Genomic DNA, 115,343 nt, shown 5'->3' with positions numbered 1-115,343 from the left:
CACGTATTCGACCTACGCGCGCGGCCTCGATGGGCTGTGGGGGATGTACCAGTGGCTCGATCGCGCGCCGCACGGTCGCAACGAGGCCGGGCCGTGGTGGCGTCGTCACGACGAGTACGCGCGCGGCTGAGCGGGCCGGCGACGGGCGAGAGCGCGCGATGGCACGAACGACGAGCGGGCTGGCAACCGGCGAGACGGCCCCCGATCCGCGGGCGTTCGGCGCGGCGGTCGCGGCCGTGTTCGCGGTCGCCGCGATGGCGTTGCTGGCGCAGCACGCGTCGATGGCGGCGATGGGCGGCGAACCGATGCCCGGCGGCTGGATGGCGTCGACCGCCTGGCTGCGGCCGTGCGGGCAGGGCGCCGGCCGCGCGTTCGTGGCGTTCGCCGAAATGTGGGGCGCGATGACGGTGACGATGATGCTGCCCGTGTTCGCGCCGCAGCTCTGGCATTACCGACAGCGCATCGGTGCGCGGACGGCGCGGTCGGCCTGGCTCGTCGTCGTCGCTGGGGTCGCATATTTCTCGGTCTGGATCGCGCTCGGCGCGCTCGTGTTTCCGGCCGGCGTCGCACTGACGACGGCCGCCGCCCGGCTGCCGGCGCTCGCCCGGGGGATCCCGTTCGCGGCCGGCGCCGTCGTGCTGGCCGCGGGCACGCTGCAATTCTCCGGGTGGAAGGCGCGCCGGCTCGCATGCTGCCGGCATGAGGCGGCGCACGGCGGGCACTGGCCGCGAGCGGCGGCCTTCACGGCATGGCGGTACGGCGTGCACGCCGCGATCCGATGCGGCGCGTGTTGCGCCAACCTGATGGTGGTCGCGCTGGCGGCCGGCATGATGGATCTGCGCGTGATGGCCGCGGTCGCGGTGGCAATCGCCGCCGAGCGCATGGCGCCGGCCGGCGGCCGCGTCGCGCGGATCATCGGTTGCGCAGTGGTAGTGGCCGGCATGGCGATGATCGCCGGCGCGGCCGGGCTGGCATGAGGCGGGCAGGCACGCCGCTTCGGCGGTGTGTCGCCGGCCGTGCGCGGCGGCTGTCGTCGCGCACGTGTGGCCTCGCCACGACACGTGCACGCGCCTCCCGGCCGCGGGTTGCGCGAATGGTTCGACGCGGCCGTGAAACGAAAAGCGATCGAAAACGAACCGAACGGCGATCCGAACGATTCGGCCCCCGAACGGCCGAAACCGGCTAAGCCGTTGTTCGTGTTGTGAAAATTCACGGCGCTTCGCGTATAATTCGCTTTTGCGCCCATAGGATTTGCCATGCGTCTGATCCAAAAAGCACTCACTTTCGATGACGTGCTCCTCGTTCCCGCCTTCTCCGACGTTCTCCCGCGCGACACCAGCCTCAAGACCAAGCTGACCCGCAACATCTCCCTGAACATGCCGCTCGTGTCCGCCGCGATGGACACGGTCACCGAAGGTCGCCTCGCGATCGCGATGGCGCAGCAGGGTGGCGTCGGTATCGTCCACAAGAACCTCACGCCGGCCGAACAGGCCCGCGAAGTCGCGAAGGTCAAGCGTTTCGAGTCGGGCGTCGTCCGCGACCCGATCACGGTGCCGCCGCAAATGAAGGTGCGCGACGTGATCGCGCTGTCGCGCCAGCATGGCATCTCGGGCTTTCCGGTCGTCGAAGGCCCGCAGCTCGTCGGCATCGTCACGAACCGCGACCTGCGTTTCGAAACGCGCCTCGACGAGCCGGTCAAGTCGATCATGACGCCGCGCGAGCGCCTCGTCACGGTCAAGGAAGGCACGCCGCTCGCCGAAGCGAAGGCGCTGATGCACAGCCACCGTCTCGAGCGCGTGCTGGTCGTCAACGATGCGTTCGAACTGCGCGGCCTGATGACCGTCAAGGACATCACGAAGCAGACCGAGCACCCGGACGCGTGCAAGGACGAACACGGCAAGCTGCGCGCAGGCGCGGCGGTCGGCGTCGGTCCCGACAACGAGGAACGCGTCGAACTGCTGGTGCAGGCCGGCGTCGACGTGATCGTCGTCGACACCGCGCACGGTCACAGCAAGGGCGTGCTCGAGCGCGTGCGCTGGGTCAAGCAGAACTTCCCGCACGTCGAGGTGATCGGCGGCAACATCGCGACGGCCGCCGCCGCGAAGGCGCTCGTCGAATACGGCGCGGACGCGGTCAAGGTCGGTATCGGCCCGGGCTCGATCTGCACGACGCGGATCGTCGCGGGTGTCGGCGTGCCGCAGATCAGCGCGATCGCGAACGTCGCGGAAGCGTTGAAGGGCACCGGCGTGCCGTGCATCGCCGACGGCGGCGTGCGCTTCTCGGGCGACGTGTCCAAGGCCCTCGCGGCCGGCGCGAATGCCGTGATGATGGGCAGCATGTTGGCGGGCACCGAAGAGGCGCCGGGCGACGTGTTCCTGTACCAGGGCCGCCAGTACAAGTCGTATCGCGGCATGGGTTCGGTCGGTGCGATGAAGGACGGCGCGGCAGACCGCTACTTCCAGGACAACTCGGCGAACATCGACAAGCTCGTGCCGGAAGGCATCGAAGGCCGCGTCGCGTACAAGGGTTCGGTCAACGCGATCCTGTTCCAGCTGGTCGGCGGCGTGCGCGCGAGCATGGGCTACTGCGGCTGCAAGACGATCGACGAGCTGCACGAGAAGGCCGAATTCGTCCAGATCACCGCGGCGGGCATGCGCGAGTCGCACGTGCACGACGTGCAGATCACGAAGGAAGCGCCGAACTACCACGTGGACTGATCGCCGATGAAACCGCTGCTGCGAGCCGTGCTGATCGTCGATGCCGTGCTGTTGCTGGCGTTCGGCGTGCTATTCGTGCTGACGCCCTGGCAGGCGCTGTTCAACGCGCTGCAACTGGCGAACATTCAGCCGGCGATGCTCGGTCAGGCGTTCGGTATCGCGCTGCTCGGGCTCGCGTGGCTCGCGTTTCATGCGGCGTTCAACGGCGACCTCACGGCGCCCGTCGCACGGGCCGTCGGCCATGTGAACTGGCTGACCGGCGTGCTGACGATCGTGTGGTCTCTCGGCACCGGCAGCGGGCCCGCGCTCGCGGCCGCGGGCCGGGTGTTGTCGGCGGTGGCCGGGGTCGCGTTGATCCTGCTCGGCCTCGGCGGCGTGCGGCTCGCATCGGCCGTACGGCGGCGCGAAAGGGCCGACAGGGCGCAGGCGCTCGAAAGCCGGGGCGCGCAGCGTCCGGTCGAACCGGCGCCGGCCTCCGCCGTGCAGCCGCGGGTCGAGCCGGTCGCCGGCCGTCCGGTGGCGCCTTCGGCGCCGGCCACGGCAGCCCCGTCGGCCGCTTCCGAGCGCGCGTCAGGCAGCGTCGCATTCGACGCGCGTCCGCCGTCGCAGAATTGACCGGCGATGCGTCGCGCGAGCCGCCTGCCGCCCGACGCCGCTGCCCATGCTTTTGACGCAGCGCCTCGTGCGCTGCTTTTCTTATTCTCTTCATCCCGTCCGCAGCCATGCACGACAAAATCCTGATTCTCGACTTCGGTTCGCAAGTCACCCAACTGATCGCGCGCCGCGTGCGTGAAGCGCACGTCTATTGCGAAATCCATCCGAACGATGTGTCCGACGACTTCGTCCGCGAGTTCGCGCCGAAGGCGGTGATCCTGTCGGGCAGCCACGCGAGCACGTACGAAGACCACCAGCTGCGCGCGCCGCAGGCCGTGTGGGATCTCGGCGTGCCGGTGCTCGGCATCTGCTACGGCATGCAGACGATGGCCGTGCAGCTTGGCGGCAAGGTCGAGTGGAGCGACCATCGCGAATTCGGCTACGCGGAAATGCGTGCGCACGGCCATACGCGCCTGCTCGACGGCATCGAGGATTTCACGACGGCCGAAGGCCACGGGATGCTGAAGGTCTGGATGAGCCACGGCGACAAGGTAGCCGAGCTGCCGCCGGGCTTCGCACTGATGGCGTCGACGCCGAGCTGCCCGATCGCCGGCATGGCCGACGAGGTGCGCGGCTACTACGCGGTGCAGTTCCATCCGGAAGTCACGCACACGGTGAAGGGCCGCCAGATCATCGAGCGCTTCGTGCTGCAGATCGCCGGCGCGAAGCCCGACTGGATCATGAAGAACCACATCGAGGAAGCCGTCGCGAAGATCCGCGAGCAGGTCGGTGACGAGGAAGTGATTCTCGGCCTGTCGGGCGGCGTCGATTCGAGCGTCGCCGCGGCGCTGATCCATCGCGCGATCGGTGATCAGCTGACGTGCGTGTTCGTCGATCACGGCCTGCTGCGCCTGAACGAAGGCAAGATGGTGCTCGACATGTTCGAGGGCCGCCTGCATGCGAAGGTCGTGCACGTCGACGCGTCCGACCAGTTCCTTGGCCATCTGGCCGGCGTGACCGATCCGGAAGCGAAGCGCAAGATCATCGGCCGCGAGTTCGTCGAGGTGTTCCAGGCCGAGGCGAAGAAGCTGTCGAAGGCGAAGTGGCTCGCGCAGGGCACGATCTACCCGGACGTGGTCGAATCGGGCGGCACGAAGACGAAGAAGGCGACGACGATCAAGAGCCACCACAACGTCGGTGGCTTGCCGGAAACGCTCGGCCTGAAGCTGCTCGAGCCGCTGCGCGACCTGTTCAAGGACGAAGTGCGCGAGCTGGGCGTCGCGCTCGGCCTGCCGCCGGAGATGGTTTACCGCCATCCGTTCCCGGGTCCGGGCCTCGGCGTGCGGATCCTCGGCGAAGTGAAGCGCGAGTACGCGGACCTGCTGCGTCGCGCGGACGCGATCTTCATCGAGGAACTGCGCAACACGACCGCGACCGCGCAGGATGCGGCTGCCGGCCTGTGCGGCGAGGCCGATGTCGGCAAGAGCTGGTACGACCTCACGAGCCAGGCGTTCGCGGTGTTCCTGCCCGTCAAGTCGGTCGGCGTGATGGGCGATGGGCGGACGTACGACTACGTGACGTCGCTGCGCGCGGTGCAGACGACCGACTTCATGACTGCGCATTGGGCGCATCTTCCGTATGCGCTGCTCGGCCGTGCGTCGAATCGGATCATCAACGAGGTGCGCGGGATCAATCGCGTGGTGTACGACATCTCGGGGAAGCCGCCGGCGACGATTGAGTGGGAGTGAAATCGGGTCCTGCGGGGACTATCGTCAGCTATCGAAAAAATGCAGTAACGTGTTGATTTTCAAAAAAATACGTCGCGGCATCTATCGGTGGCTATCGGCGGCCAGCAAAACAAGTTGGCGGTAGAGTTGACGGTAAAAATCGAGGCCGGATTAAGACATTCTCGTTCACTATTCAGACTTTTACCGTCTTTGACGGTAAAAGTCTTCTCAGGAAAGCTTGTTTTACGCGGCTTTCCGGGCATCAACAGGTCTCCTGATCCCTGACGGTAAAACCTGACGGTAAAGCCGTCAAAATACCGGAGGAAACCTCGGTGGCGTCCAGGTCAGCCACGGAGGCCAATCCCAAACCCTGGCGTGCGAACGACAACAGCGTCGCCAATCAGGCGCAGATTGCGCAACGCTGTAAGGGTATTCCCATTCCTTGCTGATTTGCCGCAGCGATCAGGCACGTTGGAAGCGCTCCAGCAGCCACCTACCTGCCGGGCCTGGCAATCGATCAGCTAGATAGGCGGTCTGGAGCTTCTTCATGTCCGTCTTCTGCTCCGAAAACGAACGTTACCCGACTCCGGCCAGCCCTGTTTGCGGAGGCAGATCAATCTCATCTGCACCCGATCGCGCAACGGCACGACGAGATCGCGTCGGGCGGTATTCTGGAAGTCGCGGTGTTCCATTCAGGCGCGGATGAATGGCGGCCTTTCGTTGCCGAGTTGCCGTTTGTTGTTGTCGCCGATCCGGGCAAAGCGCTACGCAGAATTCAGTGTGGAAGCCTCGCCACGCGCATTGCTGAACTGTGCGCCCGGCTTTCCCTTGTGCGGGGTGTGCAATTGCCTACCTGAAAGCACTCATCTTGCATGGCGCTTCAGTTCCGCCCGTCCTCGGGCGGCACAAGCTGGGCGAGCGCTGGCGCAATCACCCCTTCCAGCAGCGCTTTTTCCGGACGAACGCGCGCCAGGACGCGAACGCCCATCAGAACGCCGAGCAGATGCCGGGCGAGGACTGCGGCCGGCTGCGATGGCGTAATGGTCCCGTCGAGCTGACCTGTCCTGATGCACCCGAGAAAAAAGCCTTCGATACGGGTAAGAACGCCCGCGATGATCTTCTGGAACTGAGCATCGTGCGGTGCCATCTCCAGGGCCGAATTCACGAGCATGCAACCCTTATGCTGGCGATCGTTCAACGAGCGGCGCAGGATCTCGTCGAAGAACGCGTGGATCGCTTCAAGGGGAGGGAGCACTTCGCACCGTCGTATGCGGTTGCCTATGCTTTCGCTTACGTAGCGATCGAGCGCTGCCTGGAACAGGCCGCGCTTGTCTCCATACGCATTGTAAAGGCTTGCGGCGGTGAGACCTGTTTCGCCGGTGAGATCTTTCACCGACGTCGCCTCGTAGCCGAACCTCCAGAAGCACTGGACCGTTGCGTCCAGCACTGCTTCTTCGTCAAATTCCCTTGGTCTCGCCATTTCTGTCACCTGAATCCATCATGGCGCAGCGAGCTTGCCAACTTCGCCGCGATGAGCGATTATAGAATGTACGTTCTAAAACGAAAAGGGCGGACCTGAATATAGCCGTGGGCGCGTCGTGCCCCGTGGAAGCCTCGCGTGGAGGAGCAGAGTCATGGGACTGCAGGAGCAACTGGACAGCTTCAGGGCGGAGTTTGCGCGCACTGCGCCATCCGGGCGCGTCGCGCTCTACGAGGCCAGGATCGACGAGCTGCGTGCCAGGTTCGCGCTGGACAAGGCAATCGGAACGGGCGATGAAGCGCCGGACTTTTCGCTACCGGACGTACATGGCAATCGGATCTCGCTTTCCGGTCTGTTGCAGCACGGACCCGTCGTGGTTACGTTTTACCGCGGCGGATGGTGCCCCTACTGCAATATCCAGTTGCGGGCGTATCAGGCGATCCTTCCCGAGATGGCCGCGCTGGGCGCCCGGCTGGTCGCGATCTCGCCGCAACTGCCCGACGGTTCGCTGACCACTGCGCAAACAAACACGCTAACCTTCGATGTCCTGAGCGATGCAGGTAATTCCGTCGCGCGCCGCTTCGGGCTCGTTTATGCGCTGCCGGAGGACCTGCGTGAGGCACTGCGCTCGAACAACAAGGCATTGCCTGCGATCAATGGCGACGGGAGCTGGGAGTTGCCCGTTCCCGCCACCTATGTGATTGCCCCGGGTCGGCGCGTTGTGCTCGCCGGTATCGACGTCGATTACCGCAGCCGTCTCGAACCGGATGCGATTCTCGCTGCCCTCAAAGCGCTTCTACCGGCCTGATCGATGACAAGCGGCAAGGTATCGGTCGCGGCGGCCGTCGACCCTGAGCAGGCGCAGCGAAAAGCCTCACGCATACGACTGTCGGGGTTCGCCTGGGCAGCGCTCACGGTCATGATTTTCTCGGGCTGGTTTGTCGTGACACGGCTCGGTGTCACCCGCGAGCTTCGCATCTGGGACATTGCCGCGCTCAGGTTCGGCATTGGCGCCATCCTTCTCGCGCCAACTGTCGTGCGCCGGGGCTCCCGGCTGTCTGCCGCCGCCTGGGGCGAGGGGCTGATATTTGCGGTGTTGTGGGGCGTGCCTTTCGTACTGCTCGTCGCGCTCGGGTTGAAATTGACTTCTGCGGCTCAGGCCGCGTCTGTCGCGCCGACGTTGATGCCGGTCTTCGCCGGCGTGTTCGGCTGGGGTTTCCTGCGTGAGCAGCAGGGAAGGTCGCGCTGGATCGGCTATGCGGCGATCATTGCCGGGCTCGTTTGCCTGGTGGGTGCCGGTGTAGCAGTCCATGGCAAACCCAATCCTTTTGGCATCTTTGCACTGACGGCCGCTGCCGCGATGTGGGCCATCTATACGCTGCTGTTCCGACGCAGCGGCCTGACACCGATCCAGTCCGCCGCTCTGATCTGCCTCTGGTCGATGGCGCTTTATCTTCCAGTCTATCTGTTCCTCGGCCTCAGCCGGTTCAGCCTTGCCTCCCGGGGCGAGATCGCCACGCAGGCGCTTTATCAAGGCGTGCTGATGAGTGGCGTCGCGCTCATCACCTATAACCGCGCCGTTTCCCTGCTCGGCTCTTCGGCTGCCACCGCTGTCATCGCGCTGCTTCCTGCTGTCGCCTCGGTTCTCGCCATACCCGTTCTCGGCGAAACGCCGTCGCCGGCTGAAGGGGTGTCGATCGTCGTCATCGTTTTCGGTGTGCTGCTCGCTTCCAGGCCCGCGCCCGCGCGCATTGCAGCAGTCCGGCGTGCATCAACCCATTCGCAAACCTGAAGGTACCGCCATGATCCGCTTTTACTTCCACCCCACGCCAAATCCGGCCAAGATTGCCCTGTTTCTCGAGGAGACGGGTCTTTCCTACGAGATGGTCCCCATCGATACGAGCAAGGGAGAACAGCACACGCCGCCATTCCGCGCGATCAACCCCAACGGCAAGGTGCCCGCCATCGTCGATACAGACGGGCCGGGCGGCAAGGAAGCGCGCGTGTTCGACTCCACGGCGATCCTGCTCTATCTGGCGGAGAAGACCGGCAAATTGCAGGGCGTACGGGAGGACAGGCCCGAGCTGCTTTCGTGGCTCCTGTTCCTGGCTTCCGGTCTAGGACCATTTTCGGGCCAGGCGGTGCACTTCCAGTTCGCCGCGCCCGAGGGACTCGATTATGCGGTGAACCGCTATCGACGTGAGGTAGAGCGCCACTACCAGGTTCTGAACGACCATCTGGAAGGGCGGACGTACATCGTCGGCGAGACATATACGATCGCGGACATCTCGGCCTGGGGATGGCTCGATCGCGCGTCGCGCGTGCTCAAGGGGGCCGACGATCCGCTGGGGGCGTTTCCTAACCTCAAGCGGTTGTTCGAAACAGTCGATGCACGTCCGGCAGCGGCCCGCGCCAGAGCAGTCGGCAAGGACCACGAGTTCAAAAAGGTCAACGACGAAGAGACTCGTCGCGCGCTTTTCCCGTCCAATTATCCGCTGGTTGCCTGAGCCTGCACTGAGCCGTTACGGAGAACTGCATGGCTGATTCATTCGACTATATTCCCCCGAAGGTCTGGACCTGGAACAAACCCAGCGGCGGCACCTTCGCGAACATCAACCGACCGGTCGCCGGGCCGACGCATGAAAAGGTGCTGCCTGTCGGGCGTCATCCGCTTCAGCTTTATTCGCTGGGCACGCCCAATGGCGTAAAGGTCACGATCCTGTTGGAGGAACTGCTCGCAGCCGGCTTTTCCGGGGCCGAGTATGACGCCTGGTTGATCAGGATCGGCGAGGGTGAGCAGTTCGGCAGCGGCTTCGTGGACATCAATCCGAACTCGAAGATCCCCGCGCTGCTGGATCGCAGTGGGCCGAAGCCTGTCCGCGTGTTCGAGTCGGGCTCGATCCTGCTGTATCTGGCCGAGAAGTTCGGGGCGTTCCTTCCGAAAGACGTGGCGGCACGCACCGAGACGCTCAACTGGCTGTTCTGGCAGATGGGCAGCGCGCCATACCTGGGTGGCGGCTTCGGCCACTTCTACGCCTATGCGCCAACGAAGATCGAGTATGCGATCGACCGTTTCGCAATGGAGGTGAAGCGCCAGCTCGATGTGCTCGACCGGCAGCTTGCCGGCAATGAATATCTCGCCGGTGACGATTACACCATCGCCGATATCGCGGTGTTCCCGTGGTACGGCGGCCTTGTCAAAGGCTGGCAATACGGTGCGGCGGAATTCCTGTCCGTGCAGGACTACACGAACATTCGACGCTGGGCCGACATGCTTCTCGCGCGGCCGGCAGTAAGACGTGGCCGCATGGTGAACCGGACGAGCGGTGACCCTGCCGGGCAGCTTCGGGAGCGTCACGCTGCAAGCGATTTTGATACGGCGACGCAGGACAAGGTGGGAGGGGCGCAATCATGAAGATCGAAGGCTAATCGTCGTCACCGGCCGACGACCCGACAGGCGACGCGCAGCAGGCCGGTCGGCTCGGCCTCTTCGCGCAGGGCGGTCGACTACGGCGCTTGTGTCGTCGTGGATCGGTCGATGTCACGATAGTTCGCAAGCGGATTGCCGGTTCGGTTGGCTTGCTGCCCGGCTCACGCGGAGGCAAGAAGCGGCCTGGCAATTCATTGCCGGGCCGTTTTGCGTTAATGCGTCAAGTCAGTCGGTGCGCCCTCGTGTTTTCCGTTCCGGGGGCCGGATGCGTCACGCATGCGCACGCCCCAGCGACCGCAAATACATCGGCACTTTCGCCTTGGTCGTCGCCTGCACCCGCGACATCAGCGCGTGATCGATTCGATCCAGCCCATAAGTCCGCGAAATATCCTGCTGCAACCGGCACCACAGATGCCCAGCCATCTCGGCATCGACCATCGCGCGGTGCGCACGGCCCGTTTGCGGCAGCCGCAGCATCTCGGCGAGGCTTGACAGACGGTGACTCCGCGCGTCTGGGTAGATCCGTCTCGCCACCAGCATCGTGCACGCAAACGCATGGTCGGCCGACATGCCGAGCATCCCCAGTTCCGACTGCCAGAAGCGCTTGTCGAAACCGGCGTTGTGGGCCACGACCGCATGCTTGCCGACGAACGCCGCCGCCTCCTTCATGACTTCGGACGCCGGCGGCGCCGTCGCAATCATGTCGTTCGTGATGCCGGTGAGCGCGACCACATCGGACGGGATACGTCTGCCGGCATTCATCAAGCTCTGGAAACGGTCGACGACTTGCCCGTCGCGCAGCAGGATGACGGCAATTTCGGTGGCGCGGTCGCCGAGATTCGGCGACAGCCCGGTTGTTTCGAAGTCCAGTACCGCGACGGTTTGCATGGTTGAATTCGGGAGCGTCATCAGAGGGTGTCGAGTGTGGCCGAGAGGGTAGCATCTTCGGGCGCGCGAACGGCGGATTCGTCGAGCGGCAAGCGAGCAGGCTTCCGATTGACGATAATGAAAATCTCGCTCCAGGCCTGTCGGACATGCCGCCGTGACTCAACTGATGCTCCCCGGATTCGAGGCGCCGCCGCCGGTTCCCGTGCACCGCTTCTTTTTCGCCGTGATGCCGGACCCGGCCACGGCGGCGCGCATTGCCGGCCTGGCCGAAAGCATGCGGCTGGAGAAGGACAGGCCGGTGGGCACCGAGCGTCTGCACATCACGCTGGGTTCGCTAGGCGACTTCGCTTATGTGCCGGGCGCTACGCTTGCGCGGGCCCGCGCGGTCGCGGACCGCATGGATGTGCCGTCTTTCTCCGTGAGGTTCGACAAGATCATCAGCTTCAACGGGCGGGCCGGTCATCAGCCGCTGGTGCTGGTGGGGCGGGCCGGTCTGGAAAACTTGATCGACTTTCGACGGCAGTTGCGACGTGCGCTGAAACAGGAGGCGGGGTTGAGCATGCTTCCCACGGGTTTCACTCCGCACGTGACGCTGCTGTATGGCGCACAGAGGCCCGACGAGTATCGGATCGAGCCGATTACTTGGACTGTGTTCGACTTCGTCCTGATCGATAGCTGGCTCGGCAAGTCGTACTACGACGTGTTGGAACGCTGGCCGCTGACGACCGGCAACGCGTCGGGATAATCGCGATACCGCAAGGGCGGTGTCGTTTCAGCGCATGCGGCCGCCCGCTGCCGTGCCCGTTCCTGCCCGGATTCCGGCTCAGTCCCGACCACCTCCGCGATAACGAAGGTGAATCAGCGGATACGGTCGTCCTTGTCCATCCAGATCCGATCGCCCGCAGCGCTCGAATCCGAGCCGTTCATAGAATCCCGCCGCCGCTTCGTTCTGTTCGTTGACGTCGGTGGACAGGTGGGGATGGCGCTTGAGCGCTTCTTCGACGAGCAACCGCCCGACTCCCGCGCGATGGTGCGCGGGATCGACGAACAGCGCTTCCATGTGGTTGCCGTCGAGCAGCATGAAGCCGATCGCGCGATCGCGCTCGTCGACGGCCAGATCGAGCGGTGCGCCCGGCAAAAACGCGACGACTTCGGATTCGATCGCGCGACGGTCGTCGTCGCTCAGGAAGTGGTGCGTGGCGTCGACGGCGGTGCGCCAGATATCCAGCACGCGTGTGCCGTCGGCCTTGGTGGATTGTCGAATTCTGATCATGGTTTGATGTGTGGTGATCCGGCGCTCGGCGGGGGGGCGGCTCCATGACGGAGCGAACGCGTCGCGGGGATGCGCAAGCGACGGCGATGTATCAGTCGGATGGCCGCCGCGCGTGCTCCAGCGCTGCAGCCCGCTCCATCGCCCGCCGAGCGACATCGCGCACGCCCGCGCTCATCGGCAAATCGTCGCGGTCGAGTTCGTCGATCCCGAACCAGTGCGCGTCGAGCGCATCGTCGCCGGCGGCCGGCGTGCCGTGCAGCCATCGGCACAGCACCGCGACCATGATGAAATGCTGGCGCACGGCGCCGTGCGCATCGTAATCGAACGCATCCAGCGCGGTAAAGGCGTCCAGCGCCTCCACGTCGATCGTCGTTTCTTCCGCGACCTCGCGCACGACCGCATCCGCGAGCGGCTCGCCCGGCTCGATCTTGCCGCCGGGAAAGCCCCAGCAGCCAGCATCGGGCGGATTCGCGCGGCGCACGAGCAGCACGTCGCGTTCGCGCAGCACGACGCCGATCACGGCGGGAACGGGGTGCAAGGGCACGGCGTTGCCAGTCGCGGACATGGTTCGCCTACCCATCGGTGCTAACGAATGCGTGAGCGTGCATGCCGCTCATCGCGCGTCCCCGGTACGCCGTTCGAGCGCACGAATCACCGCGACCATGTCGGCCGCGCCATGTCCGGCCTGCTCGGTCTCGCCGTAAAGCGCATGGCAGATGTCGAGCAGCGGCGACGCGATGCCGATGCCGCGCGCGGATTCGGCGACGAGGCGCGCATTCTTCAGCACGTCGGTGATCGCGGCCTGCACCGAGAAATCTTCCGAGACGAGCTTGCCGAGCTTCACGCGCGACACGTCGCTGGCCATCGGCCCGGCATTCAGCACGTCGGCGAAGCGCGCGAGGTCGATACCGTGGCGTTGCGCGAAATGCGTGGCTTCGGCGAGACCGGTGACCATCGTGATCAGGAACAGGTTGACGGCGAGCTTCATCGTCAGCGCCGACGGCACGTCGCCGCACAGAAAGCTGTCGCGGCACAGCGGCTTCACGAGCGCACGGACGGCATCGACGTCGTCCGATGCGCCCGCCAGCATCACGACGAGCTGCCCGGCTTCGGCCGGCTTGCGCGAGCCCGACACCGGCGCCTCGACGTAACGGCCCGACGCGGCGGCGATGTCATCGGCGAGCGCGTGCGAGTATTCGGGCGCATTCGTGCCCATGTTGACGATCGTGTGCCTGCCGACCCGGGCGGCAAAACCAGGTGTGCCGCGCGCGAGGGCGGCATCGATCGCCGCGTCGTTCGCGAGCATCAGGATCACGGTGCGACAGGACACGAACACGTCGTCGATGTCCTCGGCCACGCGTGCGCCGGCGTCGCGCAGCGCGTCGTCGTTGCCGTGCGAACGGCTCCACACGACGAGCGGCGTGCCGGCTCGTGCGAGATTGAGCGCCATCGGCGTGCCCATCACGCCAAGGCCGATGAATCCGACTGCGGTTTGCATGGTGCGGCTCCCACGGTAGGTGGCGACGATTTTGGGCGTCAGTATCGCAGCGTTTTCGCATGCTTGCCATGTGGCCCGCGCGAGCGTGGAAGCCGCGTCGTCGCCGCTACGCGAGATCCCCCAGCTGCGGCCACGGATAAATGCCGCGTGCATGGCCGCCGCCGAACAGGAAGCGCACGCCGTAGCCGAGCGCTTCCACGCCGTCCAGTGTCAGATCCGGCCGCGCGTCGATATGGCCGCCGTCGAGCCAGATCTTTCGGCATTCCGCATACGGGCAATCGCTGCGCAACCGCGCATAGACGGCTCGGGCCGGTCGGCCCACCGGCACAGCACGGCGGCCGATGCCGCGTCCTTCAGTTCGGACAGGCTTTGCGCGCGCCCCAACCAACGATTTCTGATTTCGAATTTCCCGTTGCCGAAAAGCGGGGCAGCGGGGCCTCAGGGGAGTGCATGATTCGACCCTTGCGAGCCGCGCGGAATCGCCGACAATAAAAAACGGGGTCCCCTGGGCCGCGCATGTCGATTCCCTGCCGTGTCGCCCGTCGTATCGATATCGACCGGGCCGTGCGCCGCGCCATGCGGCCGGCACCCGGTTTCCGCGGACGGAGCAACGAACCAGGAGAGGCTACATGACACGCCACATGTCGGATTCCCGATACCGCTGGGTGATCGTCGCCGCGGGCGGCCTGATGGGCTGCGTCGCGATCGGCGCGATGTTTTCATTGCCGGTGTTCCTGCGGTCGATCGCGCGCGATACGGGCTGGTCGATGACCGGCATTTCCGGCGCGATGACGCTCGGTTTCATCGCGATGGCCGTCGCGAGCATGGCGTGGGGCAACCTGTCGGACCGCATCGGCACGCGGCCGGTCGTCGTCGCGGGCGCCGTGCTGCTGTCGGCGAGCCTGGCGCTGGCAAGCCGCGCGCCGTCGCTGCTGGTGTTTCAGTTGACCTTCGGCCTGGCAGTCGGCAGTGCGACGGCCGCGATATTCGCACCGATGATGGCGTGCGTGACCGGCTGGTTCGACACGCACCGCAGCCTCGCGGTCTCGCTCGTGTCGGCCGGCATGGGGATGGCGCCGATGACGATGGCGCCGCTGGCCGCATGGCTCGTGTCGGTGCGCGACTGGCGCACGGCGATGCTGCTGATCGCCGTACTGGCGGCCGTCGTGATGATCCCGGTGTCGCTGCTGGTGCGCCGGGCGCCCGCGCTCGATCCGGACTCCGCGCACACGGCGCCTGCGCCTGCGTCCGCCGGCGCGCCCGTCGCGATGTCGGTCGCGGATGCGCTGCGCTCGCCGCAGTTCAGGGTGCTCGTGCTGACCAACTTCTTCTGCTGCGCGACGCATTCGGGCCCGATCTTCCATACGGTCAGCTACGCGGTCACGTGCGGGATTCCGCTGATCGTCGCCGTGTCGATCTACAGCGTCGAAGGGCTCGCGGGCATGGGCGGCCGGATCGCGTTCGGGATCCTCGGCGATCGGCTCGGCGCGAAGCGCATGCTGGTGGCCGGGCTGCTCGCGCAGGCGCTGGGCGCGCTCGGCTACTACTTCGTGCGCACGCTCGACGGCTTCTACGCGGTCGCGACGCTGTTCGGTTTCATCTATGCGGGCGTGATGCCGCTGTATTCGGTGCTCGCGCGCGAGAATTTCCCGCTGCGGATGATGGGGACCGTGATCGGCGGCTGCGCGATGGCCGGCAGCCTCGGGATGGCCGCGGGCCCGGTCGCCGGCGGGCTGATCGTCGATGCGTTCGGCAGCTATGGCTGGCTGTACCTCGGCTCGTTCGCGATCGGGATCGGCGCGTTCCTGATCGCGACGATGTTCCGTCCGTTTGCGAAGGCGCGGCCGGATACGGTGGCCGCGTAATGGACGGCGGAGGCGGTGCGGCTAGCGTTTTTGCCGGACAGATGGGGTGGTCGCCACGTCGTCGTGGATAAAAACGGGTCCGGATACGGCATACATTTGAAGGTGTCCAAACGGCGCTCAGCCTCCTGCGGCGCAGCAGCGCGGCAACTGACGGCGATCGGCGCGCATGCGCTGCGATTCGGTCCCTAAAAACACAATATCGAGCATGTATTCGAACGGCCTGTCATACCGGCGTCACCCTGCTAGAATTCGGCCTGCCGCATTGTTCCGATTGACTGATGAGATTGCTTGACGCCCTGGTCGAACAACGTATTGCCGCCGCCGCCGCGCGGGGCGAGTTCGACGATTTGCCGGGTACCGGCGCGCCGCAGGCGCTGGATGACGACCTGCTCGTGCCCGAGGAGGTGCGGGTGGCCAACCGTATCCTGAAGAACGCGGGCTTCGTGCCGCCGGCCGTCGAGCAACTGCGCGCGCTGCGCAACCTGCACGACGAAGTGCAGGCGGTCAGCGACCGCGCCGCGCGCTGCCGGCTGCAGGCGAAGATCCTCGCGCTCGACATGGCGCTCGAATCGCTGCGCGGCGGCCCGATGGTGATGCCGCGCGACTACTGCCGGCGCATCGCGGAACGCCTGTGCGAGCGCGGGCTCGACGACGCGCCCGCCGAAGCGGGGACGATGTGACGTCCGACGCGCTGCACGACGCAGCACGCTCGGCCGCCGCCGTGGCCGCCGACCCCGCCGCCGATTCTCCCGTTCACGACAGCGCGCCCGTATCGGCGCGCGACTTGCATTTCATGCGTCTTGCGCAGGCCGCCGCCGAAGAGGCGCGCGCGGCCGGCGAAGTGCCGGTCGGCGCGGTGCTCGTGCGCGGCGACGAAGTGATCGCCCGCGGCTTCAACCATCCGATCGGCGGGCACGACCCGTCCGCGCATGCCGAAATGGCCGCGCTGCGCATGGCCGCGCAGCATCTGCGGAATTACCGGATGCCCGGCTGCGAGCTTTACGTGACGCTCGAGCCGTGCCTCATGTGCGCAGGCGCGATCATGCATGCCCGCATCGCGCGGGTCGTCTATGGCGCGGCCGACCCCAAGACGGGCGCGTGCGGCAGCGTGATCGACGCCTTCGCGAATCCTCAGCTGAATCACCACACCGAAGTGACCGGCGGCGTGCTCGCCGACGAGTGCGGCGCCGCGTTGAAGTCGTTCTTCGCCGAGCGCCGTCGCGCGCTGCGCGACGCGCGGCTCGCCCGCGACGCCGAATCCGGCGCGTCCTAGGCTGCCTCCCGCCGCGCCCGGCGTGCACGGTTTTCGTGAACCGGGCACGGTTCGGGCCCTCTAAGCAGGTTTGACGACCCCGACACCTTTCGCCATGTCCTTCCAGCCCGCCGCGTCCTACACCATCCGCCTGCTGGCGCCGTCCGGCTATCCGCACGACCCCGACGCGATCAACCGCGCGCTCGAGCGCCTCAGCACCGCGCAGCAGCGCATCGAGAACCTCGAGGCGACGCAGCGGCGCTTCCAGCGTTTCGGCGGCACCGACGGCGAGCGGGCAGGCGACCTGAACCGCCTCGCCGATCCGGAGCGGCCGCTGCCGGACATCGCGCTCGCGGTGCGCGGCGGCTACGGCGCCGCGCGCATCCTGCACGGGCTCGACTATCGCGGCCTCGAACGCCGGCTGCGCGACCAGCCGGTCGCGCTCGTCGGCCACAGCGACTTCACGGCGATCCAGCTCGCGCTGTATGCGAAGGCGCGCATCAAGACGTTCGGCGGCCCGATGCTGTCGGCCGACTTCGGCGCGGAAACGCCGAGCGACTTCACGATGCAGCATTTCTGGCAGACGCTGACGCAGCCGAGCACGACGATCGTCGCCGACGCACCGCAGGTGCAGGCGGTGAACGTGACCGGCATGCTGTGGGGCGGCAATCTGGCGATCCTCGCGTCGCTGGTGGGCACGCCGTACATGCCCGACATCGAAGGCGGGATCCTGTTCATCGAAGACGTCAACGAGCAGCCGTTCCGGATCGAGCGGATGATCTATCAACTGCACCTGTCGGGGCTGCTCGCGCGCCAGCAGGCGCTCGTGCTCGGCCAGTTCACCGGCGCGCGGCCGTTCGAATACGACAACGGCTACGACATGCAGGCGATGATCGACCAGGTGCGCGCGGTGGTCGGCATCCCGGTCGTCACCGGGCTCCAGTTCGGCCATGTGCCCGACCTGTTGACGCTGCCGTTCGGTGCACAGGCGCAGCTGGTCGCGAATGCGCACGGGTTCCGGCTCACGCTGTCCGACTATCCGCATCTCGGCTGATGCCGGCGCGACTGATCGAAAGGCGGGTTTCCCGCCTTTTTCTTTAGGCAAATACGCAACTAACGGTCAGATTTTTTTCGTCGACGCCGATACGATCGCCACCTGGTTTTGCACCATTTTTGTCAACAAAATGGCCGGGGAGGTAGACGACGAGAAGGGCCTCCGTCTTGCCTGTATGGCTTGTCGTGCATGGATTTCGTGCGAATTGCACCGAATGGGAACACGCCGGCGCACGCAGATTGTGCGAAATCCTGCAAAAGAATTGTTGACAATCTTTATGTCCACCCTAGGATAAGGACCATCACACGATGCAGATCATGAACGAGCCCGATTCCTCTCCGTCCGGTGCGGCCAGCCCCGAAGCGATCGCCGAGCGGATCCGCACGGCGATCCTCGAGCATCGGCTCGCGCCCGGCGCGAAGCTGACGGAGGCGCAGCTCTGCGACGTGTTCGGCGTGAAGCGCGGGACGATCCGCCAGGCGCTCGCACAGCTCGCGACCGACAAGCTGGTCGACCTGGAGCCGAACCGCGGCGCCTTCGTCGCGAGCCCGACGCTGCAGGACGTGCACGAAGTGTTCGAGATGCGCCGGATCATCGAGCTGGCCGTGGTCGAGCGGCTCGCGACCGGCCCCGGCGCCCGGCGGCTGAAGGGCGTCGCGGCGCTGATCGACAAGGAACGCAAGGCGTTCGAGCGGCACGACTTCGCGGCGTGGATCCGGCTGTCGGGCGAATTCCATACGGCGCTCGCGACGCTGATGGGCAATGCGACGCTCAGCGAGTGCCTCGAAGGGCTCGTCGCACGCTCGACGCTGATGTCGGCGCTGTACGAATCGCACGGGCGCAGCCCGTGCTCGTGCGACGACCACGACGAGATCCTCGCCGCGCTGGAGGCGGGCGATCCGAAGCAGGCGGTGACGCTGATGGCGCGCCACCTGCAGCATGTCGAACTGAAGATGCTGGACCGGCCCGCGCAAGGGCAGGTCGATTTGCGCGAAGTGTTCGGCGGCGCCTGAGCGGCGACGCGAACCCGGCCGCGCGCCACACGACGAGAGCAATGCAGGCCTGCGGCGTTTGCCGCGGGCCGCGGGTCCGACTCCGGGCGATGATCCGGAGCGATATCGATGACGGTGGAGCGGCCTTGCGGCCGCGTCAAGGAGAAGTCATGGCTCAGTTCAGTGTGGCGCACGACAGCGCCTATCCGGCGGAAGAAGGCGGCGAGGGCGGCGGTCCGGCATTGCCGGATGGTTACAGTGAACGTCTGTACAACGAAGATTTGGCACCCCTTAAAAAACAGACGTGGGGTGCGTACAACATCTTCGCGTTCTGGATGTCGGACGTGCACAGCGTCGGCGGCTACGTGTTCGCGGGCAGCCTGTTCGCGCTCGGGCTGACGAGCTGGCAGGTGCTGATCGCGCTGATCGTCGGCATCGGCCTCGTGAACGCGCTGTGCAACCTGATCGCGCGGCCGAGCCAGCAGATCGGCGTGCCGTATCCGGTCGCGTGCCGCGCGACGTTCGGCGTGCTCGGCGCGAACGTGCCGGCCGTGATCCGCGGGCTGATCGCGATCGCGTGGTACGGCATCCAGACCTATCTGGCATCGAGCGCGCTCGTGATCGTCGTGCTGAAATTCTTCCCGCAATGGCTGCCGTACGCGGACGTCCATCGCTACGGCTTCCTCGGGCTGTCGGCGGTCGGCTGGGCCGGCTTCATGCTGCTGTGGGTGCTCCAGGCGTTCGTGTTCTGGAACGGGATGGAGACGATCAAGAAGTTCATCGACTTCGCGGGCCCGGCCGTCTATGTCGTGATGTTCATCCTCGCCGGCTACATGGTGTGGCGCGCGGGCTGGCGCAACATCGGCATCAACCTCGGCGGCGTCAAGTATCACGGCGCGGAAGTGATTCCGGTGATGATCACCGCCGTGTCGCTCGTCGTGTCGTACTTCTCCGGGCCGATGCTGAACTTCGGCGATTTCTCGCGCTACTGCCGCTCGTTCGGCGACGTGAAGCGCGGCAATTTCTGGGGGCTGCCGGTCAACTTCCTCGCGTTCTCGCTCGTCACGGTGATCACCACCGCCGCGACGCTGCCGGTGTTCGGCGAACTGATCACCGACCCGGTCGCGACGGTCGGCCGCATCGACCATCCGACCGCGGTGATTCTCGGCGCGCTGACGTTCACGATCGCGACGATCGGCATCAACATCGTCGCGAACTTCGTGTCGCCCGCGTTCGACTTCTCGAATGTCGCGCCGCGCCTGATCAGCTGGCGGGCGGGCGGGATGCTCGCGGCCGTCGCGTCGATCTTCATCACGCCGTGGAACCTGTTCAACAACCCGGCCGTGATCCACTACACGCTCGACGTGCTCGGCGCGTTCATCGGCCCGCTGTACGGCGTGCTGATCGCCGACTTCTACCTCGTCAAGCGCGGCCGCCTCGTGCGCGACGACCTGTACACGATGTCGGAAAGCGGCGCCTACTGGTACACGGGCGGCGTGAACCGCCGCGCGCTCGCCGCGCTGCTGCCGGCCGCGGTGATCGCGGTCGTCTGCGTGATGGTGCCGGGCTGGCAGGCGCTCGCGAATTTCTCGTGGTTCATCGGCGCGGGGCTCGGCTTCGTGTTCTATCGGCTCCTCGCGAACGCGAAGGCGTAAGGAGCGGGCGATGAAGATCCGACTGATCAATCCGAATACGACGCAGCGGATGACCGATGCGATGGGCCGCTGCGCGCGCGAGGTCGCGGCCGCCGGCACGGAGATCGTGGCCGTGAGCCCGCCGATGGGGCCGCCGTCGATCGAAGGCTATTACGACGAGGCGCTCGCGACGCCGGGGCTGCTCGCCGAGGTCGCGCGGGGCGAGCGCGACGGCTGCGACGCGTACGTGATCGCATGTTTCGGCGATCCCGGCCTGTACGCGGCGCGCGAGCTCGCGCGCGGGCCGGTGATCGGCATCGCCGAGGCCGCGATGCATGCGGCGAGCGTGCTAGCGCCGGGCTTCTCGGTCGTCACGACGCTCGCGCGCACTTGCGGGATGGCATGGCACCTCGCGGAGCGCTACGGGATGAAGCGGTTCTGCCGCAACGTGCGCGCGACCGACGTCGCGGTGCTCGAACTCGACCGGCCCGGCTCGGCCGCGCGCCGGATCATCGTCGACGAATGCCGGCGCGCGCTCGACGAGGACGGCGCCGACGCGATCGTGCTCGGCTGCGCGGGGATGGCCGAATTCGCGCACGAGATCGAGCAGCAGATCGGCGCGCCGGTGGTCGAGGGCGTCACGGCGGCGGTGAAGTGGGCCGAGGCGCTCGTCGCGCTGCGCCTCGCGACCGCGAAGCGCGGCGACTACGCGCGGCCGCTGGCGAAGCGCTACGACGGCGCGTTCGCCCGCTTCAGCCCGCCGGACGGCGACGCGGCGGAACCTCCGCCGAATTTGCCGCAACCGCACATACACACCGTCTGACATGCACTATCTGCGCCGCTGTATGGGCGCGTAGGAACGTTTTCGCTACACTGGGCCGTCATCGCATCGGCTCGCGCGGCCGGCCGCCGGCGCCGCGCAGTCGATGCGAACCCATTATTCCAGCCCGCTCATTCAGCCCGCTCTCGTTGCACTTCGAACCATGTCACTCGATCCCAACTATCCTCGCGACCTGATCGGCTACGGCCGCCATCCCGTTCAGGCGAACTGGCCGGGGCGCGCCCGCGTCGCCGTGCAATTCGTGCTGAACTACGAGGAGGGCGGCGAGAACTGCGTGCTGCACGGCGACCCGGGATCCGAGCAGTTCCTGTCCGAAATCGTCGGCGCGGCCGCGTATCCGGACCGCCACATGAGCATGGAGTCGATCTACGAATACGGGTCGCGGGCCGGCGTGTGGCGCATCCTGCGCGAATTCGAGAAGCGCGGGCTGCCGCTGACGGTATTCGGCGTGGGCATGGCGATCGAACGTCATCCGGAGCTCGCGCGGGCATTCGTCGAGCTCGGCCATGAAATCGCGTGCCACGGCTGGCGCTGGATCCACTACCAGAGCATGACGCCGGAACTCGAAGCCGAGCACATGCGCCTTGGAATGGAAGCGATCGAGCGCGTGACGGGCGAGCGTCCGCTCGGCTGGTATACCGGCCGCGACAGTCCCAACACGCACCGCCTGGTCGCCGAATACGGCGGCTTCCTGTACGACGCCGACAACTACGGCGACGACCTGCCGTTCTGGATGGACGTCGAGGTGTCGGGCGGCCGCACGTCGCCGCAACTGATCGTGCCGTACACGCTCGACACGAACGACATGCGCTTCGCGACGCCGCAGGGCTTCAATACCGGCGACCACTTCTTCCAGTACCTGCGCGACGCGTTCGACGTACTGTACGCGGAGGGCGACGAGGCGCCGAAGATGCTGTCGATCGGCATGCATTGCCGGCTGCTCGGCCGGCCGGGCCGGTTCCGCGGGCTGCAGCGGTTCCTCGATCACATCGAGAAGCACGATCGCGTATGGGTGACGCGCCGTGTCGATATCGCGCGTCACTGGCGTGAACATCATCCGTATCAGCCCAACAATCGAAACGAAGGGAAAGCATGAAGGCGATGCGCTATACGTTGGAACAACTGAACACGATGGCGCCGAGCGCATTCGTCGCGGCGCTGTCGGGGATCTTCGAACATTCGCCGTGGGTGGCCGAGGTCGCCGCGGGCAAGCGTCCGTTCGCGAGCATCGACGCGCTGCACGAGACGATGTCGGACGCGGTGGAAACCGGCGGCGAAGCGCGCCAGCTCGCGCTGATCAACGCCCACCCGGAGCTGGCCGGCAAGGCCGCGGTGCGCGGCGAGCTGACGGCCGAATCGACCCGCGAGCAGAGCGGCGCCGGCCTCGACCAGTGCACGCAGGAAGAATTCGACAAGCTGCTCACGCTGAACCGCACCTATCGCGAGAAATTCGGCTTCCCGTTCATCCTCGCGGTGCGCGGCTATGACCGCCACGGCATCATCGCGAACTTCGAGTCGCGCGTGAATCATTCGCGCGACGAGGAACTGCGCGCAAGCCTCGACCAGATCTACCGGATCGCGCGCTTTCGCCTCGACGACCTGATCGACGCCTGACACCGCCGCTGGGCACCACAATACGGCCCGCTGCGCCGCGGCGGCCCGAACGTCTGACTGAAACAAGGAAACATCATGGCTGTTCCGCTTCTCGATCCGAACGCACCCGATTTCACGCGGCGCTACGTGAATCTTGCCGACCCGCGTCTTGGTGCGCAGGCGCTCGAGGCCAGCGACGATTTCTTCGCGCCGAAGGACCGGATGCTAAACCCCGAGCCGGCCGTGTTCATCCCCGGCAAGTACGACGACCACGGCAAGTGGATGGACGGCTGGGAAACGCGCCGCAAGCGCACGACGGGCTACGACTGGTGCATCGTCAAGCTCGCGCGCCCGGGCGTGATCAAGGGCTTCGACATCGACACCAGCCACTTCACCGGCAACTTCCCGCCGGCCGCATCGATCGAGGCCGCGTTCGTGGCCGACGGCGCGCCGACGCATGCGACCGAGTGGGTCGAGATCGTCCCGTCGACGACGCTGCAAGGCAATAGCCATCACTACGTCGAAGCGAGCGACGCGCGCGCGTTCACGCATCTGCGCGTGAATATCTACCCGGACGGCGGCATCGCGCGCCTGCGCGTGTACGGCCAGCCGCAGCTCGACTGGGCCGGCGCGAGCGCGACCGAGCAGTTCGACCTCGCGGCGATGGAAAACGGCGGTTACGTGGTGGCGGCGAACAACCAGCACTTCGGCGTCGCGTCGAACCTGCTGCTGCCGGGCCGCGGCGTGAACATGGGCGACGGCTGGGAAACCCGCCGCCGCCGCGAGCCGGGCAACGACTGGGCGATCATCGCGCTCGCGCAGCCGGGCGTGATCCGCAAGATCGAAGTCGATACCGCGTTCTTCAAGGGCAACTACCCGGATCGCTGCTCGATCCAGGCCGCGTATGTATCGGGCGGCACGGACAGCTCGCTGATCACGCAATCGATGTTCTGGCCGGTGCTGCTCGGCGAACAGAAGCTGCAGATGGACAAGCAGCACTATTTCGAACAGGAGATCGCGTCGCTCGGCCCGGTCACCCACGTGCGCCTGAACATCATTCCGGACGGCGGCGTGTCGCGCCTGCGTCTGTGGGGGACGCTCGACAAATGAAGACGCTCGCCATCGAACCGCTGACCAGGGAAGCGTTTGCACCGTTCGGCGACGTGATCGAAACGGAAGGGGCGAAGCAGATCCCGATCAACCTCGGCACGACGATCCGCTTTCACGATCTCGCGAAAATCGACGTGACCGATGAAGGCGGCCGCCCGCTCGTCAACCTGTTCCGCGGCCAGCCGCGCACGCTGCCGTTCGAAGTGAAGATGCTGGAGCGGCATCCGCTCGGCAGCCAGGCGTTCGTGCCGCTGAACGACCAACCGTATCTCGTGGTCGTCGCGCCTGCGGGCGATCTCGATCCGGCGAAGATCCGCGCGTTCGTGACGAGCGGCTGGCAGGGCGTGAACTACGCGAAGGGCGTGTGGCATCACCCGCTGATCGCGTTGGGCGGCGTGAGCGACTTCATCGTCGTCGATCGCGGCGGCGACGGGCTGAACCTGAACGAACAGGATCTGCAGGAGTCGCTGTGGCTCACCGAGGATGCACGGGATGCGGTGACGGCCTGAGTCGGGTCGATTGTCCGTCCGTCGAAACCCGCGCAACCTGCGCGGGTTTTTTTACGCGCGCGCGCTGGCACGCCAATCAGGTTGACGCGGCCTTGCGGGTATCGCGCATGCGTGTCTTTGAGTTCACCTGCGGGACGATCCGCGCACCGTCGCGTTGCGCGCCCGGCTCGCGGACGAAGTCGCGATGGTGCGCGTGCCGCGTGCTATCGTGCCCGCATCGCTCCCACACGACGTCCGGTTCCGGGCGCGATCCTCCGATGAGCCAGCCTGAAAACGACCTCGCGGTCCTGCTGCGCACGATGCAGCCCGAACTGCATCCGGGCGTGTTCGCGTTCATCGCGCTGCCGCCCGACGCGGACGTATCGTTATCCGAAGTGATCGCGACGTTCCGCGAGGCGGAAGGGCTGACGGTCGTGGTCGACGAGGCAACGGCCGCGCGCCGCGGCTGGCCGGTGCTGTTCCGCGCCGCATGGATCACGCTGACCGTGCATTCCGATCTCGCGGCCGTCGGCCTCACGGCCGCATTCGCGCGGGCGCTCGGCGCGGCCGGCATCAGCTGCAACGTGATGGCCGCCGCGTACCACGATCACATCTTCGTGCCGGTCGCCGATGGCCCGCGCGCACGCGACGTACTCGTCGCACTGCAGCGCGACGCGATGCGCGGGTAGCGCGCGAAGGGCATTCCGCGCAGGCAAAAAAACGGGCCCGTGTGACCGGGCCCGCGAACGGAGAGCATGGCGCCGGCGAATGGCTCCCGGCACCGGGCGGGCCGCTTACTTGACCGCGCCGCCCTCGAACCAGGCGGCGAGCTTCGTGCGCTCGTCGTCGGTCATGTGCGTGACGTTGCCGATCGGCATCGCCTTCAGGCGCACGGCCTGGTCGTAGATCCGCTGCGCGTTCTTCGACACTTCGTCCGGCGTATCGAACATCACGCCCGCGGGCGCGCTGCCCATCAGCGTCGGCTTCGCCGAGTGGCACTCGACGCAGCGCTGCTGCAAGATCGGCATGATGTCGTGAATCGCGATCTTCGGTGCGTTGGCCGCTTGCGCTTCCGGCGCGACCGGCTTCGGCATCGTCCACACCAGCGCGCCCGACAGCAGCGCGACGCCGCCGATCGGCAGGTACCACAGCTGCTTGCCGCGGTGACGCATCACGAAGAACTGGCGGATCAGCGCGCCGGCCAGCATGATCAGCACGAGCACGACCCAGTTGAACTTGTTCGTGTACGTCATCGCATAGTGGTTCGACAGCATCGCGAACACGACCGGCAGCGTGAAGTACGTGTTGTGCACCGAACGCTGCTTGCCGCGCTTGCCGTAGATCGGGTTCGGTTCCTCGCCCTTGAGCATCTTGTCGACCATCTTGCGCTGGCCCGGGATGATCACGAAGAACACGTTCGCCGACATGATCGTCGCGAGCATCGCGCCGACGATCAGGTAGGCGGCCCGGCCCGAGAAGATGTGGCACGCGAGGTACGCGGCGGCGACGACGTACAGGCCGACGCAGATGCCGAGCACGCGGTCGTTGGTGCCGAGGATGCGGCACAGCGAGTCGTAGACGATCCAGCCGGCCGCGAGGAAGCCGAGTGCGGAGGCGACGGCGACCACCGGGCCCATGTCGAGCACGTTCTTGTCGATCAGGTACGTGTTCGGTGCGAGCAGGTACAGCACGAAGAACAGCGAGAAGCCCGACAGCCAGGTCGTGTACGACGGCCACTTCGACCAGTGCAGGTCATCGGGCATTTCCGGCGGCGCGACCGTGTACTTCTGCATGTTGTAGAAACCGCCGCCGTGGACGTGCCACAGCTCGCCGAACACGCCGCGCTTGCGCTGGTTCGGGTCGGTCGGCGGTTTCAGGCTGTTGTCGAGCGCGACGAAATAGAACGACTCGCCGATCCACGCAATGGCGACGATGACGTGCAGCCATCGCAGCGCGAGGTTCAGCCAGTCGGTGATGAAGCCTTCCATGAAACTCCTCCAGACTCAGATCGTTTGTCTTGATGCAGGCGCTGATTCGAATGTCAGCTGCCGCGATAGGTGCTGTACGACCACGGCGACACGAGCAGCGGCACGTGGTAGTGCGAGCCGGTGTCGGCGATGCCGAAGCGCAGCACGACGCGGTCGACGAAGCGCGGTTCGGGCACCTTCACGCCGAGCGCCGCGAAGTAGTCGCCGGCATGGAACACGAGTTCGTATTCGCCGGCGGCGAGCGCCGCGCCTTCGAGCAGCGGTTCGTCGCAGCGGCCGTCGCTATTGGTCAGCACGGTCTTGATCGCGCGGCGCGATTCGCCGTCCAGCGCGTAGAGGTCCACCTTGATGGCGGCGCCGGGGCGGCCGTGTGCCGTATCGAGTACGTGGGTAGTGAGCTTTCCCATTCGTTGTTCCTTGTGTGAATGCGAGGTTCGGCGGCGACTCGATCCATTGACGATGCGGCGGATCGAGGCTCCACGTCACGTGGCTACATACCCGTCGGCGAAAGTGAAGCGAGCGCCGTGCAGGCATTGTAAAAAGGTTCCCCGTGCAAATACGTGCGCGATATCGAAGATAATGCGCCGCGCATGAGCGGCTGTCGACGGGCCGCCGGATAAGGCTGACAGCGCCGGTGTCGGGCGCGCGTCGGGGCCTCGGGCGGCGTACCATACCGGATTCCTGAAGCACGGTATTCGGGATCGCGTATTGTGCGCGGCGCCCGCTTGGGCGATCCTCCCGCCGTGCGCGTCGGCCGGTGGCCCGCGCGTACCCCGAAGACGGCGAGCACGCCGGGTAACCGGGCCAGGGCGTTCGAACGGACGCAGGCACCGGGGCGTGCCGCGATTCAGCGTTCGAACGGCTGTGTGACCGCTTCCAGGACAGCCCCTGGAGGCAGACCGACGCGGAGAACGCATGAATCTCGAGCAGCACGCTGGCGCACGCGCGCCGAACCCCTCCTCATCCTGCCCGAAAACCCTGCTGGTCAAGCATGCCGACGTGCTCGTGACCATGGACGATACGCGCCGCGAACTGCGCGACGCGGGGCTCTACATCGAAGACAACCGGATCGTCGCGGTCGGCCCGAGCGCCGAGCTGCCCGACACGGCCGACGAAGTGCTCGACCTGCGCGGCCACCTCGTGATCCCGGGGCTCGTGAACACGCACCACCACATGTACCAGAGCCTCACGCGCGCGGTGCCGGCCGCGCAGAACGCCGAACTGTTCGGCTGGCTCACGAACCTGTACCGGATCTGGGCGCATTTGACGCCCGAGATGATCGAGGTGTCGACGCTCACCGCGATGGCCGAACTGCTGCAGTCGGGCTGCACCACGTCGAGCGACCATCTGTACATCTACCCGAACGGCAGCCGGCTCGACGACAGCATCGGCGCCGCGCAGCGGATCGGCATGCGTTTTCATGCGAGCCGCGGCGCGATGAGCGTCGGCCAGCGCGACGGCGGCTTGCCGCCCGATTCGGTCGTCGAGCGCGAACCCGACATCCTGCGCGACACGCAGCGCCTGATCGAGACCTATCACGACGAAGGCCGCCACGCGATGCTGCGCGTGGTGGTCGCGCCGTGCTCGCCGTTCTCGGTGAGCCGCGAGCTGATGCGCGACGCTGCCGTGCTCGCGCGCGAATACGGCGTGTCGTTGCACACGCACCTTGCAGAAAACGTCAACGACATCGCATACAGCCGCGAGAAGTTCGGGATGACGCCTGCCGAATATGCGGAAGATCTCGGCTGGGTCGGCCACGACGTGTGGCATGCGCACTGCGTGCAGCTCGACGATGCGGGCATCGGCCTGTTCGCGCGCACCGGCACGGGCGTCGCGCATTGCCCGTGCTCGAACATGCGGTTGGCTTCCGGCATCGCGCCGGTGAAGAAGATGCGGCTCGCGGGCGTGCCGGTCGGCCTTGGCGTCGACGGTTCCGCGTCGAACGACGGCGCGCAGATGGTGGCCGAGGTACGCCAGGCGCTGCTGCTGCAGCGGGTGGGCTTCGGGCCCGACGCGATGACGGCGCGCGAAGCGCTCGAGATCGCGACGCTCGGCGGCGCGAAGGTGCTGAACCGCGACGACATCGGTGCGCTGAAGCCCGGCATGGCCGCGGACTTCGCCGCGTTCGACCTGCGCCAGCCGCTGTTCGCGGGCGCGCTGCACGACCCGGTCGCGGCGCTCGTGTTCTGCGCGCCGTCGCAGACGGCGTACACGGTGGTGAACGGGAAGGTGGTGGTGCGGGAAGGGCGGCTCGCGACGCTCGATCTGCCGTCGGTGATCGAGCGTCACAACGCGCTGGCGCACGCGCTCGTGGAAGCGTCGCGCTGACGCGTCGGCGGGGCGGTCGCGCCGCACGTTGCGGCCTCCGCCCGCCGCGCAACCCGCCGCGGCGACGCGCAACGGTCTGACCGGCGCGCGTGGCGCGCGCCGTATGCGATTACGCCTCGATCAGCGTGCGGGTGGCCTCGGCGACGAGGCTGCGCAGCCAGCGCACTTCGTCGGAGTAATGGCAGCGCTCGTGCCACAGCTGGTAGTACTGCATCGGCGGGAAGTCGAGCGGCGCCGGCACGACGGACAGCGGCAGGAATTTCGCGTAGTGGTCGGCGAACAGCCGCGTGGTCGTGAAGATCAGGTCCGACTTCACGAGCACGTAAGGCGCGAGGTTGAAGTACGGCAGCGTGACGACCACGTGGCGCTTGAGCCGCTCGCGCGCGAGATGCACGTCGATCGCGCCGCGCTGGCCGACCGAGTACGGCGTCGGCGCGAGATGCGGCGCGTTCAGGTACTGGTCGAGCGTGAGCCCGCCGCGCTTCGCGAACGGATGCGTGTTGCTCATCAGGCAGACGATTTCGTCGACGAACAGGTTCGACAGGTGCAATTGCTCCGGCGGTTCGGGCCAGTTGCCGACGACGATGTCGAGCTTGCCGTCTTCCAGCGCGAGCTCGTAGTCGAACGCGGGGCCGAGCGAGTGGAACTCGAGCGTCGCGTTCGGCGCGGCCAGGCGGAAGCGTTCGACGACGGTCGGCACGAACAGCACGTTCAGGTAGTCGGGGCAGCCGATCCGGTAGCAGCGGATCGACGTGGCCGGGTCGAAGTTGTGCTGCTGGAACTTGATGCGCTCGATTTCACGCAGCGCGTTCTGCACGGGCTCGAGCAGGCGCAGCCCGTATTCGGTCGGCACCATGCCGGACTTGCCGCGCACCAGCAGCGGATCGCCGGTGATGTCGCGCAGGCGGCGCAGCGCGGCGCTGATCGCCGGTTGCGACTGATTCAGTTTGACGGCCGCGCGCGTAACGCTGCGCTCCATCAACAAGGTGTGCAAGACGCGCAAGAGGTACGTGTCGATCGCCTCGCGTTGCTGACTCATGTTATCTCCGGTTTATATGGCTGGGCTGATCGAGGGATGGGGTGGGTATATCGTTTTTAATATGAACGAAAATCAGCGTCAAGAGATGGATACCCGCGGCTACCCGCTGGCCGGGCCGCGACAAGGGGCCTGAACGGGGCGAAATACAGGCGGGTGCGGCGCCGTGCGGATGCGCATTGCACGCATCCGGTGGTGGGGCGCCGCGCGGTGCGTCAGTCGTCGATACGCATGCCGACCTTCAGCGTGACCTGCCAGTGCACGACCTGGTCGCCTTCGATGTGGCCGCGCGTTTCGGTCACCTGGAACCAGTGCAGGTTGTGCAGCGTCTTGCCGGCTTTCGAGATCGCGTTGCGGATCGCGTCGTCGCTCGATTGCTGCGACGAACCGGTCAGTTCGATCAGCTTGTACACGTGGTCGCTCATGATGCGCTCCCTGAGGTATCGGTCTGTATTGCCGGTGCAAGGTGCGGTCCCGCTACGGTCCCGTGCGTGCCCGGCTTCTTGAGTGATAGGTATGATGGGCGGCAAGTGCAACCCATATCGGAGACGAGGCGCATCGTGGAAGTCGGATTTTGCGGACCGGGATTGATGGGCGCGCCGATGATTCGGCATTTGTTGACGGCCGGGCATCGCGTGAGCGTATGGAATCGCTCGCGCGACAAGGCCGACGCGCTGGTGAAGGACGGCGCGCAGGTGGTCGGCACGCCGCGCGAGCTGGCCGGGCGCGTCGAGACGGTATTCGTGTGCGTGCTCGACGGTCGTGCGGTCGGCGACGTCGTGTTCGGCGAACACGGGCTGCTTTCCGGTGACGCGAGCACGCGCCGCCTGCAGCGCATCATCGATCATTCGAGCATTCCGCCCGCCGCCACGCGCGACTACGCGGCGCGCGCCGCCGCGCTCGGGGTCGGCTGGGTCGATGCGCCGGTGTCGGGCGGCGTGCCGGGCGCGCAGGCCGGCACGCTCGCGGTGATGGCCGGCGGCCGCGCGGCCGATCTCGACGCGGTGCGGGCGCTGATCGATACGTACGCGTCGCGCATCACGCACATGGGCGATGCCGGCGCGGGCCAGACGGCGAAGCTGTGCAACCAGGCGATCGTCACCGCGACGGTCACCGCGATCGCCGAGGCGGTGGGCCTCGCGCAGGCGAGCGGTATCGACGCCGCGCGTCTGGCCGAGGCGCTGGCCGGCGGCTGGGCCGATTCGGTGCTGCTGCAGACGTTCGTGCCGCGCATGACGTCGGGCGGTCATCCGCCGATCGGTGCGCTCGGTACGTTCCAGAAGGATGTCGATGCAATCGCCGACGCCGCGCGCGACACGGGCGCGGTGATGCCCGTGTCGGCCACCGTGCAGCAGGTGCTGAGGCTCGGCGCCGCGCAAGGGCTCGCCGGCGCCGATTTCGCCGCGTTCATCGACATCGTGCGGCCGGGCAACGGCCGCCAGCAGGCGTCGTGACGGATAAGCGGGGCGTGTGAATGGCGGATGGGCCGCCCGGAGGCGGCCCATCGAATGACTGGCGGATCAGCCGAGCGAGCGGGGTGTCGTGTCGCCGGCGTTCTGGCGGCCGAGGCCGCCGCGCAGGCTCGCCTTCGTACCTGCACCAAACTCGGGCAGGATGCGCGCACGCGCCCGGCTGGCGAACACGAGGAAGCCGAAGCCGTTCGCTTCGTACCAGTATCCGCCGTTCTCGAGGCCGTCGAGCGGTTGCTCGAGCGCGTTGGCGATCGATTCGATGCAGCGCTTGCGCAGTTCGGCAATGGCCGGATAGGGCGGCTGCGCGCCGCGCACGCTGCACAGAAGCACGTCGAGGCCCGGCAGTACGTGCGCATAAAGGACGGGTTCGTCCTGCGCGCGGGCGCGGGCAATCTTGGTGTCGAGCTGGGCAAACGGTTTCGAGTGGCGCAAGACCGCGAGGAACGACTCCTGGCCATCCTGCGGCGCACGCCGACGTTTTTTCGGGAAGGACATAAACACTCGCCTCAAAAACAATTGCAAGAAATGCGGCACTTTCATGCGACCCACTCCCGGCTATGTACGCCGCATGTCGATCCTTTATAGCACACGAAAATGCTGCATTCGTGCAGTACGACGATCAATGTCTCCCGTCGACCTGCTCGCCATGATCGACACAGCCAGCGTCTTGGCGCCCGTACTGTCGTTTAGTCTCCATCATAGACCTGCTTTTCCCGCGCGTGCATTCGCTCGTCACAAAAAAGTGAGATACGCCGCATGCGGCGGTGCATCGCCTGCGCAATAAAAAGGCCCGCGCGGGGCGGGCCTGGCGGGCGGAGCGTGTCGCGATCAGCGCTGCTTGAGCGAATCGCGGATCTCGCGCAGCAGCACGATGTCTTCCGGCGTCGCGGCCGGCGCGGCTTCTTCCGGCTTGCGCAGCTTGTTGATGAATTTCACCATCAGGAAAATGATGAACGCAAGGATCACGAAATTGATCGCCACGGTGATGAACGAGCCGTAGCCGAATGCGGCGACGCCCGCGGCCTGCAGGTCCTTGAACGAATCGGGATTACCCTTGAACGACGGCGGGATGGTGCCGAGCAGAACGAACTTGTTCGAGAAATCCAGGCCGCCGGTCAGCACGCCGATGACCGGCATGATGAGGTCCTTCACGACCGAGTCGACGATCTTCGAGAACGCGCCGCCGATGATCACGCCGACGGCGAGATCCATCACGTTGCCCTTGACGGCGAACTCCTTGAATTCCTTGATGATGCTCATGAGCGGCTTTCTCCTGGTTGGGGCGAGAGGAGGCGTGCCGCGACGCGCAGGATTGCTTTGCGTCGAATAAGGGTCGGTGGCACGCCGATGGCCGCATGATAGCGAACGCCTCTCCTTGCCGGTAGCCCATCTTGAAATGATTGACAAATCCGCGCGTGGGCGCGGCGGGGCCTGGCGTGCGTGGCCGGGCGTCGACGTGCAGGTCGACACCCGGTGCGCGGGTACTCAGGTGTTGTCGTCGGTCCAGCCGTCGTCGTTGCTGCCGAGATCCATCCCGCCGCCGCCGCCGCTGTTGCCGTCGCTCCAGCTCGAATCGTCGCCGCGGCCGAGGTCGAAGCCCGGGTCGGCTTCCTGCCGGCGGTGCTCGCCGTCGACGATCACGTCGCGTTCGACCACGCGCTCGCGGCCGCCGGACATCGCCTCGCCGAGCAGCACGCCGGTCAGGAGCCCGCCCATGCCGCCGCCGAAACCGCCGCCTTGCTGGATCACGACGGGCGGCTGCTGTTGCGGATAGGGTTGTTGCGGCGGGTAGGGCTGCTGCTGATACGGCTGACCCTGCGCGCCCGTCATGCGGTCGGCTTCCTGCGCGTAGACGGAGCCGCTGCCGTTCGCCGGCGCCGTGGGCTGCGCGGCCGGGTCGGGGCGGCCTTCGACGCGCGCCTTCACGCTCGCGTGGCGCTGTTCGAGTTCATCGACGCGATACGGCGGCACCGGATTCTTGCCGTTCGACAGCGCTTCGACGAGCGTGCGCGCGTCGTTCTCGATCGCTTCCAGTTCGCCGGTCAGCGCCGCGGCGCCGGGCGCCGTCGACAGTTTCGCATCGAGCTTCAGCGGCCGGATGTCGTTCAGCACGTCGGTCGCGCGCTTGAGCTGCGTGCGGCGTTCGTCGTCGGCGCGGCCGTCGTCGGCCGTGCGCGCGCGCCGCAGCGTCCAGCGCAGCACCAGCGCGATCACGGCGACGATCAGCCCGAGGCCGATCCACATGCCGGTGGACGGGCCGTGTTTTTCGGCCGGCGCGACGGCGGGGGCGAGCCCCGGCTGCAGCGTGCCGGCCTGCGTGGCCGCCGGCGTGTTGCCGCTCGCGCGCGCGGCGTCGGCGCGAATGCGCGACTCCGTTTGCGCGAAGCGCGACGCGTCGGTGAACTTCAGTTGCGGATCGAGCGATTTCGCGCGCTGCAGTTGCGCGAGCGCGTCGGACGCGCGGCCTTCGCGGTCCAGCACCTGCGCATAGAGGTAGCGCGCGTGCGCATTGTTCGGATGGGCATCGATGACTTGCGACAACTGCGTGTCGGCTTGCTGCCAGTTGCGCTGCGCGATCGACTGCTCGACCTGCTGCAGCGACGGGACCGCAAACGCGGCGGACGACAGCAACATCAGCGAGAGGCCGAGTGCGGCGAGAGATTTCTTCATGGTCGAACCGGGCGCATGCGCCCGTCTCCTGACGATCGGTTCGCGCCGCGGGCCCGGGCCGGAGCCGGGGCGCGGCGCGGTGGCCCGCGGCGGCGGTTACTGCGCGGGCGTATCGAGCTGCTTCTTCAGCGCGGCGAGGCGATCTTCCACCGACGGGCCCTTGTTCAGCGCGGCGAGCTTGTCGTCGAGCGCCTTGCCGCTCGACGTGTCGGCCGAATTGAGGCGCGCGTCCGAGCGGGCGTTCTGCAGCGCGACCTTGTCCTCGAGCTTCTGGAAATCCTCGGACAGGTTCTTGCCGCCGATGCCGCCCAGCGCGCTGGCGGCCACGTCCTTCGCCTGCGCGATTTCCTGCTTGGCCTGCAGGATGTTCGAGCGCGCATTCAGGTCGTTGCGGCGCTGACGCATGTCGGCGATCTGCCCCTTCAGCTTGTCGACCGACGGCTCGAGCGTCGTCAGTTCGGCCGCGAGCGCATCGCGCTCGGCTTCCGCGTTCGACTGGGCCGCGAGCGCCTCGCGGGCGAGCGCTTCGTCGCCGCCCTGCAGCGCGCGCTTCGCGCCGTCTTCGTACTTCTTCACCTTGTCGTCGGCCGCATCGCGCTTGCTGCGCTGGGTCGCGACCTGTGCTTCGATCTCGATCAGCGAATTCTCGGCACGGCCGATGCTGTCGTCGAGCTCCCGCACGATCTGCCGTGCGTCGCGCGACGGATCCTGTACCGAATCGGCCGCATCGTTCAGCAGGCCTTTGATCGTGCGCGAAATAGAGTCGAAAAGCGACATGAAATCCTCCGTGGTTGAAAGGCGCCGCGTGACCGCGGCAATGCCCGTCGCGAGCCGGTTCCGGCCCGCGTGAGCCGGCGGATATTACACCACCGGTTCACTTAAATACGGCTTAAACGCGCGAGTTCAAGCGGCTCGCGCATCGGGACGCCCAACCTTTCGCGACTGAAAGAAAATCGCGTGCGTGCGCCGTGTTGCGTGTCCATCATAGGCCGAGGATGCCGACAATACGTGCCGCAAATCACGGCATTGCGCGAATTTTTACAAAAAATCGCGAAGGCACCCGGTCGATTTCATTAAAATGCGCTGTCACGTCGCGGGAACGGATCGCCGCGCGGCGGGGTCTGTCGACGTGACAGCCGCATCTCGATGCACTCACTCTGATTCATCCGCTTGCATTTCCGCATGCGTCCGAGGGCGCCACGTACGCCCGCCATTCCGACATGCCAATTATCAAACGACCGCCTTCTTCTTCCGACAGGAACGAACCCCACTACACGCTGCGCCGTTCGCCGTCCGGAGCCTATTACCCCGATGACGACGATCGCGATGACGACGACCGCCGCGCGCAGCCGCGCAGTGGCGGTGGCGGCGGGCGCCGCCGCACGTTCGGCTCGCGCGTCGCGCTATGGTTCGTCGGCCTGTTCGCGACACTGGCGGTCGTCGGCGCGCTGATCGTCGGCTACGCGCTGGTCGTGATGGCGCCGCAACTGCCGTCGCTCGACGCGCTGACGAATTACCAGCCGAAGGTGCCGCTACGCGTGTTTACCGCCGATCACGTGCTGATCGGCGAGTTCGGCGAGGAGCGCCGCAGCCTCGTGCGCTTCCAGGACATTCCCGACGTGATGAAGAAGGCCGTGCTCGCGATCGAGGACTACCGCTTCTACGAGCACGGCGGCGTCGATTTCGTCGGCATCCTGCGCGCGGGCGTGGCCGACCTGATGCACGGCGGCGCGCGCCAGGGCGCGAGCACGATCACGATGCAGGTCGCGCGCAACTTCTTCCTGTCGAGCGAGAAGACCTACACGCGCAAGATCTACGAGATGCTGCTCGCGTACAAGATCGAGAAGGCCCTGACGAAGGACCAGATCCTCGAGCTGTACATGAACCAGATCTATCTCGGCCAGCGTTCGTATGGCTTCGCGGCCGCGGCGCGCGTGTACTTCGGCAAGGACCTGAAGGACATCACGCTCGCCGAAGCGGCGATGCTCGCGGGGCTGCCGAAGGCGCCGTCGGCGTACAACCCGGTCGTCAATCCGAAGCGCGCGAAGGTACGTCAGGAGTACATCCTGAAGCGCATGCTCGACATCGGCTACATCACGCAGCCGCAGTACGACCAGGCGATCAAGGAAGAGATTCACGTGCGCACGCCTGGCAACCAGTACGCGGTGCACGGCGAGTACGTCGCCGAGATGGTGCGGCAGATGATGTACGAGCAGTACAAGGACGAAACCTATACGCGCGGGCTGACCGTCACGACGACGATCAACTCGGCCGATCAGGAAGCCGCTTACCAGGCCGTGCGTCGCGGCATTCTCGACTACGAGCGCCGCCACGGCTATCGCGGCCCCGAAGCATCGATCAACCTGCCCGCGGCCGGCGACGAGCGCGACGAGGCGATCGACGATGCGCTCGCCGATCACCCGGACAACGGCGACCTCCAATCGGCGGTCGTGCTGTCGGCGTCGCCGAACGCGGTCGAGGTGCAGTTCGTCGGCGGGGCGACCACGACGATCGGCCCGGCCGGGCTGCGCTTCGTGTCGGCCGCGCTCGGGGCCCGCGCGAACAACGCGCTGCGCATCAAGCCGGGCTCGGTCGTGCGCGTGCTGAAGGACGGCAAGACGGGCTGGCAGGTCGTGCAGTTGCCGCAAGTCGAAGGCGCGCTCGTCGCGATCGCGCCGCAGGACGGTGCGATCCGCTCGCTCGTCGGCGGCTTCGACTTCAACAAGAGCAAGTTCAACCACGTGACGCAGGCATGGCGGCAGCCAGGCTCGTCGTTCAAGCCGTTCATCTACTCGGCGTCGCTCGACAAGGGGCTCGGGCCGGCGACGATGATCAACGACGCGCCGCTGTACTTCCCGCCGAGCGTGCCGGGCGGCACGGCATGGGAGCCGAAGGACGACGACCAGCCGGACGGCCCGATGACGATGCGTACCGGCCTGCAGCGTTCGAAGAACCTGGTGTCGATCCGGATCCTCGCGATGATCGGCACGCAGTATGCGCAGCAGTACGTGACGCAGCGCTTCGGCTTCGATCCGGCGAAGACGCCGCCTTACCTGCCGATGGCGCTCGGCGCGGGCCTCGTGACGCCGCTGCAGCTCGCGACCGGCTACGCGGTGTTCGCGAACGGCGGCTACAAGGTCGATCCGTACCTGATCGCCGAAGTCGACGACGCACGCGGCCAGCCGCTGCAGAAGTCGCAGCCGGTGGTCGCGGGCGGCACGGCGCCGCGCACGATCGAAGGCCGCAACGCGTACGTGATGAACAGCCTGCTGCATTCGGTCGCGACGGCCGGCACGGGCGCGGGCACCAACGTGCTGGGCCGCAACGACCTGCAGGGCAAGACGGGTACGACTAACGACGCGAAGGACGGCTGGTTCGCCGGCTATCAGCAATCGCTCGTCGCGGTCGCGTGGATGGGCTTCGACCAGCCGAAGAGCCTCGGCAGCCGCGAATTCGGCGCGCAGCTCGCGTTGCCGATCTGGGTGAACTATATGCGCACCGCACTGAACGGCGTGCCCGAGCAGCAGATGCCGATGCCGGACGGCCTGACGACGATCGACGGCGAGCTGTACTATGCCGATCGCACGCCGGGCAACGGCTTCGTCGCGAACGTCGACATCAACCCGGCCGAGAACGCGATCAGCGCGAACGACGCACTCGGTTCGGCCGGCGCGGCAGGGCTCACGCCGCCGCCCGTCACGCCGCAGGAGAAGCAGCAGATCATGGACATGTTCGAGAGCAAGTAAGCGGTACACTGTCGTTCAGCCACGCGACGGGCGCCTTGGGGCGCCCGTTTTTTTTGCGCGCGGCAGGCAGCGGAAGACGGTGAATCAGAACGATGCGCAGGCCGGCACGACGGTCATGCCGACCGATTGCTGGTGAAATCGCTCGACGTACGCTTGCCTGATCGCGGCAAGCCGCGTGCGCGTGGCGGGCGTGTCGGCGGCGATGATACGGATCACGAAGCTGTCTTCACGCGTGATCGCGCCGCTCGAGCGGTCGCGCCACTGGCCATGCGTGTCCCAGTAGGTGACGCCGTCGGGAAAGCGCGGCGTGATCGTATCCGCGAGGAATGCCGCGCGTTCGGCATCGGTGACGGGTCCGCGCCCGGCGATGTCGCGCCCGAACAGCAGGTCGGCCTGCAGCATGCGGTTCTCGCCCGGTTGCGTGCAGGACGCAGATTGTCCGTTGGGGGTGGACGAGGGCGGCGCCACGCAACCGGCAAGCAGCGCGAGCGCTATCGACGAGGCGGCCAGCCGCCACGTCTGCCCATTTCGTGACGATTGACCTTCGCGCGCGCAAAACGCTGCGCGCTCAACCACTTGCGTGCGGGTCCGGCGGGTTATCAACAGGGCTGTCAACATAATCTGGGGATAACCCTGGGATGGCCTGCGCACGCGCGGTGCGCGATCAGTGCTGCAGTTGCGCGTGCGCGAGATGCATGCCGAGCGTGGCGGGGTCGGTGTTCGTGCCCGACAGCAGCACGCCGACGCGCTTGCCCTGCAGCGTTTCGCGCAGCGGGCCGAGGAGTGCGGCGAGCGCGGCCGCGCAGGCCGGCTCGACCGACAGTTTCAGGTGCGAGAACAGGAACAGCATCGCGGCGCGCAGCGCGTCGTCGGAGACGGTGACGATGCGGTCGAGGTGGCGCCGGCACAGCTGATAGCTGTATTCCTCGGTGTGCGGCGCCATCAGCGAATCGGCGATGGTCTGCATCGCGCTCATCTTGATCGTGTGATTGGCCGCGAAGCTGCGGCTCATCGCGTCGGCGCCTTCCGGCTCGACGCCGTACACGTGCACGCGCGGATTCGCGAGCCGCAGCGCGGTCGCCGTGCCGGCCGCGAGCCCGCCGCCGCCGATCGGCACGATCACCGCGTCGAGGTCGGGTGTCTGCGTCGCCCATTCGTAGCCGAGCGTCGCGGTGCCGAGGATCGTGTGATAGCCGTTGAACGGATGAATGAAGAAGCGGCCTTCCTCGGCCTCGATGCGTCGCACGAGATCGAACGCCTGCGACGCGCTGCCCGCCAGCACGACTTCCGCGCGGTACTGCTTGCATTGCGCGATGCGCGCCGGGCTCGCGGTGTGGAACATCACGACCTTCGCGCTGCTGCCGAGCCGCATCGCCGCATACGCGACGGCCGCCGCATGGTTGCCGGCCGACACGCAGGTGACGCCTGCGTTCTTGCGGGCTTCGTCGAGCGCGAGCAAATGCGTGAACGCGCCGCGCGCCTTGAAGCTGCCGCTCACCTGCAGCAGCTCGAACTTGAAGTTGACGTGCGTGCCTTCGAGGGAAGGCAGGTCGGCGCGCTCGAACACGGGCGTGCGCGCGACCCAGGGCGACAACGCGAAATGCTGCGCGGCGATTTCGTCGAGCGTCGGAATCGGCTCGCCGTCGATCGTCGTATGGGCAGTGCCCTGTTGTTCAGTCGACATGACGTGGCGGGTGGCGGAGTGGGCCGGCCCGCACGCACGGACCGGCGTGGCGGGAGGCAGTCAGTGCGCGTCGACCGACATGCTGCGGATGAACTTGCGCAGGAACTGCTCGCAGCCGGCGAGCTGCGCGAGCTCGACATATTCGTTCGGCTTGTGCGCCTGCTCGATGTTGCCGGGCCCGCACACGACGCTCGGGATGCCCGCGCGTTCGAACAGCCCGGCTTCGGTGCCGTACGCGACCTTGCGCTTGTCCTGGTCGGCCGTCAGCGCGCGCACGAGCTGCGTGATCGCGGCCTGTTCGGTCGCGTCGAGGCCGGGCGCCGCGGCGATCTTCGAGAACTCGATCGCGGCATTCGGATGCTCGCGCAGCATCTGCGGCAGCAGCGTTTCCTGCGCATACGCTTCGATGCGCGTGAAGATCTGCTCGGGATCGAGCGTCGGCAGGTTGCGGAATTCGAAGTCGAAGCGGCACTCGGCCGGCACCGTGTTGATCGCGTTGCCGCCCTGGATCGTGCTCGTCTGCGCGGTCGTGAACGGCACGTCGTACAGCTCGTCGAACGGGCCTTCGGCACGGAAACGGTCGGCAATGTCGCGGATGTGGCAGATGAGGCGCGCCGCATACTCGATCGCGTTGAGCCCCTTCGGCGTCAGCGACGAATGCGCGGCGTGGCCGCGCACGCAGCAGCGATAGGCATTGATGCCCTTGTGCGCGATGATCGGCCGCATGCTGGTCGGCTCGCCGACGATGCAGCCGGACGGCTGCACGCCGCGCTTCACGAGATCGGCGATCATCAGCGGCGCGCCCGCGCAGCCGATTTCCTCGTCGTAGGACAGCGCGATATGGATCGGCTTCGCGAGCTTCGTCGCCTGCATCTCGGGCAGCAGCGCGAGCGCCGCGCCGATGAAGCCCTTCATGTCGCAGGTGCCGCGGCCGTACAGGCGGCCGTCGCGGGTTTCCGGCGCGAACGGGTTGCTGTCCCATTGCTGGCCGTCGACCGGCACGACGTCGGTGTGGCCCGACAGCACGATGCCGCCGTTCGTCGAACCGTCGTGCGCGGGCACGGTGGCGAACAGGTTCGCCCAGCCCTCGCGCGGATCGTGCGTGATCGTCGACGCGATGCCCTTCGCGGCGAGCGCGTCGCGTACCGTTTCGATCAGGCCGAGGTTCGGCACGCGGCTCGTCGTGTCCATCGACACGAGTTGCTTGACCCAGGGCAGGCTGACGAGCGATGCATCGCCTTCGGTTGCGGCGGACGGCGCCGTCGCGTCGAGAGTGGACATGGCAAAACTCCGTCTGATGAATGGGAAATCATACTCAAAAACGCGCTTGGCCGCCTTCGTCGGGCGCGACGCGGTGCAGCAACGTCGCGCCCGTCAGGATTGCATCAGCGGGCCGCGACGGCCGCTCCCTGTTTCGGGCCGAGCGCGCGCAGCGTTTCCTTGATCGTCGACACGCGGATCGCGAGATCGGGCGAGTGCGTCTCGATGCGCAGCTTGTCCTGGCCCGCGAGCTTGATGTGGCGATGCTTCTGCACCATCTCGATGATCCGCATCGGGTCGATCGGCGGATTCGGCTCGAACTGCAGCCCGATCGCGACCTCACTCGCGTCGATCTTCACGATGCCGAGCGGCTTCGCGGCGATCCGCAGCCGGTGCGTCTCGACGAGCGCGTGCGCCTGCGGCGGCAGCTTGCCGAAGCGGTCGATCAGTTCCTCCTGGATGCCGTCGATCGCGTCGCCGTGCTCGCAATTCGCGAGCCGCTTGTATAGCGACAGCCGCTCCTGCACGTCCGCGCAGTAGTCGGCCGGCAGGATCGCGGGCGCATGCAGGTTGATTTCGGTCGTCGCGGCGAGCGGGGCGGTGAGGTCGGGCTCCTTGCCGTTCTTCAGCGCCTTCACCGCGTCGTTCAGCATGTCCGTATAGAGCTGGAAGCCGATCTCGTGGATCTCGCCCGACTGCTTGTCGCCGAGCACTTCGCCGGTGCCGCGGATCTCGAGGTCGTGCATCGCGAGATAGAAGCCCGAGCCGAGTTCCTCCATCTGCTGGATCGCTTCGAGCCGGCGCTGCGCCTGCCTGGTCAGCGACTGCGGATCGTGTACCAGCAGGTATGCATACGCCTGGTGGTGCGAGCGGCCGACGCGGCCGCGCAACTGGTGAAGCTGCGCGAGGCCGAACTTGTCCGCGCGGTGCATGATGATCGTGTTCGCGCTCGGCACGTCGATGCCGGTCTCGATGATGGTCGTGCACAGCAGCACGTTCGCGCGCTGCGCGACGAAATCGCGCATCACGCGTTCGAGTTCGCGCTCGTGCATCTGGCCGTGCGCGATCACGATGCGCGCCTCGGGCACGAGCGCCTCCAGCATCGCCTTGCGGTTCTCGATCGTCTCGACCTCGTTGTGCAGGAAGTACACCTGGCCGCCGCGCTTCAGCTCGCGCAGCATCGCCTCGCGGATCACGCTTTCCTCCTCGCGGCGCACGAACGTCTTGATCGCGAGCCGCTTCTGCGGCGCGGTCGCGATCACCGAGAAATCGCGCAGCCCTTCGAGCGCCATCCCGAGCGTACGCGGGATCGGCGTCGCGGTGAGCGTCAGCACGTCGACTTCCGCGCGCAGCGCCTTCAGCGCTTCCTTCTGGCGCACGCCGAAGCGGTGTTCCTCGTCGATGATCACGAGGCCGAGGCGCTTGAACTGCACGTCCGACGACAGCAGCTTGTGCGTGCCGATCACGATGTCGACGCTGCCTTCGTTGATCTGCGCGATCGCCGCGTTCACTTCCTTCGCGGTCTTGAAGCGCGACAGCTCGACGATGCGCACCGGCCAGTCCGCGAAGCGATCGGCGAAGGTCTGCGTGTGCTGCTCGGCGAGCAGCGTGGTCGGCGACAGCAGCGCGACCTGCTTGCCGCCCAGCACCGCGATGAACGCCGCGCGCAGCGCGACCTCGGTCTTGCCGAAGCCGACGTCGCCGCACACGAGGCGGTCCATCGGCTTGCCGCTCGTCATGTCGCCGATCACGGCCGCGATCGCCGCGGCCTGGTCGGGCGTTTCCTCGAAGCCGAAGCTTTCGGCGAATTTCACGTAGTCGCGCGGGTCGAGCGAGAACGCGTGGCCTTCGCGGGCCGCGCGGCGCGCGTACAGGTTCAGCAGCTCGGCGGCCGTATCGCGGATCTGTTGTGCGGCCTTGCGCTTCGCGCGCTCCCACTGGCCGGAGCCGAGCGCGTGCAGCGGCGCGCTGTCGGGATCGGCGCCGCTGTAGCGCGAGATCACGTGCAGTTGCGCGACGGGCACGTAGAGCTTGCTGTCGCCCGAGTATTCGAGATGCAGGAATTCGGTTTCGCCTTCGCCGAGATCCATCGACACGAGGCCCATGTAGCGGCCGATGCCGTGCTGCGCGTGGACGACCGGGTCGCCGACCTTCAGCTCCGACAGGTCGCGCACCATTGCGTCGACGTTGCTCGCCTGTTCCTGCCGGCGGCGGCCCGCGCGGCGGCCGAGCGCGCCGTACAGCTCGGTTTCGGTGACGATCGCGTAGCCTTCGCCCGGCACCGCGAAGCCGTTCGAGAGCGGCGCGACGCCGAGCGCGAAGCGCGTGTCGCTCGCCAGCCAGCTCGCGAAATCGTCGTTCGACGCGGGGCGCAGGTGGTGTTCGGCCAGCAGTTGCAGGATCGTCTCGCGGCGGCCTGCCGATTCGACCGTCAGCAGCACGCGCTTGCCCGACGATTCGACGAACGTGCGCAGCGACGCGAGCGGATCGTCCGCATGGCGGTCGACGGTCAGTTCGGGCAGCGCGGTCGCCCAGCCGCCGGCCGGCTGCGCGGGCAGCACGACGCGTGCGAACGGCTTCGCGAACGCGAAGAAATCCTCGTCGGACAGGAAGAGGCGCTGCGGCTCGAGGATCGGCCGCTCGCGATCGTGCGCGAGGAACGCGTGGCGCTGCTTCGTATCGGCGGTGAAGCGGCGGATCGACGCTTCGAGATCGCCGGTGAACACGAGGTGCGCGTCTTGCGGCAGGTAGTGGAACAGCGTGGCCGTCTCGTCGAAGAACAGCGGCAGGTAATACTCGATGCCTGCCGACGGCACGCCGTTGCCGATGTCCTTGTAGATCGGCGCGCGGCTCGGGTCGCCTTCGAAGGTTTCGCGCCAGCGGCTGCGGAAGGCCGTGCGCGCCGCTTCGTCGAACGGGAACTCGCGGCCGGGCAGCAGGCGCACGTCGCGCACCGGGTAGAGGCTGCGCTGCGTGTCGGGGTCGAACGCGCGGATCGAGTCGACCTGGTCGTCGAACAGGTCGATCCGGTACGGCAGCGGCGAGCCCATCGGGTACAGGTCGATCAGCGAGCCGCGCACGCAGTATTCGCCGGGCCGCACGACCTGGCTCACGTGCTCGTAGCCGGCCAGCGTGAGCTGCGCCTTCAGCTTCGCCTCGTCGAGCCGCTCGCCCTGCGCGAACGCGAACGTGTAAGCGGCCATGAACGACGCGGGCGGCATCCGGTACAGCGCGGTGGTCGCGGGCACGAGCAGGATGTCGCAGCGGCCCTCGCCGAGGTCGTGCAGCGTGGCGAGGCGCTCGGACACGAGGTCCTGGTGCGGCGAGAACGTGTCGTACGGCAGCGTTTCCCAGTCGGGCAGCAGGCGCACGCGCGCGTCGGGCGAGAAGTAGCGGATTTCCTGCGACAGCCGCTGCGCGTCGACCGCGTTCGCGCAGATCACCGCAAGGAGCGGCACGTCCAGGCGGTTGTCGGCGAGATAACGGGCGATGGCGAGCGCGTCGGCGGAGCCGTGCGCGCCGTCGAAGGCGAAACGCTGGCCGGGCTTGACGCGGGCAACGGGTGAAGCGGACGGGATGGAAGCGTTATCTGGCATAGGGACGACAGGGGTGGCGTGCACGGGCGCATCGCGGTGCGCCGGTCGAGACGAAAGACCTATTATAAAATCCGCTTCTCGATTTCACCTTTCCGGCGTTTCCCTTCGTGACTCCCCGACTTTTCGCCCTGATTCCTTGCGCCGGCACGGGCAGCCGTTCCGGTTCGGCCGTGCCGAAGCAATACCGCACGCTGGCCGGCCGCGCGCTGCTGCACTACACGCTCGCCGCGTTCGACGCGTGCAGCGAGTTCGCGCAGACGCTCGTCGTGCTCGCGCCCGACGATTCCCATTTCGACGCGCGCCGCTTCGCGGGCCTGCGCTTCGCGGTGCGCCGCTGCGGCGGCGGTTCGCGGCAGGCGTCGGTGCTCAACGGGCTGCTGGAGTTGGCGGAATTCGGCGCGACCGACCACGACTGGGTGCTCGTGCACGACGCCGCGCGCCCGGGCATTACGCCAGAGCTGATTCGCACGCTCGTCGCGACGCTGAAGGACGACCCGGTCGGCGGGATCGTCGCGCTGCCGGTGGCCGATACGCTCAAGCGCGTGCCGGCCGGCGGCGACGCGATCGCGCGCACGGAGTCGCGCGACGCGCTGTGGCAGGCGCAAACGCCGCAGATGTTCCGCATCGGCATGCTGCGCGACGCGATCCTGCAGGCGCAGCGCGAGGGGCACGACCTGACCGACGAGGCCAGCGCGATCGAATGGGCCGGCCACACGCCGCGCGTCGTGCAGGGCAGCCTGCGCAACTTCAAGGTCACGTACCCGGAAGATTTCGCGCTCGCCGAGGCGATCCTCGCGCGCCCCGCGAGCGCTTCCTGACTTTCACCTCATCTCAAACCGGATTACGCATGGATTTCAGAATCGGACAAGGCTATGACGTGCACCAGCTCGTCGAAGGGCGCCCCCTCATCATCGGCGGCGTGACGATTCCGTACGAGCGCGGCCTGCTGGGCCACTCGGACGCGGACGTGCTGCTGCACGCGATCACCGACGCGCTGTTCGGCGCGGCGGCGCTCGGCGACATCGGCCGCCATTTCTCGGACACCGACGCGGCGTTCAAGGGCGCGGACAGCCGCGTGCTGCTGCGCGCGTGCGCCGAGCGCGTGAAGGCGGCCGGCTTCGCGATCCAGAACGTCGACAGCACCGTGATCGCGCAGGCGCCGAAGCTCGCGCCGCATATCGACGGGATGCGCGCGAACATCGCGGCGGATCTCGGGCTGCCGCTCGATCGCGTGAACGTGAAGGCGAAGACCAACGAGAAGCTCGGCTATCTCGGCCGCGGCGAGGGGATCGAGGCGCAGGCCGCGGCGCTGCTGGTCAAGCAGGGCGGCTGACGTCCGGCCGTCGCGGCGTGCGGTTCGCACCGCATGCCGCGGCGTCGAAATGAAAAATGCCACGCGAATGCGTGGCATTGTCGTTGGCGGCAGGCGCGGCTCACGGCCGCGCGGCCGGATCGCTTATTCGCCTTCGGCGGCGATCACCTGCGCGGCGGCGTTGATCACCGACGCGATGCGGCCGACGTCGCGCAGTTGCGTCGTCGTCATCCCTTGCTCGTTCTTCAGCAGCGCATAGTGCGACTTCACGCAGAAGTGGCACTTGCCGACGATCGACGCGGCGAGCGCGTACATCTCGAACTTGCGCTTGTCGACGCCGCCGTGCGTCGCATAAGCGCCCATCCGCAATTCGGCGCGCTGGGTCTTCAGGTCGGCGTCGTCGGCCATCTCGACATACGGATACCAGGTGTTGTTCATCCCCATCAGCGCGGCCGCCGTCAGCACGGCGTTCGTCTCTTCGGGCGACAGCACGCCGGCTTCGCGGATCGTCTTCACGAGCACCGTGCTCTTCGCCGCGATGGCCGCCGCCAGCGCCACGCCGACCGCGTCGGTGCCTTCGAGCGACGAGCGCGAGATCGTGCCGTCGAGGTTCAGGCGAATGTCTTTCGCGTAGTCGGGGATACGTGCCTTAATCGAGTCGATGAATTCCATTGATATCTCCTATGGGTTGGCCGTTAAAAAAGCCCGCCGGCAGGACGTGCGCCGCGGGCTTCGTGCATTGCTACGCTTACAGCGTTGCGCCGCCGACTGCACGGTTGCACGGGCACAGTTCGTCCGTTTGCAGGCCGTCCAGAATACGCAGGACTTCTTCCGGGCTGCGGCCGACGTTCAGGTTGTTCACCGACACGTGCTGGATCGTGTTGTCCGGATCGACGATGAACGTTGCACGCAGGGCCACACCGGCTTCCTTGTCGCGCACGCCGAGCTGGTCGATCAGTTCGCCCTTGACGTCGCCGAACGAGTAGTGGTTCAGCTTGTCGAGGTCCTTGTGCTCACGGCGCCATGCGAGCTTGACGAATTCGTTGTCCGAGCTGCCGCCGAGCAGGACGGCGTCGCGCTCTTCGAACTGCTTCGTGAGCTTCGCGAACTCGACGATTTCCGTCGGGCACACGAACGTGAAATCCTTCGGATAGAAGTAGATGATCTTCCACTTGCCCGGGAACGACGCTTCGGTGACGGTCTCGAACGCCGACTGGCCGTTTTCCTCGTGATTATTGAAGCCCGGCTTCGCGGCTACGACGGTGAAAGCTTCGAGTTTATCGCCCACGGTTTTCATGCGGATACTCCTGTGTGAGTTGGGAAGAAGACTGAGTCAAGCTACCTCGGTGCTGCAACGATGATGTGACAGCATGGGGAAAACTATAACACTATTAGTGTTGCGCTTCAATAGATTTTGGCTAACGATCCTCATAGCTTTTGTCAACCGGGTCGATAGTGTGACGCGCAAGATGCGTGCGCGAACGTGTCACGCGGTCGCACGCGCCTTGCCGGCGCCGGGGAATTCGAGCGTGACTTCGAGGCCGGCTTCCGGCTGGCGGTTGCGCAGGCGCAGCGCGCCGCGGTAGCGGCCGACGAGCCGCAGCACGATCGCCATCCCGAGGCCCGTGCCGTCTGCCTTGGTGCGTGCGGTGTCGACGCGGTAGAACGGCCGCATCACGAGCGGCAGTTGATCCTCGGGGATGCCGGGGCCCTCGTCGCTCACCGACAGCTCGACGCGCGCGTGCGACACGCGCGTCTCGAGCGTGATGCGCGCGATGCCGTCCTGCTTGCTCTGACCGTACTTGCGCGCGTTCTCGACGAGGTTGCCGATCACGCGCCGCATGTCGGTCTCGTCGGCTTCGATGATCGCGCTCGGCGCGAGCCGCGTGCGGATCTGGACGCCGTCCTCGCCCGACACGCGCGCGGCGACTTCGTGCGCGACCGAGGACAGGTCGACCGGCTCGGGCTTGCGCTGCGACGGGCGCGCGTAGTCGATGAAGGCCGCGATGATGCGGTCCATCTGTTCGATGTCGTCGACCATCGCGTCCTTGGTCGCCTGGTCGGACGGGCTCATCTCGGTTTCGAGCCGCAGCCGCGCGAGCGGCGTGCGCAGGTCGTGCGAGATGCCCGCGAGCATCAGCGCGCGATCGGCCTCGAGCTGCTCGAGGTCGCGCACCATCTGGTTGAAGCTGCGGTTGGTGTCGGCCGCGACGCCCATCCCGCGCTCGGGCAGCGGCTCGGGCGCCTGGCCCGAACCGACCTGGCGCGCGGCGAGCGCGAGCCGCGAGAACGGCCGGTTCACGAGGCTCGTGATGAACGCGGAGCCGAACAGCGACAGCGCCAGCGCGAACAGCCCCCAGCCGGCCCATTGCAGGCCCGTGACGTTGTCCAATTGGTCGCGGTCGAGCGCGACCCAGTAATCGTCGTCGTCGATCTTGAAGCTGATCCACACGCCGGGAATGTCGTTGACCGACTGCGCGATCACGGTATCGTCGCCGAGGCGGCTGCGGATGTCGTGTTCGATCAGACGGTTCAGCGATTCGTCGGGCTGCAGCTTGAACTTGTCGGTTTTCTCGCGCGGGTACACGCGCACGCCCTCGTTGCTCTCCAGATCCTGCAGCAGCGCGCGCCGCAAGTCGGGATCGGAATAGAGCAGGGCGGTGCGCGTGAGCTTCACGACCGCGACGAGCTGGAGCGCGACGCGCTGCGCGCGCGGCTCGCGCTCGATCACGCGAAAGCTCTGGAACCACGCGGCGAGGCTGACCGAGATCAGCAGCGCGATCAGCAGGAAGGTGCGCCAGAACAGCCCGCCGAACGCGAGCTGCAGAAGGCGCCGGTCGATAGGCATGGGACGGGCCGTGGACGGGGCGAAGCCGGAAAGGGAAAAGCTCAGGCGGCGCCGTCCGGGATGAACACGTAGCCGAGGCCCCAGACGGTCTGGATGAAGCGCGGGCTGCCCGGATCCGGTTCGATCAGCTTGCGCAGGCGCGAGATTTGCACGTCGAGGCTGCGGTCGAACACTTCGTATTCACGGCCGCGCGCGAGTTCCATCAGCTTTTCGCGCGACAGCGGCTGGCGCGGATGGCGCGCGAACACCTTCAGTACCGAGAATTCGCCGGTGGTCAGCGGAATTTCCTGGCCGGATTTCGTCAGCGTGCGCGTGGCGAGGTTCAGCGAGAACTCGCCGAACTCGAACACCTCGGTGGTTTCCGACGGCGCGCCCGGCAGCTCGGCCGGCGCCTGCCGGCGCAGCACCGCGTGAATGCGCGCGACCAGTTCGCGCGGGTTGAACGGCTTCGGCAGGTAATCGTCGGCGCCCATCTCGAGGCCGACGATGCGATCGACGTCTTCACCTTTCGCGGTGAGCATGATGATCGGGGTGCGGTCGTTGCTGCCGCGCAGCCGGCGGCAGATCGACAGGCCGTCTTCGCCGGGCAGCATCAGGTCGAGCACGAGCAGGTCGAAGCGCTCGCGTACCCAGAGCTTGTTCATCGCGGTCGCGTTTTCCGCGACGTAGACGTTGAAACCCTGTTCGCCGAGATAGCGGCGCAGCAGATCGCGCAGGCGAGGGTCGTCGTCGACGACGAGAATCTTGGAGGGGTTTTTCGTTTCCATGATCGGCATCTTATCGCGAATGGGAATTGACGCACGGCCGGGGATTTTCGTGCGTTACAGTCGGTTACAAAATTTACCCGTAGTGTCGCGCCGAGTAAAGGCACGCTATAGAGATTCCTTTACTCGAAGCCGAAATTCGGTAGATACTCCCCTGCACTCCATCTTTCATCTTTGCACACCCGAATTCCGCAGGGTTTTTCAAGTACCAGAGGTAGCCGGTTGCCGCGTGACGAAGGGAACAAATCGACCAAAGAAGCGAGGACGGTCATGCGATCTGCCCGGATTGCACTGATGCTGACGATCGCGCTTGCCGGTCCATATGCGTCGAACTTCGCGTATGCGCAGCGCCCCGAGCAGGGCGCGTCGTCGCGCAAGCTGCCGCGCGGCAAAGCGCCGCAACCCGATCGTGCCGCCGACATGACGGTCCGTTCCGCCGTGCCTCCCGATCTCGAACAGCGCCGCCGCGACGGGCACATGACGCCCGAAGAGCGGCACCTGTTGCGCCAGCACATCGAAGACGCCGTTCGCGAGCTGTACAAGCGCTGAGGCGGGCCGTCGTTCGCCCTGCGCGGAAATGCCCGCGCGGAAAGAATTCGTAGCACTTTTTCCGTCAACTTTCTGCTGCCGAATGCCGTTGTACGGGCATCCGCACCGCCGGTGCGTTCCGGGAGTCCATGACGATGAAAGCGAACGCTGCCGCACCGGCGCCGTCGCCCGCCATGCAGTCGCCGCTCGATGCCGACGACGCGCTGTTTTTCTTGAGTCGCACCGGTTTCTCTCCCGCGCCCGCCGAGGTCGCGCGCATCGTCGGCATGACGCGCGCGCAGGTCGTGGCCGACACGCTCGGCAGCGTGCGACGCGAACCCGTCACGACGTGGCCCGACTGGATCGCCGAGCCGCCGCCGACGCGCGCGCAGCGCCAGGCGCTGACGCCCGACATGCGGCGCGACGAGCAGCGCGAGCGCAATCGCCGCTACGATGCGTTGCGGGCGGCCTGGGTCAACGAGATGGTCGCGACGCCGTCGCCGCTGACCGAGCGCATGACGCTGTTCTGGCATGGGCATTTCACGTCCGGACAGGACAAGGTGCCTTACCCGCAGACGATGGCCGCGCAGAACGCGCTGTTTCGTCGCGAGGCGCTCGGCAACTTCGGCACGCTGCTGCACGCGGTCGCGAAGGACCCGGCGATGCTGCAGTATCTCGACGGCGCGAGCAATCGCAAGGGGCGGCCGAACGAGAATTTCGCGCGCGAGGTGATGGAGCTGTTCACGCTCGGCGAAGGGCACTACACGCAATACGACGTGACCGAAGCCGCGCGCGCGATGACGGGCTGGACCGTCGATCCCGATACGCTGCGCTTCATGGTGCGACCCGAATGGCACGATGCCGGCGACAAGACGATCCTCGGCGAAACCGGGCGGTTCGACGGCGACGGTTTTCTCGACATTCTGCTGAAGCGGCCGGGCACCGCGCGCTTCATCGCCGGCAAGCTGTGGCGCGAGTTCGTGTCCGATACGCCGGAGCCGGGCGCGCTCGATGCGGTCGCCGAACAGTTTCGCGCGAGCGGCTACGACATTCGCGCGGCGCTCGCCGCGCTGTGGTCGACCGACGCGTTCTGGGAGCCGCGCAACCGCGGCGTGCTCGTCAAATCGCCGGCTGAATTCGTCGTCGGGTCGGTGCGGCTGTTCGACGTGGCGTACGGCGATCCGAAGATGCTCGCGGACACCGTCCGCACGCTCGGGCAGAACCTGTTCTATCCGCCGAACGTTAAGGGCTGGCCGGGCGGCGCGCTGTGGATCAACAGCACCACGTTGCTGTCGCGCAAGCAGTTCGTCGAGCAGCTGTTCCGCGCGACCGAGACGGCCGGCATGCGGCCGCCAGCTCGCGCGATCGCGCCGCAGCCAGGCGCGCGCGCCCATGCGATGCCGGTGGTCGACGCGGCGTCCGCCGCCGGCCAGCGCGGCACGCCCGCGAAGGCCGCGCGCGGCGGCCTGCGTTTCGACCTCGAGCGTTGGCTGGCCCAATATCGTGCTCGACCGCAAGTGATCGCGGGATTGTCGACCGAACTGCAGTTGCAGCACGCGGTGCTGCAACTCTCGCCGGTCGCGGCGATCGACACGGATTCGACCGGCAGCGCGTATCTCGAGGCGTTGCTGATGGATCCGGCCTATCAACTGAAATGATGCGAACGACGACGAAGCGGGCAGCCGCCGCGGCAAAGACGCCGGGCGGCGAACCAAAGGATGTGCGATGAACCGACGTGATTTTCTGACGCTCACGGGCGCCGCGGCCGCCGCCGGCGTGTCGATGTGGCAAGCGCCCGCGATGGCGGCTGCTGCGACGCAGGCTGGGCGCAAGCCCGCAACCGGGTATGCGAACGTGTTGATCCTCGTCGAGCTGAAGGGCGGCAACGACGGTCTCAACACGGTGGTGCCGTATGCCGATCCGCTGTACTACCAGTTCCGGCGCGGCATCGGCATCAAGCGCGATCAGGTGCTGCAGCTCGACGCGCAGACGGGGCTGCACCCGTCGCTCGCGCCGCTGATGCCGCTGTGGCGCGACGGACAGGTCGCGATCGTGCAGGGTGTCGGCTATCCGCAGCCGAACCTGTCGCATTTCCGTTCGATCGAGATCTGGGACACCGCGTCGCGCTCGGATCAGTACCTGCACGAAGGCTGGCTCACGCGCACGTTTGCGCAAGCGCCCGTGCCGCCCGGTTTCGCGGCGGACGGCGTCGTGCTCGGCAGCGCCGAGATGGGGCCGCTGTCGAACGGCGCACGTGCGATCGCGCTCGTCAATCCCGCGCAGTTCATCCGCGCGGCCCGGCTCGCCGAGCCGTCGTCGTTGCGCGAGCAGAACCCCGCGCTCGCGCACATCATCGACGTCGAGAACGACATCGTGAAAGCGGCCGACCGGCTGCGTCCGCGCGGCGGGATGCGCGAATTCAGGACGGCCTTTCCGGCCGGCGCATTCGGCACGTCGGTCAAGACCGCGATGCAGGTGCTGGCCGCGTGCGAAGCGTCCGGACCCGGCGCGCAGGACGGTGTCGCGGTGCTGCGCCTGACGCTCAACGGTTTCGACACGCACCAGAACCAGCCGGGGCAGCAGGCCGCGCTGCTCAAGCAGTTCGCGGACGGGATGAGCGCGATGCGCGCGGCGTTGATCGAACTCGGGCGCTGGAACGAAACGCTCGTGATGACGTATGCGGAATTCGGCCGGCGCGTGCGCGAGAACCAGAGTAACGGCACGGATCATGGCACGGCCGCGCCGCATTTCGTGATGGGCGGCCGCGTGGCGGGCGGGCTGTACGGTGCGCCACCGGCGCTCGGGCGGCTCGACGGCAACGGCAACTTGCCGGTCGCGGTCGATTTCCGCCAGCTTTATGCGACCGTGCTCGGGTCGTGGTGGGGGCTCGATGCGACGCGCGTGCTGCAGCAGCGTTTCGACACGCTGCCGCTGCTGAAGGCGTGACCCGCGCGGCTTAGCGACGGCGCGCGGCGCGCCACGCGATCCACAGCTTGCGGATCGGCGTCAGCGCAATGCGCTGGTGCAGCACCTGGTAGCCGTCGCGCGCGATTTCGTCGAGCAGCGCGCCGGCCAGCGCGAGCTGCGCACGCAGTGTGCGTTGCGCGCGGCGTTCGGAGGCGGGAATCGCCGCATCGGCGGCCTCGAGCGCTTCGCGCGCGCGGGTCGTCTGGAATTGCAGCAATTCGGTGAAGGCCGGGCTGTAGCGGCGATTCAGCAGATCGGCCGCGGTCACGTTGTAGCGCTGCAGTTCGTCGATCGGCAGGTAGATGCGGCCGTGGCGCGCGTCATTGCCGAGCTCCTGCACGAATTGCGCGAGCATCAGTGCGCGGCCGACGTCCGCGGCCCACGGCTGCGGGTCGGCCGGGTTCGGCGAACTGGCGCGCGCAACCAGCGACGCGAATGTGCCGCCGACCTGCGCGATATAGCGCTGCAGGTTCGCGAAATCGAGGTAGCGTGCCTGTTCGAGGTCCATCCCGTAACCGTTGACGAGCGTGCGCAATGCATCGGCCTCGGCGGCGATTGCCGGGTGATGCTGCGCCAGCGCCTTCGTGACCGGGTGCGACGGCTGCCCGTCGGCCAGCGCCGCGAGTTCCTTGTGCCACCACGCGAGTTTCGTATGTCCGACGGTCGGATCGCTGGTTTCCTTGACGGTTTCCTCGAGTTCGCGGCGCAGCGCGAACAGCGCGGTCAGGCGCGGCTGCGTGGCGAGCGGCGCCTGGCGCAGCGCGTAGTAGACGCTGGAGCCGGCGGGGGCGGCCTTTTGCTGACAGTAGTCGTCGAAGTTCACGGGCGAAATCGGGTGGGGCGGGTTCGGGGGACGCGCGGCGGCGCGTTGCCGAAACGTCGAGCGCGGCATTCTAGCACCGCGGCACGACGGGTGCCGACGGGGCGAGACAACGCCGAACGGATCGGGTAGAATCTCGCGCTCGCCTGATCGGGCGTGCCGGTTTTCGGCCGGCGCGAAGTCCCGGGCGCGTGGAGCACGCATCTTGCGTACGTCCGCGCGGTCAGGCGACGGAAATACGCGTGAGTGGCGAAATTGGTAGACGCACCAGGTTTAGGTCCTGACGCCCGCAAGGGTGTGCCGGTTCGAGTCCGGCCTCACGCACCAGAAATCGAACGTGCCTCCATCAGGGCCCGTTCGCGAAAAAGCGCTGCCGGTCGGCTGACCGCAGCGCTTTTTTGTTGATGGCCCTCGGCCGGGATGATGCCATTCGCGCACGTACCGTAAATGGGCAACGTGTACCATGACAAAACCTTTCATACACGCGGGCTGTTCAACCGGAGACCGTCGATGCCCAACACCGGACGCACGTCAATCGGCGTTCTGGCGCTGATGCTGGCCATGCCGGCTGTCGCGGCCGCGCCTGCCGACAACGTGGCGTGGAGCGCAAGACCCGAGGCGACCGTCAGGAAGCCGCTGGACTGCTCTCCTTCCACGTCGACTGCTGCAGGGTGGCGGATCATGGGCGGTGAGCCTCCTTCCGCGGAATCCGTGCTGAAATCGGTTGGTACGGTGCTGGCCGTGTCCGCACTCAGTGTCGTATCGAAGGGCAGCATGCAACAATCCGGGAGCGCATGCCGTCCTGCAAATGGCTCGTAGATGAGCGTTGCGTCGCTCGACAATCAAGCGCCGCACGTCGCCCGGCCGCGGCGCTTCGCCATTTCCGCCGCGCCTATTCCCAGAAGCTGCGGATCGCGACGGCGACGATCACCGGCACCGAGAACACCAGCGGAATCGCGAAATACTGCGCTTCGCGATCGACGACCCAGCTATAGATCACCCACGCCGCACCGATCGCGAACGTGATGAGGCCGACCGTCACGGCGGCGATGTTCAGGGCCAGCTTCGACGGCTCGCGGCGCGTTTTGGCGTTGTCGTTGTTGTCGCGCGGGGACGATTTCATCGGAAGAGTGCGGCCTCGTGCCGGAACGGGAGTAAAGCCACAGGAAACCCCATCCGCACCGATCGCGCAAGGGCCGGCGCGGGCCGGCCCCGTCATGTCCGTTCCCGCGCGCTACAACCCGAACGACGCGGCCAGCTCGTCGAGCAGTTCACGCTGGAACGCGACGAACCGCTCGCCCGGCTGCTGCGCGATCGCGAGTTCGAGCATCGGATCGGCGACCTCGGTACGAATGCCGGCCAGTTCCTCGACGATCGCGAGCCCGCAGAACGGCACGTACGCCTCCGAATAGCCGCCTTCGTGAACGATCGCCAGCCGTCCGCCGCAATGGCGCTGCGCCGCTTCCTTCACCGCGCGGGTCATGAACCGGTAGCTGTCGGTATGCAGTTGCATGCGCGCGAGCGGATCGACCGCGCTCGCATCGAGGCCGCTCGCGATGACGATCAGCTCGGGGCGAAAACGCGCGAGCGCCGGCAGCACGATTCGCTCGAACGCATACCGGTAGGCATCGTCGCCGCTGCCCGCGAGCAGCGGCACGTTCAGGTTCGCGCCGATGCCCGCGCCTTCGCCGCGATCGTCCGCGCCGCTGTAGCCGGGCGGAAAGCAGCGGTCCTGGTGCAGCGAGATCGTCAGCGTATCGGGATTGTCGTAGTAGATCGACTGCGTGCCGTTGCCGTGATGCACGTCCCAGTCGATCACCGCGACGCGCTCGATGCCGTGCTTCGCGCGCGCGGCCTCGATCGCGATCGGGATGTTCGCGAGCAGGCAGAAGCCCATCGGGCGGTCGCGCAGGCAGTGATGGCCGGGCGGTCGCGACAGCGAGAACGCATTCGCCGCGCGCTCGCCGACGACCGCATCGACCGCCGCGATCGCGAGACCGGCCGACAGCGCGGCGATCTCGTAGCTGCCCGTGCCGAATGGCGCGAGATCGCCGAGGTCGCCGCCGTTCGCGTCGCTCAGCGCGCGGAATGCGTCGAGATAGTGCGCCGGATGAATGCGCAGCAAGTCGGCGGTCGTCGCGGGCTCGGCGCCGCGCAGGTCGAGCTGCGCGGCCAGGCCCGACGCCTGCACGAGCGACAGGAAGCGGCGCTTCGAATCGGGCGATTCCGCGTAGCCCGCGCTCGACGGCGGCTGGACCCAGCCGCCGACCGGGAAGAACAGCGCGTGCGTGCCGCCGGTATGCCAGAAAGTGCGTTCGTCGGTGAAGAAGGCAGTGCGATTCATGGATGCGTGACCTTTCACGGTTGGGAGGAAACGGAAGAAGGGCGCTCGATGTGGCGCAGCGCGGCGAACGACACGATCGCGACGGCCGTCGCGGCTATGAACAGCGTGCGCATCGTGCCGCCGGCATCGAGCATCAGGCCGGCCAGCAGCGGACCGGCGGCGAGACCCGCGCCGATCACGAAATTGAGCGTCGCGACGAGGCGGCCCGATGCGTCGATCTGCGCGACGGTCGCGAGGATGAACGGCAGCACGAAGGTCCACGCGAACTTGAACACGAAGATCGCCGCGCTGTAGCCGGCGGCGTCATGCATCGCGGCGAGCGCGACGAGCGACGCCGCGAGCAGCGCGTAACCGGCCGCCAGCAGCGCGCGCCGCGCAAGCCGGCCGCCCGCGCACGACGCGAGCGCCGCGCCGGCGATCCCGATCACGCTCGCGATCGCGAGCACGTTGCCGGTCGACTGCGGATCGAGCCCGGCATCGGCCGCCGCACGGCTCGCGAACGTCCACACGCTGCCGATCGCGAGATAGAACGTCAGTACCGCGCCGATGGCGAGCACGACGAAGCGTCGCGGCGTGTGCGGCGCTTCGCTGCGCACGGATGCCGGCCGCATGCCGAGCGACGAAGGAAAACCGCGCGACAGCGGCGCCGCGAGCAGCGCGAGCGCGGCGAGCGCGACATACAGCGCGCGCAGCCCGAATGCGGCGAACACGTGCGGCAGCACGAACAGGCCGATCGCGCCCGCGATCAGCTGGCCGACGACCCACAGGCCGTACACGCGGTCGCTGTTTGTGCTCGTTGCCGCGCTCGTCATGCAGAGCACCATCAACGAGCCGCCGCCGAGCGCGGTGACGGCGCGCAGCGCGAGCAGCGCGGCGAAGCCTGGCATCCACAGCGCGGTCAGCAGGTTGCCCGCGCCGAACAGCGCGATGGCGAAAGCGGCGACGCGGCGCGCGTCGATGCGACCGAGCCACAGGTACGACGGCACGGTCGCGAGGCTGAACGCGCCGAGTTCGACGAAGAAGTAGGTACCGACTTGCGACGCGGACAAGCCGAGTTGCGTCGCGAGCCGACCGGCGACGGCGGGCGCCACGAGCAGCAGCAGCGGCGTGATGGCCGCGAACGCGACGAGCGCGACGAGCGTCGAGCGCGCGAACGTCGGCGCACGGCCGTCCGGCGAGCGGGCGGTATCCGGGGACAGGGTCTTCATGGCGGGATCTCGTTGGGGAGTCAGAACAGGTGGTACATGCCGACCATCGCGCCGAACTGCGCGTCACGTCGGGTTCTCCATGCCGTCCTGCATCGGTTTGTCGTTGGTGTTGTCGCGACGCAGTGTCCGCAGCGGGAAAGCGGCGGAACAGTCGTCCAGATGGACGGTGCGGAAAACCCGCGACTCACGGCGCGAAGGCAGTGCGATGCCGCCGCGCGCCTTGCTGCGAAGCAGCAACGTGCGGCGCACCGTTCAAATGGATGGGGCCGGCGAGCGTTCCGGCACCGTGGCCCGCCAAAAAAGCCGCTCGCTATAATCGGCCGGTGCCGTTGCGCACATCAGCGGCCCGATCGGGCAGGGGAGCGGAAAGTGAGGATCACGACGGATATCGGGCAGGATCTCGACGCGCTGCGCGATGTGCCGGCCGCCATCGTCCTCGACGAATTCGCATGGCCGCCGCTACCGTCCCGGCGCGCCGATTTCGACGGCGTCGCGCGTGACGACGCAGTGCAGCGCGAACTCGGGCTGATGCTGCTCGACCTGTACGCGGTGGCCGCGCAGTCCGCCATCGGAGAATTCGAATGCCGGTTCCTTTCCCTGTTGCAGGCACTCATGCCGTTCGATGCCGCATGGACGGGCGTCGCGACCCATGTGCCGACCGGCCCGGTGATGCACAACAGCTTTCTGTACCGGTTGCCGCACGCGTTCTTCACCGACTGGAAGCGCGTGCGCGATTGCGATCCGCTCGCGCACCGCACGTTGCACGGCGCGCACGGCCGTGCGGTGCGGCTGACGGTCGTCGAACCGGGGCTCGATGCACGGTTTCGCGACTGGTGCGTGAAGTACGGGCTCGCGCAACTGATGTGCGTGTGTACGCTCGATCGCCGCTTCGGCCTGACGACGTTCATGTCGATCTACCGCCAGGGCCTGAACCGGCCGTTCAGCGACGACGACGCGCGGCGCTTCGAGGAAGTGATTCCGCACCTGGCCGCCGCACTGACGATCAATCGCGCCGCGCAGCTCACGCGCGAGCGCGGCGACACGGTCGCGCCGGCGCCGGCGCCGGCGGCGCGTGCGCTGTGCGACAACTTCGGCGTGCTGCACCATGCCGATCACGGTTTCGACGACGTGCTGCGAACCGAATGGCCGGATTGGACCGGCGCGCGCGTGCCGGATCCGCTCGTCGCGCACCTGCGGCGCCAGTCGGGCCAGCCGTTCGTCGGCGACGCGCTGCGCATCCACTGCGTGCCCGTCGCGGGGCTGTTCCAGATCGAGGCGCGGCCGCGCTCGCTGCTCGACCGGCTGAGCCCGCGCGAACTCGCGGCGATCCGTTATTACGGCGCCGGGCGTTCGCATAAGGAAGTCGCGCAGCAGATGGCGATCTCGCCGACGACCGTGCGTCACTACCTGCGCTGCGCGTACCGCAAGCTCGGCATGCACGACAAGAGCCAGATCGCCGGCGTGCTGGGCGCGACGGGCGGCGCGACCGACGGCGAAGCGGTGGAAGCCGGCGGTGTGCCGCGCTGACGCGTGCGAACGTATGCGGTACGCCGTATGAATGGTTGTGTGCACAACCATTGCGCGTTATGCTCGTCAGTTTCCAGAAGACGGAATGCCATCATGAACGACACGAATTCGGGGTCGGTGCGCGTGGCGGTGGTCGGTGTCGGCGCGATCGGCGGATTGCTCGCGGCCGCGTTGTCGAGCGCCGGCATGAGCGTGAGCGCATACGCACGCGGCGCGACGCTCGATGCGCTGAATGCGCACGGCGTGCGCGTGATCGATGAGGCGGGCGTGACCTCGTCGGTGCCGGTGCGCGCCAGCGATGATGCGGCCGCGCTCGGCGTGCAGGACTACGTGGTGATCGCGCTGAAGGCGCAGGCGCTACCGGCGCTGGCTGAGCGCATTGCGCCGCTGATCGGGCCGGATACGGTGATCGTCGCGGCGATGAACGGGCTGCCGTGGTGGTTCACGCACGGGCTCGAAGGGGCGGTCGACGGCGTGCCGCTCGATGCGGTCGACCCGGGCGGCGCGGTGTCGACCGCGTTGCCGCCCGCGCAGGCGATCGGCTGCGTCGTGCACCTGTCGTCGAGTACCGACGCGCCGGGTGTCGTGCGGCGCGGGCGCGGCAACCGGCTGATCGTCGGCACGCCCGATCCGCGGCTCGACATGGCCACCGCGCGGTTCGCCGCGGCGCTCGCGGCCGGCGGTTTCGACGTCGAGTCGACGCGCGCGATCCGGACCGAGATCTGGACGAAGCTGTGGGGCAACATGAACATGAATCCGCTGAGCGCGCTGACCGGGTCGACGGCCGAGCAGTTGCTCGACGATCCGTTCACGCAGGATCTCGCGCTGCGGATGATGGAGGAGGCGGCCGCGATCGGCGCGAGGCTTGGCCTGTCCACCGGGATGAGCGGCCCCGAGCGGATCGCGGTCACGCGCAAGCTCGGCGCGTTCAAGACGTCGATGCTGCAGGATTTCGAGGCGGGGCGCGCGCTGGAGATCGGGCCGATCCTCGGCGTGTTTCCGGAGCTCGGCCGCAGGCTTGGCGTGCCGACCCCGTACTGCGACGCGGTGCTCGGGTTGTTGCGCCAGCGCGCGACGAACAGCGGGTTGTAGTGCGCACGGGGGCGGCTGAATTCTCGGCCGCCGGTAACGCGACCACGCGCGCTTCGTGCGACGCCGGCCGCATGATGCAAAACGGGCCGCCCGGATCGGGCGTGACGCGACCCGGGCGGCCTGTCTGATTCGTCGGATCAATTCTGCCGGCAGCGCTGGCCGATCCGGCGAGGCCGGCCCGCCACGCGGCTCAGTCGTCGCGCTCGGTCGCGTGCGCGACGACCTTGTCGAGCAGCCGCTCGAACGTCTGACGTTCGCTGTCGGACAGGCATGCGAGCAAACCGTCGTTCCACTTGCGCACGATCGGCATGATCTTGCGATGCAGCGCGCGGCCGTCGGTGGTCAGCGCGATCAGCACGATCCGGCCGTCTTCGTCGCTCGCGCTGCGCTCGAGCAGCCCCTGGCGCAGCAGCGCTTCGGCCGCGCGGCTCGCCTGGCTCTTGTCGAGATTGGTGTGGCGCGCGAGATCCATGATCGAGAACGGGCCGAACGCGCCGACGGCGGCGATCACACGCGCCTCCGGCAGCGAGATGTCGAGCTTGTGCCGGTACACCTCGCCGATCCCGCGGTCGGAGCGCTTCGTGAGCGCATGGAGGCGATAGGTCAGAAACTGATCGAGCCCGGCTTGACGGCCTTTCATGTCGAATCCTGAAGAAAAAGGGCGGGCCCGATTGTTCCTGTATCGCGCGCTCGGGTCAACGGTCAGTGTGCACCGTACTTCAGGCGTGTCAACTGTTCCGCTTCGTTCGCAAGCAGATTGGCCGCGTCGCGGATCGCGGCGTCGAGCGTGATCGGCCCGGGAGCCGGCGAAAAGCAGCCGGAGAAATGCTCGGACAGGCGCGGCAACGCGGCCGGATCGACCGCGCCCGACAGCAGCGATGCGGGTACGCCGGCCGCCTGCGCGTGCCGGCATGCGATGAACGGCGCCTTGCCGTGCAGCGTCTGCACGTCGGAGCGGCCTTCGCCGGTGATCAACCAGTCGGCGCCGGCCAGTGCGGCGTCGAGCCCGACCTGGCGTGCGACCACTTCGGCGCCGGGCTCGAAGCGTGCGCCGAGCATGTGCAGCGCGAAACCGAGGCCACCCGCCGCGCCCGCGCCCGGCAGTTCGCGGCCGCGGCGGTCGAGCGCGGCTTCGAGCAGGTCGGCGAAGCCGGCGAGGGCCGCATCGAGGGTCGCGACCTGGGCGGCCGTCACGCCTTTTTGCGGACCGAACACGGCGGTCGCGCCATGCGCGCCCGTCAGCGGGTTGTCGACGTCGGACATGCCGACGAATTCCGTTTCCTTCAGGCGCGGATCCAGCCCCGACGCGTCGATGCGCGCGATGTCGGCGAGCCGCGACGGCACGGGCTCGACCGGCTGGCCGCCGGCGTCGAAGCACTGCAGGCCGAGCCCGGCGAGCAGCCCGGCGCCCGCGTCGTTGGTGCTGCTGCCGCCGAGCGCGACGAAGAAGCGGCGCAGGCCGTCGTCGAGCAGCGTGCGGATTGCCTCGCCCATCCCGCGCGTGCTGCGTGCGTCGACCGGCACGCTCATGCCGACCGGGTCGGTAATCCCGACGATCTCGGCCGTCTCGACGATCGCGGTGCGCGCATTGATGACGCCGACCGCCGCATCGCGCGCCGCCAGCGACGCGCCGGCCACCCGCAGCGTGCGCCGCGTGCCGCCGCCCGCCAGCATCGCGTCGAGCGTGCCTTCGCCGCCGTCGGCCATCGGGCAGCAACGCACGACCGCATCGGGCCGGGCGCGGCGAATGCCGGTGGCGATCGCGTCCGCGACCTGCTCGGCGGAAAGCGAGCCTTTGAACGAATCGGGCGCGATGACGACGACAGGCGCGGACGGGTGGTGCGGCATGGTGTCTCCGGAAGGCGTGATTGGTGTGAAGAATGAATGGTCGCCGCCATGACGGCGGCGCACACGCTATCGGAGCTTACAGGATGGAAGGCCCGAGGTGGATATGCCGTTCGGCATAGCGGCGATCCGCGTGCAGGGCCGTGCAACGGGCTGTCGACGGGGCGGGGACGCACGCGTGTCGCACCGATCTGGCGATACGACGAAAATTGTTTGCTAGAATAGTCGATTCTTCCGGCCAAAGCCGTGCTCCGAGCCGCTTGCGCTAGCCATCCGGCGCGTGCAGGGATGGCGTGGCGCTCCGGCGCGGCGTGCGAGTGCGACGCACCGCATGCTGCAGGCAGGCACGGCAAGGAAAACCCGATTCGCTCGAATAATTTTAGGACGATTGAAGCCATGGCTAACGTTGTTGAGAACCTCGGCAAGCTTGAACGCCGTGTGACGATTTCTTTGCCGAAAGACACCGTGCAGAAGGAAATCGACGCCCGCATCCAGAAACTCGCGAAGACCGTGCGCATGCCCGGTTTCCGCCCGGGCAAGGTGCCGGTGAAGATGGTCGCCCAGCAATACGCGGGTCAGGTCGAAGCGGAAGTGCTGAGCGACAAGATCGGCCAGGAATTCTTCACGGTCAGCCGCGCGGAAAACCTGCGCGTCGCCGGCCAGCCGAGCTTCGAGCCGAAGCAGGAACAGGCTGAGGACGCATACGCGTTCGACGCGACGTTCGAGGTCTACCCGGAAGTGAAGATCGGCGATCTGGCGACGGCTGAAGTCGAGCGCTCGACCACGTCGATCGGCGACGCCGAAATCGACCGCACGCTGGACATCCTGCGCAAGCAGCGCGTGCACTATCACGCACGCGGCGAAGCCGGCGAGCACGGCGACGGCGGGGCGGACACCGCAGCGAAGAACGGCGACCGCGTGACGGTCGACTTCGTCGGCAAGATCGACGACGTCGCGTTCCAGGGCGGCACGGCCGAAGATTTCCCGTTCGTGCTCGGCGAAGGCCGCATGCTGCCGGAATTCGAAACGGCGGCGCTCGGCCTGAAGGTCGGCGAACAGCGTACGTTCGACCTCAAGTTCCCGGATGACTACCACGGCAAGGACGTCGCCGGCAAAACGGCGCAGTTCACGGTCACGATGAAGAAGATCGAATGGCCGCACCTGCCGGAAATCGACGCGGAATTCGCGAAGTCGCTCGGCATCGAAGACGGCGACCTCACGAAGATGCGCGCCGAAATCAAGGAAAACCTCGAGCGCGAAGCGAAGCGTCGCACGCAGTCGATCGTCAAGAACCAGGTGATGGACGCGCTGCTGAAGATTTCCGAACTCGACGTGCCGAAGGCGCTGATCGAGCAGGACCAGCAACGCCTCGTCGAAATGGCTCGCCAGGATCTGGCGCAGCGCGGCGTGCCGAACGCGAAGGACGCACCGATCCCGGCCGAAATGTTCGCCGAGCAGGCCGAGCGCCGCGTGAAGCTGGGCCTCGTGCTGGCCGAGCTCGTGAAGGCGAACGGCCTGGAAGCGAAGCCGGAACAGATCCGCGCGGAAGTCGACGAGTTCGCGAAGAGCTACGAAGACCCGAAGGAAGTGGTCCGCTGGTATTATTCCAACCAGCAGCGCCTCGCCGAGATGGAAGCGTTCGTCGTTGAAAGCAACGTCGTCGATTTCGTGCTGGGCAAGGCAAAGGTGACGGACAAGGAAGTGAGCTTCGAGGCACTCGCGAGCGCATCGGCGCAAGCGTAAGTGTTGCTCTAGCGGCGTGCCGGCTGTCGGAGCGACGGCCCGCACGCCGTTTTTACGTCAAGCGCACGGTTGCCATTAATATGGCGATTGAGCGGGCGGCTTCCTTCCGTTCAATTTTCCATTCGAACAAGGTTCATTGAATGATCACTCGCGCTGAATTGCTGGACATGCTTGCTTCGAACGCGCCGCAGGGTTTCGAGGCGCAAGCGCTGGGGCTGGTGCCGATCGTCGTCGAAACGAGCGGCCGCGGCGAGCGTTCGTACGATATCTATTCGCGTCTCCTGAAGGAGCGCCTGGTGTTCATGGTCGGCGAAGTGAACGACCAGACCGCCAATCTCGTGGTCGCGCAATTGCTGTTCCTCGAGAGCGAGAATCCCGACAAGGACATCAGCCTCTACATCAACAGCCCGGGCGGCTCGGTGTCGGCCGGGATGGCGATCTACGACACGATGCAGTTCATCAAGCCGGACGTGTCGACCCTGTGCATGGGCCTCGCGGCCAGCATGGGCGCATTCCTGCTCGCGTCGGGCGCGAAGGGCAAGCGCTTCGCGCTGCCGAATTCGCGCGTGATGATTCACCAGCCGCTCGGCGGCGCGCGCGGCCAGGCATCCGACATCGAGATCCAGGCACGCGAGATCCTCTACCTGAAGGAGCGGTTGAACAACCTGCTCGCGCAGCACACGGGCCAGGACGTCGAGCGCATCGCGCGCGACACCGACCGTGATAACTTCATGTCGAGCGAGGACGCGAAGGCGTACGGGCTGATCGATCAGGTGCTATTGAAGCGCCCGTGAGCTTAAACGGGGTGCCGCCCCGATTCGGGCCGGCGCCCTCAAACGTCCCGAGTGCCCTGAGCATCTGCGGCAAGCGCATCCAGCCGGCTCCGGTCGCGCCCTAGGCGCGGCGTCCGGAGCAATCGGCGTATCATGTCATTTACCTGTCCGGAGGCTCTACATTCATGGCGGACAAAAAAGGTTCGAACAGCGAGAAGCTGTTGTATTGCTCGTTTTGCGGGAAAAGCCAGCATGAGGTGAAAAAACTCATCGCGGGCCCGTCGGTGTTCATCTGCGATGAATGTATCGACCTCTGCAACGAAATCATTCGCGACGAGGCGGCTGCCGCCGGCGTCGAGGCCAGCCTGTCCCGGTCGGATTTGCCGAGTCCGCAGGAAATTCGCGACATCCTCGATCAGTACGTGATCGGCCAGGAGCGCGCGAAGAAAATCCTCGCGGTGGCCGTGTACAACCACTACAAGCGCCTGAAGCATCTCGACAAGAAGGACGACGTCGAGCTGTCGAAGAGCAACATCCTGCTGATCGGCCCGACGGGCTCCGGCAAGACGTTGCTCGCGCAGACGCTCGCGCGGTTGCTCAACGTGCCGTTCGTGATCGCGGACGCGACGACGCTGACCGAAGCCGGCTACGTCGGCGAGGACGTCGAGAACATCATCCAGAAGCTGTTGCAGAACTGCAACTACGAGGTCGACAAGGCCCAGCGCGGGATCGTCTACATCGACGAAATCGACAAGATCAGCCGCAAGTCGGACAACCCGTCGATCACGCGCGACGTGTCGGGCGAGGGTGTCCAGCAGGCGCTGCTGAAGCTCGTCGAGGGCACGATGGCGTCGGTGCCGCCGCAGGGCGGCCGCAAGCACCCGAACCAGGATTTCATCCAGGTCGACACGACCAACATCCTGTTCATCTGCGGCGGCGCGTTCGACGGTCTCGAAAAGGTGATCACCGATCGTACCGAGAAGACCGGCATCGGCTTCGGCGCGACGGTCAAGAGCAAGCAGGAACGCGACGCGGGCGAAGTGCTGCGCGAGACGGAACCGGAAGACCTGATCAAATTCGGTCTGATCCCCGAATTGATCGGCCGCCTGCCGGTGGTCGCGACGCTCGGCAAGCTCGACGAAGCCGCGCTGATGAAGATCCTGGTCGAGCCGAAGAATGCGCTCGTCAAGCAGTATCACAAGCTGTTCGCAATGGAGCGCGTCGAACTGGAAATCCGGCCGGGCGCGTTGCAGGCAGTCGCCCGCAAGGCGATTCGCCGCAAGACCGGCGCGCGCGGTTTGCGTTCGATCATCGAACAGGCGTTGCTCGACGTGATGTACGAGCTGCCGACGATGAAAGGGGTCAGCAAGGTCATCATCGACGAGAATGTCATCGATGGGGACGGCAAGCCCTTGCTGATCTACGAGGACACGCCGAAGGTGGCGGGTTCGAACTGACCGGCTTGCCGACGATGTTCAGCGAAAAAGGCCGTTCATGAGTCCGTGGGCGGCTTTTTTTCGTTTATCTTGTGGGTAACTCTGACTCGACACGCGGTGGTTACTTTCTTACCGAATATTTCCCGCACTTGAAGGCTTGCAATTCGTTGTGGCGGCCTCAATTACCGAACAATTGATTCCACTCATGGGGAAATGAAATGTCAGGCACCCAACTTCTCCCGCCGGAACGCATCACGCTCCCGCTGCTGCCGCTGCGGGATGTCGTCGTTTTCCCGCACATGGTCATTCCGCTCTTCGTGGGCCGGCCGAAATCGATCAAGGCCCTCGAAGCAGCGATGGAAGGCGGCAAGCACATCATGCTCGTCGCCCAGAAAACCGCGGCCAAGGATGAACCGACCGAAAAGGACATGTACGAGGTCGGTTGTATCGCCAACATTCTGCAGATGCTGAAGCTGCCGGACGGCACCGTGAAGGTGCTCGTCGAGGGCCTGCAGCGCGCGAAGGCGTTGTCGATCGAGGAACAGGAGACGCAGTTCTCCTGCGAAGTGATGCCGCTCGAGCCCGATCACGCCGACAGCGCCGAGACGGAAGCGCTGCGTCGCGCGATCGTGTCGCAGTTCGACCAGTACGTGAAGCTGAACAAGAAGATCCCGCCGGAGATTCTCACGTCGCTGTCGGGCATCGACGAAGCGGGCCGCCTCGCCGACATGATCGCCGAGCGCCTGCCGCTCAAGCTCGACCAGAAGCAGCACATCCTCGAGATGTTCCCGGTCATCGAGCGCCTCGAGCACCTGCTCGCGCAGCTCGAAGCCGAGATCGACATCCTGCAGGTCGAAAAGCGCATCCGCGGGCGCGTGAAGCGCCAGATGGAAAAGAGCCAGCGCGAGTACTACCTGAACGAACAGGTCAAGGCGATCCAGAAGGAACTGGGCGAGGGCGAGGAAGGTGCGGATCTCGAGGAACTCGAGAAGCGCATCAACGCCGCGCGCATGCCGAAGGAAGCCAAGAAGAAGGCCGACGCAGAACTGAAGAAGCTGAAGCTGATGTCGCCGATGTCGGCGGAAGCCACCGTCGTGCGCAACTACATCGACACGCTGATCGGCCTGCCGTGGCGCAAGAAGAGCAAGGTCAACAACGACCTGTCGAACGCCGAGCAGGTGCTCGACGAGGATCACTTCGGCCTTGAGAAGGTCAAGGAACGGATCCTCGAGTATCTCGCGGTGCAACAGCGCGTGGACAAGGTCAAGGCACCGATCCTGTGCCTCGTCGGGCCTCCGGGCGTCGGCAAGACCTCGCTCGGCCAGTCGATCGCCCGCGCGACGAACCGCAAGTTCGTCCGGATGGCGCTCGGCGGCGTGCGTGACGAAGCCGAGATCCGCGGCCACCGCCGCACGTACATCGGTTCGATGCCGGGCAAGATCCTGCAAAGCCTCGCGAAGGTCGGCGTGCGCAATCCGCTCTTCCTGCTCGACGAAGTCGACAAGATGGGGATGGATTTCCGCGGCGATCCGTCGTCGGCGCTGCTCGAAGTGCTGGATCCGGAACAGAACCACACGTTCGCCGACCACTACATCGAAGTCGACTTCGATCTGTCGGACGTGATGTTCGTCGCGACGTCGAACTCGCTGAACATCCCGCCGCCGCTGCTCGACCGGATGGAAGTGATCCGTCTGTCGGGCTATACGGAAGACGAGAAGGTCAGCATCGCCCAGCGTTACCTGCTGCCGAAGCAGAAGAAGAACAACGGGCTGAAGGAAGGCGAGATCGAGGTCACCGAGCAGGCGATCCGCGACATCATCCGCTACTACACGCGCGAAGCCGGTGTGCGTTCGCTCGAGCGGGAAGTGTCGAAGATCTGCCGCAAGGTCGTGAAGATGCTGCTGCTGAAGAAGGCGTCGGGCGCGATCAAGGTCGATGGCGAGAACCTCGACACGTTCCTCGGCGTGCGCAAGTACGACTTCGGCCTCGCGGCGAAGGAAAACCAGGTCGGTCAGGTGACGGGCCTCGCGTGGACGGAAGTCGGCGGCGATCTGCTGACGATCGAAGCCGCGGTGATGCCGGGCAAGGGCAACGTGATTCGTACGGGCTCGCTCGGCGACGTGATGAAGGAGTCGGTCGAGGCTGCGCGGTCGGTCGTGCGCTCGCGTTCGCGTCGTCTCGGTATCAAGGACGAAGCGTTCGAGAAGCAGGACATCCACATCCACGTGCCGGAAGGCGCGACGCCGAAGGACGGTCCGTCCGCCGGCGGTGCGATGACGACCGCGCTGGTGTCGGTGCTGACGGGTATTCCCGTGCGGGCCGACGTCGCGATGACGGGCGAAATCACGTTGCGTGGCGAAGTGCTGCCGATCGGCGGGCTGAAGGAAAAGCTGCTGGCTGCGCATCGCGGCGGCATCAAGCTCGTGCTGATCCCGGAAGAGAACGTGAAGGATCTCGCGGACATTCCGGACAACGTGAAGAACGCGATCGAGATCGTGCCGGTCCGCTGGATCGACAAGGTGCTGGAACTCGCGCTCGAGCGTTCGCCGACGCCGCTGCCGCCGGAGGAAGAAGCGAAGGCTGCGGCGCCGGTCGGCGAGGCGGGGAAGGATGCCGGCTCGACGGAAGTCGTCAAGCACTGAGGCCGTGAACACCGTCGTTGTTGACGGTCGTTCACAAAAACCCGCGGCAACGTCCGCGGGTTTTTTTATGCGCATCGGAGTCGTGCGAGCATGTGCGTTAAAAAATTCGCGCGCAGGCTTGGCAAAATGTTCGGGGATGAATTAAACTTGCGGGCTCGCTGATTGTTGATGCGCAAAACGCAGATCGCAGTCGGAACGAATCGGAAACGGGTGCTTAGCTCAGCTGGTAGAGCGGCGCCCTTACAAGGCGTAGGTCGGGGGTTCGAACCCCTCAGCACCCACCAGTTTCACGATTCAGCCAGACCAAGGAGCGGTAGTTCAGTCGGTTAGAATACCGGCCTGTCACGCCGGGGGTCGCGGGTTCGAGTCCCGTCCGCTCCGCCAGAAATAAGAAAGCCCGCCTTGTGCGGGCTTTTTCATTTGTATCGTTCGTTGTGCCCACTTGCGGGCACGTGACCGCGGAGTGGAGAGCGGCTGCCGAATTCCAGTTCCATTCGCGCACGGCATGACCTGCTTTTTTCCCGTCCCACCCCGTATGTTGTAATATCGGTCGTTTTGTCCAATTTTTCCGTCACGCATGCTCGATTTCTTCCGTAATCACCAGCGCCTGATGATGGCGCTCCTGCTCCTGATCGTGTTGCCGGGGCTGGGTTTCGTCGGGATCCAAGGCTTCCGCGGCTTCTTCGACGACAGTGCGAACGTCGCGGCGGTCAACGGGCACAAGATCACGCGGGTCGAATTCGACGGCGCGTTCCGCCAGCAGATCGACCAGGCGCGCCAGGCGCTTGGCGGACAGTTCGACATCAAGATGTTCGATACGCCCGAGCACCGCAAGCAGGTGCTCGACGGCCTGATCCAGCAACGCGTGCTGGCCGACGAGACGCAACGCCTGCACCTGACCGCGTCCGACAACGCGGTGCGCGACGCGCTGATGAGCGACCCGATGATCGCGTCGCTGAAAAAGCCCGACGGCACGATCGACGTCGAACGCTATGCGCAACTGCTGTCGTTCCAGGGGATGACGCCGGAGCAGTACCAGGAGCGCGTGCGTTACAGCCTCGCGCTGCAGCAGATTCCGGCCAGCATCGTGTCGAGCGCGTTCACGCCCAAGAGCCTCGCGCAACGCCTGTCCGAACTCGCCGCGCAGCAGCGCGAAGTGCAGGCGCTCGTGCTGAAGACGAGCGACTTCGCAGCGAAGGTCCAGTCGACTGACGCGCAGCTCACCGCGTACTACGACGCGCACAAGCAGAGCTTTGCGACGCCGGAAACCGCGACGATCCAGTACCTCGTCTATTCGCCGGCCGCGGCGGCCGCGAGCGCGCAGCCGACGGAAGCGGACATCAAGAAGTTCTACGACGACAACCCGACGCACTTCCGTACCGAAGCGCAGGTGCGCGTGAGCCACATCTTCATCGCCGCGCCGGGCAGCGCCAGCGCGGCCGACAAGGCGGCCGCGAAAGCGAAGGCCGAGCAACTGCTCGCCGACGTGAAAGCGCATCCGGATCAATTCGCGCAGATCGCGCAGAAGAACTCGCAGGACGCACCGTCGGCGGCGAAGGGCGGCGACCTCGGCTTCATCACGCGCGGCTCGACCGCGGGCGGCAAGGCGTTCGACGATGCCGCGTTCTCGCTCAAGCAGGGCGACGTGAGCGGAGTCGTGCAGTCGGATCTCGGTTTCCACATCCTGAAGGCGACCGAAGTGAAGCCGGCCGTCGTCAAGCCGTTCGCGGAAGTGAAGGACCAGATCGCGGTCGACCTGAAGCAGCAGTACGCAGCGAAGGCGTTCTCGGACAACGCGGAAGGGTTCACGTCGACCGTCTACGAAAAGGCGAAGACGCTGCAGCCGGCCGCGGACAAGTACAAACTGACGATCCAGACGGCCACCGTCACGCCGACGCCGAATCCGCAGCTGCCGCCGACGAGCCCGTTGAACAATCCGAAGTTCCTGGCCGCCGTGTTCGCGAACGACTCGGTGAAGAACCGGAACAACACGCAGGCGATCGACGTCGGCAACAACACGCTGATCTCGGCGCGCGTGACCGACTACAAGCCGGCGGCGGTGCCCGCGCTCGACACGATCAAGGACGTCGTGCGTCAGAAGGTCGTCGCCGAGCAGGCCGCGGAACTCGCGAAGAAGGACGGTGCGGCGAAGCTGGCCGAGTTGCAGAAGTCGAAGTCCACCGACGGGTTCGCGCCCGCGCAGAAGGTGTCGCGCACGCAGTCGCAGGGCCTGACGCCGGCTGCGCTGAGCGCCGTCTACAAGGTCGACGCGAAGACGCTGCCGGCTTACGTCGGTGTCGACCTCGGCGCGGACGGCTATGCGATCTACCGCGTGAACGCGGTGATCCCCGGTTCGGCGGTCGATCCGCAGCAACTGGCGGCCGCGCAGCAACAGATGGCGCAGGTCGATGCGCAAAGCGAAGGCGAAGCGTACCTCGCCGCGCTGCGCGATCGCTCGAAGGTGAAGCTGTACGGCAGCACGACGGCCAGCCAGCAGCAGGACGGCGACAACTGAGCATCGTTTCGTCCGCAACCATCGAAAAGCCCCGCTCGAAGCGGGGCTTTTCGTTTTCCGGTGCGGCCGCGGTCAGCCGTGCGGCTTGCCGAGTAGCGGCTTCAGCGCCGGCCATACATTGTCGAGCAGGACGCCCTGGGCCTGCTGCGCGGGGTGCATCTGGTCGGCCTGGAACATGTCCGGCTTGTTCTCGATGCCGGCGAGCAGGAACGGCACGAGCGGCACGCCGAGATCCTTCGACAGCCGCGTATAGACCGCATGGAACTTCTGCGTGTAGTCGGGGCCGTAATTGGGCGGCACGTACATGCCGACCAGTACGACTTTCGCCTGCGCACGTCGCGCGCCGGCGATGATGTCGCGCAGGTTCTGCTCGGTTGTCGCGAGCGGCACGCCGCGCAGCGCATCGTTCGAACCGAGCTCGACGACGACGATCGACGGCTTGAGCCGCTGCAGCACCGCGGGCAGCCGCGCACGGCCGCCGCTCGTGGTGTCGCCGCTGACGCTGGCGTTCGCGACGCTATAATCGATTCGCTCGGTCGCGAGCCGTTGCCGCAGCAGCGCCACCCAGCCGGTATCGCGCGGCAAGCCGTATTCGGCCGACAGACTGTCGCCGAGCACGACGATCACGGGCGTGTTCGATGCCGGCGCCGTCGCGGCGCGTGCGGGCACGGTGACGGCCAGCAGGGTGCCTAGCAGCGCGGCGGCCGCCGCGCGTCTTTTCCAGCGAAATGTGGTGTCCATGTTCAAGATTACCGATCCGATCATCGAAGTCCATGACGTGTGCAAGCGGGTTGCCGATGCAACGGGCGAGTTGACGATCCTCGACGGCATCACGCTCGCCGTGCAGCCGGGCAGCAGCCTCGCGATCGTCGGCGCGTCGGGGTCGGGCAAATCGACGCTGCTCGGCCTGCTCGCCGGGTTGGACAGCGCGACGAGCGGCACGGTTCGCCTGCTCGGCCGCGCGCTCGATCGGCTCGACGAGGACGAACGCGCGGCGCTGCGCAACGGCGCGGTCGGTTTCGTGTTCCAGTCGTTCCAGTTGATGCCGCACCTGACCGCGCTCGAAAACGTGATGCTGCCGCTTGAACTGCAGGGCGGCATCAGCGCGCGCGACGCGGCCGACCGCGCCCGGGCGCTGCTCGTGCAGGTCGGCCTCGGCGAGCGCACCGCGCATTACCCGAAGCTGCTGTCGGGCGGCGAACAACAGCGCGTCGCACTCGCACGCGCGTTCGTCACGCGCCCGGCGATCCTGTTCGCCGACGAGCCGACCGGCAGCCTCGACGCGGCAACCGGCCATGCGGTCATCGACCTGATGTTCGCACTGAACCGCACGCACGGCGCGACGCTCGTGCTCGTCACGCACGATGCCGAACTCGCGCGCCGCTGCGCGACGACCGTCACCATCGATGCCGGGCGCATCGTCGCGCCGCACGCGGCGTCGCGCAACGCGTGAACGTCCGCGCCGGCCGCGTAGCGCGGAGCGCGCGGTCGACACGGCATGACGCCGTCGCGTCAGAGATTCAACGCTTGAGCGCCGCGCGGGCGCGCTCGATCAGCGCGGTGGTCGACGAGTCGTGCTTCGCCGGATCGACCGAGTCGGCCGACAGGTCGGCCTCGACGACCTTGCCGAGAATCTTGCCGAGCTCGACGCCCCACTGGTCGAATGGATTGATGTCCCACACCGTCGCCTGCACGAGCACCTTGTGCTCGTAAAGCGCGATCAGCGCGCCGAGCGTGCGCGGCGTCAGCGCATCGACGAGCAGCGTCGTGGTCGGGCGGTTGCCGGGGAACGTCAGGTGCGGCGCGAGCGCTTCCTTGCCGGGCCCGGCGACCTTGCGCGCTTCCTCGAGCGTGCGGCCGAGCATCAGCGCTTCGCTCTGCGCGAAGCAGTTCGCGAGCAGCTTCGGATGGTGGCTCGCGAGCGGATGCTCGGGCGTCAGCACCGCGATGAAGTCGATCGGCACGATCGTCGGCCCCTGGTGCAGCATCTGGAAGAACGCGTGCTGGCCGTTGGTGCCCGGCTCGCCCCACGTGACGGCCGACGTCGGGTAGTCGACGAAGGTGCCGTCCAGGCGCGCGGATTTGCCGTTGCTCTCCATTTCGAGCTGCTGCAGGTACGACGGCAGGTAGTGCAGCGCTTCCGAATACGGCGCGACGAGATAGCTCTGCGAGCCGAAGAAATTCCGGTACCAGATGCCGATCAGGCCGAGCAGCACCGGCAGGTTGCGCTCGAGCGGCGCTTCGCGGAAGTGGCGGTCCATGTCGTTCGCGCCGGCCAGCAGTTCGTCGAACTGTTCGGGGCCGACCGCGATCATGATCGACAGGCCGACCGCCGACCACAGCGAATAGCGGCCGCCGACCCAGTCCCACATTTCGAACACGTTGTCGGCGGCGATGCCGAACTTCACGACTTCGGCCGGGTTCGCCGACACGCCGACGAAGTGCTTCGCGAGCGCGTCCTCGGAGCAGCCGCGCGCGACGAACCAGTCGCGCAGCGAGCGTGCGTTCGTCATCGTCTCGAGCGTCGTAAACGTCTTCGACACGATGATCGCGAGCGTTTCCTCGGGATCGACCTGTTCGAGCACGCGCGCGAGATCGGCGCCGTCGACGTTCGACACGAAGTGCGTCGAGATTTCGGGCGTCGCGACGTGGTGCAGCGCATGCACGACCATCTTCGGGCCGAGATCCGACCCGCCGATGCCGATGTTGATCACGTGGCGGATGCGCTTGCCCGTATAGCCCGTCCACGTGCCGCCGCGCACGGCGCGCGCGAACGTCGCCATCTTCGCGCGTTCCGCGCTCACCTGGGCGTGGAACGGCGCCTGCGGATCGGTCGCGCGCAGCGCGGTGTGCAGCGCCGCGCGGCCTTCGGTCGGGTTGACGACCTCGCCCGCGAACATCGCGTCGCGCCGCGCTTCGACGCCAGCCTCGCGCGCGAGCTGCACGAGCAGGCGCAACGTTTCGTCGTCGATGCGGTTCTTCGAGAAATCGGCCGCGAGACCGCCGCCCGGAATCGTGAAGCGTTCGGCGCGGGTCGGCGCGCGGTCGTTTTCCGGCGCGAACCAGTCGCGCAGCCGCGCGTGGCGGATCTGTTCGAAGTGGGATTGAAGGGCAGTCCAGGCGGGGAGCGATTTCAGCGTCATGGCGGTTCGAGTGAAGCGTGAATCGGGAGGAATGCCGCGCCGGCTCATCGTGATCGGAAAGCCAGCGGACGAGAAGGCCCGCCGTGCGGCGGGGCAGTCAGTATAGCGGCGTTACGTGTCGGCGCGCGGCGACGGATAAAAAAGGCGATTGATCAGCGTGCGCACCATCGGCGCGAGCTCGCCCGCGGTGAGCCCGGCCGGGCCGGCGCCGTTCGCGGTCAGCGTGTCGGCCGCGAGGCCGTGCAGGTAGACGCCGGCCAGCGCGGCTTCGTACGGCGCGATCCGCTGCGCGAGCAGCGCGCCGATCAGGCCGCCGAGCACGTCGCCGGTGCCGCCGGTGGCGAGCGCCGCGTTGCCGGTCGGGTTGATCGCCACGCGGCCGTCGGGCGCCGCAATCACCGTGCCCGAGCCTTTCAGCACGACGATGGCCGCGTAACGTGCGGCGAGCGTCTGCGCGGCCGCGACGCGATCGCGTTGCACGGCGGCCGTGTCGCCGCCGAGCAGACGCGCGGCTTCGAGCGGATGCGGCGTCAGCACGCACGGATGGCCGCGGGCGCCGCGCGCGGCGACGGCGGCCGCGAGGTCCGCGTGCGTCGCGACGAGGTTCAGCGCGTCGGCATCGAGCAGCGCCGCCGTGTCGAGCGCGAGCACGTCGCGCACGAGCGTCGCCGCGGCCTCACGCGTGCCGAGCCCGCAACCGGCCGCGATCGCGGTCATCGCGCCGAGGTCGACGGTGTCGGCCGGATGCAGCATCAGTTCCGGAAACGGCGGGTCGTACGGTGGCGTGCCCGCGCCAAGGAAGCCGACGTGTACCTTGCCGGCGCCCGCGAACAGCGCGGCGCGGGCGGCGAGGATCGGTGCGCCGCACATGCCCGTGTCGCCGCCGAGCACCGCCAGGCTGCCGTACGTGCCCTTGTGCGATGCGAAGGCGCGTGCGGGCAGCGCCGCGGCGAATCGCGCGGGCGCATTCAGCACGATGGCCGGTGCGGTGGGCGGCGCGACATCGAGCGACGCGACATGGATCTCGCCGGCGAGATCGCGGCCGTCGCCCATGTAGAGGCCGGGTTTCGCGCCGATGAAGGTGAGCGTGTGGGTGGCCGCGACGGCGATGCCCGCGTCGACGATGCGGCCCGTGTCGCTGTCGAGCCCGCTCGGCACGTCGAGCGCGAGCACGCGGCCGCCGCTGCGCGCATGGGCGGCGATGCGTTCGGCCTGTTCGGCGAACACGCCGTCGAGCGCGCGGCCGAGACCGATGCCGAACAGCCCGTCGACGACCCACGCGTAGCCGTCCAGCGACGCGGGCGGGATGGCCGACAGCGGCACGCCGGCCGTGCGTGCGAGACCGAGCGCCCATTGCGCGTCGTCCGGCTTGACCGGCACCGGCATCCACGCATGCGTCGCGACGCCGAGCTGCTGGAGCCGCGCGGCGGCCACGAGCGCGTCGCCGCCGTTGTTGCCGGGGCCGACCGCGAACCAGACGGGGCGGTCGTCGCCGGCGACGCGTTCGGACAGCCAGCGCGCGGCGGCCGCGCCGGCGCGGCCCATCAGCGTGTGCGGCGGCAGCACGGCGGTGGCGTCGGCTTCGGTGGCGCGCAGGTCGGCGACGCGCAAGAGCGCGATCGGATCGGAATCGGGGAACGGGCGGGTAACGGTCATCGCGGAGTCGTGGCGGCTGGCAAGGACGCCGCCACGGGCGGGCCCGCGGCGGTCAGGTCGTGAAGCGGCCGGCGTTCAGCGCGGCAAGCGTGTCGGCGGGCCAGTGCTGGACGTTGCCGCCCAGATAGTCGCTCACCACTTTAGCAGACCCGCACGCGAGGCCCCAGCCGGCCGGGCCATGGCCGAAATTGACGAACACGCGCGGATGCGGGGTCGGACCGACGACGGGCAAGCCGTCCGGCGACAGCAGTTGCGTGCCTTGCCACGACAGCGCGGCCGAGATCTTCGCGGCGCCGGGCACCCAGTCGTGGACGGCCTGGCCGAGCAGCGCGAGCGCGGCCTCGGACAGCGGCTCTGCGAGCGGCTTCGCGGTATCGGCGAGGCTCTGCAGCACGGCGGCCCCGCCGATGCGCAGCCGCTGATGGGTGCGCGTGATCGAGATCCGCTTGATCGAATCGACGATGCTCAGATGCGGCGCATGTTCTTCGTACGCGACCGGCGCGGTGAGCGTATGGACGCGCACCGGGTGCAGCGGCAGGCGCCAGCCGAGTCGATCGAGCAGCGGGAGGCTGCCCGCGCCGGCGGCGACCACGATCGCGTCGGCGGACATCACGTCGACTTCGCGCGCGTGCGCCGCGCTCCGGTTGCCGGGCGGCGCGAGCTCGACCGCGACGCGGCCGTTGTCGACGCGGATCGCGGCGACGTCCGCGCCGAAGCGGAACTGCACGCCGTGCTCGTCGAGCGTCTGCTTGACCAGTTTCGCGAACAGCGGGCAGTTGCCGGTGCGCTCGGTTTCGAGCAGCACGCCGCCGGCAAAGCCGGGCTCGGCCGGCACCGACGGTTCGAGCGCCACGCATTCGTCCGCGGTGAGCGTGCGATACGGCTGGTCGAGCGTGCGCAGCAGGTCGAGCGCGGGTTGCAGCGCATCCCAGTCGCGCGGATCGCGCACGACGTGCAGGATACCGGGCTTCTGCTCGAATTCGAGCTCGAGGCGCGCCTCGATATCGGCGAGCGTGTCGCGCGACACGTCGATCAGCGGGCGCAGCCGCGCGTACTGCGCGGCGAACGCGTCGGGCTCGCGCAGCATGCCGAGCTGCTTGACGAAGCGGCGCACGCCGCCGTTGAAGCCCGGCTTGTAGACGATGCCGCTGTCGCGCGGCTGGCGCTCGCGCATGAAAGTCGGGCCGAACCAGACGTCGAGCGGGCTCGGCAGCAGCGCGCCGCCGTCGCCGTAGGTCGCGCCTTGCGCGACGGTCGCGTGGCGTTCGACCACGCACACGCGATGGCCGGCCGCGCGCAACTGGTAGGCGGTGGCGACGCCGCTGATTCCGCCGCCGATGACGATGACATCCATTGGATTGCTTCGATGACGGGCGGCGCGCACGCCGCCCGGTGAGAATTCGCTGAGGGCCCGGGCCCGGTGAACCCGGAATGATAGCGCCAAAAGTGCGCGAACCGGCGGCGGCCGAGCAGGGGCCGTGCGGCCGCGCCACGGCGGCCGGCGCGCGGGCCCGCGCAGGCTGGCCCCGCGGGCGGGCCGGTGCGCCGCCCGCCCGGGCATCGTGGCGGTGCGCGCGGACTACCGATTGGCCGGTCTTGGGCGGCCGACTTCCGGGTATAATTACGGCCTTCCTTTCGCCCCACGTCGCCACCTCGCGCGACTCATCGACGTCAGTCCAGCCCATGGCTCACTTCTCGTGTTTTCCCGGCGCTTCGGCCCTCTCCGATTTCCGTCAAACCCGTCTGCTCGACACGCTCAGGCAAATCGACGCCAACATCGTCGCGGTGCGCGGCCAGTTCCTGCACTTCGTCAATGCGGCCGAGCCGCTGTCGGCGGACGACAGCGCGCGCATCGACGCGTTGATGCACTACGGCGCGCCGTTCCAGCCGGCGGACGAGAAGGGCGCGACCGAGACCTTCGTCGTGCTGCCGCGCTTCGGCACGGTTTCGCCGTGGGCGAGCAAGGCGACCGACATCGCGCAGCATTGCGGCCTCACGCAGGTGCGCCGCATCGAGCGCGGCGTCGAATTCACGGTCACGCTGAAATCGGGCCTGCTCGGCGGCAAGAAGGCGCTGTCGGACGACGCGCGCGCGGCCGTCGCGGCCGCGCTGCATGACCGGATGACCGAAAGCGTGGTCGCGGCGCGCGACGACGCGAAACACCTGTTCGACGAACTGCCGGCCAAGCCGCTGTCGACCGTCGACGTCCTGGGCGTCGGCCGCGGCGCGCTGGAGCGCGCGAACGTCGAGCTGGGCCTCGCGCTCGCCGACGACGAGATCGACTACCTGGTCGACGCGTTCCGCAAGCTCGAACGCAACCCGACCGACGTCGAGCTGATGATGTTCGCGCAGGCGAACAGCGAACACTGCCGCCACAAGATCTTCAACGCGCAGTGGACGATCGACGGCGAAGCGCAGGACATGTCGCTGTTCGCGATGATCCGCAACACCGAGAAGCTGAGCCCGCAGGGCACGATCGTCGCGTATTCGGACAACTCGTCGATCATGGTCGGCGCCGAAGCCGAGCGCTGGTTCCCGCGCAAGACGGGCGCGGCCGGCGAGCCGGGTGAACGCTACGGCCGTCACACCGAATTGACGCACACGCTGATGAAGGTCGAGACGCACAACCACCCGACGGCGATCTCGCCGTTCCCGGGTGCCGCGACCGGCGCGGGCGGCGAGATCCGCGACGAAGGCGCGACGGGCCGCGGCGCGCGTCCGAAGGCCGGCCTCACGGGCTTCACCGTGTCGAACCTCGACCTGCCCGATGCCCGCCAGCCGTGGGAAAACGCGCGCGACGCCGCACAGCCGGTTAGCGAGCGCAACCCGAACGAACAGCATGGCCCGTACGGCCGTCCGGACCGCATCGCGTCGCCGCTGCAGATCATGATCGACGGCCCGCTGGGCGGCGCGGCGTTCAACAACGAATTCGGCCGCCCGAACCTCGGCGGCTACTTCCGCGTGTACGAGCAGAACGTCGGCGGCACGGTGCACGGCTATCACAAGCCGATCATGATCGCGGGCGGCCTCGGCAACATCGCGGATCAGCACACGCACAAGCACGACGTGCCGGCCGGCTCGCTGCTGATCCAGATCGGCGGCCCCGGCATGCGGATCGGGATGGGCGGCGGCGCCGCGAGCTCGATGGCGACCGGCGCGAACACCGCCGAACTCGATTTCGACTCGGTGCAGCGCGGCAACCCCGAAATCGAGCGTCGCGCGCAGGAAGTGATCAACGGCTGCTGGCAGCTCGGCGCGGAAAACCCGATCCTGAGCATCCATGACGTCGGCGCGGGCGGCCTGTCGAACGCATTTCCCGAAATCGTCGACGGCGCGGGCAAGGGCGCGCGCTTCGAACTGCGCAAGGTCGCGCTCGAGGAGTCGGGCCTGTCGCCGCGCGAAATCTGGTCGAACGAGGCGCAGGAGCGCTACGTGCTGGCGATCGCGCCGGCCGACCTGCCGCGCTTCGAGGCGATCTGTGCGCGCGAGCGCTGCCCGTTCGCGGTGGTCGGTGTCGCGACCGACGAGCGCGAGTTGAAGCTCGTCGACGACGAAGCGACGGGCGCCGACGAATACCCGGTCGACATGCCGATGGAAGTGCTGCTCGGCAAGCCGCCGCGCATGCATCGCGACGTCACGCGCGTCGCGGCCGAGCGTGCGCCGGTCGACGTGACGGGCATCGCGCTGTCGACCGTCGCGCTCGACGTACTGAAGCACCCGACGGTCGGCAGCAAGTCGTTCCTGATCACGATCGGCGACCGTTCGGTCGGCGGCACGTCGGTGCGCGACCAGATGGTCGGCCCGTGGCAGGTGCCGGTGGCCGACTGCGCGATCACCGCGCTCGACTACGCGGGCTTCAAGGGCGAGGCGATGACGATGGCCGAGCGCACGCCGCTCGCGGTGATCGACGCGCCGGCATCGGGCCGCATGGCCGTCGGCGAAGCGATCACGAACATCGCGAGCGCGCCGATCGCGTCGCTCGACAAGCTGAAGCTGTCGGCGAACTGGATGGCCGCGTGCGGCACGGCCGGCGAGGACGCCGCGCTGTTCGACACGGTCAAGGCGATCGGCATGGAGCTGTGCCCGGCGCTCGGGATCGGCATCCCGGTCGGCAAGGACTCCCTGTCGATGAAGACGAAGTGGGACGAGCAGGGCGTCGCGAAGGAAGTCGTGTCGCCGGTGTCGCTGATCATCTCGGCGTTCGCGCCGGTCGAGGACGTACGCCGTCATCTCACGCCGCAACTGCGCCGCGTGGCCGACGCGGGCGACACCGTGCTGATCGCGATCGATCTCGGCCGCGGCAAGAACCGCATGGGCGGCAGCATCTTCGCGCAGGTCACGCAGCAGGTCGGCGACACGACGCCGGACGTCGACGACGCGGAAGACCTGAAGCGCTTCTTCAACGCGATCCAGTCGCTCAATGCGCAAGACAAGCTGCTCGCGTACCACGACCGCTCGGACGGCGGCCTGTGGGCGACGGTGTGCGAAATGGCGTTCGCGGGCCATGCGGGCGTGTCGCTGAACGTCGACATGCTGACGCTCGACCCGAACCACGAATCCGACTACGGCGACGCGAAGGACTGGGCGAAGCAGACGAGCGGCCGTCGCGACGACCGCACGCTGCGCGCGCTGTTCTCCGAAGAGCTCGGCGCCGTCGTGCAGGTGCGCGCGTCCGACCGCGACGCGGTGCTGAGCGCGCTGCGCGAGTTCGGCCTGTCGACGTGCTCGCACGTGATCGGTTCGGTCAACGATCGCGACGTGATCGAGGTGTACCGCGATGCGAAGAAAATCTTCGACGCGCCGCGCACCGAACTCCATCGCGCCTGGAGCGAAGTGAGCTGGCGCATCGCCCGCCTGCGCGACAACCCGGCCTGCGCGGATGCCGAATACGACGCGCTGCTCGACGCGGCCGATCCTGGCATCTCGCCGGTGCTGACGTTCGATCCGGCCGACGACATCGCCGCGCCGTTCATCGCGATGGGCGCACGGCCGCGCGTCGCGATCCTGCGCGAGCAGGGCGTGAACTCGCATCTGGAAACCGCGTATGCGTTCGATCGCGCAGGCTTCGATGCGCACGACGTGCACATGAGCGACCTGCTCGCGGGCCGCGCATCGCTGGCCGATTTCGCGGGTGCGGTGGCGTGCGGCGGTTTCTCGTACGGCGACGTGCTGGGCGCGGGCGAGGGCTGGGCGAAGACGATCCGCTTCAACGCGAATCTCGCCGACATGTTCTCGGCGTTCTTCGCGCGTCCCGATACGTTCGCGCTCGGTATCTGCAACGGCTGCCAGATGCTGTCGAGCATCGCGTCGATGATCCCGGGCGCGGAAGCCTGGCCGAAGTTCACGCGCAACAAGTCCGAGCAGTTCGAGGCGCGCTTCTCGTTCGTCGAAGTGGAGAAGTCGCCGTCGATCTTCTTCGCGGGGATGGAAGGCTCGCGGATTCCGGTCGCGGTCGCGCACGGCGAAGGCTATGCGGACTTCTCGCAGCAAGGCGACATCGATCGCGTCGCGGTCGCGATGCGTTACGTCGACCACCGCGGCGAGGCGACCGAGCGCTATCCGTTCAACCCGAACGGGTCGCCGGCCGGCATCACGTCGGTCACGACGGCCGACGGCCGCTTCTCGGTGCTGATGCCGCACATGGAGCGCGTGCATCGCACGGTCACGATGAGCTGGCACCCGGAAGGCTGGGGTGAAGCAAGCCCGTGGCTGCGCGTATTCCGCAACGCGCGCCGCTGGATCGGCTGATCGGGACGATGTTCGACCCGAACGCGCCGGTCGAGGTCGTCACGCTGCGTGACGCGCGTGCGAGCGAAGCCGACGCGATCGGTCGCGTGATCCGTGCGGCGTTCGCGGGCGAGCCGCAGGGCGGCGAGTTCGAGCAGCGCATCGTCGACACGCTGCGCGCCGACGGTGCGCTGAGCGTATCGCTCGTCGCGGAGCGCGACGGACGTATCGTCGGGCACGTCGCATTCTCGCCGGTCTCGATCGGCGGCGAGCCGGCCGGCCGCCAGCAGTGGTACGGGCTCGCGCCGCTCGCGGTGCGGCCCGATTGCCAGCGGCAGAGCATCGGCGCGGGGCTCGTGCGCACGGGGCTCGACGCGTTGCGTCGGCTCGGCGCGCGCGGCTGCGTGGTGCTCGGCGAGCCCGCGTATTACACGCGTTTCGGGTTCGAACCGCACGGCGACATCGTGTTTCCGGGCGTGCCGTCCGAGTATTTCCTCACGTTGTCGTTCGACGAATCGGCTCCGCTGCCGGCGGGCGACGTGCGTTATCACGACGTGTTCTATCCCGCCGCGTAGCGAACGCTGCGGCCGGTAACGCCGGGCATGGAAAGCCGCTCTCCGGAGCGGTTTTTTATTGCGCGTCGGCTTGGCACCATCGCGTCGCGGTACATCTGTTTCGTGCACGCCAAAAGAAAAAGCCGCTCCGGAGAGCGGCTTTTCGATGCACGTATGACGCGCGCGGGCGTTACTGGATCTTCGCCTGCTGGCGCAGACCTTCCTCGAACGCCTGCAGCTTCTGCTGCACGAGCTGCTGCGCGATCTGCGCCTTCACCTGGTCGAACGGCGGCGGCGCGATGTCGCGGATGTCGTCGACGCGGATGATGTGCCAGCCGAACTGCGTCTTCACCGGCGTGTCGGTCATCTGGCCTTTCTGCAGCTTCTGTGCCGCCGCCGCGAATTCCGGCACGTACGCCTTCGGGTCCGACCAGTCGAGGTCGCCGCCGTTCTTGCCCGAACCCGGATCCTTCGAGTATTGCTTCGCGAGATCCTCGAACTTCGCGCCGGCCTTGATCTTCGCGATCAGGTCCTTCGCCTGCTGCTCGTCGCTGACGAGGATGTGGTGCAGGTGATATTCGCGGTTGCCGCCCGCGCCCTTGACGAGTTCGTCGTAGCGCGCCTTCACCTCGGCATCGGTCGGCTGGTTCTTCTTCAGGAAGCTCTCGATCATCGAGCGCAGCACGACGGTCTGCTGTGCGACGGCGACTTGCGCCTTCACGTCCGGACGGTTCGGGATGCCTTCGCGGATCGCTTCCTGCATCAGGATTTCGCGGTTCACGAGTTCCTGGCGCACGGCCTGCTGCAGTTGCGGGCCGTCGGTCTGGCCTTGCTGGACGAGTTGCGCGACCATCGCGTCGGCGCGCGACTTCGGAATCGGCGTGCCGTTGACGACGGCGATGTTCTGGGCAAATGCCGGTGCCGCTGCAAACGCAGCCGCCGCGACCCACAGGCGGGGGGATTTCAGGATCATCGGGAATTCCTAATGAGACTAGATTGAAGATTCGTTGAATTCTTCGGGCGTGTAAGCCACGATCGCGAGCGCGTGAATGCCGCGCTGCATCGCATCAGCGAGCGCATCATACACCAGCCGGTGCCGCGCGACGCGCGGCTTGCCCGCGAACGCGGACGATACGATCGTGACCGTGAAATGGCCGCCGGCGGCCGCGCCCGCATGGCCCGCGTGTTGCGCGCTGTCGTCGCGCACGGTGAGCGACAGCGGTGCGAGCGACGCGGTGAGGCGCGCCTCGATCAGCGCGATGCGTTCGTCGGCGGAGGCGTGGAGAAAGGCGTCGCTCATGTCATTCGTCCTTGAGATATTTCGTGAGCCACAGGCTCTGCAGGATGATGAACACGACCATCGCGCCCGTCGTACCGAACAGCTTGAAGTTCACCCATTGCGATTCGGTGAAGTTGTGCACCACGTACAGGTTCGCGACGCCGAGCACCGCGAAGAACAGCGCCCATGCGACGTTCAGCTTGTCCCACACGGGGTGCGGCAGCGTGAGCTGCTTGCCCATCATCTTCTCGATCAGGTTCTTGCTGAACGCATAACGCGCGGCGAGCAACCCGATCGCAAACAGCCAGTACAGCACAGTCGGTTTCCATTGAATGAATTTCTCGTCATGCAGCACGAGGGTGGCGCCGCCGAACACGACGATCACGCCGAGGCTGACCCACAGCATCGTGTCGACCTTCCGGTGCCGGAAGGCGACCCAGGCGACCTGGGCCAGCGTCGCGACGATCGCGACGGCGGTGGCGGTAAAGATGCCCCAGACCTTGAAGGCGACAAAAAACAGGATGATCGGAAACAGATCGAACAGGAATTTCATGGCGCTCGCAGCTGCGTGACGGGCCGCTGGCGCAGCCTGTCACCGTTGTAGGGACCCGCCAGGCATCGCCGTCGCGGAGCGGGGCGGCCGCCCCGCGGCTGGCCGCCCGGCAGATCCGCCCGGCGCCGCTCATTCGTTTTCGGGTCGGGACTCGAAGTTTAACGCAGCCGAATTGATGCAGTACCGCAAACCGGTCTGGTCGCGCGGGCCGTCCTCGAACACGTGGCCCAGATGGGCGCCGCAGTGGTTGCAGCGCACCTCGACGCGCACCATCCCGTGCGAGTAGTCGACCTTCTCGTCGATCACCTCGCCGTTGAGCGGCTTGAAGTAGCTGGGCCAGCCGCAGCCCGAATGGAACTTGGCGCCCGATTCGAACAGCGGCGTGCTGCAGACGACGCACTTGTAGATGCCGGCATCCTCGGTGTCGGTGTATTCGCCGGTAAACGCGCGCTCGGTCGCCGCGTGCTGCGTGACCTCGTACTGCATCGGCGTGAGCCGGCGGCGCAGCTCGGCGTCGTCCTTCCGGTACGGGAAGGTCTTGTCGTCGGAATCGTGGGACATGGGGTTCTCCTGATCGGTCGGTCGAGATGCGCGGGTTGCGGGCTCAGGACGAGCAGCTCACTTCGAGCGTGCCGGCCCAGTCGGGCGGCAACGCCGCGTACGCTTCATGCTCCGGTTGTTCGTCGAACGGGCGGCGCAGGATCCGTGCGAGCCGCTCGACTTCCGAAAAATCCTTTTCCTTCGCGCGCCGGATCGCCACTTCGGCCAGATGGTTGCGAAGCACGTATTTGGGGTTCGCACGGTTCATTGCAACCGCGCGCGCCGCGTCGTCGCGCGTTTCCTCGGACAGCCGCGCGCGGTAGAGGTTCGCCCATGCGTCGAACGCTTCGCGGTCGATGAACAGGTCGCGCACGGGCGCGTCGCGGCTCGCGTCGTGCTTCGAGATCTGCGCGAGCCGGCGGAACGTCAGCGTGAAATCCGCGTGGCTCGCATGCATCGTCTCGAGCAGCTTGTTCGCGAGGTCGGCGTCGCCCTCGCGTTCGAGCGCGAGGCCGAGCTTCGCGCGCATCGCGCGTTCGAGCGCGGGGCCGAAGCGTTCGGGGAAGGTCGCGAGCACGGCCTGTGCGTCCTCCACCGCGCGCTCGGCGCGCGCGTCGTCGTCGGCGATGCCGTGCCGCAGCCCGATCAGCGGCAGCAGCGCCTGCGCGAGGCAATAGCAGTTCCAGTGCGCGATGCGCGGCTGCATCCGGTACGCATAGCGGCCGCTCGTGTCGGAGTGGTTGCAGATGTGGTTCGCGTCGAATGCGTCGACGAAGCCGAACGGACCGTAGTCGATCGTCACGCCGAGGATCGACATGTTGTCGGTGTTCATCACGCCGTGGCAGAAGCCGACGGCCTGCCATTGCGCGACGAGGTCGGCCGTGCGCAGCGTCGCGGCCTCGAGCAGCGCGAGGTACGGATCGTCCGCGTCGCGGCACGCCGGATAGAAGCGGTCGATCACGTGATCGGCCAGCTGGCGCAGCAGGTCGGGGCGATCGTTCGAGAAGAAGTGCTCGAAGTGGCCGAAGCGCACGAAGCTTTCCGACACGCGCGTGACGACGGCCGCCGTCTCGATCTCCTCGCGCACCACCGGCTGGTCGGAGCCGATCACCGTCAGCGCGCGCGTGGTCGGGATGCCGAGGTGATGCATCGCTTCCGAGCACAGGAATTCGCGAATCGACGAGCGCAGCACCGCGCGGCCGTCGCCCATCCGCGAATACGGCGTGCGGCCGCCGCCCTTGAGCTGCAGTTCGTAGCGCCGGCCGTCGGCGCCGGGCAATTCGCCGACCGTCAGCGCGCGGCCGTCGCCGAGCTGGCCGGCCCACACGCCGAACTGATGGCCGGAATAGACCGACGCGTACGGCATCGCGTGCGCGGGCCAGTCGCGCGTGGGATTGCCGGCGAACAGCTCGGCGAAGCCGGGCTGCGCGGCGATCGCGGGCGGCAGGTCGAGCAGTTGCGCGACTTCGTCGGAAAAGCCGACGACGTACGGCGCGGCCAGCGGCGCGGCCGGCAGCCGCGTATGAAACGCGTCGCCGAGCGTGACGAACGCGCGTTCGGCGGGCGCGCCGAGCGTCGCGGCGAGGTCGGGAAGGGTGTCAGCCGCATCGGCTGCGCTTCGGGAAAACGACATGTTGAGCGCCTCTGGGTAAGCCGATATTGTAAGGCGGCGTCGCGCCGCCCGCATGGCGGCCCGCGCATCGTGCGCCACGCCCGTCCGGGCCGCCGACGGGCGCGCACGCGGGCGGCTTCCGAAGGGAAACGGCCGCCAGGCTGGTCACCGATTCGCATCCTCACGGAGAACAAGACGATGGGTAAGCCGTTGCTGGGCCAGATGATGGATGTGCCGTTGCTGGTGTCGTCGCTGATCGCGCATGCCGCGCGGCACGCGGGCGACACGGAAATCGTGTCGAAGCGCGTGGAAGGCGACCTGCATCGCTACACGTACCGCGATTGCGAGCGCCGCGCGAAGCAACTCGCGCAGGCGCTCGCGCGGCTCGGCGTCGAAACCGGCGAGCGCGTCGGCACGCTGGCGTGGAACGGCTACCGGCATCTGGAAGCGTATTACGGGATCGGCGGGATGGGCGCCGTGTGCCACACGATCAACCCGCGGTTGTTCCCCGAACAGATCGCGTACATCGTCAATCACGCGGAAGACCGCTACGTCTTCTTCGACATCAATTTCGCGCCGCTCGTCGATGCGATCGCGCCGCAATGCCCGCACGTGAAGGGCTGGATCGCGATGACGGACGCCGCGCACCTGCCGTCCGGCGCGACGCCGTTCCTCTGCTACGAAACGCTCGTCGAAGCCGAGGACGGCCGCTACGACTGGCCGCGCCTCGACGAGCAGCAGGCGTCGGGGCTCTGCTACACGTCCGGCACGACCGGCAACCCGAAGGGCGTGCTGTATTCGCATCGCTCGACCGTGCTGCATGCGTACGGCGCCGCGTTGCCCGACGCGATGAACCTGTCCGCGATGGACGCCGTGCTGCCCGTCGTGCCGATGTTCCACGTCAACGCGTGGGGGCTGCCGTACGCGGTGCCGCTCACCGGCGGCAAGCTCGTGCTGCCCGGCAAGGATCTCGACGGGAAATCGCTGTACGAACTGATGGAAGCCGAGCGCGTGACGTTTTCCGCGGGCGTGCCGACCGTGTGGCTCGGCCTGCTGAACTACATGCGCGAGGCCGGCGTGCGGTTCTCGACGCTGAACCGCACGGTGATCGGCGGCTCCGCGTGCCCGCCCGCGATGCTGCGCACGTTCGAGGACGAATACGGCGTGCGCGTGATCCATGCGTGGGGGATGACCGAACTGTCGCCGCTCGGCACGCTCGCGAAGCTCAACTGGGCGCAGTCGCAGCGGCCGCTCGACGCGCAGCGCCGGCTGCTCGAGAAGCAGGGGCGCGTGATCTGCGGCGTCGACATGCGGATCATCGGCGAGGACGGCCGCGAGCTGCCGTGGGACGGCGTCGCGTTCGGCGAACTGCAGGTGCGTGGGCCGTGGGTGATCGATCACTACTTTCGCGGCGAGGCGTCGCCGCTGTCGGACGGCTGGTTCCCGACCGGCGACGTCGCGACGATCGACCCCGACGGCTTCCTGCAGATCACCGATCGCAGCAAGGACGTGATCAAGTCGGGCGGCGAGTGGATCAGCTCGATCGACATCGAGAACGTCGCGATCGCGCACCCCGGGGTGGCCGAAGCCGCGTGCATCGCGTGCGCGCACCCGAAATGGACCGAGCGGCCGCTGCTCGTCGTGGTGCCGCGCGAAGGCGCGAACCTGAGCCGCGACGCGCTGCTCGCGTTCTACGAGGGCAAGGTCGCCAAATGGTGGATTCCCGACGACGTCGTGTTCGTCGAGTCGCTGCCGCACACCGCGACCGGCAAGCTGCAGAAGCTGAAGCTGCGCGAGACGTTCCGCGATTACGTGTTGCCGACGGCGGTGTGCGCGCCGTAAGCCCGTGCCCGGGCTACCGCCGGCCCGCGAGCCGGTCGCCCGTCGCCGGTCGCCCGCTGCCAGTCGCCCGCTGCCAGTCGCCCGCTGCCAGTCGCCCGATCCGTCCCCGGATCGGGAGCGAAATTCAAATTGAACGATCGTGCTTTTCCGTTGTATGCTGCCTGCGTTCATTCGGACATGCGGCCGTTCGACCGCGCACAATGAAGCGCAGCCAATCCGGCGCGCGATGCATGGAGGCAGGCAGATGGCAGTGGATTACTCGACTCGCGACGGCGTGGCCGTCATCACGCTCAACAATCCGCCCGTCAACGGGCTCGGCCTGTCGACCCGCCAGGGTGTCATGGACGCGCTCGATCGCGCCGCGCAGGATCCGTCGGTCACGGCCATCGTGCTGACCGGCGCGGGCCGCGCGTTCTCGGGCGGCGCCGACATCACCGAATTCAATACGCCGAAAGCGCTGCAGGAGCCGACGCTGCACACCGTGATCCGCGCGGTGGAGGCGAGCGCGAAGCCGGTCGTCGCGGCGCTGCACAGCGTCGTGATGGGCGGCGGGCTGGAGCTCGCGCTCGGCGCGCACTACCGGGTCGCCGCGCCCGGCGCGCAAGTCGCGCTGCCCGAAGTGAAGCTCGGGCTGCTGCCGGGCGCGGGCGGCACGCAGCGCCTGCCGCGCGCGGTCGGACTCGAAACCGCGCTGAACATGATCGTGTCGGGCGCGCCGGTGCCGTCGGAGCAGCTCGCGAAGAGCGGGCTGTTCGACGAAATGGCCGACGGCGACCTGCTCGACGCGGCCGTCGCGTTTGCACGCAAGGTCGGCGCGCAGAAGGGGCCGCATCCGCGCGTGCGCGATCGCAAGATCGTCCACGAGAACGCGGCGGGCTTCATCCAGTTCGCGCGCAATTCCGCGCGGGCCGCCGCGCCGAATTTCCCCGCGCCGCACAAGTGCATCGACGCGATCGAGGCCGGCGTGCTGAACGGCTTCGACAAGGGCAGCGTTGCGGAACGCGACGGTTTCGTCGCGCTGATGATGACGCCGGAAAGCCGCGCGCTGCGCCATGCGTTCTTCGGCGAGCGCGCGGCGAGCAAGATCCCCGACGTGCCGGCCGACACGCCGCTGCGCGAGATCCGCCGGGTCGGCGTGATCGGCGCGGGCACGATGGGCGGCGGGATCGCGATGAACTTCATCAACGCGGGGCTGCCCGTCACGCTGCTCGAGACGAAGCAGGACGCGCTCGAGCGCGGCCTCGCGACGATCCGCAAGAACTACGACGCGCAGGTGAAGAAGGGCAAGCTCACGCAGGAGAAGCTCGACGCGCGCATCGCGCTGATCACGCCGACGCTGTCCTACGACGACCTGAAGGACGCCGACCTGATCGTCGAAGCGGTGTTCGAGGAACTCGGCGTGAAGGAGCAGGTGTTCCGCCAGCTCGACGAAGTCGCGAAGCCGGGCGCGATCCTCGCGTCGAACACGTCGACGCTCGACGTCGACAAGATCGCGGCGTTCACGAGGCGTCCGCAGGACGTGGTCGGCATGCACTTCTTCAGCCCGGCGAACGTGATGAAGCTGCTCGAGGTCGTGCGCGGCGCGCAGACCGCGAAGGACGTGCTCGCGACCGTGATGGCGGTGGCGAAGAAGATCCGCAAGACGGCGGTCGTGTCGGGCGTGTGCGACGGCTTCATCGGCAACCGGATGATCGAGCAGTACATCCGCCAGGCGCTGTTCATGCTGGAGGAAGGCGCGCTGCCCGCGCAGGTCGATCGCGCGATCGAGAAGTTCGGCTTCGCGATGGGGCCGTTCCGGATGAGCGACCTCGCCGGCAACGACATCGGCTGGGCGATCCGCAAGCGCCGCTACGTCGAGCAGCCCGACCTGCACTATTCGAAGATCGCCGACCGTCTGTGCGAACAGGGCCGCTTCGGCCAGAAGACGGGCGCCGGCTGGTACGACTACGTGCCGGGCGACCGCAAGGCGAAGCCGTCGTCGCTCGTCGACGAGATGGTCGTCGCGTATTCGAAGGAGCGCGGCGTCGAGCGGCGCAAGATCGGCGACGACGAAATCGTCGAGCGGCTGGTGTTCGCGCTCGTCAACGAAGGCGCGAAGATCCTCGAGGAGAAGATCGCGTCGAAAGCGTCCGACATCGACATGGTGTACCTGACCGGCTATGGCTTCCCGCTGTGGCGCGGTGGCCCGATGCTGTACGCGGACATGGTCGGCCTCTACAACGTCGAGCGCGCGATTCGCCGCTATGCGGCCGCGCCGAACGGCGACGCATGGCAGCTCGCGCCGTCGATCGCGGAACTGGCGAAGGCCGGCCGCGGGTTCAACGGCTGACGCGGCCGCGTCGCGGCGCGACCGATCCTCTGTCTGGAGAGACGCAATGAAACGCACCGACGACGTCCTGCTCGTGATCGACGTGCAATACGACTTCATGCCCGGCGGCGCGCTCGCGGTGCCGGACGGCGATGCGGTCGTGCCGGTGATCAACGCGCTCGCGCAACGCTTCGACCAGGTCGTGCTCACGCAGGACTGGCACCCGCGCGAGCACGTGTTGTTCGCGGCGAACCACCCGGGCCGCGAGCCGTTCTCGACGCTGGCGCTGCCGTATGGCGAGCAGGTGCTGTGGCCCGTGCACTGCGTGCAGGACACCGACGGCGCGGCGCTGCATCGCGACCTCGACATCCCGCACGCGCGGCTCGTGATCCGCAAGGGCGGCGACGCGCAGGTCGACAGCTATTCCGCGTTCGTCGAAGCCGACCGCACGACGCGCACGGGGCTCGCGGGCTATCTGCGCGAACTCGGCGCGAAGCGCGTGTGGTGCTGCGGGCTCGCGACCGACTATTGCGTCGCGTGGTCGGCGCTCGATGCGCGCGCGGCCGGCTTCGAAGCCGCGGTGATCAACGATGCGTGCCGGGCGATCGACCTGAACGGGTCGCTCGCGCACGCGTGGCAGCAGATGCAGGCAGCGGGCGTCGTGCATGCGACGTCCGCGGGCGCACGCCCGGCGGCGTAGCGCGGACCCCAACATGAAGCAGGACCGAAGGAGACTCGCATGACCGAAGCCGTAATCGTATCGACCGCACGCACGCCGCTCGCGAAATCCTGGCGCGGCGCCTTCAACATGACGCACGGCGCGACGCTCGGCGGCCACGTGGTCGCGGCCGCGCTCGAACGCGCGAAGCTCGACCCGGCGCGCGTCGAGGACGTGATCATGGGCTGCGCGAACCCCGAAGGCGCGACCGGCGCGAACATCGCGCGGCAGATCGCGCTGCGCGCCGGGTTGCCGGTGAGCGTGCCGGGCATGACGGTGAACCGTTTCTGCTCGTCGGGGCTGCAGACCATCGCGCTGGCCGCGCAGCGGATCATCGCGGGCGAAGGCGAGATCTATGTGGCCGGCGGCGTCGAGTCGATCTCGTGCGTGCAGAACGAGATGAATCGGCACATGGTCCAGGAAGGCTGGCTCGTCCAGCACAAGCCCGAGATCTACTGGAACATGCTGCAGACCGCCGAGAACGTCGCGAAGCGCTACGGGATCTCGAAGGAGCGGCAGGACGCGTACGGCGTGCAGTCGCAATTGCGTGCCGCGGCCGCGCAGGAAGCCGGGCGTTTCCGCGACGAGATCGTGCCGATCACCGTGCTCGCGGGCATCGCCGACAAGGCCACGGGCCGCCTGTTCACGCAGGAAGTGACGGTCTCGGCCGACGAAGGCATCCGCCCCGACACGACGCTCGAAGGCGTGTCGAAGATCCGTTCGGCCGTGCCGGGCGGCGTGATCACCGCGGGCAATGCGAGCCAGTTCTCGGACGGCGCGTCGGCATGCGTCGTGATGAGCGCCGAGGCCGCGCAGCGCGAAGGGCTGCAGCCGCTGGGCGCGTTCCGCGGCTTCGCGGTGGCCGGCTGCGAACCGGACGAAATGGGCATCGGCCCGGTGTTCGCCGTGCCCAAGCTGCTGAAGCAGGCCGGGCTGACAGTCGACGACATCGGCCTGTGGGAGCTGAACGAGGCATTCGCGGTGCAGGTGCTGTACTGCCGCGACACGCTCGGGATTCCTGAGGACCGCCTGAACGTGAACGGCGGCGCGATCGCGGTCGGCCATCCGTACGGCGTGTCGGGCGCGCGCCTGACCGGCCATGCGCTGATCGAGGGCAAGCGGCGCGGCGTGAAGTACGTGGTCGTCACGATGTGCATCGGCGGCGGGCAGGGCGCGGCCGGCCTGTTCGAAATCCTCTGATCTTTGAACGGCGGCCGCCGCGGTTGCGCTTCGGCGTGACCGCGCGCCGCCGCGGCGAATCGGCGCGGTGGACGCGCCATTCGCGACGATCAGGAAGCAAAGGGCATGCGCCCGGCAGTGCCGTTTCCCCTGACTTGTCAAACGAATTCCCCCTCCTATACTTGCTCTGACATTTGCCTTTCGGCACGATGGGCCGGATCATGCGTCGCGCGATCCGGGCCGCGAAGATTCGAACCAACGCAGCAGACCGACCGGGGACCGAATGGGTACGACCTATGCAGCCGGGGAACCGCCGCGCGTCGTCAGCGCGGCCGCCAGGCTCTACGCGAAATGCCTGCTGGTCGGATTCGCGTTGCTGCCGGCCTATCTGATTGCCTATCTGTGGTTCTTCAGCGACCGGAGCGTCGTGTTCGAGAACCACGCCTTCCATGAAATCGCGATCGCGGCGGCGACGATCGAAGGCGCGTTCGTCACCTACGTGACGTGGGTGTGTTACCGGTCGTCCGGCGAGCCGCTGCTGCGCTGGCTGACGCTCGGCTTTCTCGGCTTCGCGATGATCTACGCGCTGCACGGCGCGTTCACCGGGATGGCGCACCACAATATCTGGCTGTTCCTGCTGTACGGGCCCGCGTCGCGGTTCGTGATGTCGGCGCTGCTGCTCACGGGGCTGCTGTCGTATTCGCGTCCGCCCGACCGGCTCGACAAGCGCACGAGCGTGCGGACGTGGCTGCCGTGGATCGTGTTCTTCCTGATCGTCAACGTGGCGGTCGCGTACATCGCGTATTCGCCGGTCGCGGGGGCGCTCGGCACGCGGCTGTCGATGGAAGGCGGCGCGCTGGTGTTCTCGCTGCTGAACGTGTGCCTGCTGCTCGCACGGCGGATCCGCTCGCCGCTGATGGTGATCTACGGCATGTCGATCATGGCGTTCGCGCTGTCGTCGCTTGCGTTCATCCTCGGCAAGCCGTGGAATCACATGTGGTGGCTCGCGCACGCGATCTTCGCGGGCGGGTTCTTCCTGCTGAGCTACGGCGTCGTGCAGGCGCTGCAGACGACGCGTTCGTTCTCGGCGATCTACAGCCAGGAAGACCTAATGAGCCGGCTGTCGGAATCGATGGCGCGCACCGAAAGCGCGCTGCAGGAGCTGCGGCGCACGAACCAGAAACTCGAGTACATGGCCGCGACCGACCCGATGACGGGCGCGTCGAACCGCCGTCAGTTCATCGCGCAGGTCGAGCGCGAAATCGTGCGGGCCGAGCGCGACGGCACGCCGTTCTGCCTGCTCGCGCTCGATCTCGACAATTTCAAGAACATCAACGATGCCTACGGGCACCAGATCGGCGACGAGGTGCTGCGCGGCGTCGTGCGCCAGTGCCTCGAGGCGATCCGTCCGGCGGGCGCGCTCGCGCGGGTCGGCGGCGAGGAATTCATGGCGCTCCTGCCCGAGATGCCGCTCGAAGGCGCGCGGATGACGGCCGAGCGCGTGCGTTCGTCGATCGCGAGTGCGCCGTTCGGGCTGGACTTCAAGCGCGTGCAGGTGACGGTCAGCGTCGGCGTCGCGCAATACGGCGTCGACGGCGGCACGGTCGATGCGCTGCTGCGGGCGGTCGACGAGCGGCTGTACCAGGCGAAGCGGGAAGGGCGCAACCGCGTGGTGGCGCGATGATCCGCCTTTCGCCGACGCCCCGGCGGCGGGCGTGCCCCCGGGGCTTTTGCAGGCCGGTGCCCGCGCCGCTCCCGGCCGGCACGCGCGCGGCGATGCGCTAGCGCGTCGCCACCGCCGTCGCCTGCTTCGGTTGCCCGTCCTGCATCGACTGCGACGCCTGCCACCAGTACTTGCCCGCGCGCTGCTGCGGATCGCGGATCGCGAGATACGTCGTACTCCAGAGCTGCGCCGCGTTGGCTTCGGTCGCATCGGCGCTGCGCGTGCCGAATGCGTCGGTCTGGTACTTGCCGTTCACGTAGGACCACGTCCACATTTCCGACGTGCGCATGTCGCGTCCGTTCGAGATCACCTGCCAGATCGTCTGCCGCGCCTGCGCGAGCAGCGTGCGTGTCGCGGCCGACAAATCCTGGCGCGCCAGTTGCCGATCGAGCCCGGCCACCCACATCGCCTGCTGCCACGACCAGATCACCGTGCCGTGATACGCGGAACTCGTGAATTTCGGCCACAGCGACGGGTTCGCATATGCGGGGTTCGCGATCAGCATCCCGACATCGGTCACGAGCCCGGTCGGGAACGGCCGCGTGACGTCGGCGACGATCCGCTGGAGCTGATCGTCCGGCGGCGTGCCGAACAGCAGCGCGAAGCCGCCGTCCGAATTCATCACCGGGATCGGGTTGCCCTGCTGGTCGAGTGACAGCGCGTAGAAGGCCAGCGGCGCGTTGGGCGCGGCGCCGGCCGGCACGCCGGCGGACGGCGCATAGGCCGACACGTCGGTGGCCGCCTGCGCGGCCGGCACGCTGACCTGGAACAGCGGCGGCGCCTGCGTTTCCCACGTGGCCGCTTCGTTCGCGGTGTTGGCGAGCGTCGCGCGCTGCCCGGCATCGAGATAGGGATCGAGCAGCCCGCGGGCGAGGAACGCGTTCGCCGCGCGCAGCGCGGCCGGCACGAGCACCGCGTTCACGTCGTACGGGTACACGCCGCCGCCGAGGCCGTCGGTACTGTCGCGCCAGTTGCCGACGATTTCGCCGGGCCGCAGGTGAATCAGGTTGGCGACCGACGGCTGCTGCGCGAACGGCTGCGCGGTCGTCGCGACGTGCAGTAGATTGACGACGAGGCGGCTGCCGTTGGTCTGCCCGTCGCTGCCGCGCTGCGCCAGATACGCGGCCGCACGCGCCTGGCCGCGCGTATCGTCGATCAGCCACGCGGCCGCGATCGGCGCGAGCAGGTAGTCGCTGTCGATCATCTTGTAGTCGTAGGTCGGTGTCGCATCGTTCGGCCGCCCGTTCTTCTGGTTGTCGACCAGTGCGAATTCGCCGATGCCTTCCTCGTGCGCGACCTTGCCGTCGGCCGACAGGCGGCTCAGCACCGACGACAGCCCGGCCTCGATCGCGGCCGGTTCGAGTACGGGCATCAGCATGCGGACCGAGATCAGCGTATCGCGGCCGAAATACGTGTCGTACTGCCACGAGCCGGCCAGCAGCTTGTCGTTGAAGCTCAGGAATTCGAGCACGTTCTGGCTGACCGGGTCGGGATTCACGGACGGGGCGAACAGGTCGGCGTGCGTGATCGGCGACAGCGGTGTCTCGCCCGTCAGCGCATCGATGTGCAGCTTCAGCGTATGCGAGCCCGCCGGCGCATTCAGCACGAGCTTGCCGCCCGCTGCCGGCGCGATGCTGCCGCCGTCGCGCAGCGTGATGCGCAGCGCATAGCCGGGCGCGCCGTCGAGCCGATCGCGTTGCCATTGCGCGGTGCTGCCCTGCACCGTCGGCGCGGTGAGGATCTGCTGCGGAATCGTCGCGCCGCCGTTGAAGTCGCGCAGGAAGCGCACGTTGCTGAGCACGCCCTGGCGGATCGTCAGCGTAGCGGTGTCGACCGACACGTCGGCACCGATGCCGTACAGCGGGCGGCCGTGTGGGTCCGGCGCCGACAGCGCGGACGGCGGCGTGTCGAGGCTCCAGTTCACCGGCTGCGCGGTGTCGTCGAACCACAGCCCGGTGCCGCTGTTGCCGGCGGGGAAGACCACCAGCAGGCGCGGTTTCGTCGACGAGCGCACCAGCAGGTGCGCGGCGACCTTGTCCTGCCGGTAGAACGCGTTGATCTGGCCGCCGGTATCCATGCGGAACGATAACGCGGCGGTGTTCGACGGCGGGGTGGTCGACTGGACGTCGTCGTCGTTGCAGGCCGACAGCAGGCCGGCGCAGACGAGCCCGAGACACAGCGACTTCGCAAGGCGATGCATGTTGATGTCCCTCCTGATGACTGGCGATTTTTTATCTGGATATCTAATCGGCGGATCTTGGGTCCGTTGGGTGCTGCTTTGCATTCATTGTCGAGAATGACTGGAATGAATGGGGCGTTGCGTTTATTTGAAAGGAAAATGGGTTGGCAAATAACCGATGGCCGATAAATGCCGAAAGCTGAAAGCGACAGGGGCGCGCGTCGATGCGTCGCAGAAGGTCTATGCGACGGACCTTCGCACAGGTGAGTGGCGAATCCGGAGCGGCGAGGAAAACGATACGTAAGCCGTCGTAGGCGATTCTAAATTTATGGGAAAGTCGAAGTCAATAATGTTTTTGTTTTCCAATATTGAATCGAAAACCGGTTGCAATTATTACTCGATACGTCGGTAAAATATGCGATTCAACAGGGCGGATTAATGTATCGGTTGAAAAACGATCGGCAATACTCTATCGCACCGGCGATTGATGCCGGACGGGAAACGAATCGCCGTATTGTGTCGGTCGGTGTCGTGACCGGCCGACGTGCGCTGCAACCGTTCCGGAACGCCGCTCAGCAATCCGCGTTCCCGCGCATGCCCGCACGACGCCGCATCACCGCCGTCGACGCTTCGCCGGCTGAAGCGGCACGAGGACGAGAGGGTGAAGCTCGAGGGGCTCGTTCGTGGCCGATTTGTCGTCGGACACGGTCATGTTGCAGGAGGTGCCTTCAAAAAACGCTGACGCGCTCCCGGCCCCATGAACGGATCACTGACTCGAAGCAGCGTTTCGGCGCAAGCCGGCGACAGGGGTTGCGCGTTGTTGCAACCGTCCCGTACGGTCTACCGTCACGAGTCGATCGCGCGGGATCGAAGCGCGCTGGAGCGGCGCGTGAACGGGTGTGTCAGGAGGCGGAAGCCCGCTACGAGCGGGCAGTTTTTCGTGCCGGGTATTTATAATCGCCCGCGGCTGAGCCTTTCCGTTCGCGCTGGGCGCGAATACTGGCCCAACTGATTTAGTATGAGCAATCCGCGCTCGACGGGAGCGGCGCGCATTCGCGGCGAGGAGACACATGCATCCCCGTAAGACTGCCCCTTACATCATCGTGGCGATTGCTTCCGTGATCGCATGCGCGCTCGTGGCGCTATGCGTGCTGCAACTCTTGCAGAGCCGCGACGACGCGATGGAGCGGGCAAAGGAAACGTCACGCAACCTCGGACTGATCGCGGAACGCGACATCGAACGCAATATCGAGTTGTACGACCTGTCTTTGCAAGCGGTCATCCATGGGTTGCAGCGCCGCGATGTGATGGACGCTGCGCCCGCTCTGCGCCGGTCGGTGCTGTTCGATCACGCGATGACCGCGGAATTTCTCGGTTCGATGCTCGTGATGGATGCAGGCGGCAATATCGTTCTGGATTCAGGCTACGACGAGCCGCGCAAGGGCAATTTCGCCGATCGCCGATACTTCACAGTCCACCGCGACAATCCGAACGTCGGACTCTATATCAGTGACCCGTTCGTCTCCCGTTTGCGTGGAGGAAAGCTCAGTATCGCACTCACGCGGCGGATTTCGAACCCCGATGGATCGTTTGGCGGCATCGTCGTTATCGCGGTCAATCTTGATTATTTCCATCAACTCTTCGTCGGGCTTTCGCTTGGCAAGCATGGCTCGATTTCGCTGATCGGCGAAGACGGCAAGATGGTGATGCGGCAGCCGTACGATGTGCATACTATCGGCCGCGACATCAGCAAAGCCGCGACGTTCCGGCGGTTCCAGACCGCGAGAGAGGGCACCTTCTCCGAAACATCGTCGATCGACGGCGTGCGCCGCCTGTACTACTTCAAACATTTGCCGAAACTGCCGCTGATCATCATGGTGGCAGAGGCCGAGCAGGACATATACGCCGCATGGCGGCAACGTGCGATCAAGATCGGCGGATTGGTCGCGACGTTCGGGGCGGCGTTCATCGCGCTGTCCCTGCTGCTCGGTTCGCAGCTACGGCGCCGTATGCGGGCCGAGTCGGAACTCGTGCTGCTCGCCCGGACGGACGGTCTCACCGGCCTGAACAATCGCCGCAGCTTTGGCGAGGTACTGGACCAGGAGTGGCGTCGCGCGCGACGTGCGCATTCCGTCTTCTCGCTGCTGTTCGTGGACGTGGACCGGTTCAAGGCTTACAACGACACGTACGGTCATCAGGCCGGGGACGATGCGTTGGCGGCGGTCGCGCGATGCATCGGCGACAATATTCGCCGGCCGGCCGATACGGCGGCTCGTTATGGCGGAGAGGAGTTCGTCGTGCTGCTTCCTGACACGCCGCAGAACGGAGCGGCGCAGATTGCCGAGCGGATCCGTGCGTCGATCGATGCGTTGGCCCTCGAGCACGCGGGCAGCGAATACGGACGTGTGACGGCGAGCATTGGCCTGGCGTGCTGGATGCCGGATCAGGAAGGGCAGCCGGATGCGGTGATCAAGGCCGCTGACGAGGCGCTGTACTACGCGAAGGCGACCGGGCGGAACAAGGTTGCCGCGCTGCAGCGGGGGGAGTGACGGAGAGAGCTGCATTGCGCCGCTCGTCGGATGCATGTTGGCGGTGACCGAAGCTGTTTGCGCGCGGATTCGCAAGCGTCTTGCGGACTGACCGTCGCGTATTCGCCGATCGAGAATACGTTCTCCTTCGGAGCCGTCCTGTATCGGGATCGCCTGCGCGCCGAACTTGACGGATGCGCTGCCAGATACCGTCCATTGCCGTCGGTAAGTTTGGTAGGCTTGTCGCCTGCCTTCGCTTGGCGGATCTCGATGTCGGTAAGTGATACGGTGAAAAAGCGGGTATCGTCCGTGAAGATTTCGCGTAATACCCGCATTTTTCGACCGGGCGAGATCTCGAGCGAACGAGCGCGAACGGCGGACGGGCGTCAGGTGCCCGCTGGCAAGGGTTCCCGGCCAATCGCCGAACCAACACGAACAGGAGCGAACGAAGTGATCAGACATATCGTCATGTGGAAGTTGCATTGAGATATTGACGGATATCTATTTGATATATAACGATATTTAATTCTAAGCTCTACGTTGATACCCCCATGGATACCCCCTTTTTTGCCCGATGGGTCATGATGTCGTGACAGCGGTAAACGGTTCGGGGAAATCTTGAAAGGCGGCTTGCTTCTCGAAAAACTTGACACTTCCAGAAAATTATTGACAGGGGCAGCAACCCCCTTCATAATAGGGTCTGTCCATAAGATTTTTGGGCGCGTGGTCCCGGGTTCGACTCCCGGGGCGGTCGGTGGGCTTCCCTCGGTGCGCGTGTGATGTGCCAGCTTTTGCTGGCGTTGGTATTCATCTGTAGTTCGCATGAATTCGCAATTATTCACACGATTTTTAACGCATTCAGTATGGGGAACGGTATGGACATTTCTAAGCTCACGGGACAAGTGGTCGGTATTTTGGTTGAACATCTTTCGGTCGTAGGGTTCGACATCACCGTGCACGAGGTTGTCCATCAGATCGCACTTGGCGCAACCTGCGCTCCTCTATGCAAAACGGCCCGCTGAATGCGGGCCGTTTTTTTGGGGGGGCATGTGACGTTCCTGCGATTTTGCCTACGATCCGATCGTCTGCTGCAGCTCACGATAGACCGCTTTCACTTGCGACAGCTCGTTGGCGGCCGGCTCTGAAGGCCCGTTTAGGGCTTCGATCGTGTAGCCGACGACATTGCCGTCGTCGTCCATGACTTCAACACCGGTATCACCAGCGTAAGCGGCACGGAGCGCCTCACGTTCTTCGGCTTGCGCGTAGAACTGGGCGCGCGAACCAATACGAGCGCCGTTGCGATCGCGAACCGTTTCGATTGCCGTTTCCCACAGCTTCTTGTTTTGCACCGATTCTTGGTGCTGATCTTCTGCCTCTTGCAGGCGACAGTCAGGCATGGTTTCCTCGTAGTTCAAATGCCACGTGTGTTCGCGTTCAACATCGGGTGGTCTCGTTATACGCGTCATGGTCCTCATGATGCTACGACATCCGCGTGAAGTTGGCATCGGAGATATTCCCGATCTACTCGCTGACCTCTTTGGCGGGCGAATGATCCGATCTCGTCGGGCATCGGGTCTAGCGGCTCGATGTCGGCCGCGTGCGAGATGTCAGCGGTCAGTGAGCGAATCTTGACGCGCAGGTCGTCGATCTGCGTGAGCATAGGCTCAATTCTCGTAGAGCGCCGGGACATGATGCCGACATGGGCAGACGACGTTGATAGTGCTCGATTTGACGAGTTCGTTGCGCCAGCCGAATTTGGACACTTGCGGGCGAAACGATGGCGGGAGCCGCGTAAGGCTACGGAGATGTTTTCCGTTGATACGGTACGAGGTTACAGGAGAGGCCGGGGCGACCGTCTGTCGCCCCGGCTCATTCAGTCGCGCTTCAGGGCGAACCCTTCCCAGCCATTGAACGCGGCGCGACGAACATGGCGCATTCCGCGCTGCTCAAGCTTGGCGTTAAATTTCGCGATCGGCAGGGCCGCGCGGCCATTGTTGCGAGTGTGCGCTACGTAACTGCGGTACACATCATTAGCCCCTTGAATTGGTGCATCGCCACGGACAGTGCAGCAGGATGTGAGCCAAGAACGGACCGTATCCGAACGCGTCCGCAGTTGCTCGGTCGCACGCTTCACCTTGCTGCAAATCCCAAGTTTGTATGTGTGATACTGTCGCGCTCCTTCGATGAGCCAGTTGAGGATACCCGGCAGTTCATTGGCGAGTTTCGCGTCGAGGTCGGGATCGCAGTCCTCGCCATTGAAACGGCGCATTAATGGAATCACGCGAATGCGGCGCCACATGGCGGTGTTGTCGTAAGCGATTTCGGGATCAGCATTCAGAGACAGCCAGAGCTTGCCGACCGGCGTGAACGTTTCCTGCTCCCCGAAATTGCTACGGCCGGTTAGCACATCGCTGCCACTAAGTTGCTTGACGAACGCCTCATCAAAACGCTTCTGCCCGTCGAACTCGGTACAAGCGTACAGGCGCGCACCCTTCAACGCCATGACCGCCGGGCTCGGCGAGTTCGGATTGCTGGCATACGCGCGTTGCAGCAGATTCGGAGCGACCGTCTTCCCGTAGTTACCGAGAGCCTTCGTGATGGCGCGCAGCAGTACTCCCTTGCCGTTGCCGCCCGGACCGATAATCAGGAAGAATACTTGCTCGCGAGTGTGCCCGAACGCGCTGTAGCCGAACGCGCGCTGGATGTATCGTGCGAATTCCTTGTCACCTTCGGTAATGCTGTCGATGAACCTTACGAACTCGGGGCACTCGGCTTCGGCGTCATAGGCAGCACCGCAGCGTTGCGTGATGAAATCGTCGGGACGAGCAAGGCGATGCTGTCCGGTGACAAGTTCGATCACGCCGTTCTCTACTCCCAGCAGGTCCGGGTTGGTATCGAAACGCGAACCGGACGTCTCTATGTCGGCGTCGAGGGCAGCGTGGCGCAGGATCGCGGCAAGCGAAGACGCGGTCGCTTGCCGTTGGAGGGCCGACAGGAGGCTGCCTTGCTTTTCGGATCGAACGCCGCGGACCATTTCGATCTGAGCTTCGACCATCGCTTTGCAATGGCGCAGCGCCAGATGTTGCGCCTTCTTCCAGATGTCGTCGAACACCCACCAGGTAGAAGTGCTGTGGTCGAATGCGACTTGGCCCTTGTAGGTCGCAACGAACAGGTTCGCGAACTCGACCTCGGTGGTCGGAACATCAACGTGCGTGATGCCAGGCGAGAACCGTTTCGCGTAATAGAACAACGTTCCCTTGGTAACGCCGCCTCGCGCCTTGAAGTTGCGCCATGCCCGATCCTGTTCGGTTTGATCGAATTTACCTGTAGCCTTCTTGGACCAGTTGTCCCACAACACCTTCCCCTGATCGTTCGGCATGAGCGAGTGCAGCGCCATCCCGACAGCGAGCCAGATGGGACGATCCTCAGCGGGAATCTTCTCCAAAGCGCCGCGCACCTCGTCAAGGTCATGCGTTTCGACAATATGCGTCTGCTTCTGCGGAGCACGCTTGCGTTTCGGTTTCATCCCGAATGCGCGCTTGAACTCGCTAAACGCGATCGGCTTCAGCGCTTCGCCCTGAGCAGCCGAAACGATCTTGACCAGATGGTTCTGCCCGTTTTTCCGGTTGATCGTGCCCGCGAGACGCATGCAGCGCGTTACGTCGGTCACGTTCGGATCGCCGCCTAGTTTTTTGGCGAGGAACACCTGTACGTGACGATACGCTGCGATCAGGCAACCGTCGACGAGCCAGACCACATGAAAATGGTCGGGCGACGTTTCGGTCACGAGGTGCGGTTTGATCGGAAACTGGTCGATAGTATCGAGAGAGGTTCCGCCGTCGAGATCGACGAAGAACGCATTGATGCGCGTGACGCGATCCGCCCGGCGGATACCGTCGCGAAACTCGTTCAGGGCGATGCCTACCGCCAAGCCTTGGCGCACCGCCGCTTCAATCCTCGGGCCGCATTCTTTCAAGGTTCCCGACAAAGACCGAGCGCTCCCCGCATTCCCTTTCTCGGGATAGACCTGGAAGCTGGTCGAGCGGGAGCCGTGCAGCAACTGTTTGTGATGCTTCAGATTTTCCTTGTCTACAGACATATGTAGGTATCCTATGTAAATTTGATTTTCCATTCCCTCTTCGACAAAAAAACAGAACGATTAGGAAGGTGGAGGAGGTGGAGGGTTTTTCAGAATTGATCGGAAGGAAAGCGTAGCTTTTTCTAAGATCGGAAATTGAAAAACACTTCCACTCCTTCCACTCCAACCGGAGGGATAGCTCTTTTTACAGTTTCGACGGGAAGGGTAGGTCGCTCAGGCGGTGGCCTGCTTCGAGTCACGGGCATCGATGCACGACGCGATGAACGCGTCCACTTCGTCTTCGACCCATGCGGAAGCGCGGCCGCCAGTAGGCTTCACGGGTTTCGGGAAGCGGTCCTGTGCGATGAGTTCGTACATGACCGTATTGGAGAGGCCGGTGCGTTCCAGTACCTGCTTGCGCTTCAGCAGGCGACGGTAGGCGCGGTTGCCGGGCGGGAATTCTGCCGCTACTGCAGCGAGGGGTTGTACGAGTGGGGAAGCCATGAATTTCTCCTTGTGAACGATCCGCCGCGGTGGCGGATTGCTGAGGATTATTCAAGGCAGGTTTGGCTTTGTCGACAGTGCTTAGTCGGCGGAGTTAGTGTCGGTCGGTGCTAACTATTCGAGTTAGCGCCGACGATGCGGCCGTTCCCGGGCGGTCTTCTACTTGCGAGGCGGGATATCGTCTCCCATTGCGGCGAGAAGCAGGTAATCGTTTGTGGCAACATTCATTGCGTCATCCAAGGCATCCGTAAATGTTTTCGGTGGCGTTTCAGGTCCCCATACGAGAGCAGCTCGCCCGGCGACGGTGGCTGCGCAAGCTCGCGCGTCGAGGATTTTTAGCTGTTGGAGCAGTCGAGGCATGGGCCGTTTTCGTCCTTTTTTTGCTGTTATGTTTTCGGCTCTACGCCAGCGATCAAGCTGCTGCTCAAGGATTTTTCTCGCGGTCTCGACTTGTGCATCGAGAATCCTATCGTCTTCGAGAGCAAGACGGAGATCGAAACGAACGGCGAACTGATCGGGTCGGATTGCTACCGGGCGAGTCCAGAGACCGTTGCGTTGGCGTCGAGGTCGGATTGGCAACACCGCCTTTGAGATGAACATCGGCTCAATAGATTCGCCATTGCTAGACCCGAACGGCTCGTCATAACGCTTGAATGCAGCCAACCCAAATTTTCTGGCGATGGCTTTTTTCTTCTGCGGCGTCGTCTCTTCGTCAAGCTCGTCACACGCTGCTCGGAAGTCATCATTGCGTTGCAAAAATTCCCAAGCCCACCGTTTGTTGGTCCATGTTTCGTGACCTTCATATCTGGCTGGGTCGAGTGGAGGTGGTGGAAGCGAATCGTTCTTTTGTCGAGGCATGGCTATCTGCAGGTAAGGTTGAGAGAAGTCGTGATTATCGCCCCACGTGCACATGCCTGTAGCCCGTACGTGAAAGAGGGGCTCATCTCCATGGCTCGTTCGGGCGGGGCGGTAGCCTTGTCGAGGGCGTGCCGCCTTATTCGGTAATGACTTGCCAATTTTTTCGTACTTACCTTGTGGTTCAGCGACCGGCCGATCACCGACAGATTCGCGCCAATTCCTCTTACCTAAGGACTCAGGTCGGGCAGTCTGGCGAGAGCGCGCGCCACAATGAGCGATTTCGTCTTCGGCCCAAGGGAGCACCAGGTTATCCTATGCCACTCGTTAAATCGGTCCAAGCAGTTTGAATCGACAATGGAAAAAACAGGTTGTCTTTTTTGCGGCGGACGTGCGGGGGCAGGCGAACATGTATTGCCTTCGAGCCTTGGTGGGCTTGTTATTGACAGGACCCTGTATTGCCACGCTCATGAAGGGCAGTTGGCGGACTTGGTTGTCCAGCTGGCTCACCAGATGGAGCCATTCTCGGCCTTGCTAGGGGTTCGCTCGGATCGAAAGAAGAAGCTCAGGGCCGCTACTGGGAAGGAACATGGCACAAACCACGACGTATCTATTTCCGTTGCCGAGGTCACCTATGCCCGCCCTAGGATAGTTTCGCGCCAAGAACGAGAGGGCGAGACGCATGTTTTGATACATGCCCGTTCTGAAGAGGAAGCCATTCGAGAAGTTCGACGCATGCTCAACCCCGGTGAGGAAATTAGGGTTGTCCATGCTGGCGAGCCTGTCCGGTTTTATCCGGGCGACATTACTTACCAGCGGGGGCTTGGTGGCGATTCAATGCTTGCTGCTGTGGCCTATATTGCCCTTTCGTTCTTGTCGCGCGAGTATCCGACGCATCGGATGGACCGCGCTCTTGATGACTTCAAGCGATTTCCACTCTTTGCAGCGCGACAGCTTTTATTGCCTGTTAACGAGCGAGTCCCACACCACGGAGGGTATCCGATTTGGTGGGACTTCGATGAAAGCGCGAAACTTCCCGATCCCGCATTTTCCTTCGCCCACCGCTTTGTCATAGGGTATGACGGATCCGACGGACTGTTGTATGGCCGGGCGATGTTTTTCTCCAGACTCAGCCTCTCGTTCCATTTTGGATATACCGAAAAGGGACGGCTCAGTTCGGCCAAAGTAATTGATGTCGATCCTCTTGCTGCTCAACGCGAAAACTCGATGAAAGTTTGCGACCTTGATAGCGCGGCGACACGTCCCGACCGGCCGGTAGCAAGGCAGAGCGCCGTTGCCCGCAGTCGCAACGAGTTGCTCATGCAAGAAGCCGTCGATTCATTGATTGCCGAAATTCAGGGATATCGATTGCAAAAGGACGCTCGAAAGGCGAGGCGCCTGATGTCTCGCGCCGCTAAAGCGGGACCGTCGGAGGCGATGACGCAAGCGCGCGAGATTTGCTCGGACGCGCATCAACGGCTTCTAAATTTGGCCCGCAAGTTACCGATCGACGCTGGTAACGACGTTGTACGGGCAACCTGGCTTCGCGAGTTGATACGACCCATTGAGCGCGCGCCAGAAGAGTCTACTGGTCTGACGGTGGCGGGGCAGGAGGCGCTGGCCGCAATGGCCGAAGCGTTGGCTGAGCAGATGGTGGAGGATTCTGTTGCCGGCACGCTCGATCTGACTCGGATGGAAAATCTCTTGGGAGGAACTGCAGGAAAAGCTGTCCTGGAACGCGCGCTTGTCGATTTCTCAATCCGCGAAGGTGGGCGATCGCACGACGGATCCACTTGAGCTCTGCACATATAGCGGACCGACGGGCTAATTGTGACTATCGTCGTTAGAGTGACGACGCCCAATGTCCGAGATTCCTCTGAGGTTGCCTTCAATATTGCTGAGTCAATGTACTCTTCTGTTCGACACCTTGCAGATCCGCTGCTTTACGGTCGCCTAGTCGATTGCTGCAAGCAGCTACTGTCGCAGGGTGAATGGAGCGCCGGTGTCCGTGATTCAGGCTACTGAATTAATAACGGGAGCGGTGCCGGGCTTGGCTGGCTGGACGTCCAGCAAGGTCGGCTAGCTGCCACTCGACAATGTTGGCATGCCGTCAGCGATGGGGGTAACGGCCAAAGCACCTCAGAGATGAACTGCCAGTCGCTTGGAAGGGACGTGCTCTGCACACGCCCGTTTTACCGTTGCCGTGCCCACACCGAACTGCTCGGCAGTCTCCCGAATGCTCGCGCCGCTTTCAGCGCGCCATGCCTTGATGGCTGCGTAGTCGTGGGATCGGGCGCGCCCCTTGTATTTTCCTTCCGCCTTCGCGATCGCGACGCCGCGACGCTGCATCTCTGCTCGGTTGCGGTAATCCGCTTCACCCTGTGCCGCCATGAAAGCCAGCACGGCGTCCCGCGTCGCTTTTTCGATGGGGTCTTTTGCCTTCCCATCAAACACCATTCCGTTGAGCGTACATTCGACGCGAACGCCGAGGTCCATTAAGCGGCGCATTGTCCGATGTAGTTCGTCATAACGGCGGCTGATCCGGTCGAGCCAGCGCACGACGAGAACGCCGCCATGCCGCAGATCGAGTTCCGCTTTGCGCCACTGCTCCCGCTCGTCAGGGGCGACGTGGTAGCCGCTCACGCCCTCGTCAATGAAAACGTCCTTGTCCTGCACGCCATGGGCTTTGGCGTCGTCGTACTGGCTCGACGAGGACTGGCCGTCCGTGGTGGAAATCCGCCCGTAGTAGAGTTTGCGCATGACTTTGAGTGGCTCATTAGAGTATATAGATCAATTATAGCATGGCTCAATTTTACGGTTGATCCTATTGATCCATGCTCCGATCCCCGCGCCCCTGGCTCGTCATGGTGTACCCAAGTGATCCAGATTTACGAGCAGTGTGCGCGTCGGTGTTTATGCGTGCTTCTCCCGTCGACTCTGCGAGTTGCGGTAGGCTATAGCATTCGATATCAGGCTTTGTTCGATGTCGTTTTCGACCAAACGGAGACTAAACTGAGATTCCTTCCCGACGGGCCGTCGATCCCAAATGAGCTGCTAAGCATCAGGGATAAAGGCGAAGTAGTATTTTTTTGTGGCGCTGGCGTTTCTATGCCAGTTGGCTTACCGAGTTTTTTCAAACTCACGAAGTGCGTCATGACGCGTCTGGGTGTTTCCCCAGCGTCAAAAATTGGCAAGCTCATGGCGCCTGCAATAGAGAAAAACGACCCGGACCTAGCGCCGCCGTTGGATCAAGTATTTGGCCTTCTTCAGAGAGAGTATTCCCGTCCAAGGGTCGAGCGGGAGGTCAATTGGCTATTGAAGATACCAAAGGCAGCAAGTCCGATTAAGCATGAAGCTATCCTTCGTCTCTCTGCTGATGCTTCCGGTACTCCGCTCGTAGTGACGACAAACTTCGATCTGATGTTTGAGCGGGCGAATAGACAGCTGCGTCGGTGGACGCCACCGTTGTTGCCACCGATGACAGCCATGGAGGTGCCGACGGGGATCGTTTATCTTCACGGCCGCTTGCGGCAGCAGAGTGACGATGGCCAGAATCTCGTGCTGAGTTCGGCCGACTTCGGTCGTGCGTATCTAGCAGACGGCTGGGCGACAACATTTATGCGTCAGTTGCTTGAGCAGCGTGTGGTTGTGCTATTGGGATATTCAGCAAGTGATCCCCCGGTTCGTTACCTCCTCGAAGGTTTGTCCGCAAGCAATTCCGCGAAATTGCGCACAATCTATGCATTCGACCGAGGGGAGCCGGAAACCGTGCGTGCGAAGTGGCACGAATTGGGCGTAACCGGTATAGCCTTTCGGCAGTTTGATGATTTATGGACAACGCTCGAAGCTTGGTCTGTTCGAGCAATCAACAAGGACTCGTGGACTGCAAGTGTTCTCGCGCATGCACGCACATCGCCACGGTCGTTACTTCCACATCAGCGTGGTCAGGTTGTTGCGTTGGTCGAAACTCGAGAAGGAGCAAAAGCGTTTGCTGACGCTGAGCCCCCACCTCCAGCAGAATGGCTGTGCGTTTTTGATAAATACTCGCGATATGGACGTCCAGAAAAGAACGGCTGGGCGAGTGATGCAGAAGAGATCAATCCGCACGTAGAGTTTGGACTGGATGACGATCCACCGCCTCCTCCATCGAATGGCCGGCCTACGGACATAGGTGGCGTTGATCTTATCGGAACATTGGCCACTGATGACGACGGTCAGAACTACACGCGGCTCGCTGGGATGCGATCCTCTCCGGCGGCCGTGGATTCGAAGCGTCTCTGGTGGTTTGTCCGTTGGTTTGAGCGAGTCGCAGAACAACCGGCCGCTATTTGGTGGGCTGCACGGCAGCGGAGTTTACATTCATCGCTTTTGGAAGCAGTGGATCGTCGATTGAATGGGCGTAATGGAGCCATTCCATCATTTGAAGGAGAATCGAGAAGTATTTGGGCGCTTCTATCCGAGTCGTTCACTGAGTTGCAGGAAGAAACAAGGGAGTTTTCATGGTATAGGCTTGCTGATCGAATTCGTGCCGAGGGCTGGTCTACTTCTGTACTTCGCAAACTCGAGAAAGTCGCACAACCACGGCTTTCCGTGAAGGCTATGCTTGTCTACCGCTCGCCCGCACCACCCTCGATAGATGAATCGGTGGATGTAGGGAGACTTGTTCAATTTGAGGTTGTAACCGCGCGGCGACATGGGGCCGATATTAACGTCCCGGATCATCTCGTGCTCACTGTTTTTCAGATTATTCGACGAATATTGTTTCGTTCAATAGACCTTCTGAATGAAACCGTTGGATCATTAAATTATTTTAGGTTGCCCGCCATTGAACCAGACTCAAGACCTGGGGGACATATCCATCATCGTGAAGGCATTGAGGCCGATTTCTTCTGGGCGGTTGAGCTATTTCAGCGCTTGTGCGATCTTTCTCCGGCAGAGGCGCGTGATGAGGTGGAGGCATGGCCAAAATCAGATAGGTATTTTTTCGACAAATTAAAATTGCACTTTTGGCGAAATCGTATCGCATTTGATGGTAAGTGTGTTGAGCAAGGCATTATTAAACTGTCTGACGAGACGTTTTGGAATATATATTTGCGGCGGGAAGTGCTTCTGTTGCTCAGGGATCGATGGAGTGATATTCGGCCCAAAATTAGACGACACATAGAGCAGAGATTCATCGATGGTCGGCAACCGTATGAGGGGGAAGCGTCGGAAGACTATAGGTTGAGGGTTATTTTTGATGCTGGCATGTCTTTAGGATGGCTAGAACGAAATAGCTGTGAATTATCACGATCGGCTAAAAATATTCTCAGTGATATCCGGGGAAATCCTGATTGGAGCGAGGATGCCGAGAAGTCAGCTGATCACGATTGGGATGGGAGAAGCGGTTGGGTTCAGCGAAAGACGGACCCAGAGAATTTGTTGCACCTGCCATTGGCCGAAATTGTCCCGCAGGCACTTAAATTGTCGAGGCGTGACAGTTCGGATTTTGTTGAACATGCACCGTTCGCTGGACTTGTGTCGAAGCGGCCAGTCCGAGCCCTCCGAGCCCTTTCATTGTATGAGCCAGAGGGCGACCATAGTGTATTTCTTTGGAAACAGTTGCTTTCCAATTGGCCAGATTCTGCGCCAAGACGAGCACTTCTAATTTGCGCGCACAAGCTTGCAGATGCTCCAGAAGATTTATTTTTTTGCATTCGCTTTGAAGCTACGTCATGGATTGAAAAATACTTGCCTCGTTTGTTCTCTTTCCGCGGAAATATCTTCTGGAGACTATGGGATCGAGTGTTCGATAAAATTGTTGCGCTCGGAAGTAAGGCAACGGGAAGTGCTATTCATGAAGTAAGGCGGGATGGGGAGGCGAAAGCTTTTACCAGATTGGTGGATTTTGCCATAAATTCACCTATAGGTCGCATGGTCGAGACGTTGTTTTCTACTTTGAGGGAGGGGAGCTATCAATCAAATGAGGGACTCGATGCCGAGCTGCTTGGAAGAGTCTACCGAGCACTTACATCCTCTGGGGATGGCGCACATCATGCCGCCACCTTGGTTGGCCGACGATTGAATTTCCTCTTTTATGTGGATAGTCGATGGGTAAAGCGCCGACTACTTCAATTTTTCTCTCGCCAGAACACACTATCAGACGCAGCATGGGCGGGTTTCATTTGGGAGGCGAATGTGCCTTCGGCTACGCTCTTTCGTTTATTGAAAGCTGATTTTGTAGCACTTTTCTCGGAATCTCAAGGCCCATTGTCAGACGCGGAACTTGAAAGAAATGCGGTGCATATGCTAATTGTTGCAAGATATTGGCGAACTAAAGATCGTCGATATATTAATGATGAAGAATGTCGTCGTATTCTACAAGGGCTCAGTGATTTGGGGCGTCAGTCCGCACTATGGATGGCTGGGCGAATCGTGGTGGATCAATCGGCATGGGAAACATTTGGAAAGTCGTTTTTTGCATCGACTTGGCCACAGGAGGTCATATTTCAGACTGGCGCAATCACGGAAGGCATAATTCGCCTGGCTCATGAGTTGCCAAACCTCTTCAGCAATATTATAGAGACTGTGCGTGATTATCTTACCCAAATTGAACATCCGGATGTCGTGCTTCACAGCTTGCGGGAAAAAATGGCAGACAATCTGTCACTCTCTAGACGATGGCCAAAACAAGTGCTCTTCGTGATCGACAAAATTATCGAGCCGGCACCTAACTATCCCCCGATGGGTTTGCGGGAGTTGCTGGATGAAATTGTCGAGGCTGATCCGGCACTACGAACCTCAAAGTCGTGGAGAAGGTTGCATAATTTGTTGTCAGAATAAGCGTAGTCTATTAGTACCTCGTCTTTTCACTGAGGCGTGACATAGAAATCTCGTGATGGGGCCGTCAATCACTCTGATTTCTTATAATAAATGACACATTGAGTGGTTGACGACTTGACGATCGACAGGTCGACAGGTCGACAGGTCGACAGGCATTGATTTTGGGGTACGTTGCTGTGAAGGTCGGTATTCGACTCTGCGACGAGTTTCGGTGGATAGCGTCAAGAAGACAGTCAAGAATCGTCACGACGCCTTTATCGTGGCGAGCTGACTTTGGTATGATCTTTGGAGGCAACTTCCGCAATCACACTTTAGGTCGGCTGCGGCCTCTGCGTGAAGGCGTAATTTAATATAGTAGTTTGTTATTTGTAATTTTTATGTGGCGCATACGCAGTCCCGACGTTTAGATGTCTAGCTACGATCGGACGCGTTCTGCACAAAACGGGGTGACTGCATGGCCGGGGAAAGCTTGCTGAAGGTGCTGCGCGGCGGCTACGCGCAATTCGATCGCATCGTCAAACTCGATACGCCGCTCGGCGACGACTGGCTCACGCCACTGTACGTCAAGATCAACGCGCGGATTGGGCGCAATTTCGAGGTGACCGTTGACGCCTCATCCGTCATGGGTGACAAGATCAAGCTCAACGCTCTGATGCTGCAACCCGTCACGCTTTGGATCCGCCAGACTGACGGCGGCTATCTGCCAATCCATGGCTATGTGCAGCGGGCTCGCCGCCTTGGAAATGATGGAAGTGTTTCGTATTTTCAGCTTCAGTTCTCTTCTTGGCTAAGCTTCCTCAAGCTCAGCAGCGATCGGCGCGACTGGCAGGAAGCCGGTGGCTGGCAGATTCTCACCGACGTATTCGACAAGCATCCGCAGGCTTCCGGCAACTATGGTCAGGAACTGCGCACGGCGATACGCTCATATTCGCACCGCGTGCAGTGGGAAACCGACTGGAATTTCGTGCACCGGAGTCTGGAGGAAGTCGGCGTGTTTCCGCGCTTCGATTTCGCGAAGGATGGCAAGTCGCACAAGGTCGTCATGATGGACGACCTCTATTTTGGGCCGGCGCTCCCGAATTCGGAGATGAAGTTCAGTCACGCGGGTACCGACGAGGATTTCGACGGGCTTACCCAGTTGAGCGAACAGCAGGACGCCCAAAGTGCGACGCTGACGCTCGGCACCGCCGACTATAAGCGACCTGACCTCGATAAACAGGCGAGTACGCCAGCGGCTGACCTTGATGAGTTACCCGGTCAAGGCGAAGAGTATCTCTATACCGGCTCACAGACGTGGGCCGAATCTGATGCTGGACAACAACAGGCCCGGATTCGAACCGAAGAATGGGCTTCGCGGTCAAAACGCTATTTCGCAATCGGTAGTCCCCGCTATGCGTTGCCCGGCTACTGGTTCAAGGTGTCGGGACATCCCCTCTTCGATGCATTGCCGGAGGAGGAGCGCGAGCTGTCGATCATCGCGAGCGACTGGTTGATCCAAAATAATCTGCCCGGCATGGATGCGCTCACGCGATTCCCGCATAGCCTGCGCAGCGAGATCGAGCAGGTCAAGGCGGCCGGAACTGGCACGACCGTGAACCACCGCGATGGCGGTATCGGATTTTTTCACGTCGAGATCGAAGCGCAACTTCGCAAGACGCCATTCCGCAGCCCGTTCGAGCATCAGAAGCCGGAAATGCATTTGCAGACGGCGATTGTCGTAACCGATAGTGACGAGGAAATCGTCACAGACGACGGCAATCGTGTGCGGGTCCGGACGTCGAACAGTCGAAAGGATCGCAATGCGAAGTCCACGTCATGGATTCGCGCGGCGATGCCGGACGCCGGCGCTAGGCGCGGCGGTTATTTCCCGTTGCGCAAAGATGATCAAGTGCTTCTAGGATTCGTAAATGGCGATTGCGACCGACCGGTGATCATCTCGCGACTGCACGGTGGCGCAACGATGCCGGTGTGGCACACGCATGGCCTGCTGTCCGGCTTCCGCTCCCGCGAGTATGGTGGCGACGGCTTCAACCAGCTTGTCATGGACGATTCGAGCGGTCAAAACCGAGCTCAACTTTACTCGTCGAGCTACAGCTCTCACTTGCATTTGGGTTACCTGATTGAGCAGTCCGACAACACGCGCGGCTCGTTCGTTGGCAGTGGCTTCGATCTCAAGTCGGAGGCGCATGGAGCGATTCGGGCGGTGCAAGGTCTGTCGATCTCGACTCACCCGGCAGCGGTACAGCCAATGAACGTGTCGGCCGCGACCGATCAGCTTGCAGCTTCGGAGGCAGTATTCGAGACGGTCTCGCAGGCGAGCGAAACGAATCGGGCCGAAAGCCTACAGGACGGCAGCGACGCGATGAAGGCCTTTACTGAGATGACGCAGGGCAACGTTCCGGGCGTCACCAAAGGTGGCCGCACGGCTGGCGGCGGAACGGGCAATGCCAGTGGATTTGCGAAACCGGCGTTGTTGCTGTCGAGCCCGGCAGGTGTTGGCCTATCCAGCCAGCAATCGATTCACGTGTCGGCGAATCAACAGGTCAACTTGGTAGCGGGGAAAAATGTCAATCTCGCAGCCGGGAAGTCGCTGCTCGCGAGCGTGATGGACAAGATCAGCCTGTACGCTCAAAACCTCGGGATCAAAATCTTCGCGACCAAAGGCCCTATCGAAATTCAGGCTCAGAACGATGCGTTGACGATGCTGGCGCAGCAGGACGTCAAGATCGAGAGTGCATCGGGACGGATGATTCTGCGCGCAGAAAAGGAACTGATTCTTAATGTCGGTGGATCGTATATCAAGATCACGCCTGACATGATCGAGAACGGGACGTCGGGCCAGATTCTCGAAAAATGCGCGTCGTGGGACAAGCCCGGGGCGTCGACCATGACGTTGCGTGATCCGCTGAACGGCACGCCGATTTCGAAGCATGGTGGTTACGCGGACGATTTCTCTGGTTGATCGAGATGCCCCGTTCCTGAAGCACGATAACGACTTACGATTTCAATTGCCATGACGGATAAGCACCCTCCAAAAAAACAACCCCCGAAGACGCCTGAGCCGGATGCCAAGCCCGCGTATACGCCTCTTGCATGGAGCTATCCATTTTCGCCTGCTGCCAAGGAAGGTGCAGCGTCCGATGCTGCAGACCCCATGACCTACATGAAGGTGCTCGCGACTGCGGAGGATGGATTTTATCCACTGGGAGCTAGCGGCATCTGGCACGGCGGCATTCACTTCGGGCAGAAAACAGGTGAGGCCCTGAAACAGGACGAAGGCGTACGCGCGATCGCCACGGGCGAGGTTGTCGCTTACCGACTCGACAACGAATACCCCACGCTGACCTACCAGGACCAACGTCATGCGTTGTACTCGCGGGGCTTTGTGCTGATCCGCCATACTTTGCAATTGCCACCCACACCGAAAAAGACGGAACCAGCACCCGCTCCCGCAAATGCACCAGCCGGATCACCCGCCTCGGGGGGGAATGCAACGCCTCCGGTACCGACACCAGCTCCCGCGCCCTCCGGTCCGCCACCCGGTGAAACGCTGACGTTCTTCAGTCTGTACATGCATACGCTCGACTGGAAAACGTATAAAGCCGCGCTCGATCAGCCCAAAACGGAGAGTGCAGACGCCAAGGCGCCGCAACTCAAGCCTCTTCCGTACTGGGAAGCTGACCGCTCGTATCGAGCGTTGAAACCGAACAAACAGGACCTTCCGAAACCGAAGCCGATCGATCCGAGTGCGCCCGATGACGATTCGTCGCCGCAGCAACCAGGCCCAGATGATGCGTTGCCGGAGCCTGTATCAGGTGTGCGGGTTCGCATTACTCCGAACGCCAAGCTCCTCGGTTTGCTACCCGAGGGCACGGAACTCACCGTGAACGAGGCCGATAACGGTGGGCGCAAGGGCTGGGCAAAAATCACGAAGATCATTAAAGGTGATCCGGTGGGCCCAGTCGTTGGTCAGCCGCCCGACGTGCAACTGAAGTGGGGTTACGTTTACATTTCGGAACTCGAGCCGATTCCCCAGTCTGGCCCTGTCGATAAGGTGGTCGTGCTCAAGAAGCCGTACCCCGTCAAGGCGGGAGACGTTGTTGCGCATATCGGACAATACCAGCGATACAGGGAAGCGAAACCCACTCCGCCGTTGCCCACTCGACCCTTGCTGCACCTCGAAGTTTTTGCGGGCCCCGATCTTCCAGCGTTCATCGCCAAGAGTCAGGCGCGCGCGAAGGAATTGTCGGCGGCAGATCCGAATATGGACAAGCCTTTTCTGGAAGTTTTGACAGGTGCAAAGCTCGTGACGAAAGCGCCTGATCCAGATTACACCCTTGAGCAGACGGATTTGAAGCTTGTACCCGTCAGCGATCCGAAATCGCGATGGGTCAAGGTACAACCCAAGACAGTAAAAATTCCCGCCGTGCAACCGGAGCCTGCTGCTCCGGCTGGCAAGGGGAAGAAGCACAAGGCAAAGCCAGCGAAAAAACCTGAGCCAATCGAGATGCCGACCGGTATTCCGTTCTGGATCGACAGCACCCTAGGTCTTGTCAATCAAATGACGAAGGGGCCTGTCAAGGGCTGGAAAGACTTTCCGCTAAAGGTTAGCCAAGCAGACGGGTCCCCAACGGACTTCCGGGTCATGTTTCGGGTGGTCGATCTCGACAAGCAGGGACCGCAAAGCTTGGCACGAGAAGACAAGGACGCGAGCGGAAAAACGAAACGCTGGTGGAATGTGACGGTCGGCACGAAAGACGGTGGAGCTCGTCAAGGCTGGGTGTGTGAACGGGACCATCCCAAAGTGCAGCTGTGTAGCCAGTGGGACTGGCCGGGGTTCGAGCTCGTCGACAACAGTTCGACCACGATGGTCGATATGTTCAAGCGTTACCTGTTCGTCGCTGAACTGGCCATGGGAGAGGATCAGGATAACTTCAAGCCGAGTGCTGATGCATTGGCTACC

General features: G+C 65.3%; 97 protein-coding genes and 3 tRNA genes (2 of these 100 cut by a window edge). 53 read left to right on the top strand and 47 right to left on the bottom strand.

Annotated features, from left to right (window positions below; genetic code table 11):
* The 5 genes from CFB89_RS10085 to guaA all read left to right on the top strand — a co-directional run.
* Positions 1-130 carry the 3' portion of a DUF899 domain-containing protein gene (locus CFB89_RS10085; RefSeq protein ID WP_089467715.1) on the top strand. The gene continues 635 nt to the left of window position 1, outside the view, so 130 of the gene's 765 nt are visible here — the last part of the coding sequence; its start codon lies beyond the left edge, outside the window; the stop codon is at positions 128-130.
* Positions 131-158: 28 nt separating this feature from the next.
* Complete coding sequence (locus CFB89_RS10080) at positions 159-977, top strand: DUF2182 domain-containing protein (RefSeq protein ID WP_089467714.1); 819 nt, start codon at positions 159-161, stop codon at positions 975-977.
* A gap of 279 nt (positions 978-1,256) precedes the next feature.
* Entirely contained in the window at positions 1,257-2,717 is a 1,461-nt protein-coding gene (gene guaB / locus CFB89_RS10075) for an IMP dehydrogenase (protein ID WP_050012882.1), read from the top strand.
* Between the two features lie 6 nt (positions 2,718-2,723).
* Positions 2,724-3,332, top strand: a complete 609-nt coding sequence (locus CFB89_RS10070; protein ID WP_089467713.1) for a hypothetical protein — start codon at positions 2,724-2,726, stop codon at positions 3,330-3,332.
* Between the two features lie 107 nt (positions 3,333-3,439).
* On the top strand, positions 3,440-5,059 hold the full coding sequence (guaA, locus tag CFB89_RS10065) for a glutamine-hydrolyzing GMP synthase (RefSeq protein ID WP_089467712.1): 1,620 nt from the start codon (positions 3,440-3,442) through the stop codon (positions 5,057-5,059).
* Positions 5,060-5,918: 859 nt separating this feature from the next.
* On the opposite strand, the gene CFB89_RS10060 is transcribed toward guaA, so the two are convergent.
* Complete coding sequence (locus CFB89_RS10060; RefSeq protein ID WP_089467711.1) at positions 5,919-6,518, bottom strand: TetR/AcrR family transcriptional regulator; 600 nt, start codon at positions 6,516-6,518, stop codon at positions 5,919-5,921.
* Between the two features lie 154 nt (positions 6,519-6,672).
* On the opposite strand from CFB89_RS10060, the gene CFB89_RS10055 reads away from it, so the two are divergent.
* From CFB89_RS10055 to yghU, 4 genes are read left to right on the top strand one after another with little or no spacing between them, the layout of a single operon-like run.
* Positions 6,673-7,326, top strand: coding sequence for a peroxiredoxin-like family protein (locus tag CFB89_RS10055; RefSeq protein ID WP_089467710.1), 654 nt, complete (start codon positions 6,673-6,675; stop codon positions 7,324-7,326).
* Positions 7,327-7,329: 3 nt separating this feature from the next.
* A complete protein-coding gene (locus CFB89_RS10050; protein ID WP_089467709.1) occupies positions 7,330-8,310 on the top strand; it encodes a DMT family transporter in 981 nt (326 codons plus the stop codon).
* A gap of 10 nt (positions 8,311-8,320) precedes the next feature.
* Positions 8,321-9,025, top strand: a complete 705-nt coding sequence (locus tag CFB89_RS10045; protein WP_089467708.1) for a glutathione S-transferase family protein — start codon at positions 8,321-8,323, stop codon at positions 9,023-9,025.
* 29 nt (positions 9,026-9,054) lie between these two features.
* Complete coding sequence (gene yghU / locus CFB89_RS10040) at positions 9,055-9,933, top strand: glutathione-dependent disulfide-bond oxidoreductase (RefSeq protein WP_089467707.1); 879 nt, start codon at positions 9,055-9,057, stop codon at positions 9,931-9,933.
* Positions 9,934-10,218: 285 nt separating this feature from the next.
* On the opposite strand, the gene CFB89_RS10035 is transcribed toward yghU, so the two are convergent.
* Positions 10,219-10,836, bottom strand: a complete 618-nt coding sequence (locus CFB89_RS10035; RefSeq protein ID WP_089467706.1) for a PolC-type DNA polymerase III — start codon at positions 10,834-10,836, stop codon at positions 10,219-10,221.
* A gap of 154 nt (positions 10,837-10,990) precedes the next feature.
* On the opposite strand from CFB89_RS10035, the gene CFB89_RS10030 reads away from it, so the two are divergent.
* On the top strand, positions 10,991-11,581 hold the full coding sequence (locus CFB89_RS10030) for a 2'-5' RNA ligase family protein (protein WP_256979633.1): 591 nt from the start codon (positions 10,991-10,993) through the stop codon (positions 11,579-11,581).
* 78 nt (positions 11,582-11,659) lie between these two features.
* On the opposite strand, the gene CFB89_RS10025 is transcribed toward CFB89_RS10030, so the two are convergent.
* The 4 genes from CFB89_RS10025 to CFB89_RS10010 form a co-directional block, all read right to left on the bottom strand.
* Positions 11,660-12,109, bottom strand: coding sequence for an acetyltransferase (locus CFB89_RS10025; protein WP_089467704.1), 450 nt, complete (start codon positions 12,107-12,109; stop codon positions 11,660-11,662).
* Positions 12,110-12,200: 91 nt separating this feature from the next.
* Positions 12,201-12,674, bottom strand: a complete 474-nt coding sequence (locus tag CFB89_RS10020) for an NUDIX hydrolase (RefSeq protein ID WP_089467703.1) — start codon at positions 12,672-12,674, stop codon at positions 12,201-12,203.
* Positions 12,675-12,722: 48 nt separating this feature from the next.
* Positions 12,723-13,607 carry an NAD(P)-dependent oxidoreductase gene (locus tag CFB89_RS10015; RefSeq protein ID WP_089467702.1) on the bottom strand — a complete coding sequence of 295 codons (885 nt, stop codon included), beginning with the start codon at positions 13,605-13,607 and terminating at the stop codon, positions 12,723-12,725.
* Positions 13,608-13,713: 106 nt separating this feature from the next.
* Positions 13,714-13,950, bottom strand: a complete 237-nt coding sequence (locus CFB89_RS10010; protein WP_373559860.1) for a gamma-butyrobetaine hydroxylase-like domain-containing protein — start codon at positions 13,948-13,950, stop codon at positions 13,714-13,716.
* A 286-nt stretch (positions 13,951-14,236) separates the two neighbouring features.
* On the opposite strand from CFB89_RS10010, the gene CFB89_RS10005 reads away from it, so the two are divergent.
* The 12 genes from CFB89_RS10005 (at position 14,237) to CFB89_RS09950 (ending at position 25,125) form a co-directional block, all read left to right on the top strand.
* Positions 14,237-15,472 carry an MFS transporter gene (locus tag CFB89_RS10005; protein WP_256979630.1) on the top strand — a complete coding sequence of 412 codons (1,236 nt, stop codon included), beginning with the start codon at positions 14,237-14,239 and terminating at the stop codon, positions 15,470-15,472.
* A 278-nt stretch (positions 15,473-15,750) separates the two neighbouring features.
* Entirely contained in the window at positions 15,751-16,152 is a 402-nt protein-coding gene (locus CFB89_RS10000) for a DnaJ family domain-containing protein (RefSeq protein ID WP_027784729.1), read from the top strand.
* On the top strand, positions 16,149-16,745 hold the full coding sequence (tadA, locus tag CFB89_RS09995; RefSeq protein WP_179233400.1) for a tRNA adenosine(34) deaminase TadA: 597 nt from the start codon (positions 16,149-16,151) through the stop codon (positions 16,743-16,745). The genes CFB89_RS10000 and tadA overlap by 4 nt, the downstream gene beginning before the upstream one ends.
* A 94-nt stretch (positions 16,746-16,839) precedes the next feature.
* A complete protein-coding gene (ldcA, locus tag CFB89_RS09990; RefSeq protein WP_089467699.1) occupies positions 16,840-17,778 on the top strand; it encodes a muramoyltetrapeptide carboxypeptidase in 939 nt (312 codons plus the stop codon).
* Positions 17,779-18,086: 308 nt separating this feature from the next.
* On the top strand, positions 18,087-18,791 hold the full coding sequence (locus CFB89_RS09985; protein ID WP_050013319.1) for a GntR family transcriptional regulator: 705 nt from the start codon (positions 18,087-18,089) through the stop codon (positions 18,789-18,791).
* Between the two features lie 149 nt (positions 18,792-18,940).
* The gene (locus CFB89_RS09980; protein WP_089467698.1) at positions 18,941-20,425 is read left to right on the top strand and encodes an NCS1 family nucleobase:cation symporter-1; all 1,485 of its coding nucleotides are present in this window, start codon (positions 18,941-18,943) and stop codon (positions 20,423-20,425) included.
* A 10-nt stretch (positions 20,426-20,435) separates the two neighbouring features.
* Positions 20,436-21,227: an aspartate/glutamate racemase family protein gene (locus CFB89_RS09975; RefSeq protein ID WP_089467697.1), complete on the top strand. Its 792-nt coding sequence runs from the start codon at positions 20,436-20,438 to the stop codon at positions 21,225-21,227.
* A gap of 160 nt (positions 21,228-21,387) precedes the next feature.
* Entirely contained in the window at positions 21,388-22,341 is a 954-nt protein-coding gene (gene puuE, locus CFB89_RS09970; protein WP_089467696.1) for an allantoinase PuuE, read from the top strand.
* On the top strand, positions 22,338-22,859 hold the full coding sequence (gene uraD, locus CFB89_RS09965; RefSeq protein WP_089467695.1) for a 2-oxo-4-hydroxy-4-carboxy-5-ureidoimidazoline decarboxylase: 522 nt from the start codon (positions 22,338-22,340) through the stop codon (positions 22,857-22,859). The genes puuE and uraD overlap by 4 nt, the downstream gene beginning before the upstream one ends.
* 75 nt (positions 22,860-22,934) lie before the next feature.
* Positions 22,935-23,948, top strand: coding sequence for an allantoicase (gene alc / locus CFB89_RS09960; protein ID WP_089467694.1), 1,014 nt, complete (start codon positions 22,935-22,937; stop codon positions 23,946-23,948).
* Complete coding sequence (locus CFB89_RS09955; protein ID WP_089467693.1) at positions 23,945-24,457, top strand: ureidoglycolate lyase; 513 nt, start codon at positions 23,945-23,947, stop codon at positions 24,455-24,457. Before alc ends, CFB89_RS09955 begins: the two co-directional genes overlap by 4 nt.
* A gap of 257 nt (positions 24,458-24,714) precedes the next feature.
* Positions 24,715-25,125, top strand: coding sequence for an ACT domain-containing protein (locus CFB89_RS09950; protein WP_089467692.1), 411 nt, complete (start codon positions 24,715-24,717; stop codon positions 25,123-25,125).
* 105 nt (positions 25,126-25,230) lie between these two features.
* Here CFB89_RS09950 and CFB89_RS09945 read toward each other — a convergent pair whose 3' ends face one another.
* Positions 25,231-26,424 carry a urate hydroxylase PuuD gene (locus CFB89_RS09945; protein WP_089467691.1) on the bottom strand — a complete coding sequence of 398 codons (1,194 nt, stop codon included), beginning with the start codon at positions 26,422-26,424 and terminating at the stop codon, positions 25,231-25,233.
* A gap of 53 nt (positions 26,425-26,477) precedes the next feature.
* Positions 26,478-26,831: a hydroxyisourate hydrolase gene (gene uraH, locus CFB89_RS09940; protein WP_011549584.1), complete on the bottom strand. Its 354-nt coding sequence runs from the start codon at positions 26,829-26,831 to the stop codon at positions 26,478-26,480.
* 508 nt (positions 26,832-27,339) lie between these two features.
* Here uraH and CFB89_RS09930 point away from each other — a divergent pair.
* Positions 27,340-28,752 (top strand): 8-oxoguanine deaminase, encoded by a 1,413-nt coding sequence (locus CFB89_RS09930; RefSeq protein WP_089467690.1) that lies wholly within the window; start codon positions 27,340-27,342, stop codon positions 28,750-28,752.
* A 109-nt stretch (positions 28,753-28,861) separates the two neighbouring features.
* On the opposite strand, the gene CFB89_RS09925 is transcribed toward CFB89_RS09930, so the two are convergent.
* Positions 28,862-29,791, bottom strand: a complete 930-nt coding sequence (locus tag CFB89_RS09925) for a LysR substrate-binding domain-containing protein (protein WP_006478550.1) — start codon at positions 29,789-29,791, stop codon at positions 28,862-28,864.
* A 212-nt stretch (positions 29,792-30,003) separates the two neighbouring features.
* A complete protein-coding gene (locus CFB89_RS09920; RefSeq protein ID WP_011549586.1) occupies positions 30,004-30,213 on the bottom strand; it encodes a dodecin in 210 nt (69 codons plus the stop codon).
* A gap of 135 nt (positions 30,214-30,348) precedes the next feature.
* Here CFB89_RS09920 and CFB89_RS09915 point away from each other — a divergent pair, with 135 nt between their 5' ends.
* Positions 30,349-31,242: an NAD(P)-dependent oxidoreductase gene (locus CFB89_RS09915; RefSeq protein WP_089467689.1), complete on the top strand. Its 894-nt coding sequence runs from the start codon at positions 30,349-30,351 to the stop codon at positions 31,240-31,242.
* A gap of 66 nt (positions 31,243-31,308) precedes the next feature.
* On the opposite strand, the gene CFB89_RS09910 is transcribed toward CFB89_RS09915, so the two are convergent.
* The 4 genes from CFB89_RS09910 to CFB89_RS09895 form a co-directional block, all read right to left on the bottom strand.
* A complete protein-coding gene (locus CFB89_RS09910; protein WP_006488003.1) occupies positions 31,309-31,755 on the bottom strand; it encodes a hypothetical protein in 447 nt (148 codons plus the stop codon).
* 333 nt (positions 31,756-32,088) lie between these two features.
* Positions 32,089-32,520, bottom strand: a complete 432-nt coding sequence (gene mscL / locus CFB89_RS09905) for a large conductance mechanosensitive channel protein MscL (protein WP_006752022.1) — start codon at positions 32,518-32,520, stop codon at positions 32,089-32,091.
* Positions 32,521-32,745: 225 nt separating this feature from the next.
* Positions 32,746-33,930: a tetratricopeptide repeat protein gene (locus CFB89_RS09900; RefSeq protein WP_089467688.1), complete on the bottom strand. Its 1,185-nt coding sequence runs from the start codon at positions 33,928-33,930 to the stop codon at positions 32,746-32,748.
* Positions 33,931-34,026: 96 nt separating this feature from the next.
* Positions 34,027-34,707, bottom strand: coding sequence for a PspA/IM30 family protein (locus tag CFB89_RS09895; protein WP_089467687.1), 681 nt, complete (start codon positions 34,705-34,707; stop codon positions 34,027-34,029).
* A gap of 443 nt (positions 34,708-35,150) precedes the next feature.
* Between CFB89_RS09895 and CFB89_RS09890 the strand changes: the two genes are divergently transcribed.
* A complete protein-coding gene (locus tag CFB89_RS09890) occupies positions 35,151-37,676 on the top strand; it encodes a penicillin-binding protein 1A (protein WP_089467686.1) in 2,526 nt (841 codons plus the stop codon).
* Between the two features lie 84 nt (positions 37,677-37,760).
* On the opposite strand, the gene CFB89_RS09885 is transcribed toward CFB89_RS09890, so the two are convergent.
* From CFB89_RS09885 to mfd, 4 genes are all read right to left on the bottom strand, one after another.
* Positions 37,761-38,294, bottom strand: a complete 534-nt coding sequence (locus CFB89_RS09885; RefSeq protein ID WP_089467685.1) for a DUF3574 domain-containing protein — start codon at positions 38,292-38,294, stop codon at positions 37,761-37,763.
* Positions 38,295-38,340: 46 nt separating this feature from the next.
* Positions 38,341-39,360, bottom strand: a complete 1,020-nt coding sequence (locus CFB89_RS09880; protein ID WP_089467684.1) for a threonine/serine dehydratase — start codon at positions 39,358-39,360, stop codon at positions 38,341-38,343.
* Between the two features lie 60 nt (positions 39,361-39,420).
* Complete coding sequence (gene argE / locus CFB89_RS09875) at positions 39,421-40,641, bottom strand: acetylornithine deacetylase (protein ID WP_089467683.1); 1,221 nt, start codon at positions 40,639-40,641, stop codon at positions 39,421-39,423.
* Between the two features lie 104 nt (positions 40,642-40,745).
* Entirely contained in the window at positions 40,746-44,216 is a 3,471-nt protein-coding gene (gene mfd / locus CFB89_RS09870) for a transcription-repair coupling factor (protein WP_089467682.1), read from the bottom strand.
* A 107-nt stretch (positions 44,217-44,323) separates the two neighbouring features.
* Here mfd and ispD point away from each other — a divergent pair, with 107 nt between their 5' ends.
* Both ispD and ispF read left to right on the top strand, forming a co-directional pair.
* A complete protein-coding gene (gene ispD, locus CFB89_RS09865) occupies positions 44,324-45,034 on the top strand; it encodes a 2-C-methyl-D-erythritol 4-phosphate cytidylyltransferase (RefSeq protein ID WP_089467681.1) in 711 nt (236 codons plus the stop codon).
* Positions 45,035-45,063: 29 nt separating this feature from the next.
* Entirely contained in the window at positions 45,064-45,549 is a 486-nt protein-coding gene (gene ispF / locus CFB89_RS09860; protein WP_089467680.1) for a 2-C-methyl-D-erythritol 2,4-cyclodiphosphate synthase, read from the top strand.
* A gap of 123 nt (positions 45,550-45,672) precedes the next feature.
* On the opposite strand, the gene CFB89_RS09855 is transcribed toward ispF, so the two are convergent.
* From CFB89_RS09855 to ompR, 4 genes are all read right to left on the bottom strand, one after another.
* Positions 45,673-46,200, bottom strand: coding sequence for a carboxymuconolactone decarboxylase family protein (locus CFB89_RS09855; RefSeq protein WP_050013297.1), 528 nt, complete (start codon positions 46,198-46,200; stop codon positions 45,673-45,675).
* A gap of 76 nt (positions 46,201-46,276) precedes the next feature.
* Complete coding sequence (locus CFB89_RS09850) at positions 46,277-46,825, bottom strand: peroxiredoxin (RefSeq protein ID WP_006478563.1); 549 nt, start codon at positions 46,823-46,825, stop codon at positions 46,277-46,279.
* Between the two features lie 189 nt (positions 46,826-47,014).
* Positions 47,015-48,376, bottom strand: coding sequence for an ATP-binding protein (locus tag CFB89_RS09845; RefSeq protein WP_089467679.1), 1,362 nt, complete (start codon positions 48,374-48,376; stop codon positions 47,015-47,017).
* A 41-nt stretch (positions 48,377-48,417) separates the two neighbouring features.
* Positions 48,418-49,152: a two-component system response regulator OmpR gene (gene ompR, locus CFB89_RS09840; protein WP_006478565.1), complete on the bottom strand. Its 735-nt coding sequence runs from the start codon at positions 49,150-49,152 to the stop codon at positions 48,418-48,420.
* Positions 49,153-49,410: 258 nt separating this feature from the next.
* Here ompR and CFB89_RS09830 point away from each other — a divergent pair, with 258 nt between their 5' ends.
* From CFB89_RS09830 to CFB89_RS09820, 3 genes are all read left to right on the top strand, one after another.
* Complete coding sequence (locus CFB89_RS09830; protein WP_006478566.1) at positions 49,411-49,689, top strand: hypothetical protein; 279 nt, start codon at positions 49,411-49,413, stop codon at positions 49,687-49,689.
* A gap of 134 nt (positions 49,690-49,823) precedes the next feature.
* The gene (locus CFB89_RS09825; protein ID WP_089467978.1) at positions 49,824-51,326 is read left to right on the top strand and encodes a DUF1800 family protein; all 1,503 of its coding nucleotides are present in this window, start codon (positions 49,824-49,826) and stop codon (positions 51,324-51,326) included.
* A 67-nt stretch (positions 51,327-51,393) separates the two neighbouring features.
* A complete protein-coding gene (locus CFB89_RS09820; protein WP_089467677.1) occupies positions 51,394-52,614 on the top strand; it encodes a DUF1501 domain-containing protein in 1,221 nt (406 codons plus the stop codon).
* 10 nt (positions 52,615-52,624) lie between these two features.
* On the opposite strand, the gene hpnD is transcribed toward CFB89_RS09820, so the two are convergent.
* Positions 52,625-53,458, bottom strand: coding sequence for a presqualene diphosphate synthase HpnD (gene hpnD, locus CFB89_RS09815; RefSeq protein WP_089467676.1), 834 nt, complete (start codon positions 53,456-53,458; stop codon positions 52,625-52,627).
* Positions 53,459-53,695: 237 nt separating this feature from the next.
* On the opposite strand from hpnD, the gene CFB89_RS09810 reads away from it, so the two are divergent.
* Positions 53,696-53,782, top strand: a tRNA-Leu gene (locus CFB89_RS09810).
* Positions 53,783-53,931: 149 nt separating this feature from the next.
* Here CFB89_RS09810 and CFB89_RS34825 read toward each other — a convergent pair.
* The 5 genes from CFB89_RS34825 to CFB89_RS34820 form a co-directional block, all read right to left on the bottom strand.
* A complete protein-coding gene (locus CFB89_RS34825) occupies positions 53,932-54,231 on the bottom strand; it encodes a hypothetical protein (RefSeq protein WP_179233399.1) in 300 nt (99 codons plus the stop codon).
* A gap of 116 nt (positions 54,232-54,347) precedes the next feature.
* Positions 54,348-54,578, bottom strand: a complete 231-nt coding sequence (locus CFB89_RS09800) for a hypothetical protein (RefSeq protein WP_089467675.1) — start codon at positions 54,576-54,578, stop codon at positions 54,348-54,350.
* Between the two features lie 111 nt (positions 54,579-54,689).
* The gene (locus tag CFB89_RS09795; protein WP_089467674.1) at positions 54,690-55,799 is read right to left on the bottom strand and encodes a class II histone deacetylase; all 1,110 of its coding nucleotides are present in this window, start codon (positions 55,797-55,799) and stop codon (positions 54,690-54,692) included.
* Positions 55,800-55,813: 14 nt separating this feature from the next.
* A complete protein-coding gene (locus CFB89_RS09790) occupies positions 55,814-57,007 on the bottom strand; it encodes an MFS transporter (RefSeq protein ID WP_089467673.1) in 1,194 nt (397 codons plus the stop codon).
* 63 nt (positions 57,008-57,070) lie between these two features.
* Complete coding sequence (locus tag CFB89_RS34820; RefSeq protein ID WP_179233398.1) at positions 57,071-57,244, bottom strand: hypothetical protein; 174 nt, start codon at positions 57,242-57,244, stop codon at positions 57,071-57,073.
* Positions 57,245-57,376: 132 nt separating this feature from the next.
* On the opposite strand from CFB89_RS34820, the gene CFB89_RS09780 reads away from it, so the two are divergent.
* Both CFB89_RS09780 and CFB89_RS09775 read left to right on the top strand, forming a co-directional pair.
* Positions 57,377-58,534 carry a helix-turn-helix transcriptional regulator gene (locus CFB89_RS09780; RefSeq protein ID WP_089467671.1) on the top strand — a complete coding sequence of 386 codons (1,158 nt, stop codon included), beginning with the start codon at positions 57,377-57,379 and terminating at the stop codon, positions 58,532-58,534.
* A 93-nt stretch (positions 58,535-58,627) separates the two neighbouring features.
* Entirely contained in the window at positions 58,628-59,626 is a 999-nt protein-coding gene (locus tag CFB89_RS09775) for a 2-dehydropantoate 2-reductase (RefSeq protein ID WP_089467670.1), read from the top strand.
* A gap of 190 nt (positions 59,627-59,816) precedes the next feature.
* Here the strand turns inward: CFB89_RS09775 and CFB89_RS09770 are convergent, their stop codons facing one another.
* Positions 59,817-60,266, bottom strand: coding sequence for a MarR family winged helix-turn-helix transcriptional regulator (locus CFB89_RS09770; RefSeq protein WP_006478574.1), 450 nt, complete (start codon positions 60,264-60,266; stop codon positions 59,817-59,819).
* A 62-nt stretch (positions 60,267-60,328) separates the two neighbouring features.
* Positions 60,329-61,474 (bottom strand): glycerate kinase, encoded by a 1,146-nt coding sequence (locus CFB89_RS09765; protein ID WP_089467669.1) that lies wholly within the window; start codon positions 61,472-61,474, stop codon positions 60,329-60,331.
* Positions 61,475-61,867: 393 nt separating this feature from the next.
* On the opposite strand from CFB89_RS09765, the gene tig reads away from it, so the two are divergent.
* From tig to CFB89_RS09730, 7 genes are all read left to right on the top strand, one after another.
* Positions 61,868-63,214, top strand: coding sequence for a trigger factor (tig, locus tag CFB89_RS09760; protein WP_089467668.1), 1,347 nt, complete (start codon positions 61,868-61,870; stop codon positions 63,212-63,214).
* Positions 63,215-63,354: 140 nt separating this feature from the next.
* Positions 63,355-64,008 (top strand): ATP-dependent Clp endopeptidase proteolytic subunit ClpP, encoded by a 654-nt coding sequence (clpP, locus tag CFB89_RS09755; RefSeq protein WP_006496351.1) that lies wholly within the window; start codon positions 63,355-63,357, stop codon positions 64,006-64,008.
* Positions 64,009-64,172: 164 nt separating this feature from the next.
* Positions 64,173-65,444 carry an ATP-dependent Clp protease ATP-binding subunit ClpX gene (clpX, locus tag CFB89_RS09750; protein ID WP_006489345.1) on the top strand — a complete coding sequence of 424 codons (1,272 nt, stop codon included), beginning with the start codon at positions 64,173-64,175 and terminating at the stop codon, positions 65,442-65,444.
* 197 nt (positions 65,445-65,641) lie between these two features.
* Entirely contained in the window at positions 65,642-68,065 is a 2,424-nt protein-coding gene (lon, locus tag CFB89_RS09745) for an endopeptidase La (RefSeq protein WP_089467667.1), read from the top strand.
* 208 nt (positions 68,066-68,273) lie between these two features.
* A tRNA-Val gene (locus CFB89_RS09740) sits at positions 68,274-68,349 on the top strand.
* A 23-nt stretch (positions 68,350-68,372) separates the two neighbouring features.
* A tRNA-Asp gene (locus tag CFB89_RS09735) sits at positions 68,373-68,449 on the top strand.
* A gap of 193 nt (positions 68,450-68,642) precedes the next feature.
* Positions 68,643-70,580 (top strand): SurA N-terminal domain-containing protein, encoded by a 1,938-nt coding sequence (locus CFB89_RS09730; protein ID WP_089467666.1) that lies wholly within the window; start codon positions 68,643-68,645, stop codon positions 70,578-70,580.
* Between the two features lie 72 nt (positions 70,581-70,652).
* Here the strand turns inward: CFB89_RS09730 and CFB89_RS09725 are convergent, their stop codons facing one another.
* On the bottom strand, positions 70,653-71,321 hold the full coding sequence (locus CFB89_RS09725; protein ID WP_089467665.1) for an arylesterase: 669 nt from the start codon (positions 71,319-71,321) through the stop codon (positions 70,653-70,655).
* On the opposite strand from CFB89_RS09725, the gene CFB89_RS09720 reads away from it, so the two are divergent.
* Positions 71,320-72,033 carry an ABC transporter ATP-binding protein gene (locus CFB89_RS09720; RefSeq protein WP_089467664.1) on the top strand — a complete coding sequence of 238 codons (714 nt, stop codon included), beginning with the start codon at positions 71,320-71,322 and terminating at the stop codon, positions 72,031-72,033. The two genes, CFB89_RS09725 and CFB89_RS09720, sit on opposite strands and share 2 nt — an antisense overlap.
* A gap of 67 nt (positions 72,034-72,100) precedes the next feature.
* On the opposite strand, the gene pgi is transcribed toward CFB89_RS09720, so the two are convergent.
* From pgi to CFB89_RS09705, 3 genes are all read right to left on the bottom strand, one after another.
* On the bottom strand, positions 72,101-73,723 hold the full coding sequence (gene pgi / locus CFB89_RS09715; RefSeq protein WP_089467663.1) for a glucose-6-phosphate isomerase: 1,623 nt from the start codon (positions 73,721-73,723) through the stop codon (positions 72,101-72,103).
* 111 nt (positions 73,724-73,834) lie between these two features.
* Complete coding sequence (locus tag CFB89_RS09710; RefSeq protein WP_089467662.1) at positions 73,835-75,379, bottom strand: NAD(P)H-hydrate dehydratase; 1,545 nt, start codon at positions 75,377-75,379, stop codon at positions 73,835-73,837.
* Positions 75,380-75,431: 52 nt separating this feature from the next.
* Positions 75,432-76,733: an FAD-dependent oxidoreductase gene (locus tag CFB89_RS09705; protein WP_089467661.1), complete on the bottom strand. Its 1,302-nt coding sequence runs from the start codon at positions 76,731-76,733 to the stop codon at positions 75,432-75,434.
* A 329-nt stretch (positions 76,734-77,062) separates the two neighbouring features.
* On the opposite strand from CFB89_RS09705, the gene purL reads away from it, so the two are divergent.
* Positions 77,063-81,127: a phosphoribosylformylglycinamidine synthase gene (gene purL / locus CFB89_RS09700; RefSeq protein WP_089467660.1), complete on the top strand. Its 4,065-nt coding sequence runs from the start codon at positions 77,063-77,065 to the stop codon at positions 81,125-81,127.
* An 8-nt stretch (positions 81,128-81,135) separates the two neighbouring features.
* A complete protein-coding gene (locus tag CFB89_RS09695) occupies positions 81,136-81,681 on the top strand; it encodes a GNAT family N-acetyltransferase (RefSeq protein WP_089467976.1) in 546 nt (181 codons plus the stop codon).
* A 169-nt stretch (positions 81,682-81,850) separates the two neighbouring features.
* On the opposite strand, the gene CFB89_RS09690 is transcribed toward CFB89_RS09695, so the two are convergent.
* The 5 genes from CFB89_RS09690 to CFB89_RS09670 all read right to left on the bottom strand — a co-directional run bounded on the left by CFB89_RS09690 (position 81,851) and on the right by CFB89_RS09670 (position 85,665).
* Positions 81,851-82,633: a peptidylprolyl isomerase gene (locus CFB89_RS09690; protein ID WP_089467659.1), complete on the bottom strand. Its 783-nt coding sequence runs from the start codon at positions 82,631-82,633 to the stop codon at positions 81,851-81,853.
* A gap of 18 nt (positions 82,634-82,651) precedes the next feature.
* Positions 82,652-82,960, bottom strand: coding sequence for a BolA family transcriptional regulator (locus tag CFB89_RS09685; RefSeq protein ID WP_050013273.1), 309 nt, complete (start codon positions 82,958-82,960; stop codon positions 82,652-82,654).
* 1 nt (position 82,961) lies between these two features.
* Positions 82,962-83,492: a septation protein A gene (locus CFB89_RS09680; protein WP_069617784.1), complete on the bottom strand. Its 531-nt coding sequence runs from the start codon at positions 83,490-83,492 to the stop codon at positions 82,962-82,964.
* A 129-nt stretch (positions 83,493-83,621) separates the two neighbouring features.
* The gene (msrB, locus tag CFB89_RS09675) at positions 83,622-84,053 is read right to left on the bottom strand and encodes a peptide-methionine (R)-S-oxide reductase MsrB (protein ID WP_031399272.1); all 432 of its coding nucleotides are present in this window, start codon (positions 84,051-84,053) and stop codon (positions 83,622-83,624) included.
* Positions 84,054-84,096: 43 nt separating this feature from the next.
* A complete protein-coding gene (locus CFB89_RS09670) occupies positions 84,097-85,665 on the bottom strand; it encodes a YdiU family protein (protein WP_089467658.1) in 1,569 nt (522 codons plus the stop codon).
* 177 nt (positions 85,666-85,842) lie between these two features.
* Between CFB89_RS09670 and CFB89_RS09665 the strand changes: the two genes are divergently transcribed.
* From CFB89_RS09665 to CFB89_RS09645, 5 genes are all read left to right on the top strand, one after another.
* Positions 85,843-87,486 (top strand): 3-(methylthio)propionyl-CoA ligase, encoded by a 1,644-nt coding sequence (locus CFB89_RS09665; protein ID WP_089467657.1) that lies wholly within the window; start codon positions 85,843-85,845, stop codon positions 87,484-87,486.
* 244 nt (positions 87,487-87,730) lie between these two features.
* Positions 87,731-89,815 carry a 3-hydroxyacyl-CoA dehydrogenase NAD-binding domain-containing protein gene (locus tag CFB89_RS09660; protein WP_089467975.1) on the top strand — a complete coding sequence of 695 codons (2,085 nt, stop codon included), beginning with the start codon at positions 87,731-87,733 and terminating at the stop codon, positions 89,813-89,815.
* A gap of 46 nt (positions 89,816-89,861) precedes the next feature.
* Entirely contained in the window at positions 89,862-90,494 is a 633-nt protein-coding gene (pncA, locus tag CFB89_RS09655; RefSeq protein ID WP_089467656.1) for a bifunctional nicotinamidase/pyrazinamidase, read from the top strand.
* A gap of 39 nt (positions 90,495-90,533) precedes the next feature.
* A complete protein-coding gene (locus CFB89_RS09650; protein ID WP_089467655.1) occupies positions 90,534-91,712 on the top strand; it encodes an acetyl-CoA C-acyltransferase in 1,179 nt (392 codons plus the stop codon).
* Positions 91,713-91,974: 262 nt separating this feature from the next.
* Positions 91,975-93,375: a sensor domain-containing diguanylate cyclase gene (locus tag CFB89_RS09645; protein WP_089467654.1), complete on the top strand. Its 1,401-nt coding sequence runs from the start codon at positions 91,975-91,977 to the stop codon at positions 93,373-93,375.
* A 97-nt stretch (positions 93,376-93,472) separates the two neighbouring features.
* On the opposite strand, the gene CFB89_RS09640 is transcribed toward CFB89_RS09645, so the two are convergent.
* Positions 93,473-95,614 carry a hypothetical protein gene (locus CFB89_RS09640; protein WP_089467653.1) on the bottom strand — a complete coding sequence of 714 codons (2,142 nt, stop codon included), beginning with the start codon at positions 95,612-95,614 and terminating at the stop codon, positions 93,473-93,475.
* Between the two features lie 1,049 nt (positions 95,615-96,663).
* On the opposite strand from CFB89_RS09640, the gene CFB89_RS09635 reads away from it, so the two are divergent.
* Positions 96,664-98,142: a sensor domain-containing diguanylate cyclase gene (locus CFB89_RS09635; RefSeq protein ID WP_089467652.1), complete on the top strand. Its 1,479-nt coding sequence runs from the start codon at positions 96,664-96,666 to the stop codon at positions 98,140-98,142.
* On the opposite strand, the gene CFB89_RS35750 is transcribed toward CFB89_RS09635, so the two are convergent.
* The 6 genes from CFB89_RS35750 to CFB89_RS34120 all read right to left on the bottom strand — a co-directional run bounded on the left by CFB89_RS35750 (position 98,088) and on the right by CFB89_RS34120 (position 103,561).
* Positions 98,088-98,456 carry an Arm DNA-binding domain-containing protein gene (locus tag CFB89_RS35750; RefSeq protein WP_367620038.1) on the bottom strand — a complete coding sequence of 123 codons (369 nt, stop codon included), beginning with the start codon at positions 98,454-98,456 and terminating at the stop codon, positions 98,088-98,090. The two genes, CFB89_RS09635 and CFB89_RS35750, sit on opposite strands and share 55 nt — an antisense overlap.
* A 735-nt stretch (positions 98,457-99,191) precedes the next feature.
* Positions 99,192-99,596, bottom strand: coding sequence for a hypothetical protein (locus CFB89_RS09620; RefSeq protein WP_179233397.1), 405 nt, complete (start codon positions 99,594-99,596; stop codon positions 99,192-99,194).
* On the bottom strand, positions 99,593-99,781 hold the full coding sequence (locus CFB89_RS09615; RefSeq protein ID WP_089467649.1) for a hypothetical protein: 189 nt from the start codon (positions 99,779-99,781) through the stop codon (positions 99,593-99,595). The genes CFB89_RS09620 and CFB89_RS09615 overlap by 4 nt, the downstream gene beginning before the upstream one ends.
* A 213-nt stretch (positions 99,782-99,994) precedes the next feature.
* Positions 99,995-102,220 carry a phage/plasmid primase, P4 family gene (locus CFB89_RS09610; protein WP_179233396.1) on the bottom strand — a complete coding sequence of 742 codons (2,226 nt, stop codon included), beginning with the start codon at positions 102,218-102,220 and terminating at the stop codon, positions 99,995-99,997.
* A 213-nt stretch (positions 102,221-102,433) separates the two neighbouring features.
* A complete protein-coding gene (locus CFB89_RS09605; protein ID WP_089467647.1) occupies positions 102,434-102,703 on the bottom strand; it encodes an AlpA family transcriptional regulator in 270 nt (89 codons plus the stop codon).
* Positions 102,704-102,862: 159 nt separating this feature from the next.
* Positions 102,863-103,561 carry a transcriptional regulator domain-containing protein gene (locus tag CFB89_RS34120; RefSeq protein ID WP_144030082.1) on the bottom strand — a complete coding sequence of 233 codons (699 nt, stop codon included), beginning with the start codon at positions 103,559-103,561 and terminating at the stop codon, positions 102,863-102,865.
* 270 nt (positions 103,562-103,831) lie between these two features.
* Between CFB89_RS34120 and CFB89_RS09595 the strand changes: the two genes are divergently transcribed.
* The gene (locus CFB89_RS09595; RefSeq protein ID WP_179233395.1) at positions 103,832-105,355 is read left to right on the top strand and encodes a hypothetical protein; all 1,524 of its coding nucleotides are present in this window, start codon (positions 103,832-103,834) and stop codon (positions 105,353-105,355) included.
* A gap of 342 nt (positions 105,356-105,697) precedes the next feature.
* Here CFB89_RS09595 and CFB89_RS09590 read toward each other — a convergent pair whose 3' ends face one another.
* A complete protein-coding gene (locus tag CFB89_RS09590) occupies positions 105,698-106,318 on the bottom strand; it encodes a recombinase family protein (RefSeq protein WP_089467644.1) in 621 nt (206 codons plus the stop codon).
* Positions 106,319-106,711: 393 nt separating this feature from the next.
* Between CFB89_RS09590 and CFB89_RS09585 the strand changes: the two genes are divergently transcribed.
* From CFB89_RS09585 to CFB89_RS09575, 3 genes are all read left to right on the top strand, one after another.
* Positions 106,712-110,380: an SIR2 family protein gene (locus CFB89_RS09585; RefSeq protein ID WP_179233394.1), complete on the top strand. Its 3,669-nt coding sequence runs from the start codon at positions 106,712-106,714 to the stop codon at positions 110,378-110,380.
* A 454-nt stretch (positions 110,381-110,834) separates the two neighbouring features.
* Positions 110,835-113,342, top strand: coding sequence for a type VI secretion system Vgr family protein (locus tag CFB89_RS09580; protein ID WP_089467643.1), 2,508 nt, complete (start codon positions 110,835-110,837; stop codon positions 113,340-113,342).
* A gap of 51 nt (positions 113,343-113,393) precedes the next feature.
* Positions 113,394-115,343, top strand: partial view of a calcium-binding protein gene (locus tag CFB89_RS09575; protein WP_089467642.1) — the 5' portion only. Its footprint extends 1,062 nt past the window's final position; only the first 1,950 of its 3,012 coding nucleotides appear in the window; the start codon lies at positions 113,394-113,396; the stop codon falls past the right edge of the window.

Origin of the sequence: Burkholderia sp. AU16741 (genome assembly GCF_002223345.1) — a bacterium.
GTDB lineage: Bacteria > Pseudomonadota > Gammaproteobacteria > Burkholderiales > Burkholderiaceae > Burkholderia > Burkholderia sola.
This window is presented reverse-complemented; position numbering and strand designations above follow the sequence as displayed.

What these genes read in the sequence shown, in the direction of transcription:
- CFB89_RS10080 (WP_089467714.1), top strand. Translation starts at nt 159, where the DNA reads ATGGCACGAACGACGAGCGGGCTGGCAACCGGCGAGACGGCCCCCGAT.
- guaB (WP_050012882.1), top strand. Translation starts at nt 1,257, where the DNA reads ATGCGTCTGATCCAAAAAGCACTCACTTTCGATGACGTGCTCCTCGTT.
- CFB89_RS10070 (WP_089467713.1), top strand. Translation starts at nt 2,724, where the DNA reads ATGAAACCGCTGCTGCGAGCCGTGCTGATCGTCGATGCCGTGCTGTTG.
- guaA (WP_089467712.1), top strand. Translation starts at nt 3,440, where the DNA reads ATGCACGACAAAATCCTGATTCTCGACTTCGGTTCGCAAGTCACCCAA.
- CFB89_RS10060 (WP_089467711.1), bottom strand. Translation starts at nt 6,518, where the DNA reads ATGGCGAGACCAAGGGAATTTGACGAAGAAGCAGTGCTGGACGCAACG.
- CFB89_RS10055 (WP_089467710.1), top strand. Translation starts at nt 6,673, where the DNA reads ATGGGACTGCAGGAGCAACTGGACAGCTTCAGGGCGGAGTTTGCGCGC.
- CFB89_RS10050 (WP_089467709.1), top strand. Translation starts at nt 7,330, where the DNA reads ATGACAAGCGGCAAGGTATCGGTCGCGGCGGCCGTCGACCCTGAGCAG.
- CFB89_RS10045 (WP_089467708.1), top strand. Translation starts at nt 8,321, where the DNA reads ATGATCCGCTTTTACTTCCACCCCACGCCAAATCCGGCCAAGATTGCC.
- yghU (WP_089467707.1), top strand. Translation starts at nt 9,055, where the DNA reads ATGGCTGATTCATTCGACTATATTCCCCCGAAGGTCTGGACCTGGAAC.
- CFB89_RS10035 (WP_089467706.1), bottom strand. Translation starts at nt 10,836, where the DNA reads ATGCAAACCGTCGCGGTACTGGACTTCGAAACAACCGGGCTGTCGCCG.
- CFB89_RS10025 (WP_089467704.1), bottom strand. Translation starts at nt 12,109, where the DNA reads ATGATCAGAATTCGACAATCCACCAAGGCCGACGGCACACGCGTGCTG.
- CFB89_RS10020 (WP_089467703.1), bottom strand. Translation starts at nt 12,674, where the DNA reads ATGTCCGCGACTGGCAACGCCGTGCCCTTGCACCCCGTTCCCGCCGTG.
- CFB89_RS10015 (WP_089467702.1), bottom strand. Translation starts at nt 13,607, where the DNA reads ATGCAAACCGCAGTCGGATTCATCGGCCTTGGCGTGATGGGCACGCCG.
- CFB89_RS10005 (WP_256979630.1), top strand. Translation starts at nt 14,237, where the DNA reads ATGACACGCCACATGTCGGATTCCCGATACCGCTGGGTGATCGTCGCC.
- CFB89_RS10000 (WP_027784729.1), top strand. Translation starts at nt 15,751, where the DNA reads ATGAGATTGCTTGACGCCCTGGTCGAACAACGTATTGCCGCCGCCGCC.
- ldcA (WP_089467699.1), top strand. Translation starts at nt 16,840, where the DNA reads ATGTCCTTCCAGCCCGCCGCGTCCTACACCATCCGCCTGCTGGCGCCG.
- CFB89_RS09985 (WP_050013319.1), top strand. Translation starts at nt 18,087, where the DNA reads ATGCAGATCATGAACGAGCCCGATTCCTCTCCGTCCGGTGCGGCCAGC.
- CFB89_RS09980 (WP_089467698.1), top strand. Translation starts at nt 18,941, where the DNA reads ATGGCTCAGTTCAGTGTGGCGCACGACAGCGCCTATCCGGCGGAAGAA.
- CFB89_RS09975 (WP_089467697.1), top strand. Translation starts at nt 20,436, where the DNA reads ATGAAGATCCGACTGATCAATCCGAATACGACGCAGCGGATGACCGAT.
- puuE (WP_089467696.1), top strand. Translation starts at nt 21,388, where the DNA reads ATGTCACTCGATCCCAACTATCCTCGCGACCTGATCGGCTACGGCCGC.
- uraD (WP_089467695.1), top strand. Translation starts at nt 22,338, where the DNA reads ATGAAGGCGATGCGCTATACGTTGGAACAACTGAACACGATGGCGCCG.
- alc (WP_089467694.1), top strand. Translation starts at nt 22,935, where the DNA reads ATGGCTGTTCCGCTTCTCGATCCGAACGCACCCGATTTCACGCGGCGC.
- CFB89_RS09955 (WP_089467693.1), top strand. Translation starts at nt 23,945, where the DNA reads ATGAAGACGCTCGCCATCGAACCGCTGACCAGGGAAGCGTTTGCACCG.
- CFB89_RS09950 (WP_089467692.1), top strand. Translation starts at nt 24,715, where the DNA reads ATGAGCCAGCCTGAAAACGACCTCGCGGTCCTGCTGCGCACGATGCAG.
- CFB89_RS09945 (WP_089467691.1), bottom strand. Translation starts at nt 26,424, where the DNA reads ATGGAAGGCTTCATCACCGACTGGCTGAACCTCGCGCTGCGATGGCTG.
- uraH (WP_011549584.1), bottom strand. Translation starts at nt 26,831, where the DNA reads ATGGGAAAGCTCACTACCCACGTACTCGATACGGCACACGGCCGCCCC.
- CFB89_RS09930 (WP_089467690.1), top strand. Translation starts at nt 27,340, where the DNA reads ATGAATCTCGAGCAGCACGCTGGCGCACGCGCGCCGAACCCCTCCTCA.
- CFB89_RS09925 (WP_006478550.1), bottom strand. Translation starts at nt 29,791, where the DNA reads ATGAGTCAGCAACGCGAGGCGATCGACACGTACCTCTTGCGCGTCTTG.
- CFB89_RS09920 (WP_011549586.1), bottom strand. Translation starts at nt 30,213, where the DNA reads ATGAGCGACCACGTGTACAAGCTGATCGAACTGACCGGTTCGTCGCAG.
- CFB89_RS09910 (WP_006488003.1), bottom strand. Translation starts at nt 31,755, where the DNA reads ATGTCCTTCCCGAAAAAACGTCGGCGTGCGCCGCAGGATGGCCAGGAG.
- mscL (WP_006752022.1), bottom strand. Translation starts at nt 32,520, where the DNA reads ATGAGCATCATCAAGGAATTCAAGGAGTTCGCCGTCAAGGGCAACGTG.
- CFB89_RS09900 (WP_089467688.1), bottom strand. Translation starts at nt 33,930, where the DNA reads ATGAAGAAATCTCTCGCCGCACTCGGCCTCTCGCTGATGTTGCTGTCG.
- CFB89_RS09895 (WP_089467687.1), bottom strand. Translation starts at nt 34,707, where the DNA reads ATGTCGCTTTTCGACTCTATTTCGCGCACGATCAAAGGCCTGCTGAAC.
- CFB89_RS09890 (WP_089467686.1), top strand. Translation starts at nt 35,151, where the DNA reads ATGCCAATTATCAAACGACCGCCTTCTTCTTCCGACAGGAACGAACCC.
- CFB89_RS09885 (WP_089467685.1), bottom strand. Translation starts at nt 38,294, where the DNA reads ATGTTGACAGCCCTGTTGATAACCCGCCGGACCCGCACGCAAGTGGTT.
- CFB89_RS09880 (WP_089467684.1), bottom strand. Translation starts at nt 39,360, where the DNA reads ATGTCGACTGAACAACAGGGCACTGCCCATACGACGATCGACGGCGAG.
- argE (WP_089467683.1), bottom strand. Translation starts at nt 40,641, where the DNA reads ATGTCCACTCTCGACGCGACGGCGCCGTCCGCCGCAACCGAAGGCGAT.
- mfd (WP_089467682.1), bottom strand. Translation starts at nt 44,216, where the DNA reads ATGCCAGATAACGCTTCCATCCCGTCCGCTTCACCCGTTGCCCGCGTC.
- ispF (WP_089467680.1), top strand. Translation starts at nt 45,064, where the DNA reads ATGGATTTCAGAATCGGACAAGGCTATGACGTGCACCAGCTCGTCGAA.
- CFB89_RS09855 (WP_050013297.1), bottom strand. Translation starts at nt 46,200, where the DNA reads ATGGAATTCATCGACTCGATTAAGGCACGTATCCCCGACTACGCGAAA.
- CFB89_RS09850 (WP_006478563.1), bottom strand. Translation starts at nt 46,825, where the DNA reads ATGAAAACCGTGGGCGATAAACTCGAAGCTTTCACCGTCGTAGCCGCG.
- CFB89_RS09845 (WP_089467679.1), bottom strand. Translation starts at nt 48,376, where the DNA reads ATGCCTATCGACCGGCGCCTTCTGCAGCTCGCGTTCGGCGGGCTGTTC.
- ompR (WP_006478565.1), bottom strand. Translation starts at nt 49,152, where the DNA reads ATGCCGATCATGGAAACGAAAAACCCCTCCAAGATTCTCGTCGTCGAC.
- CFB89_RS09830 (WP_006478566.1), top strand. Translation starts at nt 49,411, where the DNA reads ATGCGATCTGCCCGGATTGCACTGATGCTGACGATCGCGCTTGCCGGT.
- CFB89_RS09825 (WP_089467978.1), top strand. Translation starts at nt 49,824, where the DNA reads ATGAAAGCGAACGCTGCCGCACCGGCGCCGTCGCCCGCCATGCAGTCG.
- CFB89_RS09820 (WP_089467677.1), top strand. Translation starts at nt 51,394, where the DNA reads ATGAACCGACGTGATTTTCTGACGCTCACGGGCGCCGCGGCCGCCGCC.
- CFB89_RS34825 (WP_179233399.1), bottom strand. Translation starts at nt 54,231, where the DNA reads ATGCTGCCCTTCGATACGACACTGAGTGCGGACACGGCCAGCACCGTA.
- CFB89_RS09800 (WP_089467675.1), bottom strand. Translation starts at nt 54,578, where the DNA reads ATGAAATCGTCCCCGCGCGACAACAACGACAACGCCAAAACGCGCCGC.
- CFB89_RS09795 (WP_089467674.1), bottom strand. Translation starts at nt 55,799, where the DNA reads ATGAATCGCACTGCCTTCTTCACCGACGAACGCACTTTCTGGCATACC.
- CFB89_RS09790 (WP_089467673.1), bottom strand. Translation starts at nt 57,007, where the DNA reads ATGAAGACCCTGTCCCCGGATACCGCCCGCTCGCCGGACGGCCGTGCG.
- CFB89_RS09775 (WP_089467670.1), top strand. Translation starts at nt 58,628, where the DNA reads ATGAACGACACGAATTCGGGGTCGGTGCGCGTGGCGGTGGTCGGTGTC.
- CFB89_RS09770 (WP_006478574.1), bottom strand. Translation starts at nt 60,266, where the DNA reads ATGAAAGGCCGTCAAGCCGGGCTCGATCAGTTTCTGACCTATCGCCTC.
- CFB89_RS09765 (WP_089467669.1), bottom strand. Translation starts at nt 61,474, where the DNA reads ATGCCGCACCACCCGTCCGCGCCTGTCGTCGTCATCGCGCCCGATTCG.
- tig (WP_089467668.1), top strand. Translation starts at nt 61,868, where the DNA reads ATGGCTAACGTTGTTGAGAACCTCGGCAAGCTTGAACGCCGTGTGACG.
- clpP (WP_006496351.1), top strand. Translation starts at nt 63,355, where the DNA reads ATGATCACTCGCGCTGAATTGCTGGACATGCTTGCTTCGAACGCGCCG.
- clpX (WP_006489345.1), top strand. Translation starts at nt 64,173, where the DNA reads ATGGCGGACAAAAAAGGTTCGAACAGCGAGAAGCTGTTGTATTGCTCG.
- lon (WP_089467667.1), top strand. Translation starts at nt 65,642, where the DNA reads ATGTCAGGCACCCAACTTCTCCCGCCGGAACGCATCACGCTCCCGCTG.
- CFB89_RS09730 (WP_089467666.1), top strand. Translation starts at nt 68,643, where the DNA reads ATGCTCGATTTCTTCCGTAATCACCAGCGCCTGATGATGGCGCTCCTG.
- CFB89_RS09720 (WP_089467664.1), top strand. Translation starts at nt 71,320, where the DNA reads ATGTTCAAGATTACCGATCCGATCATCGAAGTCCATGACGTGTGCAAG.
- CFB89_RS09725 (WP_089467665.1), bottom strand. Translation starts at nt 71,321, where the DNA reads ATGGACACCACATTTCGCTGGAAAAGACGCGCGGCGGCCGCCGCGCTG.
- pgi (WP_089467663.1), bottom strand. Translation starts at nt 73,723, where the DNA reads ATGACGCTGAAATCGCTCCCCGCCTGGACTGCCCTTCAATCCCACTTC.
- CFB89_RS09710 (WP_089467662.1), bottom strand. Translation starts at nt 75,379, where the DNA reads ATGACCGTTACCCGCCCGTTCCCCGATTCCGATCCGATCGCGCTCTTG.
- CFB89_RS09705 (WP_089467661.1), bottom strand. Translation starts at nt 76,733, where the DNA reads ATGGATGTCATCGTCATCGGCGGCGGAATCAGCGGCGTCGCCACCGCC.
- purL (WP_089467660.1), top strand. Translation starts at nt 77,063, where the DNA reads ATGGCTCACTTCTCGTGTTTTCCCGGCGCTTCGGCCCTCTCCGATTTC.
- CFB89_RS09695 (WP_089467976.1), top strand. Translation starts at nt 81,136, where the DNA reads ATGTTCGACCCGAACGCGCCGGTCGAGGTCGTCACGCTGCGTGACGCG.
- CFB89_RS09690 (WP_089467659.1), bottom strand. Translation starts at nt 82,633, where the DNA reads ATGATCCTGAAATCCCCCCGCCTGTGGGTCGCGGCGGCTGCGTTTGCA.
- CFB89_RS09685 (WP_050013273.1), bottom strand. Translation starts at nt 82,960, where the DNA reads ATGAGCGACGCCTTTCTCCACGCCTCCGCCGACGAACGCATCGCGCTG.
- CFB89_RS09680 (WP_069617784.1), bottom strand. Translation starts at nt 83,492, where the DNA reads ATGAAATTCCTGTTCGATCTGTTTCCGATCATCCTGTTTTTTGTCGCC.
- msrB (WP_031399272.1), bottom strand. Translation starts at nt 84,053, where the DNA reads ATGTCCCACGATTCCGACGACAAGACCTTCCCGTACCGGAAGGACGAC.
- CFB89_RS09670 (WP_089467658.1), bottom strand. Translation starts at nt 85,665, where the DNA reads ATGTCGTTTTCCCGAAGCGCAGCCGATGCGGCTGACACCCTTCCCGAC.
- CFB89_RS09665 (WP_089467657.1), top strand. Translation starts at nt 85,843, where the DNA reads ATGGGTAAGCCGTTGCTGGGCCAGATGATGGATGTGCCGTTGCTGGTG.
- CFB89_RS09660 (WP_089467975.1), top strand. Translation starts at nt 87,731, where the DNA reads ATGGCAGTGGATTACTCGACTCGCGACGGCGTGGCCGTCATCACGCTC.
- pncA (WP_089467656.1), top strand. Translation starts at nt 89,862, where the DNA reads ATGAAACGCACCGACGACGTCCTGCTCGTGATCGACGTGCAATACGAC.
- CFB89_RS09650 (WP_089467655.1), top strand. Translation starts at nt 90,534, where the DNA reads ATGACCGAAGCCGTAATCGTATCGACCGCACGCACGCCGCTCGCGAAA.
- CFB89_RS09645 (WP_089467654.1), top strand. Translation starts at nt 91,975, where the DNA reads ATGGGTACGACCTATGCAGCCGGGGAACCGCCGCGCGTCGTCAGCGCG.
- CFB89_RS09640 (WP_089467653.1), bottom strand. Translation starts at nt 95,614, where the DNA reads ATGCATCGCCTTGCGAAGTCGCTGTGTCTCGGGCTCGTCTGCGCCGGC.
- CFB89_RS09635 (WP_089467652.1), top strand. Translation starts at nt 96,664, where the DNA reads ATGCATCCCCGTAAGACTGCCCCTTACATCATCGTGGCGATTGCTTCC.
- CFB89_RS35750 (WP_367620038.1), bottom strand. Translation starts at nt 98,456, where the DNA reads ATGCGGGTATTACGCGAAATCTTCACGGACGATACCCGCTTTTTCACC.
- CFB89_RS09620 (WP_179233397.1), bottom strand. Translation starts at nt 99,596, where the DNA reads ATGAGGACCATGACGCGTATAACGAGACCACCCGATGTTGAACGCGAA.
- CFB89_RS09615 (WP_089467649.1), bottom strand. Translation starts at nt 99,781, where the DNA reads ATGCTCACGCAGATCGACGACCTGCGCGTCAAGATTCGCTCACTGACC.
- CFB89_RS09610 (WP_179233396.1), bottom strand. Translation starts at nt 102,220, where the DNA reads ATGTCTGTAGACAAGGAAAATCTGAAGCATCACAAACAGTTGCTGCAC.
- CFB89_RS09605 (WP_089467647.1), bottom strand. Translation starts at nt 102,703, where the DNA reads ATGGCTTCCCCACTCGTACAACCCCTCGCTGCAGTAGCGGCAGAATTC.
- CFB89_RS34120 (WP_144030082.1), bottom strand. Translation starts at nt 103,561, where the DNA reads ATGCCTCGACAAAAGAACGATTCGCTTCCACCACCTCCACTCGACCCA.
- CFB89_RS09595 (WP_179233395.1), top strand. Translation starts at nt 103,832, where the DNA reads ATGAGCGATTTCGTCTTCGGCCCAAGGGAGCACCAGGTTATCCTATGC.
- CFB89_RS09590 (WP_089467644.1), bottom strand. Translation starts at nt 106,318, where the DNA reads ATGCGCAAACTCTACTACGGGCGGATTTCCACCACGGACGGCCAGTCC.
- CFB89_RS09585 (WP_179233394.1), top strand. Translation starts at nt 106,712, where the DNA reads ATGACGCGTCTGGGTGTTTCCCCAGCGTCAAAAATTGGCAAGCTCATG.
- CFB89_RS09580 (WP_089467643.1), top strand. Translation starts at nt 110,835, where the DNA reads ATGGCCGGGGAAAGCTTGCTGAAGGTGCTGCGCGGCGGCTACGCGCAA.